This is a genomic window from Bacillus sp. FSL K6-2841 (assembly GCF_037976435.1).
In the GTDB taxonomy this organism is placed as follows: Bacteria; Bacillota; Bacilli; order Bacillales; family Bacillaceae; genus Bacillus; species Bacillus pumilus.
On sequence record NZ_CP150266.1, the window covers coordinates 2757912 to 2873254 of the forward strand.

Below are 115343 nucleotides of genomic sequence, written 5' to 3' on the forward strand. Positions count from 1 at the left end.
TCTGAAATAGGCAAAAGCTGCTGCTCAAGCACTTCCTGCATCGCTGCTTTTTCTCTGCTGGCTGATTTCTCTAAGGAAGAGAGCTGATGTTGAATCGGTGCAACGACTTGTTCGAGCACTTTTTGGACAGGTTCTTCCCCTGTTTGTTCTGTTTCCTGTTGTTCAGCCTGCTGTAAGACGTTTTCGATGGCCTTTTTTGCTTTTTCGAGCTCTCGCACTTGATCCGTCGTCAAAGTGGCCTCTTCTTTTTGTACATCTTCTGGCCTTTCACCAATCGTTTGAAGTACATCCTCTGTCTTCAGGATGTCCTGCACGATTGGAATGAGCTGTTCTAAGGCCGCTCTTACATCCGCCTCATCACCATCACTTGACTGTAAGGTTTCCAGCAGATGGTCTAAAACGTTCCAAAATGGTTGTGACATGTTTGCACCTTCCTCTTTTAAAAAGAAATTTTTCAGCAAAGAAAAAAGCCCTCTCTCATTTGTGTCTTGAGATAGAAGCTGATCTTGTTCTTCTATGGCGACGATGTCCGCCGTTCCAGCCATGGAATAGCCTGTAATGTGGCCTTTTTGAATTTGATCCCAAATCTCTTGGGAAGCCTTTGTCACAAGCACCCAAGATCCTTTGCGAATCAGCTCCCCGCCCACTTCAACATCAGCCGGAGCAATATATGATTCAACCACTTCGCCAACACCATCCTGAAAATCATGCTGCTTGTCAATATGACGTGCATCCTTCATAAAGCCGTGTGCTGCTCTTTCAATTTCCTTGGCTGTCATAAAGTCTTGATGTGCATCAGGCGTATTCGGCTCATACACGACACCGTACACGAGGCGATGAGCATCTTCTGCCTTTGTCAGGACACTGACCTCCTTTTGAAAGTCAGGCCGCTTTTTCTTTGCTTTCATCAAAAAGAATTTCTTCTTGTTCGCTGCTTTGTCCACGTAGGAAACATGCGTAATTTTAGCGTTTTTTAGTTCTCTTGGCATATGTTCACCCCCTTTCAAAAAAGCGCACCCGCTTCTGTTTATTTCGTCAGCTGGTCCGGCTCTGGTTGAGGCTTTTCTTCAGCTGATTTCATGCGGCTTTCTAAAGGTCGGTGATACAGTTCCTCAGGCCATTCCTCTAGCGTTTTCCCAAGAATTCTTCCTGCTAGATCGCGCAAATCGTTAGGTGACACTGCCCCCGCCTGAATAAATGGCGTCAGTACCTTCGCAATCTCTAATGGGTCTCTAAAATCAGGACCATTTAATAGAAAACGGACATGCCACATATCAAGATCTGGCAGGAAAAGAGTATTGAGTTTTCCTGTGATGAGGTGCCGTTCTGGCTGAAATACCTGCTCTTCTGTTGTTTTACGCGCTGTATCTGCCGTCGCTTTGTTATAGTCTTGAGACTCACCTGTGTAAATTGGCGGCAGACGAAACGCAGAACGGATTTTGTTTCTTGTTTTTTCATCGTATTCTAAAAAGAGCGCATCTTCTTGCAGGATCTCGGCTAGAGATTTGAAGTTTACTTTGACATTTGAGACATCTTCTTCTCCCGTTAACCCTTTTTCTGTCGGCAGACCTTCAACTTCAAGCAATAGAAATTTATGCGCGTGATCAGATCCTTCAATATCATCCATATAGTCTTGAAGCTGCTGATAAGAGGATTCTGACAACATGCCATTTTCGACAATGATGGCACCTGGTACATGCCGCCCTTGTTTAAAATAAAGATAGTTCAGTTCCTCTGCCTTGCGTGCTCCGTACATATTGACGATGTTGCCAATCCAGCGGGGAATCCCATACGTTCCACTGCCAATTTTGAAATGAATCACTTCTGTTGCGCGAAGCGGCTCTGGTGTGGTGTCATCGTACTTGCCTGTTTCACAGTTCAAAATGCGCGGATCACCATACTCCTTAAAGAAGACTTTCTTTTCGTTGATCACCTGCACATATTTGCGGAATCTTTTCTTTCGATTCATTGTCTTTAATTCGCCATTTTCTGTGTAGCTGAATTCGACATCGACTGGCTCACTAAGCTTGCAAATGCGGATATGAAGCGCATCTAAATACTCAATTCCAGCTGGCTTTCCTTGTCCATCTCTCAGCACCTCTAAAAAACCATTGCCCGTTTTCTCTCGGTCTTCCAGGACATAGCCAAGAATCACATCAGCGGACTCATCATAGTTCATGTACTTCGTAAACTCTTCAAGTCTTGTCCATTCCTTTTCTGCGGCTTTCTTTTTTGCCGGTTTTACACCTTCTGCATTAAAGTCAAAGGCGTATTCCACCCCAAATCCAAAGCCTAAAATATTCGTTTTGTACGCATCAATACATTGCTGAAGAATGGTTGAATACTCTGCCATGCTTTTTAATTCATTGATGTTGTATGGCGGGGGAACAATGTCATCTTTTTCATAGGAAAATTCATCTGCATACATTTGTTTTGTATGATCAGACATGTTTGCCTTCATAATCGTTGCTTTCAATTGTTTCATTGTACGGACCTCCTCTCTCTGTTTGGACGGACACGCTCTGAGGCGGTCTGTTTCAAATCCGTCACTTCATAGTCATCCAGCGCATACCAGATGGCTGATAATGTGTGTGGGTCGATTTGAAATGCATCTTCCTCTAAACGTCCATCCTTATCTGCCTTATAGGTCAGTGATTGAAGTTCATAGATTGTGTACGGACAAGCATCAGAGCAAATGATTTTCTTAAACCGTTTGATCTTTTTTGTATACTGCAAACGCGAGCCTTGGAACTTATGTGCTGCCACCATTTGAAATCCACGCTGCCGAAAATAGTGAATGGTTTTAGGCTCTGCTGCATCGGCTTTGATGAGTTCCTTTGATTCAATGAACTCTTTTAGGTCAACAGCTGTTTCATCATCTGTTTTCCCGCGATCGTAATATTCCCAGTAAATATATAAGTACTTTTTTTCATGGTCGACGGCTAATCGAATGAGCGCATTGTATGATTCAACAAATCCAAAATCCATGCCTGCTCGTTTTAGCGGCCGGTCCATCTGCTGAATCGCTTCTAATACATCAGCATGATTTCTTACCTCAAATTGAGGAAAAACCTTTGTTCCATTGATCCCAAAATAGCCCTTCCTCGCAATTCGATAGAGGTCTGGGTCGTATTCTTTCAGCTCATCCAGCTGCTTCACATAGCTTTTAGGGAGAAATAGGTTATCTTCCGCTGTGGAGTGATGATAGTACGTATCCTTGATCACAACGGTGCGCTTTTTGTATAAGGTTTCGTCATCTAGGACAAATCGCTTCAGCTGTTCATCTCGAAAAAAATGTCTGTACGTCCAATTATCTTGACCAACAGGATTGGTCGATAACATCATATAAAGCGGTAAAGACGGGTGCCTCAGCCTTCCAAGCAGCTCTTTAAAGCCTTCATAAGAAACCTCTGAACACTCCTCAATCCAAATAATCGAGATGTTGTTAATCGATTTTAATTTCTCAGGCTTGTCCAGCCCTTTGAATAAGATGCTGCTGCCATTTCGAAACGTCAAGGCAAGCGGCGAACTGCGGCACTTCACCACATGATCGATGCCAAGATCGCTGACGATCTCTTGTAATAGAGAAAAGGTTGATTCGCGGTGCGTATCATAGACTTCTCGAATGACAAGTGCTGTCCGTTTTTCTTCCAGCAGCTTTAAAATGAGTTTTAATGCAATGTGATAGCTTTTAGAGGAGCCGTAACCGCCTACTAAAAATTGAAACTTCTGATTCCAATCGAATAGAAAATGTTCAAAGTGAGGATTGACTTCTTTTTCAATCAATGACGTCATGAGTTATCCTCTTTTCGCTTGATCATGATGTGAAGATCTTCCTCTTTTTCTTCGCGCACTGCTTTTTTTGTTTTTTCGATGGTCAGTTCAATTTGCTTTAGTCTTAATCTTCGTTCATCCTTCGCATGTGCAAGCTCTTCAAACTGTTTAATGAGACGCCTGAGCTCTCCCATTGCACGAGATTGGGCATTTAAAAAGGTAGCATGCCGATCCCATGAAAATTGAAACGAATATTCTTCTGTGCTGATTTCTTGTTCTGACTGAATGCCTTCTACTGTTTCTTCTAATGAAGAAGGCATGTATGCCGCCTTTTTCAGCTCTTTGATCATGTCATCTTGATCTGACACATACATGATTCGCTGTGCCCGAATAATGGCAGCATATTGAATTTGAATTTGATCCCAGATTAAATCAAGGGATGTACGCCCGCCCATTTTCTCCATGATTTCAATTGTTTCATCTGAAAGAAACTGATTGAAGATCGAGTGTGCCTGCTTTGACGAACCTTTTTGCCTTTGCCATCCGTATCGTCTTTTCCATGATTTCACGGTATGGATTGAGACATTGTAATAATCAGCAATTTGCTGGTACGTCATCCCTTTCATATAATCTTGCTTGGCTCCTATCCGTTTATCTTTCATTTACATTCACCTGCCGCCTCCTTTTAATTCGAACGATTTCCTGTGAAGGAATCATTTGTGTAGGGCTAGCAAACATCCGTTTGGTCTTTCTAACTATAGGTGGCAACTGTAAGACAAGTGCTGCTCCATTTATTTTGTAAAAGAAAAAACGCCTATTCAGCTGCTTCGAATAGGCGTTCTTGTACTTTTTTGGACATCTTTGTCCGAGCTCTCTCCATATGTTTTTGGACAGTTCCTTTTTTCACATCCAGCATAATCGCAATCTCGCTAAACGATAATCCTTGCGTTGTGTGCATGAAGAATACGTCCTTTTCTCGGTCCGTTAAAACGGACAAGGCTTCATCAATTCGTTTCTTGTCCCGCTCACTGAATTCTCTTTCATTTTCTTGGATAAGTGTATATTCATGTGATAAAGCCTCTAACACTTCTGGATTTGCCAGGATGGTACGCTGATAGACTGAACGTCTGTCTAATCCTCTGCGTGCGCCTGGCTGCCTGCCAATTTGAAGCCATTCCACGACATATTCGAGATCGCTGACCATACTAGCGATAATTTTTTTATCATGCTTCTCTTGATCTGACAGCTGTTTGTCTTCTTTTTCTCTAAATGGTTCATATCTTTTTCTAGCATCCTTTAAAGCTCGTTTGTATTCGATGAGTAAATCTTGCATGCTGGCTCTCTCCCTTTTTTAAGAAAATAAAAAACGGACACCAATCAGTCCCCTTTTCATAGGGTCTTGATCAGTGTCCGCAGGCTTTCCGTCTTGGACGTATGATGTTGTGATCTATCCAGTAATCTAGCTGATTTTAAAACCAATCTCGTGATCTACTCTTGCAAAATGACCTTTTGCCGTTTGTATAATGGTTTTTCCATGTTCAGGTACATCTATCTGATAAGCCGTTCCTACATTCCCATCTAACACGATGACTTGGATTTTTCCTGTTTCCATCTCACCGACAAATGTCTGGTTTTCTTGAATGAATAATTGTTTTGGCTCGTTCATATGCTTGTCTCCTTAATTGGTGAGGACTTCGTGCCATCACCTATCGTATTTAAAATGATTTCAATTCTTGGACGCATACTATAAAACTGGGAAACTCTTAAATCAACGATCTGTAGAGGGGCCCTATCCGCAATAGAATGAAGTGCTTCTTGAATATGGTGTAGCCGTGGCTGAAAGATGCTGACGTTCACTGGGCGTATCAAACCTTTTTCTGCGTATGTACGCTTGATTTGACAGTCAGCTATGTCAAGCGGCATGTCGTCAAATAAACGAATCTCGAGTGATAGTGCGCCTTTTATTTTCTGCGGGCATTGCGCTTTTGCAGCTGCTCGTATTCTTTTTATCAATGTATCTTTTATGAACAATAACTCTGTCTCAATGATGAAATGGATGACCATGTTATGATCTCCCGTCATCCTTTTCCCACTGACGAATGTCTTGTTCGTTTTTACTCGCTTTTAGCAAGCATTTGAGGATTCCCATGATTTTCTTCCATCGTTTCATGTCGTCTTGATTCCTCCTTTTTTGCTTCAGCGAGCTTTTCCGCCAAGAGGGTCATGTATGTTTGCTTGTCTTCTGATGTGGAAAAAACAAACACCGGTTTCTGGTGATGAAAGGTCATCCAGCCACCGGCTTGGACTAAACAAAGCTGCGCTTCCTTTCTGGCATCAAACGTCATCTGATGTTTCATCTGCTTCAAATCCCTCCACACTCTCCTCAGTCTCTGCTTGATACCCATAACGTGTCATGTCATATGACCAGAAGCTTTTTGGATATCCAAAGTCATTTATCTGCGCTACCATTGGATGTTCAATATTCATTTTGTTCGTCTCCCCTTTTCAAATAATTGCTCTTCCTTCAAAGAATTACTCATTTTGTGTAACTTTTGATCAAAAAAAAGCTCTTGAACACCCCTATTTAGCAAATCCACAATATGCTTTGCTATTTCTAAGCTGGGCTTCGTTCTGCCCATTTCTATATTTGCGTAGCCGCTCGTGTACTTATACCCTAACTTTTTTGCCATATAGGTTTGTGTTTTCCCTTGTAAAATGCGTTCTTCTCGTAAATTTTCAAGCTTCATCTTTCCACCTCTTACTCAATATGTGTAAGTTATATTCATTATGATAATATACACAAAACGAGTAAGTCAATCATTTTTTATTCTTTTTGTGTAATTATTTATCTTTTCCGTGTAATTCATGATAAAATTTACTCATAACATGAAAAAAGGTGTTTCCAATGGATAATTTGACTGGAAAGATTTTAACTGAATTAAGAGAGAAGCATGGATGGAGCAAGTCTACGGTTGCTAAAAAACTCGGATTAAAGGCGATGTCCACTTATGCAAATTGGGAATATGGCTTGAGAAAGCCCGACGGTGAAATGATTGTGAAAATCGCCGAATTATATGGGGTCTCAACGGATTATCTTCTCACAGGTAAGGACAAAGGCGGAACTGATGCCGACCTTGCAGACGATCCAGATTTGCAAATTGCGTTTAAGGCTGCCTCCGATTTTTCCGAAGAAGCACGAAGACAAACCATCGATTTTATTCACTACATTAAAGAAAAAGAGAAACAAAAGGGCCGTCAGCCAAAACAGCGAGACGACGATTGAACATCTCTTTTCATAAAGCTTTACATTGCTGGGATGCACCCAGCTTTTTTTATGCCTCTTTTCCCCCTAAAAAAGAGAGACCTCATGAATAATATGTGACAATCTTCACCATAAATACTCTTTTTTTCATATATTTTAATTGACATATAATACTATTATTATTAATATATGTATATACCAAAAAAAGGAGTGTTACCGATGAAAAAATTAATGAAAGCTTGTACATTGTCTTTAGCTGCTTTAGCTGCTCTAGGTGCTCTTACGTTCTTCCAAACTGAAGGTGCTCATGCAGCTGCCCAGCCAAAAGAACCAGTCATAGCAAAAGCTCCTATTATGAATAAAGTGATTACAGTGAACCGCACGCTTACTGTAGGTTCGTCAATCGCCGTCTCTCTTCCAGCCAGCCAAATTTCTGTGTCTGGCGCAACATATGCCATTCAATTAGATCAAACAGCTCCGAACTTCACTTGGATTCGTGCGGTACAACGCGGATCTGTCACAGTTTCTTACTATAATTCACTAGGCGAGCTTGTGATTAACTATATTACTGTTCGATAAGCTATAAAGTTTTACATATAAAAAGGCGATGATTTCATGATCATCGCCTTTTTATATGTCTTCAAGTATTTTTGTAGACTTCATTTATCCAATGCTTGCCAATGACTATCTATTATGTTAACTTTTAATAAAAATAAGTTAACATAATGAGAGGAGCTTATGATGGGAAAACACATATCTTTGTCTTGGGAAGCGATAGCAGAGAAAGCGCTGAAAAATGAACGGATCACGCTGCAAGAAGGTCTAGATATTCTTGAAACTGACGATAGAGAATTATTATCTATCATGCATGCAGCCTACCAAGTACGATTTCATTTTTTTCAAAATAAGGTGAAATTAAATATGATTTTTAATGCAAAAAGTGGTTATTGCCCTGAAAACTGCGGTTATTGTTCACAGTCGATCATTTCAAAAGCACCGGTTGAACGATATACAATGCTTGATCAAAAAACGATTGTGGCTGGCGCGCGTGAGGCGCTCAAGAGAAAAGCGGGGACTTATTGTATTGTCGCGAGCGGGAGAGCACCTTCTCACAGAGAATTAGATGAGGTGACCGCAGCAGTAAAAGAGATCACTGAGACCATGCCTTTGAAGGTGTGTGCATGTCTTGGGTTATTAAATGAAGAAAAAGCAAAGCGGCTGAAGGAAGCAGGGGTTCATCGGTACAATCACAATATCAATACACATCAAGATCATCATGCTCACATTACGACAACTCATACATATCATGACCGTTTGTCGACCCTTGAGGAGGTCAAACAGTCGGGCATGTCTCCTTGCTCAGGGGTTATCATTGGAATGGGTGAAACCAACCAGCAAATTGTTGAAATGGCTTTTGCGCTCAGAGCCATTGATGCGGATTCCATTCCAGTCAACTTTCTTCATGCAATCGAAGGAACACCACTTGAGCATCAAGAACGAACACATCCGATCAAAGCATTGAAAGTGTTGGCACTCATGAGGTTTGTCAATCCAACCAAGGAAATTCGAGTATCTGGAGGCAGAGAGTTCAATTTACGGACGCTTCAGCCGCTTGCCCTTTATGCCGCAAATTCCATTTTCGTAGGCGATTATTTAACAACAAAAGGTCAGCAGGTTCAAACGGATCATCACATCATTGAAGATTTAGGTTTTGACATAGAAGAATGTGCGTTATAAAAAAAGTCTGCCGGTGAATCGGCAGACTTTTGACAATAAGATTAGAATCTTTTATGGAAATCAACAGTGCCGCTTCCTTCCTCACGGTCAAAGCTGCCAACAAATGTCCAGTTAATATAGCCGCCGTCACCATTATTGACGAACGTCCCATCTTCAAATACCCAAATACCAAACGTAATCCCATCATATTCAACACTATCATAGTAAACCACATTGTTCAGTCCGCTAAAGTCATGATCTTGGCTTAAGTTTTGGACAACGACGTTATAGTTTTGACCTGCTTCATAGAAGGCGCTGTACGCCGCATTTTTTACGAATCCATCACGATTTTGAGATGATTTTACTGCTTGTTCAATTTTATCGGCAATGGCTACTGGATCAATCGAGACACTTCCATCAACACCTGTTGTCGTTGCAGCTTCAGCCGTTTGACCAAAAGTCGTAAGAGATAGAGGGGCAGCAACCATTGACGTAGCGATCACAGAACTAACAAAAAATTTTCTTGTTTTTCTCATTACTTCTAACTCCTCCTTTAATTGGTATGTTTATGTACTACCCCTTCTCCTGTCTCTTAAACACTAATTTATGAAAAAAACTTCTTTTTCTACCAATTAAGAGGTTGATTTTACTGTTTAAAAGAGTTAAAACAACAAAAAACTACTCTTTAATAAGAGTAGTTTTCAGCATTACATGAATAGGATAAATAAAATCACACCTAGGATTATTCGGTATATTGCAAAAGGCACCAGTTTGATTTTATTGATCAGTTTTAGGAAGAATCGAACAACGAAGAGAGCCACAACAAATGCACTCACAAACCCGACGATAAAGAATGGCAGCATGTCTGTTGTTAAATATTCGGCATTTTTCACAAGTGTTAAAAAGCTTGCGCCCGCCATAATCGGCATCGCCATGATAAATGTAAAGTCAGCTGCCGCACGGTGATTCAAACCAAGAATAACCCCACCTGCGATCGTCGAACCCGAGCGAGAGAAGCCTGGCCATAACGCCAAACATTGAAACAGTCCGATATAAAGCGCCTGTTTGTACGTCATGTTATCGACAGAGCTTGTTTCTGTTTTACGTTTATTGATCCAGTCAGCGACAAGCATCAGCACTGCGCCTAAAATCAAACCGACTGCAACTGTTCTCACATCAAACAAGTATTTATCAATATAATCTTCAAATAAGAATCCTAAAATGACGGCTGGGACGAGTCCTACTGCGATTTGAGCAATGGTCAGTTTATGCCCGCTGCGCTTTTGTTCTTCAGTGATATTTTTCTTTAATCCTAACAAGTTCAAAATCCGATCCTTGAACACAATCATGACAGCTAAAATAGAGCCTAACTGAATCACGACTTTAAATGTGTTTGCCGCCTCTGGCGTAATGATTTCCTTTGATTTTAACCATAGATCATCGACAATGATCATGTGACCTGTAGACGAGACAGGTGCATACTCTGTTAATCCTTCGACAATTCCTAAAACCAGTGCCACGAATAAATCCCATAGATTCATGATTTTCTTTCCTTTCAATTCTGATCTTTTGAACAGGCAACCATCTATGTCCACATAAAGACAAGCTTCCTTCATCGAAAGCTCGTCTTTATGATACTATATTTTTTTCAAAAAAAGATTATGACATTAAACCTTTTCTTCTTTATACAAATTGGATCGCATTTTGAACCAATCAAACAAGTGGGTCGTGATGACCTTCAGGACGGCATATGTCGGAATCGCAACAATGATACCGACTACGCTGAACAATTTACCTGCTGTTAAGAGAACAAAGATAATCGTGATCGGATGAATATGAAGGTTTTTCCCCATGACCTGAGGTGAAATAAATTTCCCTTCAATGAGCTGAACCACTGTCCAGACAATGATCAGTTTTAAAAGCATCACTGGTGATGTCACAAGTGCAATCACAATCGCTGGTGTAATCGCAATCGTTGGACCAAGGTATGGCACCACACTTGTACATGCCGCAATGATTGCTAGCAGCAACGCATAGTCAAGTCCAATAATCAGATAGCCAATTAGAAGAAGAACACCAATACAGAAGCTGACAATGATCTGTCCGAGAATATAAGAGCTCAGGCGATGGTTCATTTCGTGAAGCACGATATGAGTATGTTCTCTAAACTTATTCGGAATAAATTTCAAGAAATAGTCAGGTAATTTTTTGCCGTCTTTTAATAAATAAAACAGAATGAACGGAACGGTCACGATCGAGATGATGATTTCAGTGAGCGCCCCTAAGAACGTCCCCACTCCGGTAAAGGTACTTTCCAAAATTTTCGTCGCTTGACTTGACGCTTTGCTCACCAATTCAGAGACGTTAAAATTCATGTTTTTTTGCGCTTGATTAATGAAGTTGCTTCCCGTTAGTTGTCTTATCTGATCTTCTACCGTATCAACATATTTCGGAAGGTTATGAAACAGGCTCATCATTTGTGCTTGTAAAAAAGGAATAATAGACACAATCGTCACTGTTATAATGCCAATAATGACTATATATAAAAGCAAAATCGAAAAGATTCGTTTAACTCTAAACCTCTCTAACAAATTGACAATCGGATTTAATAAATAATACACGACCCCCGTTAAAATAATCGGTAAGGCAATCGTTTTGACGAGTACAATGAGCGGTGTGAAAATAAAGGATGTTTTCATGAAAACAAGGATATTCAATCCGATTAATAGCAGGACGAGTAAAAAGAGAACAAACTTGTTATCAAGAAAAAATTTTCTAAATCGACTGCTCCACATTTGCATAGAATTCATATCGTTCCTCCAAACTCGGGCTATTTTATAAATAAATTGTACACTACCTGATCATGATATAGTGGTCATTGTTTCAGCTTTTTTCCCATTTCGCAATGGATATCACCCATACAATCAGAATGGGCTGTCCTATCAGTCTTATCCATAGCAAAAACTGCTCTGTGCTTTCTTGACCTGGAAATGGAATTCCCTCTCGTGCAGCAAATAAGTTTGCAGGGAAAATGAGGACAAGATAGACAGCAATGATTTTTGCTGCTGCGACCCTGACATTTGGCAAAAGCAGCAAGACAGCCAGCAGCCATTCTAGGCATGCCGTCGCATAGACCATTACATATGGATATGGCCAGCCTGGCATCATACGGGCAAAGCTGCTCGGCTCTATCACATGAAAAATACCGGCTGCTATGAATAAAAGCGCAAAGACGTATGTACTTCCTATATGCAGGACGCGCTTCATGATCGTTTCCTCCTCTCCCTTCTATCAGAGTATTACCCGAATGAAGGAAGAAACTACCCACTTCTCGTACATTTATATCCTTTATGTAAGACGCATCAGCCTATATAAAGGTTTCATCCGCTTTTCAATAAAAAGAATGTTCTTTCTTACAAACGCTTTCAAAGGATGTATAATCAGAGAAAAGCAGAAGGAGGGAACGACATGATTCGATTTGCTGTCATCGGAACGAACTGGATTACAGATCGATTCTTACAGGCCGGTGAAGGAATAGCTGATTTTACATGTACAGCCGTCTATTCACGATCCGCTGAAAAAGGCCAGGCATTTGCCGAAAAATACGGTATTGATACAGTTTTTACGAACTTACATCAAATGGCAGAAAGTGATGCGTTTGATGCCGTGTATATTGCGAGTCCAAATGCCCTTCATAAAGAGCAGGCCATGTTGATGATGGAGCACCAAAAGCACGTATTATGCGAAAAACCATTTGCCTCTCACCGAAAAGAAGTAGAAGAAATGATTGCTACAGCGAAAAAACATCAAGTTTGTTTAATGGAAGCGATGAAAACGACATTTCTGCCCAACTTCCTTCAAATCAAACAGCATCTTGATCAGCTTGGACCCATTCGGCAAGTGGTCGCTCATTACTGTAAATATTCCTCAAGATACGATGCCTACCGAAATGGCGAGATTCCAAATGCTTTTAAGCCTGAATTATCCAATGGTTCTTTAATGGATATTGGTGTGTATCTCGTCTACCCGGCGATCTATTTATTTGGTCTGCCGAATCAAATCACCGCGAGAGGCTATAAGCTTTCTTCTGGTGTAGATGGAAGCGGCTCTGTCCTTATGCAATATGACGGACATCAAGCACTCCTTTTTCATTCTAAAATTTCAACATCTCATTTATCTGCGGAAATTCAAGGAGAGGATGCGACGATGGTGATTGATCAATTCCACCGTCCTTCACATATCACGATCCATGATCGGCAAGGACACCAAACCGACATCTCTCTCAAAGATGATCAGCCAGCCATGTATTATGAAATCTGTCATTTTATTGAGTGTATTCAGCAAGGAATGAGTCAGTCTCCGGTCAATACATTTGCCTTATCTGTTCAAACTATGTCCGTTATGGACGAGGCGAGAAAACAAATGGGCGTGAGGTTTCCTGCCGATAGATAAAATGAATGGGGCATGAAATGATGAACAAAGGGCGAACATGAGATGCAAATTCGCCCTTTGTTTATTTTGGATCCATAGTTTATGTTGCCGCTAATACATCCGCAAATGCTTTCACATAGGGAGGAAGATCCGGTGGACGTCTGCTCGAGACGAGGTGACCATCTGTGACGACTGCTTCATCAAACCAGTCTGCTCCAGCATTTGTCATATCATCTTTAATACCAGGTGTACTTGTCACTTTTTTTCCTTGCAGGATTCCTGCTGAAATCAATACCCACCCAGCGTGGCAAATTTGCCCGATTGGTTTTGCCTTTTCATCAAATGAACGTACGATATTTAACACTTCTGGAAAACGGCGCAGTTTATCTGGCGCCCACCCTCCAGGGACAAGCACAGCATCATATTCATCCGCTTGAATGGAATAAAAATCTGCATCAGATACAGCCGGCACACCATACTTCCCAGTGTACTCATGATTTGCTTTTTCTCCTACAAGGTGCACAGTTGCCCCTTCTTCTCTTAAACGCAGAACCGGATACCATAGCTCTAAATCTTCAAAATCATCACTGACAAACGCAATGACCTTCTTATTTGATAAACGCATAACATCTCTCCTATTCTTTCGATTTCCTCTATTGTACGAGATGACCGCTTAAAAAGAAAAGCGGTTCCCCTTGAGGAGAACCACTTGATCTTATTCACTGATCTTGAATTTTTTAATTAAATCACGTAATTCTTCCGCCATTTGGGAAAGAGTCGTAGAGGAAGAACTAATCTCTTCCATAGAAGCAAGCTGCTCTTCAGCAGATGCAGCGATATCTTGGATGCTTGCTGAACTCTCCCGTGATACATCTGCAATTTCATTCACTGCTTTAGAAATTTGCTCAGATCCTTTTGAAAGCTCGCGTACTGTTGTATTCATTTCATTAATTCTTGTAGCGATTTCGGCTGTTTGCTGATTAATTTGTGAGAAGCTTTCTTTCGTTTGATCTGTAATGGAAAGACCATTCTTCACTTCTTCATTTACTGATTTGAACATATTTTGAGATGTTTCGATTTCAGATACGATTTCTTTCACAAGCTTTTCAATCTCTTTTGCTGAATCTGATGATTGAACTGCAAGTTTACGCACTTCCTCTGCAACAACAGAGAAGCCTCTGCCTGACTCACCTGCACGTGCTGCTTCAATGGCTGCATTGAGTGCAAGTAAATTCGTTTGATCCGCAATGCCGTTAATCACGCCTAGGATGTTTGTGATGTCTTTTGATTTATGCTCTAGTCCATTGATCACCCCTTCAGCTTCTTTCACTGAATGGTCGATCGTCTTCATTTGGCCAACGGTTTGTTCCACAAGCTGTCCGCCTGATTCCGCGGCTGTTCTTGATTGAATAGATGACGCTGTGATGACATCAGATGTTTCTGCGACTTCGTTCAGTCCCTCATTCATTTGTTTTAAATGAGCCGCACTTTGCTCCACCATTTCGCTTTGATTTTCGTTGCCGTTTGAGAATGTTTCAATAGATGATGTAATATGTTCAGTTGCTTTTGTTGTTTGGCCTGCGCTTGCCGTCAGTTCTTCAGATGAAGAAGCCACGTTTTCTACAGATGTTTGTACTGCTTGAATGACATCTCTTAATGATTCACTCATTTCATTAAAGCTTGTGCCTAGCTGTCCAATTTCATCTTTTGACCGGACATCAATTTTTTCTGTTAAATCTCCCTCACTGATTTTCTTTGAAGAAGAAACAAGTATAGAAAGTGGTTTTGTAATAGAACGGATGATTAAGAAGATCAGTATCCCACCAATGATAAGCGCACCAGCTAAAATGATAGCGGCCATGTTAAAGACTGGCTGTGCAGCTTCTTCGACTTCCGTCACAAACATCGTACCGACAATTTTCCAGCCCGTCGCTTTGTTTGTGGTGAATTCCATTTGCTTTTCTTTTCCTTCGAACATATAACTCATAGAACCTTCATCTTGTGAATAAAGCTTTTCTAGCCATTCACCAGATAATTTTGTTCCAGCTTTTTTCGTAGGATGGGCAACAAAGGTACGATCCGGACTTCCGATAAAGGCATAGCCTTGTTTCCCAATGTTTATGCTATTTGATTCTTTTACTAGATTCGCAATGTCTAAGTTCATTGCAATGACTCCTGATCCGTCCTCTAACTTTTTAGAGATGGTGACCACAAGCGTACCTGTAGAAGCTGTTGGATACGGTGCTGAAACAGACAGCTCTCCGTTTTTCTCCCAGCCGTCTTTATACCAATCCCGCTCCGTTGCGACATAATCAGCAGGCATTTTTTTGTTAGGATATCTCGAAAACACTTTGCCATCACTTGAAGCGACAAAAATGCCTTCTGTGTCATCATTCATACTCATGAACTGCTCAAAGCGTCCTTGAATATCTGTCGTGTCTTTTTGCTTAAGCTTTTTCTCCGTGATCCATTTGCTAAAGAAATCAGCTGCGTCTGTTTTCACTTTCATAACCTTCGTAATATTTTTATCTAGCTGCTCGACGTTCTCCTTTGCACTTTGCATGATTTGATCATTTAAGGAAGTGCTGGCCGTATGATATGAAGAGAATGCCAACACAATGATTGGGCATAAGAGAATAAATAAGAAAGAGAATACGAGCTTTTTTGAAATAGATGGCTTCCTGAAATACTGTATGAATTTCATAAAAAAGAAAACTCCTTTTAGTAAGATAGTATATATATCGGAAGAACTACTAGGTTGTTAACTTTTTTAACTTATTAAAGTCTAAATAAGACCAAATTACCCAAATTATATGTATTGAATGGAAAAACACCTGACGCCAAAACGTCAGGTGTTTCCCTATACTCTTATATTTTAAATTGTTTAATGAGCTCTCTTAGCTCTTCTGCCATCTGAGATAACGTAGCAGAGGATGAGCTGATCTCTTCCATAGATGCCAGCTGTTCTTCTGCGGATGCTGCGATATCTTGGAAGCCTGCAGAGCTTTCTCGTGAAAGCTCTTTGATTTGATTCACCGCATGTGAAATATCATTTGAGCCATGCGAAAGTTCTTTGGCTGTTCCGTTCATTTGTTTCATTTGTTCTGTCATTTCTAATGTTTTATCGGTAATTTTCTCAAAGCTGACTTTCGTTTCATCTGTAATATTTAATCCAGATTGTACTTCACCTGCTACTTGTTTAAACATGTTCTGTGATTTTTCAATTTCCTCTACAATCTCGTTCGTCAAGCTTTCAATTTCCTTTGAAGAGCTTCCTGATTGCTCTGCCAGCTTACGAACTTCTTCTGCAACAACAGAAAAACCTCTGCCTGCTTCTCCTGCCCGAGCAGCTTCTATCGCAGCATTTAAAGCTAAGAGATTGGTCTGGTCAGCAATGCCGTTAATGACACCCAGAATGTTCGTAATATCTTTTGATTTCTGCTCTAAGCCTTGAATCACAAGCTCTGCTTCTTTCACTGCCTGCTCGATGGTTTGCATTTGCCCTGCTGTTTTTTGAACAAGCTCTCCACCGGCCTGAGCCGTTTTGCTCGAATCAATCGACGATTCCATCATATGAGAGGTCGTATCGACCATATGGGATAAGCTGCGATCCATTTCATTCAACTGGACTGAGCTTTTTTCGATCATATCATTTTGATGTTCATTGCTGTTTGAGAACTGTTCAATAGATGATGTGATATGCTCAGTCGCTTGAGCGGTCTGTCCCGCACTAGCTGTTAACTCTTGAGAGGAGGCGGCCACATTTTCAATGGAATTTTGAACAGCTTGAATGACTTGTTTCAGCTTTGATGACATCTCGTTAAAGCTATGCGCAAGCTTGCCGATTTCATCGTGCGTACGAACTTCAATATGCTGTGTCAGATCACCCTGACTGATTTTTTCAGCCGATTCAGAGAGCGCTATCAGTGGCTTTCGGATCGATTTAATAATAAAATAAATCGCGATTCCGCCTATGGCAATCGCAACTGCCAGTATGATCATTGTTAAGTCGAGAACTGGCTGTGCAGCTTCTTGAATTTCGCCAACATACATTGTTCCAGCAAGCTTCCAGCCTGTTGCTTCATTTGTGTCAAAAAACATTTGCTTCGGCTGTCCATTGTATTCATATTTAAAGTTGCCTTGTTTTTTATCATACAATTTCGTGATGAAATCACCTGTCAATTTCTCCCCAGGCTTGTCTGTTTTATGGGCAATATAATGCTGATCTGGAGTCGCGACAAACGCATAGCCCTCTTTACCAATTTTGATACTGTTTGTATCTTTTATGATCGTGTTCAAGCGCATGTTGATCCCAATTACACCAGATCCATCTGCTAACTGTTCTGATATTGTGATGAGCAGGTCATCTGATGACTTGTCGACAAAAGGATCTGAAATGATGAGTTTCTTATCTCCCATCGATTGTTGAAACCATGGTTCGTTTTTTGCGCTCGCTCCATTCCCTTTATGAATCTCGGAATATTCGGTTAGTTTACCATTTTGATCTGCAATGAATACTTCCACAACATCTTCGTCTGTTTCCGATAATTGCTCTAATTTCACCTTAAGTAAATCCTTGTTTTTAGAAGTCAATTCACTCTTTTTCACCGATTTAGATAAATAAGAAACGATATCAATTTTAGGCTGTACATCTTTATTAATGAGTTCGTTTAATTGCTGAACACCATTTGCAGCACTAGACATAATCTCATCATTGAGAGACTTTGATGCCACTTCATAAGAAAATGCTGCCAATACGAGAATTGGCACTAGGAGAATCGCTAAGAATGCAGTAATTAATTTCTTGGACATTGTAAAATGCTTAAAAAAGTTGATTTTTTTCATGACTCTACTCCTTTTGAATTATGATTTGTGGTCTTCCCCTTCTATTCTTAGGTAATACGAATTATTTTTCAAGGGATAATGTTCGAAATTCAATTAAAATGAGTAAATTTACCTATTTCTTTTGATTTATTCAATTGAAAAAGAGCCCTTTAGCTGAAGGGCTCTTTTCATTTTGTCTATTCGACTTTAAATTTGCTGATCAAATCACGCAATTCTTCTGCCATTGATGAAAGCGTAGCAGAGGAGGAGCTGATTTCTTCCATAGATGCGAGCTGTTCTTCCGCTGAAGCCGCAATGTCTTGAATGTTTGCGGAGCTTTCACGTGAGACGTCTGCAATCTCACGGACAGCCTCTGACACATGTGCAGAGCCATTTGAAAGCTGGACAACTGTTTGATTCATGGTTTGAAGCTGGTCAGAAATTTCTTTTGTCATTTCGAAAATATTGTGGAAGCTGACTCTTGTTTGTTCAGTGAAGCTTAAGCCTGATTGAACTTCTCGATTCACCGCAGTGAATACTTCCTGTGATACATCGATGTCTTGAACGATTTCTTTAATCAAATTCTCGATTTCTTTCGCCGAATTGGCTGATTGAACAGCCAGTTTTCTTACTTCTTCTGCTACAACGGAGAAGCCTCTGCCAGATTCCCCAGCTCTTGCTGCCTCAATCGCTGCATTTAGCGCAAGTAGATTTGTTTGGTCGGCGATACCATTGATGACACCTAGAATTTGTGTAATGTCTTTTGATTTACTTTCAAGAGCGCTGATGACATTCTCTGCTTTTTTCACGGACTGATCAATGACATTCATTTGAGAAGCGGTTTTTTCGACAAGCTGTCCGCCTTCCCCTGCGATATCTGTTGATTTGATCGATGAAGCAGTAATGGATTCAGCCGACTCATTCATGTGCTGAAGGCCACGGTTCATTTCCTCTAACTCGTCTGAGCTAGATTCGACTTTTTCATTTTGACTTTCATTTCCATTTGAGAATTGTTCAATGGCTAGTGTAATATGCTCTGTTGCTTTACTTGTTTGCCCTGCGCTGGCTGTCAGTTCTTCTGAGGAAGAAGCGACATTTTCAACTGAGGTTTGTACGGCACCAATTAGGGTTCTTAATGAGTCTATCATTGTATTAAAGCCTTTTCCAACTTGACCAATTTCGTCATCTGATTGGATCTGAAGCTTCTCTCGCAAATCACCTTCGCTGACTTTTTTCGAGAAGCGGGCAAGGTTGGATAATCTTTTCGATATAGAGCGGACGATAAAGAAGATGAGGGTACCTGCTACGATAAGTGTCACACTGAACACAATAAGGGCTGTATTGAAAACGGGCTTTGCTGCATCTTCTACTTCTGATACGAGCATCGTTCCACCGATTTTCCAGCCGGTTAATTCATTGGTCACATACGCAACCTTTTTATCTATTCCTTTGAGTGTGTAACTGCCGCTTCCTTCTTTGTTTTTAAAAATAATATTTGCCAGATTCTCATTGACCTGACTTCCTGACTTTTGGGTCGGATCTGCTAACACTGTTTTATCTTTCTCCATGATGAAAGCATAGCCTTTTTGCCCAATTTTGATTTCTTTTAACTTTTGAATCAAGGTGTCAATTTCCATATCAAGTCCAATAACACCTGAACCATCTTTCATTTTTTGAGTAATCGTGATAACCATTTTGCCTGTGGAGGCTGCTACATATGGTTTTGTGATGACTTGTTTGCCGTTTTCTGCATTGAGTGCTTCTTGATACCATGGACGCTCTCTCGGATCGTAGCCATCAGGCATCTTTTGAACAGGATATTGCATAAACAGTCCCTTTTCGGAGCCTGCATAGATAGCAGAAACATCTTTTTCATTAATTTTTCCAAATTGCTGCAATTCTTTAATGGTCGTATTTCTATTTTTTTCTTGAAGATTAGACGCTTTGAGTGAGTCTGTAAACAGAGCCACAGCATCTGCTTTATTCCCTATATTCTCATTGATTAAAGTATCAAATGCATTGACTTGACTCATTGCACTGCCCATAATCTGTTTGTCTAACTCTGTCTTTGATGTAAAAAACGCACTAATTGTCAGTGCAGTGGTTGGTAGGATAAGGACTACCAAAAAAGCAATAATTAATTTTTTTGAAATGGATGGTTTTTTTAACCATTGGATCATTTTCCCCATTTTCTCTTTCCCCCTTTACTTCTCTAAAGTTATTATCGGATGAAAGGTTTAATTTTACAGGCTAGACATGCTGTTTAAACATAAAAAAATACCCAGACAATTCTGGGTATTTTTTCATCGTTTTTTAATCAATTTTGAATTGACTTGTGAGCTCTTTTAGTTCCTCTGCCATGTTTGCAAGAGTCACTGAAGAAGATGATATTTCTTCCATAGAGGCCAGCTGCTCTTCAGCAGAAGCCGCAATATCTTGAATGTTTGCCGCACTTTCTCTAGAGACTTGGCGCATCTCCTGCATAGCTTGTGAAACCAGCTTCGAACCGCTCGATAGATCAATGGCTGTATCGTTTAATTGCGTCAGTTTTTTCGACATTCCTTCTGCCGCCTCATAAATGTTCTGGAAGCTTTCTTTTGCTTCTTCTGTCATACCAAGTCCTGCATGTACTTCTCGATTGACCGTTTTGAACATATCTTGAGATTTAGCAATTTCTAACACAATTTCTTGAATGAGCTTTTCTATTTCTTTCGCTGAGTCTGCCGATTGAACAGCTAGTTTTCTCACTTCTTCTGCCACGACAGAGAAGCCGCGTCCTGATTCGCCTGCTCTAGCTGCTTCGATGGCTGCATTTAACGCAAGAAGATTCGTTTGATCTGCAATGCCGTTAATGACATTTAAAATGCTCGTAATATCTTTAGACTTATATTCTAATTGCTTCATGACTTGTTCTGCCTCTTGTACAGATGTATCAATATGTTTCATTTGGCTCGCTGCGCTTTCAACAATCCGGCCGCCTTGACCAGCTGCCTCTGTCGATTGAAGTGAGACAGAAGCCACTTCTGATGACGTTTGTGACATGCCTTGTAATCCTTCATTCATTGCCACAAGCTGATTCGTACTAGATTCGACTTTCTCGTTTTGTGCTTCATTTCCATTTGAGAATTGTTCAATCGACATTGTGATATGCTCGGTTGCTTGACTTGTTTGGCTGGCACTTGCCGTCAGCTCCTCGGAAGCGGATGCCACATTGTCGACAGACTGCTGAACCGCTCGAATGACTTCACGTAAAGATTCACTCATCTTGCTAAAGCTTCTTGTGAGATCTCCAATTTCATCCTTCGATTTGGTTTCAAGGGTTTCGGTTAAATCACCCTCGCTCACCTTTTCTGAGAAATCAACAAGCTTTCGAAGTCCAATTGTGATGGAGCGAACGATAAAGAAGATCGCAATACCGCCAAGGATAAAAGAAGAAATTAAAAGAATAATGGCAGAATTCCAAACTGGCTGTGCTGCTTCTTCTGTTTCTGATACAAACATCGTTCCAGCAATTTTCCAACCTGTTAAATCATTTGTCACAAAAACGAGGCGTTTTTGTTCTCCTTTATTCTCATAAGTTGATGTTCCTTCTTTGCTGCTGTAAAGGATTGATGAAATGTTCCCTGTAACTGCAGAGCCTGATTTTTCTTCTGGATGAGCTACAATTTGCTTATTTCTATTTGCAATAATTGGATATCCTTCTCGTCCAATTTTAATGTCTTTGATTTTATCGACAATATCCTGTACATCAATATCAATCCCAATGGCTCCCGATCCGTCCTTCAGACGCTGAGCGATTGTGACAACCATTCCATTTGTTGTGGCAGAGATATATGGATTGGTGACCACAGGTTCACCTTTTTCGTCCTGCATTGCTGCTTTATACCAGTCACGAGTCGTTGGATCATAGCCTTTTGGCATGTCTACTTTAGGGAACTGAATAAAGTCACGTTTTTTACTTGCTGCATAAAACCCAACCACATCATCTTCATTGATTTTGCTGTATATTTCAAAATGCTCATACAGTTCGTCCTGGTTTTTCTTTTTAAAATCTGCAGCACTGGATGTTTCGGTAAATAGTTTGACTGCATTTTCCTTATTCAAAAGCTTTTGCTCGATCATGTCATTCAGTTCATTGACTCTTGCATTTGCTCCGTACATAATTTCATGATCTAATTCTTCTTTGGCAATCTGATATGAAATCGTACTGAGTGTAATAATTGGCAAGACAAGAACGAGAGTGAATGAAATAATCAGCCTCTTAGAAATCGATGGTTTTTTCAACCATTTTATTGCATTTTTCATGTTTTTCCTCCTTTTAAACGATATGTTATATATCGGACATCTTCATATTATTTTCATGTTTTTCAAATAAAAAGGATGCATTTTTGTTTATTTCCACAAATTGATTCCTTGCCCAAGCACCCTGCATACGCTAATACAAAAGGGGGCGCTTTTCATATGATTATCCTTTCAGGACAGCCAGTGACAAATGAGCAGCTGGCTTCATTTCAGCTAGAAGGACAAAAGCGGATCATTTTGATGCAGTTACAAGCCTCAAATGATACATTCCGCTTCAGGCAAGCATCTGATTTGTTATTTGAGGTCACTTTGAGATCGAACATTATGAATGCTGCAAGAGATTTGCATAAAAGTGGTGCCTCATTTGCCATCTTTCAAAGGTCTCGTGCAAATGACGCCTTTTGGCGCGTATCTGAAGCAGGAGCACTAGAGCTGCGCTATCAAGTCGAACCATCTAGAGGCATTAAAGACATTTTTGAAAATGGCTCACAATATGCCTTTGAATGTGCCACCGCCATTGTCATCGTGTTTTATATGGGCGTCTTGCAAACGGTAGGAGACGAGAAGTTTAACCGAAGGCTTCGCAGTTTAACCCTGTATGACTGGCATTATGATACATTGTCGATTTATACTGAGCGCGGGAATGACTTTATCTATGGAGATTGCTTATATTTCGAGAATCCAGAGTTTAGCTATCAGCAGTCACAGTGGCGTGGGGAAAATGTGATTTACTTAGGAGAAGATCAATATTACGGACATGGACTTGGGATTTTAACAGCGGCCGAAATTATCGATAAATTAAATAAGAGAAGGCGGCCAGGTGCTGTTCAATCTGCTTATTTATTGCCGCAGACCACCCGGATGGATGTGATTTATCTCAGGCAAATGTTTGGCAGCTAAAAAAAGCCTCTTGTCTAGTGGTTATGACAAGGGGCTTTTGTATGCCTTGCGATTTCGATAATCTTGCAGCGTGCCAAGCATCGTGTTCGCAAGGATCTCCATTTTTTCTAAGTCTTTTCTTGTGACCGGCGGATCATGCCAGCTCCATTTTACATAACGAACAAAATAGTAATGACGAATGGGCGTAAGGACGGCAGGAGAGTGCGGAAATTCATCAAACCAAAATTCAATTTGGCCTTTTTTTCGGTATGAATGTTTTAAAATGTCCACCCTTTCACACCACCCAACATGATTTTATATGTGCGTCAGTTCATGCATGATCTCCTCAACGGTTAAAATCGAGTGAATACGGCCAACGCCCTGTCCTGCCCAAAGAGCCATTTGATCAGGGTTTCCCGCCGCAGCGGCTGCTTTTCGCATCGGTGTTGTCCATACATGCTGAACCGGATAAGGAAGAACCCTATCTTCATTCTGTCTTTCTTCCTCCATCCACTGATTCACAATACCTCTTGCTCTTTTCCCTGAGAAAAGCCTCGTGATCTTTGTTTCACTGCTTTCTGCCTGTAAAATCGCCTTTTTGTATACGTCTGCCGCAGCACTTTCCTGACTGGCTAAAAATCGTGTGCCGATTTGAACGGCATCTGCTCCAAGCGCTAGAGCGGCTTCTACACCTGCTCGATCTGTAATCCCGCCTGCGGCGATCAATGGCACATGACAGAGCAGCTTGACGTCAGAGATCAGGCTAAAGAGTCCCACTAGGGCATCTCCTTTTGCAGGTAAAAAGGTACCGCGGTGACCTCCTGCTTCACTTCCTTGCAGAACAATGGCATCCATTCCTTTTTCCTCTAAAAGCAGTGCTTCCTCTTTTGTAGTGGCGGTTCCGATTAAAAAGATCCCCTTTTGTTTTAAACGTTCTATCGTTTGTTCATTTGGACAAGAGAAGGTAAAGGAAACGACCGGTACGTCTTGTTCCAAAAGAATGTTGATTTTCTGTTCAAAATCATGCCACAATTCCTCTTCGCTCGGCAGACTATCAGCTACTGGTCGTGCTGGCAGTCTCTTCTCCCAAAATGCCACATCCTCTTTTTTGACTTCAGAAATTGGCTCTGGTACAAATACATTGACCTTGAACTGGCGAGTTGTCAGCTGTTTGACCTGTTTGATCTGCTGCCTCAAATGGTCAGGCTGCACATATCCACTTGCCAAACTGCCAAGTCCCCCGCATTGCGAAACAGCAGCTGCTAGCTGCGGTGTCACGGCACCTCCTGCCATTGGTGCTTGGATAATCCCATATTTGATTTGCAGTAATTTCGTGAAATCCCCCATTTATTTCCCCCATCTCTTACTCGTTTGATGACACCTGTATATAAAAATGGCGATGTCTCGGCCCGTCAAACTCACAGAAATAAATTCCCTGCCATGTGCCAAGGACAAGATCACCATGATGGATGAGAACATGCTGCGGAGCACCCATATAGCTCGCTTTCATATGAGCGGCTGTATTTCCTTCCATATGGCGGTCCTTCGGATGTTCCCACGGAAAGACTTCGTCAAGCCTCCGGAGCATATCTCGTTTCACATCTGGGTCTGCATTTTCATTAATGGTCATCCCTGCTGTCGTATGGGGACAGTAGACGATGACACTTCCGTTTTGAATACCTGTTTCCTTAACATATTGATGGACCTCATTCGTCACGTCGATCATCTCATCGCGTCTATTTGTTTGTACATTGATTTTTTTCATATGAACGGCTCCTTTTTGTCATTTCTATAAAACCATACCCTTTTTATGTGGAATCAATCACTGTTGATCGGTGGAAGACATTCTCCCACCTAAAGTTTACCAAGTAAAAAAACCTCGTCAAGCGTGACGAGGTTTTTAAGAAAAGTGGACCTTTTTGATTTCAATGGTCCGAATATGATGGTCTTCCGCATCTATGATGGTAAATTCACAGCCTTCTGCTTCAATCGTATCTCCAATCTCAATATCAAATTTATGTGTCATCATCCAGCCAGCAATTGTATCAACATCATCATTCTCTATAGCTAAATCCAATAAATCATTTACTTCATCAATCAAGGCTTTTCCATCCATTACATAGTGGAAGTCACCTTTTTTAACGATATGAGGTGTTTCGTCCTGATCATATTCATCTCGAATTTCGCCCACGATTTCCTCTAATATGTCCTCTACTGTGACAAGCCCGGCTGTTCCTCCGTATTCGTCTACGAGCACTGACATATGAATGCGTTCCTTTTGCATCAAAATAAGCAATTCTTGAACAGGTGTACTTTCAATCACACGAATGACCGGACGCATTAAGTCTTCAATCGTCACATCTTGATTCAGGAAACTCGCTTTAAACACATCTTTGCTATTGATAACACCAACCACATGATCTTTATCTTCTTTAATGACGGGGTAGCGTGTGTATCTTTCGTTTAGCATATAATGCGTCACGTCTTCAAGCGTCTGTTCAATCTCTATAGCTGAAATTTCTGTACGAGGGATCATGATCTCTCTCGCCACTCGATTATCAAATTCAAAAATTTTATTCACATATTTGTACTCAGACTGGTTAATCTCGCCCTTCTCATAGCTTTCAGATAAAATAAGGCGCAACTCTTCCTCACTGATCGCCACTTCATGTTCTTTGACAGAATGAAAACCGAATAATTTCACAATGCCTCGTGCCGCCCCATTTAATGCTTTAATAAACGGGTACATGACTCTATAGAAAAAGATAAGTGGCTTTGCTGTCACAAGGCTGACCGCCTCTGCCTTTTGAATGGCAATCGTTTTAGGCGCAAGTTCTCCCACAACGACATGTAAAAACGTAATGATCACAAATGCGATGATAAACGATAGGATGTCGGTTAATGCGGAATGAAGCCCCAGCTCCTCAAATAGTGGGTGCAGAAAATGCTCCACCGTCGGCTCGCCCAACCACCCTAAGCCTAAAGCCGTGATGGTAATGCCGAGCTGACAGGCGGATAAATATTCGTCGAGATTTGATATAAGCTTTTGTACGTGAATGGCTCTCTTATCACCGCTTTCAATCAGCTGATTGATTTTAGAGCCTCTAATTTTCACAATCGCAAATTCAGTGACAACAAAAAATGCTGTCGCAGCAATGAGTAATATGACTAAAAATACGTTTAAAATATACAAAAAAACCCTTACCTAACAACGGTAAGGGCTCACCTCCTCTGGCATCAATTAATCATTACGGCCATTTAGGAAGATCATTACAAAACGGAGCAATTCAAACAAGGAGACAAGGGCCGCTGCGACGTACGTAAGAGCGGCAGCATTTAACACCTTGTTCACGCCTCTTTCTTCACTGCTTCTAATGATTCCTTCTGAAACAATGATGTCTTTCGCACGAGAACTTGCATTAAACTCGACAGGCAATGTCACAAGCTGAAAGAACACAGCCGCTGAGAACAAAATGATCCCAAGCCCGATTAAGTTAAGGCTGCCAAGTAAGATTCCACCAAGGAAAAGAAGCGGGGCAACACCAGATGCAAAGTTCACGACAGGAAAGATCTTATGTCTCAAGACAAGCGCACCATAGGATTCCTGATGCTGCAAGGCATGTCCAACCTCGTGTGATGCGACTGAAATGGCCGAAATGGAATGGCCATAGTACACAGGTTCAGATAAGCGAACCACACGCTGCGTCGGGTCGTAATGATCAGTCAAAGTTCCTCTTACCGGTTCAACAGGCACGTCGTATAACCCGTTGCGATCTAAAATATGTCGAGCGGTTTCCGCACCTGTTTTCATACTGGATGCTTCAACCTTTGAATATTTTTCAAAATTATTCTTTACTTTAAATTGTGCCCAAAATGATAATCCCAATGCGGCAAAAGTTAAAAAATAAAAAAACAGCATGCTCATCAGCTTCCTTTTTATTTTATATATTTATTTACAATTTTAATGACTTTTATGTAACGTGTACAGAAAAAAGCACTAGGTCTTTTTAAGGGGGATCACCGCGCCAATGAAAAAGAAGAACACACCTAAGCATGCTGTATAAAAGGTCACCGTTCCGTATAGGTTTTGAAAAAAGTGCAGCCATGAAAAATCATTCATAAAATGATTCACCGCATTTAAGTCAAACACAAGTAAGATCATAGCTGATGATAAAAAGTGAGCGCCGATAAAAAGAAGTACGGTCTTTTGAACGAACGACATTCGCATTCCCTCCTTCTTCTCTCTTATTTTAAGATATGGGAACTACATGACGATGATGAAAAAATGTTTCCTCAATCGGGCATACTGATATTAGCAGTTTCCTGAAAGGAAGAGTCCGATGAAATCAAACCGTATCTTTATCGCTTGGCTAAGGTGGCCTCTCTATCTTCGAATTGCCGTCATCATCTGTTTCTTGCTTCTTTTTTTCGGACAATTAATTGTCTTGCTTGAACCGAAGCAGTATCATACGATCTTTGATGGGATCTGGTGGGCTCTCATTACAGTCGCGACGGTCGGCTATGGTGATTTTGTGCCGCAAACCATGCCCGGACAAATCGCAGGTATGGCGCTGATTCTGATCGGGGCAAGCTTTGTCACGGCTTATTTTGCCACACTCGCTGCCGCTGTGTTCAGCAAGCAGCACCATTATGTAGAAGGGAAGGTCGCGTTTAAAGGAAAAGGACATCTCATTATCATCGGTTGGAATGAAAAAACGAACAAACTGCTTCAATCGTTTCAAACGATTGATCCCGCTATGCCGATTGTGCTGATTGATGATTCTTTGAAGGAAGGGCCGCTTCTAGAGAATGTTCATTTTATTAAAGGGCATGGCACCGATGATGGCACACTTCGCAAAGCCAATATTTCAGGTGCAGATGCACTGATGATTACCGCAGATCAGCACGAGAATGAAGTGACAGCTGATATGCAGAGTGTTTTAACATTACTTGCAGCAAAAGGATTAAACCCTTCTCTATACTGTTTAATTGAAATTTTAACAGATCGTTACGTGAAAAATGCCGAGCGTGCTGGCGCCAATCAAGTCATTCATACCTCTGATGCAGTCAATCATTTAATGGTCGAGCATTTTCTTTTAAAAGAACAGTTCAAAGCGTTAAAGAAAAAACGTCATATGACCTTGCATAAACAGGTCACCATCATACCGGTTCCAGCTTCGTTAGCTGGAGAAACATTCTTAACAGCACTCCATCACTTTTTAGAGCATCATGTGATCGTTGTCGGTGTACAAAAAAAAGAAGGACCCATGATGAATCCTCCCTTTGATTATGAGCTTCATCCAGAGGATGAACTGATCAGCCTTTAAAGCAGTGCGTCTTCTAATTCCTTGACGAGCGAAAAGCCAATCTCAGTATAAGCTTTTGATACATCTCCATCTTTCTCTTTTGGTTCTTGGAATTGGTTAAAGGATGCGCCCACATTTCCAACCATCGCATGATCATCTAACTTATCTTGATAGACATGCTTTAAGAGAAATGGATCTCCCAGTTTCACCACAACGCCTGGCTGATCCAGCTGGCCCTTTTCAGCTGTAAAAGGAACTCTGAGAAAAGTATAGCCATCACGATTATCAATTTTATAATCAAAGTATCCGTGATCGTAATCCCAGTTACCATTAATGACATAACCGAGCGGCTTCATCGTCTCTTCTAAATGGTAAAGTGAAAAGCTTTCACCAGGCAGCCTAGATGGTACATGAATCATATGAAACCCTCCTTTTTGTATAGGGTTCGTTAAAGAGAGGAATTCATACATTTGCCTTTCGTGATTTGCACATTGTTTGTAAATGCGGCATCAAATAAGGTCTGGCTGGATGATGCATTTGTCTCGTTCGCACTGCCCGCTCCAGATGTGTCCTTTACAGCACTCATTGGACAAATTCGTCCGACATTCCCAAAGTTAACAATCGCCTGTCCTGAAATGTCATGGATATAAATATGATTTGTTCTCATCGCTTCATCAACCTCCTCCATTGATTATTCTATGTACAGAGCTTAGGGAGGCTTGCACTGACACCATGAGAACATAAAAAAAGGCACATCTTATGAAAAGATGTGCCTTTTTATTCTTATGATTGTTTTAGACGGCTCTCAAGTTCTGCCTTTTTCTCTTCGAAGCCCGGTTTTCCTAATAAAGCAAACATGTTCACTTTATACGCTTCTACTCCAGGCTGGTCAAATGGATTGACGCCTAGTAAATACCCAGACATCGCACATGCTTTCTCGAAGAAGTACACGAGATATCCAAATGTATAAGCATCCATTTCAGGAATTGTCACAATCAGGTTCGGTACTTTTCCATCAGTATGAGCAAGCATCGTTCCTTCAAATGCTTTTTTATTAACGAAATCAACCGTTTTTCCTGCTAGATAGTTCAAGCCATCAAGGTCTTGTTCTTCTGCTTCAATGACAAGCTCATGACGAGGCTTGTCTACATTAACGATGGTTTCAAACAAGTCTCTTCTTCCTTCTTGAACATATTGACCAAGTGAATGAAGATCTGTTGAGAAGTTCGCAGATGAAGGGTAGATTCCTTTTTCATCTTTCCCTTCACTTTCACCGAATAATTGTTTCCACCATTCTGCAAAGTATTGCAGTCCTGGCTCATAGTTAATGAGCATTTCAATCGTTCTGCCTTTATTGTAAAGGACATTACGGACGACAGCATATTGGTATGCCGCATTCTCAGAAAGCTCAGATGAAGCGAAGTCTTCGCTTGCTTTTGCCGCACCTTCCATCATCTGATCAATGTCTGCACCGCTCACAGCGATTGGCAATAGACCCACTGCTGTTAAGACTGAATAACGTCCACCTACATCATCAGGAATGATAAATGATTCGTAGCCTTCTTCCGTTGCTAATGTTTTCAATGCACCGCGTGCCTTGTCAGTTGTTGCATAAATACGTTTTTTCGCTTCTTCAGCACCGTATTTTTCAATAAGGAGCTTTTTAAAGATGCGGAACGCAATCGCTGGCTCTGTTGTCGTACCAGATTTTGAAATGACGTTAATAGAAAAATCTGCATCTTCCAATAGATCCATCACATCAGTTAAATAAGAAGAACTGATGTTGTTTCCAATAAAGATGATTTGCGGCGTCTTGCGTTTGCCTTTTGGCAGCGTGTTATAGAAAGAGTGGTTCAAAAATTCAATCGCCGCACGTGCGCCAAGATACGAGCCGCCGATTCCGACAACAAGCAAGACATCAGAGTCTGACTTAATTTTATCTGCACTTTTTTTAATGCGGGCAAATTCTTCGCGATCATATTGCTTCGGTAAGTCAACCCAGCCTAAATAATCACTGCCAGTACCCGTTTGTTCATGAATATTATGATGGGCCACCTTCACAAAATCTTTTAAATATGTAAGCTCATGTTCTTGAAAGAAAGGTAACGCTTTCGAGTAGTCAAATTGAATATGTGTCATCGCTTGTAAGCCCTCCATTACGTTAGTTCTATCCCTTTCACTTTAGCGGAACTAGCTATTGAAATCAAGTAATCGTCATTGGTGCAGCAAAAAGCCACTCCCCATGAAGAGAAGCGGCCATCCAAATTATAGAGAGGCTTTTAAAATCGCTAAAATGTCATCACGGCCAAGTTTCATAAAGTTACCAAAGCCGCCATATTCCATTTCTTTTGCTGCGATGTCAGCAATTTTGTCCAGTTGTTCTTCACCAATATCATAATCGGCTAAACGGCTTGGTGCACCGAGGCTTGTCCAGAAGGCTGACAGCTTGTCGATTCCTTCTAATGCGATATCACGATCAGACTTTCCTTCTGTCTCGATGTCAAACATGTTCAGCATAAGATTTTTAAAGCGATCCACATTGTGATCGAGTGTATGACGCATCCAATTTGGGAAAAGGATCGCAAGTCCGCCTGCATGCGGAATGTCATAGACAGCCGATACTGCATGCTCAATCGTATGGGACGCCCAGTCGCCAAAGTAACCCATTTGCAGCGTGCCATTTAAAGCAATTGTTCCTGCATAAAGGATGGTTTCACGGTGTTCATAGTTTTGTAAGTCTTCGAGCAGTTTTGGTGCTGTCTCAATGACTGTTTGAAGAACAGCAAAACACATCCGATCTTGTAGAGGCGTGTTTTTGACATTATGGAAGTATTGTTCAAATACATGGCTCATCATATCAACCATGCCATACACCGTTTGATTCTCTGGCACAGAATATGTGTGCTCAGGATCTAAAATTGAAAAAGCAGGGTGCGTGACTGAACTGCCCCACACGTACTTTTCATTTGTTTCCCAGTTCGTGATCACAGAATCCGGGTTCATTTCTGAGCCTGTCGCTGCAAGTGTCAGTACTGTGCCAAATGGCAGTGCTTTTTGAGCGGTCGTTTTCTTTGAAATAATATCCCAAACATTCCCGTCATATTCAGCTCCAGCTGCAATGGCCTTTGTACAGTCGATAACACTTCCCCCACCAACTGCTAATAAGAAATCAATGTTCTCATTTTGGCAAATGTCGATCCCTTTTTGCACTGTAGTGAGACGAGGGTTCGGTTCAACTCCTGACAGTTCAAATACGTCAGCCTCTGCTTCATTTAAAGCGCTGATGACCTTATCATAAAGACCATTTTTCTTAATACTGCCTCCACCATATACAAGAAGCACTCGCTTTCCATAACGAGCGAGTTCGCTTTTTAGTCCGTCTAGTTGTCCTTTTCCAAACATCAATTTCGTTGGATTATAGTAAATAAAGTTTTCCATCTGTTCTACATCTCCTTAAAACATTTATATCCAAAAACATGAAAGACTACTGTAACATATGTACATGCAGAACTCAAAAAAGATAACTGCTTAAAAGCAGCTATCTTTTCCATGTTCGATTATAAAGAAGCGTTTAAAATAGCTAGAACATCTTCTTTGTTCAGCTTTTTAAATTGGCCAAATTCACCACGTGCCATTGCACGGTCTGCAATCAAGTCAATTTTCTCATCGTTGATGTCATAGTCAGCTAAACGGCTTGGTGCGCCTAGACTTATCCAGAAAGCAGATAGTTTTTCAATGCCTTCTAAGCCAACTTCTTCGTCTGTTTTGCCAGCAGGGTCAACATCGAATACACGCACTGCTAATTGCTTGAAGCGGCCTGGGTTTTCTTGAATGACATGCTTCATCCAGTTCGGGAACAAGATCGCAAGACCGCCTGCATGCGGGATGTCATACACAGCGGATACCGCATGCTCAATATTATGAGATGCCCAGTCACCGCGTGCGCCCATTGAAAGCATTCCATTAAGTGCAATGGTGCCTGTGAATAAAATCGTTTCACGAAGCTCGTAGTTTTCCAAATCATTGATCAGCTTCGGTGCTGTTTCAATGACAGTACGAAGAAGTCCTTCACACATACGATCTTGGTAAGGTGTATTCTCCGTGTGATGGAAATATTGTTCAAACACGTGAGACATCATGTCAACCATGCCATAAATCGTGTGGTTTTTTGGCACAGTAAATGTGTTCACTGGGTCAAGAATAGAGAATTTAGGGAAGACGGCTGGACTGCCCCATCCGTATTTCTCATTTGTTTCCCAGTTTGTGATGACAGAACCAGAGTTCATTTCAGAACCTGTTGCGGCAAGTGTTAATACCGTACCAAATGGGATGGCTTCCATTGGGACATGCTTACGAGTGACAATATCCCAAGCATCTCCATCGTATTTCGCACCAGCTGCGATCGCTTTGGTTGCATCAATGACACTGCCGCCGCCGACTGCCAATATAAAGTCAATTTGGTTCTCTTTGCAAAGCTCAACCCCTTTTCTGACCGTTGTTAAGCGCGGGTTTGGCTCAACACCAGCAAGCTCAGTCATTGTAGCTCCTGATTCTTTTAAAATGCTGACAACTTGGTCATAAAGACCATTTCGTTTAATGCTGCCTCCACCATATACAAGCAATACGTTTTTTCCGTAGTGTTTGAGTTCATCTGAAAGGGCTGAAACTTCTCCCTTTCCAAAGATTAATTTCGTTGGGTTCCAATAAGTAAATCGATCCATGTGATCTCCTCCTCGCGCTACATTATGCGCCTCAATCATTCCAAAAGTAAAGTAATTTGCTTTAATCCATTTTCTTACGCATAGTTTGGCTAAAAATCTGCAAAATATAAATGTATTGATGCTGTAGCGAAAGGAGGAATCACGATGAGTGCTATTCAGCGTATTGCCCTCGTGCTCACGATTATCGGTGCTATTAACTGGGGACTAATCGGCTTTTTTCAATTTGACTTAGTAGCAGCGATCTTTGGCGGACAAGGCTCTGCATTATCACGTATTATTTATGGTCTTGTTGGAATTGCAGGTCTTGTTAACCTTGGTCTGCTATTTAAGCCAAGCGAAGAAGCTGTTCGCCGTGACGAGCCGAATCCAGAGGTTCGCTAAACAAAAAGACATAAAAAAGGCCGCCTATACGAGGCAGCCTAAGGCACCGTTTGAAACGGTGCTTTTTTTATTTCTTGATAAGGTCTTTACGGTTAGATTGCTCAATCCACTCTTCAAGTTTATCTTTAAGTGTATTGAAACCTTGTGGTGCAGCAGCTTCTTCTTTCGCTTGCTGTGGTCTTTGTTTCTTTGGTTTGCTTTCTTTTCTTTCTGGCGCATCTTGTGTCGCACGGATAGAAAGGCTGATTTTACCTGCATTTTCATCAACAGAAAGAACTTTCACTTGTACTTCGTCACCAATTGAAAGGTGCTCGTTGATGTCTTTTACAAAGCCATGTGTTACTTCAGAAATATGCACAAGTCCTTGAGTTTCTTCATCTAATGCAACAAACGCACCATACGCTTGTAATCCTGTTACTTTACCAGTGTAAACACTGCCTACTTCAAACTTTGTCGCCATGATAACAACTCCTAAATAAATGTTTTAATATTCGTTTATACGCAATTAAAAACTATATCACAGAACGCTCTTTTACGCAAAATATTTTTTAATTGGGTTTAGATCAGTTCAAAAGGGGGAATACCTGAAAACAAGAATGCTTTCTAGTATTCCCCCCTAATTTGAGAGGCATCAGTCCTAATGGATTGATGCCTTTTTTTATTTAATAATGGCAGGTGCTTCTTCTTTCACTTGTCGTTCTTGCAAAAAGCGCTGGATTCTTGAAAGTGATTCCTGAAGATGGTCAAGAGACGAAGCATATGAACAACGAATATGACCTTCACCACTCGGTCCGAAGACATTACCAGGGACTACGGCTACTTTTTCACTAAGCAGCAGCTCCTCAGCAAATTGTTCCGACGTCATGCCGGTGCTTTTAATGGACGGGAAAGCATAAAATGCGCCGTTTGGCTGGTGACATGCGAGCCCCAGTTCATTCAAAGAGCCGACAAACAAATTTCGCCGCCTTCTGTAGCTTTTCTTCATTTTCTCTACATCTTCAAGCCCATTTTTCAACGCTTCTTCTGCTGCATATTGTGCCATAGCGGGCGCACACATCATAGAATATTGGTGTATTTTCAGCATGGCATCGCGCAGTACAGGTGGTGCTGCCACATATCCTAAGCGCCATCCTGTCATAGCAAACCCTTTTGAAAAGCCTGAAATGAGGATCGTTCTTTCCTTCATATCTTGAATGGCCGCGACGCTTGTAAAAGCTTCATCGTACGTCAGCTCTGCATAAATCTCATCCGTAATAATGAGCAGGTCATGCTCTTTCGCAAATTGAGCAATATCTTCAAGCTCTTCCTTTGAATAAACAGACCCAGTTGGATTTGATGGCGAGCAAAGCAAAATAGCTTTTGTCTTCGGCGTCAGCTTCGTGCGAAGATCCGCAGAGTCTGCTTTGAAATCTTTTTCAGCCGATGTACTTAAATAAACAGGCACTCCGCCTGCAAGTGTCGTGAGAGCCCCATATGCTACGAAGCAAGGCTCTGGAATGATCACTTCATCCCCGCTGTTTAAAATCGCACGAAACGCCAAATCAAGTGCCTGGCTTCCGCCAACTGTGATAATCAGTTCTTCTTCAGGACTGTAGTCAATGTGAAACCGCTTATATAAATAGCCGCTCAATTCTTTTCGCAAAGATAACAACCCAGCATTCGCCGTATAAGAGGTAAGCCCTTGTTCTAATGACATAATACTTGCTTCTCTGACATTCCAAGCTGTCACGAAATCTGGCTCGCCGACACCAAGGGAAATGACCCCTTCCATTGTGGCTGCCAAATCAAAGAATTTCCGTATACCTGACGGCTGAATGCTTTGTACCGTTTCAGATAAATAAGACTTTTTCATTTAAGGTGACACCACGATTCTTTTGTCATCGTCTCCTGTTTCAAACACTTTCCCATCATGTTTATATCTCTTCAAAATAAAGTGGGTAGTTGTTGAAACAACGGAATCAAGTGTCGATAATTTTTCAGACACGAAGCGGGCAATATCAGACATAGATCTTCCGCGGATCACAACAGATAGATCGTAAACACCTGACATGAGATAGACAGACTCTACTTCCTGAAAGCGGTAAATACGTTCAGCAATTTCATCAAATCCGACGCCTCTTTTTGGTGTCACTTTGACATCAATCATTGCTGTGACGCCTTCGTGACCATCTACTTTACGCCAGTCAATCATAGTTGAGTAATCAATAATGACTTTTTGATCTTCAAGTTTTTGAATAATCGCTTCTGCTTCTTCTGTTGTCACGCCTGCCATTTTTGCAATTGTATTTAAATCGGCACGGCTGTTTTCATCTAAAATCTCTAATATTTCAGTTTCTTTTTCTGTTAGTTTCATTTGATTTCACACCTCAGATTGTAAAAAGCTAGTTTTAAAAAATCTTCTGAACATTATAGCACGTTTTTCCCATTATGCTAAGCAGGGAAAAGATGCTAATCATAGCTTAAAATCCACTTTTTAGGGTACAATACTGTCACCTAACAGAGAGAGTATCAAGTATCGGAGTGATGAGTGTGGACATTGTTCAGCCAGCTTATATGAAAAGTAAATTCGGTTTAGACATCTATTACGAGCACTATCCAAATCAGGGGAAGAAAACATTGATCTTAATTCATGGTCTTTTCTCTTCTACCTTCAGCTATCGAAAGCTCATCCCGCTTCTGAAACAAGACTTCCATTTAATCGCGATCGATCTTCCTCCATTTGGACAGTCTGAGAAGTCGAATACGTTTATTTACAGCTATCGCAACATGGCAAAGATCATTATCGAGCTAGCTGGTTACTTACAGATTCAGCATGCGATCCTTGTGGGTCATTCGATGGGCGGCCAAATCGCTTTATATGCAGCATCTGAACGGCCAGACCTATTTGAAAAGGCGGTCCTTTTATGCAGCTCAGGATATTTAAATAAATCAAAGAGATCGCTTGTTTACAGCACATATATTCCTTATTTTTATCTCTATCTTAAAAGAAAGCTCTTGAAGCAAGGCATCATGAAAAATTTAACGGCTGTTGTGCATGATCATTCCATCATTGATCAAGAGATGGTGGACGGATATTTAAAGCCTTTTTCTGATGATCAAATTTTCCGAGGGATTTTCCGTTTGATTCGGCACCGGGAAGGGGATTTGACCTCGGATGTGCTAAAGAAAATGGAGACACCCGTTCTGCTCATTTGGGGCGAGGAAGATCGAATCGTTCCCATCCAAATAGGAGAAAGGCTGCACAAGGATCTGCCAAACTCGACCTTGCATGCATTAAAAAAAACCGGGCACCTCGTTCCTGAGGAAAATCCGGTCTTTGTGTCTGATCAAATCGGACATTTCAGCCTGTCTTAACGTGTGCAGGAGCTGCTGTCTCGTATGACGAAAAGCTGATTCGCTATATGTTGACAGCTCTCGAATGGCAGGAGCTGCTCAAATGAGTGTTGATAAATGGCTTGAATGTTTTTTGCTAAAGATAAAGAGTCTTCTGCGTCGTATAATGCACTGATGACGTCAGCAGGCTCCGTTTCATAGAAGTCCTCTCCATATTGAAAAGGGTCCCATGCCTTAATGAGTTGAATCATCTCTTCTACAGCTTGACTATCTTTCATCGGTATCACCGCTTATAATAAATTTTGTGATGTTTATTTTAGCACAACCAACAATGGTTGAAAAACGGCTAGAGGTGGGTTTCATGAATTTCGACGAACAGATCATACGTAAAGGTTCAAAATCAGTGAAATGGGATCAAGCAGAGTCTTTATTCCTAACAAAAGATGCGCTGCCAATGTGGGTAGCAGATATGGATTTTAAAGCGCCACAGGTCGTCCTTGATGCATTGAAAACGCGATTGGATCATGGCGTATTTGGCTATGCCTTTCAGGATCAGGATACGCAGCAGGCAGTAGCAGAATGGCTCAAACGAAGACACGGGTGGTCGATCCAAACAGAAGACGTCACCTTCACACCTGGGATTGTCACGGCACTTAGTTTTGCAGTCCAAGCCTATACAGAACCAAGTGACGAAGTCGTCATACAGTCTCCTGTGTACACACCTTTTTATCAAATGATTGAACGAAATGGACGAACAGTCTCAACCAATCCTTTAAAAATAGAAAATAACCGCTATGTCATGGATTTTGATGATTTAGAGAAAAAATTAAGCAGACCAGAAGCGAAGCTCATGTTCCTCTGTCATCCGCATAATCCGTCCGGAAGAGCGTGGTCAAAAGAGGAATTAAAGCGAGTAGGAGACCTCTGTATCAAGCACGGTGTCACAGTCGTTTCAGATGAGATTCATTCTGATTTGATGCTATACGGAAAGCCCCATGTACCTTTTGCTAGTCTTTCTGACGACATAGCACATATCACAGTGACGTGCATTGCACCAAGTAAAACATTTAATTTAGCTGGCCTCCAAGCATCTGCCATTATTATTTCCGATGAAGAAAAAAGAACCCTTTTCAACAATGAAATGCAAAGAAACGGACTGGCCAAACTGAATGCATTTGCAATCCCTGCGATGGAAGCAGCATACCGCTATGGAGACGAGTGGCTTGATGCACTTGTTCTTTATCTCGAAAACAATATGAAAATGGCAATGGACTATATTGACGAACATCTTCCAAACATGCGTTATATGAAACCAGATGCTTCTTATTTATTGTGGCTGGACATTCGGGATTATCAATTCAGTCAAGCGGAGTTGAAACGAAATTTGCTGAAAAAGGGCAAAGTGATCTTAGAGCTTGGTCAAGTGTACGGACTCGAAGGAGACGGCTTTATTCGAATGAATCTCGGCTGTCCTGCTTCAACAGTCAAAGAAGGATTAAAACGCCTTCATCAAGCGTTTACGCAATCATCTGATTAAGATCTATATGATTGAAAGAACATCCTAACGGGTGTTCTTTTTAAAGAAAAAAACCCTCCTTTTATCATATCTACTTTGTAAATGAAATGATATAATGAGAGGAATTACAATTATTTACGAGGAGAGCATTTAAATGGAAATGTTCAAGGATTTTCTGCTCCATGTATCTTTTATTCTATTTCCAATCTTTTTATATCATGCGCTATGGCTAAGCCGGACCCCTGCTCATTTCCCAAAAACGAATAAACTGCTCATCACAGTATTCGCATCCATCTCTTCAGCACTATGTATTATGTATCCAGTTGGTTCGATTTTAGACTTGCAGACTGGCCTTCAATCCATCCCTCTTGTACTTGCCATTTTATACGGAGGGTACACAGCTGGGATCGTCGCCATCTTGATAAGTTCCATAGTCAAATTCGTGATGTATGGCTCTTTTTTATGGGTTGGACTCATTGTCGTACCGATTTACTTTTTCATCCCATTTCTGTTCTACCGGAAATGGCGTCAATATTCGAAGCTGAAAAAGCTGATGTATGGAGTGCTTATCGGTTTATCCAAAGGATTCTTTATTTACATTGGACTATTTGCGGTCAGCTTAATGGAATACAGCCCGGCCTTTATTATGCAGCAGAAGTTACTTGAGTTATTTTTCTCAACTCTTTACTACATATTCTTTCTCGTGCTAAGTATCTATTCCATTGAATTCGTCAAAGAAAATGCGCAAATGAGAACACAGCTCGTCCAATCAGAAAAGCTGACCATTGTAAGTGAACTCGCTGCAAGCGTTGCCCATGAAGTGCGCAATCCGCTGACAGTGGTGAGAGGCTTTATTCAATTACTCTTTTCTAGTGACAATACAAAAGAGACGTCAACCAATAAAGATTATAAAAATCTCGTTCTGTCCGAGTTAGACAGGGCGCAGGATATTATTACGAGTTATCTTGACATTGCGAAACAAAATTATTATCAAATTGAATCTCTCAATCTATCTAAATTACTCGAGGAATGTGCATCACTGATGACATCCTATGCGAATTTTAAATCGGTCACAATTCATCAATCCATTGAACCAGACTTATACATTCAAGGTGATGAAACGAAGATTAAGCAAGTCATGATTAATTTAATCAAAAATGCGATTGAAGCAGCCCCAGAACACGAAGGGGAAATTGAACTTTTTGCTTCAAAAGAAAATCATAAAATATGCCTTTGTTTCGTGGATAACGGTGTAGGAATGACAGAAAGCCAAATGAAAAAGCTTGGCGAACCATATTACACCCTAAAAAATAAAGGGACTGGACTTGGGCTGACCGTGACATTTTCTATCATTGAAAATCACCATGGAACCATTCGTTTCAAAAGCTCACTGCAGTCTGGTACAACCGTCACCGTGAAGTTTCCTGAAGATACAAGAAGAAAATGATCATTCCATTTTTTTTGTCCTTTTTTCATCTATCCGCTCCTGCTTCTTAGACGCACGAACGATCAGACGAAAGCAAATAAATGCAGCCATAAAGAAAATTACCGTGGTGATTGCCGCTGGGATGTACTCCCTTTTATCTTCAGGAAAATACAGTAGAAAGAGTGCGATGAACGACAGCATTCGCCATTCCCCCTTTTGCTCGTTTACTTCACTATATTAGCTAAAAGAAATGAAATACCTTCCTGCGAGAAGGAAATGGAGGAATTTCACATGACAGACATTCAAATTGGACAAGTTGTGAAAGGATTTTATAAAACAGGTGTTTACGTTGGGGAAGTGACAGCAGTGAAACCATCGGCCTATCTCGTTCAAGTAAAAGCCATTCTGACACATCCCACTCAAGGCGACCTGCATCACCCAAAAGAAGCAGACGTGCCTTTTTTCCAAGAAAGACGGGCTTTGGCTTATCGTGAACAGACGAATATCCCTCATCATATGGTGAAGCCTTATGATGGCGTTATACCAGATTATCAAGTATCACTAAAAGAAGCTGTAGAAAAATTAAAACAAGCGCTCCATGCAGATGATTCAAAATGGGCGGAAAAATCAAGAGCATGCCTATCTTCTCTCGAAAAAGATTATTTTCCAGAAGACGCCCGCTAATCAGCCGAATCAAAAAAGTGTGAGAAATCGATCAGCTCACCAATTTTGGTGGTTTGTGGATTTTCCACATAGGCTCTATCTTTTTCAAAAAGGGTTAACAGCTGATAAGTCGTCATGGCATCATCAAGTGCTTTATGATGCTTACCAGCTCCTTCACTGCCGTACTCCTTTGCCGCCTTGCGAAGCCCTGTCAGTGTGCGATCACCAAAAAAGGTTTTATATTCAAAGGCAAGGTCCCTCAGCTTCCCCTTAAAAGGAAAGGCAATGTGATTGAGCATACAGTTTTGCTTCAGCACTTTCATGTCCATATTGCCCCATGTAATAATCTCACAATCCTCTCCCCCATCAAGCGACACAAGCTTCTCGATAAACGCCTCAAAGGAAATTCCGCTCTCTACATCCTGCTGCGTAATACCGAGGAACGATTTACAGCGCTTCGTCAGCTTCGGGAACTTTTTTGGTTTGACGTAGCTAGAGAACGTGTCTATGATCTTTTCACTTGCCGCTTTCACTACCCCAGCTTCAATAATTTCAGGAAAAAAATTTTGCGGATGATACTTTCCATCAGGCATCGTAAATTCAAAATCGACCACAAGCACCGTCTTCTGTTCCACAAGTCTCACCTCACTTTTTCGTCAGTTTTACATTCTGATACCATTATATTAAGACGGACCTTGAAATCACTTCATTTTCTTGAAAATAATGCAGATTCACTATGCCCAACCTATCCATCAGATGAAAGATCGTTTATTTTCCTTTATAATTATTAAGGAACACGAAATAAATAAAGAAGGTGGTCTCTATCACAAACAGGAAGAAAAACTTGTACATCATGTGGTTTGTGAACTTTTTTGTATCTGCCAGCATTACAATGATCGTCCCTTTTTTATCACTTTACATAGAATCTCTTGATAGTAGCTATTCAAATGAATTTGTCCAGAGGTGGAGCGGATATGTCTTTGGGGTCACGTTTTTAACAGCCTTTCTGATTTCTCCGATTTGGGGGCGGATTGGAGACCGGCATGGCTATAAAAAGATTTTGCTCATTAACGGGATTGGGATAGCAACAAGTATTCTATTAATGGGGCTTGTGCAAACTGTTTATCAGCTATTCGCCCTGCGGCTCTTCATGGGGCTTGTCACGGGCTTTATCTCGACTTCAATGGCACTCATCTCTGCACAGACAGAAAAAGCAACTGCGGGTAAAACCCTTGGCACGATGCAGATGAGTAATGTCGCCGGAGGATTGTTTGGCCCATTAATGGGCGGATTCATGGCAGACAGCGTCGGATTTATTTATACGTTTTTCCTCACAGCGGCTGTCATTTATGCGTCAGCAATTGTGATTATTTTCGGAGTGAAAGAACAGCCCATCCGTTCAAAAGAAGCGAGGCGCGTTTCTTACTCACGGAAGGATGTGCTCGTTCATATTTTCAAACAGCCTTTGCTTGTCGTCACGATGCTATTAACCTTTATTACACAAGTAGGGAACTTTAGCATTCAGCCGCTTTTGGCTTTATACATTCATGATTTACACGGTCCTGTTAATCTCGCATTTTATGCGGGTCTTGCATTCTCTGCAACTGGACTTGGCAATTTGCTCTTTACACGAAAATGGGGAGATCTCGGAGACCGAATTGGTCACGACAAGGTGCTGCTTGCCCTTCTCATTCTCTCCTCTATTTTATTCATCCCGCAAGCAATGGCGGATTCCTATGCGATGTTAGTACTTTTCCGTTTTCTATACGGGATGGCACTTGGCGGGATTATTCCATGTACGACGGCGTATATTCGGATCAAAGCCCCTGCCTCTATGCAAGGGGAAGTGCTCGGATATAATGTCAGCTTCCGCTTTCTTGGGAATGTTGTCGGTCCGGTGATTGGCGGCATTGTTGCGAGTCATTACGGGATTCCAGCTGTCTTTTATGTCACCGCCGGTATTTTTCTATTTGGCGCATTATTTTTATGGGCAGTCCGCTCACAGTCGAAGGCAAAAGAAAGGAGTGTCTGACCCAACATCAGATGCTCTTTTTTCTTGTGTAGAAGCCTTATTCACTAGACTTCAAGCCCATTCTTTTCTAAAAATAACCTTCTCGTATTCGCAAAAGAATGGTACGATATGGCTAGAAAATTGAAGAAAGTGAGTGACCTCATGTTTCGTACAATGATTGGTTGGTTATTACTTGCTGCCCTCATTCCATTATTTATTCTGACTTTTTATCTATCAAAGGAAGAAGCTGCAAGTGTGAAGCCTGTGAACGAAGTGCTTGATCAAAAAATCAAGCTGGAAAAGATAGATTTTTCCCAAAACAGTTATATGTATGACCGGGATGGTTCCCTCATCTCCGAAATCGTATCAAACGATGAAAACCGAGTGTTCGTCACGTATGATAAAATTCCTGATCATGTGAAGGAGCTGTTCCTCCGCTCAGAGGACCGGAACTTTTATGACCATAAAGGCATTGACTTTATGGGAGTTGTTCGTGCCCTTGCCTCAAATGTGAAAAACCATGGCATCAGCCAAGGCGCAAGTACGATCACACAGCAATTATCTCGTAATTTATATTTAAGCCATGAACGTTCGTTCACCCGAAAGTTTACAGAGCTGCTCTATTCCTATGAATTAGAGCGGAAATTCTCGAAAGATGAAATACTCGAAAGCTATTTAAATACGATTTATTTCAGTAATGGTGTTTACGGTGTCGGTTCTGCGGCTAATTACTATTTTGATAAGCCGCTTAGTTCTTTAACGCTTGCACAGATGGCATTTATCTCTGCGATTCCAAACAACCCAACACTGTATGACCCATTGAAGCAATTCAAACACACAAAGAAACGACAAGAACGTCTGCTTGGTATTTTAAAGAAAGACGGCGTCATCACCAAAAAGCAATACAAAAAAGCCGTCAAACAAAAAATCAGCCTGTCCTTGAGTGAAAAGAAAAACCTTTACCCTGACTATGTGACATATGCCAATGAGGAATTTACCGATCTTGTGTCAGATCAGGAAGGCTTTACAAAACGCTTGAAGAAGGCCAAAACAGATGGAGCAAAAAAAGCCATTCAAAAAGAATTATCTGAAAAGGTCAGTGCCCTACTTCAAGATGGTGTCAAAATTTATACGGCACTTGATCCTTCCTTACAGCAACGAGCCGTCTATCAGCTCAATGCGCAATTACCTTACCAAGGTGTAGAAGGCGGATCAGCGGTCATAAATCATGAAACACATCAAATTGTCGCACTTGCTGGCGGGAAGAATTATAAAAAATTTGATTTCAACTACGCCTATCAAGCACAAAGACAGCCTGGTTCTGCGATTAAGCCGCTTTTAGACTATGGTCCTTACATCGACCAAACGGGTGCAACAGCTTCAAGCAAAATCAGTGCCGGCAAGTTTTGCAGCAGCGGATACTGTCCGCAGAACTATAGTCATAAAACGTATGGAACCGTCACACTTGAAACAGCCTTTAAGAACTCTTACAATACCCCTGCGATCCGAATGCTGGATACAGTTGGTGTCAAAAAGGGCTTTAGCTATTTAGAGAAATTCTCATTCGAACATATCGTAGCGGATGATTATCGCCTTCCTTCTGCACTTGGTGGATTTACGAAGGGATTTTCGCCGCTAGAAATAACAGATGCGTATACCGTCTTTGGTAATCAAGGAGCTTACACGCAAAGTCATTCAATTACAAAGGTGACAGACTTAAACGGCAAGACCCTTTACAAGTGGAAAGAGTCACCGAAGCAAGTGTATTCTCAGCGGACAAATGACACCATGCGTAAACTGCTTGCCTCTGTTGTAAAAAGCGGAACAGGGAAAAAAGCGAATTTCAGTTCCCCTTACATTGGTGGTAAAACAGGAACATCCAATGACTACAAAGACATTTGGTTTGTTGGACTGACAGATCAATATACAATGGGTGTATGGGTTGGAAGAGATAGAGGAACGGTTGAATCTATTTACAGCTCAAGTCCGCACTTACGTATTTGGAAAAATACGATGCAATACGCCAGATAAACAGGAGGTTTGATTGCCATGCATTCAACACATCCACCCCATTTAATTTTATTTGATGGTGTCTGCAACGTGTGCAGCGGCGCTGTTCAGTTTGTGATTAAGCGTGATCCAAATGAGCGAATGATGTTTGCTTCATTACAATCAGAGACAGGGCAGCGCATTTTAAAAGAAAACGGTTTGCCTCTAGATGAATTCAATTCATTCATTTATATTGAAAAAGGCACCCTTTATACGAAGTCGACAGGCATCTTAAAAGCCATGCGGCATTTAAAAGGAATCTACAGATGGAGTTATTTATTCCTTGCCATTCCGCGCCCTATCCGTGATTGGTTTTATGAGCGGATAGCGAAAAATCGCTACAAATGGTTCGGTCAAAAAACATCTTGTATGATGCCTACACCTGATATTCAAAAACGGTTTCTATCATAAAAAAAGCATCCTCCACTATCGGAGGATGCTTTCTTTGTCTGTTTATGAAGGCAGACTAGCCATAACACTGTTATAAAGCTTAATAAATAAGTACAAAATGCCGATTAAAAACGTGGCCCAAAACAGCAAAATAAACATCATAAATCCAATTAAATTCAGCATGGAAAGCGATTGATAAATGCGGACCACAACCCAGATAAAATAGACAAGACCTGCTAAAACAAAGAGTCCGACAAGCAGAATCAGCTGCTGCGTCAGCAGAAATGCAAGCAAGCTGGCAAATAAATAAACAACGGATGCAATCCTAATTTTCTTTAAGTTCTCTCCTTCAGGATCTTTCGCGAAAAAGAGTAGTGCCAGCTCTAACACCGTATCTGCAATCAGTTTCAAGGCAGATAAAATCATAAAATAAACAAGTGCAAAAGCAGCAAAAAGAGCAAGCCTGATGCCCTGTTCCGAGAAAAATTCCAGCATCCCTTTTAAAATGCCTGCTTGAGTCAAGAAATCAGTCGTAATCCCTACTGTGAAAATTGAAAAAGCAGAGCTGAATAGTAAAATCGAAATCAGCGGAAAATATCCAGTCAAATATGTATTTTTCATAAATAGATCCTTTCTCATAAGCTCACATTTATTATGGCTCACTTAAAACGGATTGACAAGATGCTTTCAAAGTAAACTGGCAGCAAAATCAAATTTGTGATTTTGCACGTACATTCCTTCACAAACTTACATTTTCCCGTTAAAGTATTACTATTACGAAAAAATCGTGCGTTAGGGGTATACTCGTGAAAAAAACATTAAGATTGCAAACTCGGCTGACGATTTTTGTTTGTATCGTTGTCCTGATCTCCCTTTGTATCACTTTCTTTACGATCTGGTCAGAAACAGCTAAGAATATTCATCAGCAGGAACGTGACATCGCCCTCTCCACTGCCAAAATGGTCGCAGAGGCTCCGATCACAGCGAAATCATTAAAAGAAAATCAATCGTATTCAGCACTGCGTCAATATACAACAAGTGTTCAGCGAATCACCAAAACCGAATTCGTTGTCGTAATGGATATGAACGGCATTCGCAAAACCCATCCAAATCCGCAGAAGATCGGGAAGCGATTTGCTGGTGGTGATGAAGAGCCAGCATTACAGGGTAAAGAACATATTAGTACGGCTTCTGGAACACTTGGCAGATCCATGCGTGCTTTTGTTCCGGTTTATGATCAAAATGGGAAGCAGCTCGGGGCTGTGGCAGTAGGGATTACGTTAAAGGAAATTGACTTGATCATTCATCAAAGCTTACTTCCACTCTACTTCGTCACATCGCTCAGTCTTCTTTCTGGTATCATCGGAGCACTCATTGTGGCAAGAAAAGTGAAGAAAATTATGTTTGGACTAGAGCCAGATGAGATTGCTACATTATTAAAAGAACGAAGCGCCATGCTAGAATCAACTAAAGAAGGGATACTTGCCGTCGATCAGCACGGTAAAATCAAGCTCGCCAATGCTGAAGCCAAACGACTCTTTCATAATATGGGCATTATGGTTGATCCTAGAGAACAAGATGTTCAGGTGCTCCTCCCTTCAAGCGGCTTAAAGCAAGTCATTGAAACACGCAAGCCGCTGCTTGACCGCGACGTGAGAATGAACGGACTGGAGCTCGTCTTTAACGAAGTCCCGATTACAGTAAAAGATGAAATTGTCGGGGCAATCGCCACCTTCCGTGACAAAACAGAAGTCAAACACTTGGCTGAGCAGCTGAGCGGAGTCAAAATGTATGCAAATGCCCTCCGTGCTCAGTCGCATGAATTTATGAACAAGCTTCATGTCATTTTAGGATTGGTTCAGCTCAAAAACTACGATGACCTTGGCACTTATATCAAAGATATTGCGATCTATCAGCAGACGGAGACAAATGAAATCATCAACCATGTGAAAAACTCTGTTTTAGCAGGATTTTTACTAGGAAAACAAAGCTATATCAGGGAACAAGGCGCGACCTTAGAAGTTATATGCAGCACACAAGTCCCAAATTCAGAGGACCCAGCAGTGACGCATGATCTCATCACCGTCATTGGCAACCTGTTAAATAACGCACTCGATGCTGTTTCTCATACTGAGACGAAAAATATCTCGATTTCATTCCGATACGTTCAGGAGCAGCTTCATATTGAGATTACAGACACAGGTGTTGGTCTCACAAAAGAAGAACAAGACATCATGTTTGATCAAGGCTTTTCAACTAAAGGAGAAGACAGAGGATTCGGTCTCTACTTCGTTGACCAAAGCATCAAAAAATTGAACGGACATCTGATTGTCACGAGTGAAAAAGGAGAAGGAACGACCTTTAGTCTCCGTATTCCGTACAAACAAAAGGAGGATTCACATGATTAATGTGTTAATAGTAGAAGATGATCCAATGGTTGGGGAGCTGAACAAACGTTATCTGACCCAAATCGAGGGCTTTGAATTAAAAGGGATTGCCACTTCTTTTCAGCAGGCACTGGAGATCTTAAAAACAGAAGCCATTCACCTCGTACTGCTCGATATTTATATGCCTGGACAAAATGGACTGGCATTATTATCAGAAATTCGCAAGCAAAATCATTCGGTTGATGTCATTGTCATTTCAGCCGCCAATGAAGTCGACGTAGTCCAGCAAACGATGCGCAACGGAGCTGTTGATTATTTAATCAAGCCGTTTGAATTTGAACGTTTCCAATCAGCGCTCTCAGAATATAAACGGAAACACGCCTTGTACCAAACAATGAACAGCATCTCGCAAAATGATTTAGATGCGAAGCTCTTTCATAAAAAAGCAGAGACGGAAAAAGTCCTTCTGCCAAAAGGCCTGACCAAAAGCACACTCAAACTCATCTGGACAAGTATTCAATCATTCGGTCATCATGCTTTCACGACCGAAGACCTAGCGAATCATACAGAAATTTCTCAAGTCTCCATTAGAAAATACTTGAAATTCCTTGAGGACATCGAAGTAGTTGATGTTGAAATGGCATATGGGACAATTGGACGTCCTGTTTTCCAATATAAACTCAATACAACTAATATGAATTTAATTCAGCAATATCTATAATTTGACACATCTGACCTTATACAAAGGCCAGATGTTTTTTTATGAAACACGATGTGACAAACCCCTTGATATCAGTGGTTCCACTGTAGTAGAGCACATCGCAAAAGCGGCATTATATCATATTTCAGCACATAAAAAGACATCGAATTTCGCCTTTTAACATTTTTTTAAAAATAAAACAAATTTCTATTTATTTATTCGATTGGAAATGATAAATTATGATTGATTAGTTAACCGAGATATAAGTCTGATGTCTTACATCTTCTCTCATGTCCTCCATAAGTTTCAGGAGAAAACAGGATAAAATACCCTATTCAGAAGGGTGAGAAGAGGTAGATCGGTCTTTTTTCGCGAGACTTTTCTGAAACTTTTAAATTTTATAGGGGGTTATGTTTTGAAGAAGCGCAAAATTGGACTAGCATTGTCCTTAGTCGTAGCAGCAGGAACCATCCTTGGAGCATGCGGCAACTCTGGCTCAAACAGCGGTGAAAGCAAAAAAGATAAAGATCAATTCACTGTTGCAATGGTAACTGATGTCGGTGGTGTCGATGACAAATCGTTTAACCAATCAGCTTGGGAAGGTTTACAAGCATTTGGAAAAGACAACAATCTTAAAAAAGGTAAAAACGGCTTTGATTATCTACTATCCAAAACCGATGCAGATTATCCAACAAATTTAAATACACTTGTCAGGCAAAAATTCAACCTCATTTATGGTATCGGTTATAAAATGGAGAGCGCCATTTCAAAAATAGCCGATCAACGTAAGAAAAACCACTTTGCTATCGTTGATGCAGTTGTAAAAAAAGACAATGTAGCAAGCATAATGTTTAACGAAAACGAAGGATCCTTCCTTGTGGGTGTTGCGGCTGCACTTACAACAAAATCGAACAAAATTGGTTTTGTCGGCGGAGTTGACTCTGAATTAGTCAGAAAATTCGAAGTTGGCTTCCGTGCAGGCGTTGAAGCAGCTAATCCGAAAGCAAAAGTGGAAGTGAAATATGCTGGTGCATTCGATAAAGCTGACATCGGAAAAGCAACAGCTGAAAGCATGTACAAATCTGGCGTCGACATCATCTATCATGCTGCTGGCGGCACTGGAAATGGTGTCTTCACAGAAGCAACTAATTTAAAAAAGGCAGATCCAAATCGGAATGTCTGGGTCATCGGTGTTGATAAAGATCAGTATGACGAAGGAAAAGTACCTGGAACAAAACAAAGTGTCACCCTTACTTCTATGATTAAAAAGGTTGACACAGCAGTACAAGACTTAACAACAAAAGCAAAAGAAGGTAAATTCCCTGGCGGTGAAGTGATCACATACGGTCTGAAAGAAGGCGGCGTTGACATCTCTCCATCTCAGGACAACCTTAATAAAGATGTGTTAAAGAAAATTGAAGAATGGAAACAAAAAATCATCAAGGGAGAAGTTAAAATCCCTGCAACACGTGATGAACTAAAAGATTTCAAAGCTTAATTTGAGCATCGGGATAAGCGTATCTTATCCCCTTGCCTCTCCTTTACCTCCTCTTTATTCGTAAAAGGTGGTAAAAGAAAAGCTGCAGCCTCGTTTTGCAGCTTTTCTTTTGCTAGTTTTTATCTTCATCAGCACCCTAAAAAAGGAGCGGTTAAACCTGTGGATTATGTCATTGAAATGTTGAATATACGCAAAGAATTCCCTGGCATTGTAGCAAACGACAACATTACGCTGCAGCTAAAAAAGGGCGAAATTCATGCGCTGCTTGGTGAAAACGGCGCTGGAAAATCAACGCTCATGAACGTGCTTTTCGGTCTTTACCAGCCTGAAAAAGGTGAAATCAAGGTTCATGGAAAACCTGTGACCATCTCTAGCCCGAATGATGCAAGTGATTTAGGTATCGGTATGGTGCATCAACACTTTATGCTTGTCGATACCTTCACCGTCGCTGAAAACATCATCTTAGGAAAAGAGCCCAAGAAATTTGGAAAGATCGACAAAGAACAAGCCATACAGCAAGTACAAGAGCTTTCTGACCGCTATGGCTTAAAAATAGACCCTGCCGCAAAAGTATCTGACATCTCTGTCGGCATGCAGCAGCGTGCAGAAATTTTAAAAACACTTTATCGCGGCGCTGATATTTTGATCTTCGACGAACCAACAGCCGTCTTAACACCTCAAGAGATTAAAGAACTCATACAAATTATGAAAAACTTAATCAATGAAGGCAAATCCATTATTTTAATTACGCATAAACTGAAAGAAATTATGGATGCCTGTCACCGCGTCACCATTATTCGAAAAGGCCAAGGCATTCGTACACTTGATGTGGAAAGCACAAACAAAGATGAGCTTGCAAGCCTCATGGTCGGTCGTGAAGTTTCATTTAAGACAGACAAAAAAGAAGCCTCTCCTGCTGAGGAAGTACTTCAAATTCAAGACCTTACGGTAAAAGACGCGCGAGGTATTGAAGCGGTGAAACAGCTCAACCTCTCAGTAAAGGCTGGAGAAATTGTCGGTATTGCTGGAGTCGATGGCAATGGTCAATCTGAATTAATTGAAGCCATCACTGGTCTAAAAAAATCAGAATCTGGCACGATCATGCTAAACGGGAAAGCCATTCAAAATCTTCCGCCTCGTAAGGTGACCGAATCTGGAATTGGACATATTCCTCAAGATCGTCATAAACACGGACTCGTGCTTGATTTTTCAATAGGAGAAAATATTTCCTTACAAACGTATTATCAGCGCCCATACTCAAAATTCGGCTTGATGAATATGAAAAATATTTACCAAAAGGCAAAGCGAATCATTGCCGAGTATGATGTCAGAACACCGAGTGAATATACAGAGGCGCGCGCCCTATCAGGCGGGAATCAGCAAAAAGCCATTATTGGCCGTGAAGTTGACCGCAATCCTGATTTATTAATTGCCGCTCAGCCGACACGTGGACTTGATGTTGGTGCGATTGAATTTGTTCATAAGCGCCTCATTGAGCAAAGGGACACAGGCAAAGCCGTCCTGCTCATCTCATTTGAGCTTGATGAAATTATGAATGTCAGTGATAAAATTGCTGTTATTTTTGAAGGCAGCATTATTGCTATCGTTGATCCAAAAAAAACAACAGAGCAAGAACTTGGTCTATTAATGGCTGGAAGTACGCAACAGGAAGTGGGGAAAGAAGCAAATGTCTAATCGCTTAACAAATATGCTGATTCCGCTTATAGCCATTGTACTTGGCCTTTTAGTTGGGGCCATTATTATGCTGGCAAGCGGTTATAGTGTCATTGAAGGATATAGCGCCCTTTGGAATGGCGTTTTCGGGGAAACCTATTATATGGGAGAAACCATCAGGCAAGTGACACCTTATATTTTATCAGGTCTTGCGGTTGCCTTTGCATTTCGGACAGGCCTATTTAATATCGGTGTAGAAGGTCAAATGCTCATTGGATGGATAGCTGCTGTTTGGATCGGAACAACTGTCCATGCACCTATGTATATTCATCTGCCGCTTGCACTCATCACTGCAGCTGCTGCTGGTGCATTATGGGGCTTTATTCCTGGTTTTTTAAAAGCTCGTTTTTATGTTCATGAAGTGATCGTCACCATTATGATGAACTATATTGCCCTTCATGTGACAAATTTTATTATTACAAATGTTCTTACAGATCATAAAGATAAAACAGATAATATCAAATCCACAGCCTCTTTGCACTCTGACTTTTTTGAAAAAATAACTGATTTCTCAAGCATGCATAACGGAATTATTGTAGCTATTATATCTGCCGTTATTATGTGGATCATTATCCAAAAAACCTCTAAAGGTTTTGAATTGCGAGCTGTTGGTATGAATCCACACGCCTCCCAATATGCAGGAATGAATGTGAGAAAAAATATTATATATTCAATGCTAATTTCTGGTGCTTTTGCAGGTTTAGCAGGGGCAATGGAGGGATTAGGAACCTTCGAATATGCTTCAATAAAAGATGCCTTCACTGGCGTCGGTTTTGATGGAATCGCTGTTGCTTTATTAGGCGGTAACACAGCCATTGGTGTCGTATTAGCCGCATTATTGCTTGGTGGATTGAAGGTCGGTGCTTTAAACATGCCGCTTGAATCTGGTGTGCCGACTGAGGTCGTTGATATTGTCATTGCGATCATTATTCTTTTCGTCGCCTCAAGCTATATTATCCGCCTTGTGATGAACCAAATGAAGAAAAAGGGGGGAAAATAAGTGGGATTTCTGCAAATTCTTGAAATCATCGTCCCAGCAACACTTGTCTATGCTGCACCACTTATTTTAACCGCTCTTGGAGGCGTCTTTTCAGAAAGATCAGGTGTTGTGAATATCGGTCTTGAAGGTTTGATGGTCGTCGGAGCATTTTCCAGTATTATTTTTAACTTGTTGTTTGCTGATACGTTTGGCGCCTTGACCCCATGGCTTGGGCTCCTCGTCGGAATGGCGATTGGCGGATTGTTCTCTTTGATTCATGCAGTTGCGACCATTACATTCCGTGCTGATCAAACGGTCAGTGGTGTTGCGATTAACATGCTGGCACTTGGTGCTACACTGTTTGTTGTGAAACTCATTTACGGGAAAGCTCAAACAGATAAAATTACAGAGCCTTTCTATAAAGGTGATATTCCCCTTTTAAGTGACATTCCGATTATTGGCGATATCTTCTTTAAAGATGTTTATTATACGTCCATACTCGCATTAGCGCTTGCGGTTGTTGCTTGGTTTGTTTTATTTAAAATGCCGTTTGGTCTTCGTCTTCGTGCAGTCGGAGAACATCCAATGGCTGCTGATACAATGGGAATCAAAGTGTACCGGATGCGCTATATCGGCGTCTTTATTAGTGGACTGTTTGGAGGTCTTGGCGGAGCTGTTTATGCGTCGACCATCGCGCTTGATTTCTCACATGCGACCATTACTGGACAAGGCTTCATCGCACTAGCTGCTCTAGTCTTCGGTAAATGGCACCCATTCGGCGCAATGGGCGCTGCTTTATTCTTTGGATTTGCTCAAAGTTTAAGCATTATTGGCTCTCTCCTGCCGCTATTCCAAGATATACCGAACGTGTACATGCTCATTGCACCATATGTGCTGACCATCTTAGCACTCACTGGCTTCATCGGCCGGGCAGATGCACCGAAAGCACTTGGGACACCTTATTTAAAAGGAAAACGATAATTACGATGTATGATCAGTCCCCTGAAGGATAAACTACCTTCAGGGGATTTTTGTATGATAAAAACATAAAAACTCCTGTTTATTTTACTTTTATTACACTTAATTTAGTTTAATAAATAGATGAGTGTCACAGAATCTTCTACAATTGAGACAAATAGCATTTGGGGGTGTTTATGTGGCTAATACACAACAATTGAAATCGATTACAGACGATTCTGACAATAATAAAAGCGTTTTCCGTAAGATCATGTCTTGGAAAATTGGTGTTATTGACTTACCTGTGTATTTAGTACTTGCAGCGATTATTTTAACTGCCGCTTATTTTAATAAAATTCCAGCAAATATGCTTGGTGGTTTCGCTGTTATTATGATTTTGGGGATTTTCCTTGGAGATATAGGACAACGTATTCCGATATTAAAAGATATTGGTGGACCGGCGATTCTTTCTTTATTCGTACCATCGTTCCTGGTCTTTTTTCATGTTCTGAATCCGAACTCGTTGGAAGCGGTTACGTCTCTTATGAAAACGTCGAACTTCCTTTACTTCTATATTTCTGCTCTTGTAGTAGGTAGTATTCTTGGGATGCAGCGAACTGTTTTAGTACAAGGCCTTATTCGTATGTTTGTTCCTCTTGTTGCAGGAACAATTGCAGCTGTGACTGCCGGAATTCTTGTTGGTCTTTTAGTTGGTTACACACCGCATCATTCGTTCTTCTTTATTATTGTTCCAATTATTGCTGGTGGTGTTGGAGAAGGGATTTTGCCATTATCTATTGCTTATTCACAAATTCTTGGTGTATCAGCAGAGTCATTAATTTCTCAATTAATTCCTGCTGCCGTCATTGGGAACGTCATTGCCATTATCTGTGCTGGCGCAATGAAGAAGCTTGGTGAAAAACGTCCTGAACTAAACGGGAATGGTCGTCTTGTAAAGTCTAAAGAAGCAAATGAAATTTTTGAACAGCCTGATATGGATCCAAAAGTTGATTTTGGGTTAATGGGTGCTGGTGTACTTGTTGCTTGTACAACGTTCATTTTTGGTGGTTTGTTAGAAAGCTTTGTTCATATTCCAGGTCCAATCTTAATGATTGTCCTTGCCGCTTTAATCAAATACTTAAACGTGATGCCTCAGCATTTGCAAGATGGCTCACAGCAGTTCTACAAGTTTGTATCAAGAAGCTTCACATGGCCACTTATGGTCGGTCTAGGGATTCTATACATTCCACTTGATGATGTAGCAACAGTGATTTCTATTCCATTCGTTTGTGTATGTATCGCTGTCGTTCTTGGAATGGTTGGTTCTGGTTACTTCGTTGGGAAATTGATGAACATGTACCCAGTAGAATCTGCGATTGTGACAGGCTGTCACAGTGGTCTTGGCGGTACTGGTGACGTTGCGATCCTTTCAGCTTCCGGAAGAATGGGTCTCATGCCTTTCGCACAAGTTTCTACACGTCTAGGCGGAGCAGCAACCGTGATCTGCGCAACAATCTTACTTAGAATGTTTACTTAATCAAACAATAAAAAGCATGGGCTCTATTATGGGCACATGCTTTTTTTATATTTCTTTTCTCCTATAAGGATTTATTCTTCAGCAGAGACTACACGTATATATTCTCTTGGCTGAAATGGATATTGTCTTGCTTCTTGATAGGTCATATAGAGAAGATGTTCTGAAAACAACGGCCATTCACTTTCCGCCTGCCACCTTTTTTGATCATTTCGTTCTATGAAGAATGCTCCTCCTAAAATCGTGCAGAATATGCTTAAGCTGATGCCCGCTTTTAGTTTCATGTAATCAGCTCCTTTAAGAAAAGCATGTACGAAATACAAAACAATATACAATGAGTTTTATTTTTGATAAAATATTTTTTGTGGTCAAAAGAACTCAAAACAAATACAGTTTGCTGTAATTCAGTTCAAACCAATGCACTATGTCTGTATTTACGCTATAATTTTATTTACCAGTTCTTTAGAACGTGAATTTATATTGATTGAAGGAGGTTTATTTTCTTGCAGCTTATTCACTTCGCCATCCTATCGCCTTTTTTGCTTGCGTTTGTTGTGCCTTTTCTTTTTAAATACGTAAAGCGTATACATACAGGGTGGTTTGTTCTTATCTTGCCTATTCTATTATTTAGCTATTTTGTCCAAATGATGACGATGACATCAAATGGACGAACGTTATTTTCACAGATGGAGTGGATTCCTTCTCTAGGAATGAATTTCACTGTGTATGTAGACGGTCTTAGTTTGTTATTTGCGCTATTGATTACAGGTATTGGTGCACTTGTCGTCTTGTACAGTATTTTCTACTTATCGAAGGAAAAAGAACAGCTCGGCTCTTTTTATACGTATTTGTTAATGTTTATGACCGCTATGCTCGGTGTTGTTCTATCTGACAATATGGTGGTTCTTTACTTGTTTTGGGAGCTGACAAGTATCTCTTCTTTTCTACTTATTGGATATTGGTATAAACGGGATCGCTCACGTTATGGAGCGACAAAATCACTGCTTATTACCGTTTTTGGCGGATTGGCTATGCTCGGTGGTTTTATCCTCCTCTATCTGATTACTGATTCATTTAGTATTCGTGAAGCAGTTAATCAGCTTCAGCTCATTATGGCATCACCTTACTTTATCCCTGCCATGATCCTGATCTTACTAGGTGCCTTTACAAAATCAGCGCAGTTCCCATTCTATATCTGGCTGCCTGATGCAATGGAAGCACCTACCCCTGTGAGCAGTTATCTGCATTCTGCCACAATGGTCAAAGCCGGTATCTACCTTGTAGCCCGCTTTAGTCCCATCTTTGCTATATCAGAGGTATGGTTTTGGACCATATCCATCGTTGGACTTGTGACGTTATTTTGGGGATCATTCCACGCCGTTCGTCAAAACGATTTAAAAGCTATCCTTGCCTTTTCTACCGTTAGTCAGCTCGGGATGATTATGCTTATGCTTGGTGTTGGAGCAGCTGCAATTCATGAAAATGACCCCGCCTTTTTCGGCGCGGCCGTTCTCGCTGCGATTTTCCATTTAATTAACCATGCCACGTTTAAAGGCAGTCTCTTTATGGCGGCTGGTATCATTGATCACGAAACCGGCACTCGGGACATTCGGAAGTTAGGCGGTTTAATGACCATTATGCCGATTACCTTTACGATTACGTTAATCGGTACATTTTCAATGGCTGGTCTACCGCCATTTAACGGTTTCTTAAGTAAAGAGCTGTTTTTCACAAGTATGCTGCGCATTTCTGAAATCAGCTTTACAGATATTTCGACATGGAGCGCTATTTTCCCAGCCGTTGCTTGGCTCGCTAGTGTCTTTACGTTCATTTACAGTATGATGCTTCTCTTTAAAACATTTAGAGGCAATCTTCAGTTAGATCAATTAGAGAAAAAGCCGCATGAAGCACCGATTGGTATGCTCATTCCGCCAATTATCCTTGCTGCACTTGTGGTCACCTTTTTCTTCTTCCCAAATATTCTAGCTTATTCTGTCATTGAACCTGCAATTGCAGCCATTATTCCGGATGCGATTGATCCAGAAAAACGGTTTGTGGTCAAAATTGAAGCATGGCACGGCTTTCAGCCAGAGCTCTATATGACAATGGGTGTTGTCGCTTTAGGGATTATCGGATATTTGACGTTGTCAAAATGGCGTCCAATCTACAATATCTTCAAAGAAAAATGGTCATTCAACTCATTATATGACCGGTCACTGATCGGCTTAGAAAAGGGCTCCTATCGGCTAACAAACAGTTATATGACCGGTTTCCTTCGTGATTACCTTGTCTATGTGTTTGGATTCATGATTATCGTGCTTGGGGGCGTGATGTTTTATCAGAATGCCTTTTCATTTAATATGGAGCATGCTGCTCCAGTCGGCACATACGAGGTCATTCTATCATTAGTCATGATAGCAGCAACCCTCACGACTGTGTTTGCTCGTTCTCGCTTAACAGCCATTATCGGGTTAGGTGTCATGGGGTATACGCTGTCACTATTTTTTGTTATTTTCAGGGCACCTGACCTTGCCCTCACCCAGTTAATTATTGAAACAATTTCTGTTGCACTGTTTTTACTTTGCTTCTATCACTTGCCACAACTAAGCATGAAGCAAAAAACGAGGAAATTTAAAATGACCAATCTCATCATTTCAGTAGGTGTTGGAGTCATTGTGACATGCCTTGCTTTCGCTTCCACAAGCAATCAGTCACTTGATACGATTGCGTCTTACTTTATTGAAAACAGCTACAAGCTTGCAGGCGGAAACAACATTGTCAATGTCATCCTTGTTGATTTCAGGGGCTTTGATACACTGTTTGAAATTACCGTGCTGGCGATTGCGGCACTTGGTATTTATGGATTATTAAAGACACAAGGAAAACGGAAGAGAGGAGTGCGTCGATGAGAAAAATTGATACGAATGATATGCTTTTACAAGTCACAACTAAAATCACTGCATTCATCATCCTGCTCTTCTCCCTTCACCTGTTTCTTGCGGGACATAATAACCCAGGCGGAGGATTTATTGGCGGATTAATGAGTGCCAGTGCTGTCGTTCTTCTGCTCTTAGCCTACGATCTGAAAACAGTTAGACGCATTCTGCCGTTCAACTTTATCTATGTTGCAGCGACTGGGCTGCTCGTCGCGATCCTGACGGGTATGGGATCATTTCTATTCGGTGCACCTTTTCTATCCCATGCATTTGATTATTTTCAACTGCCGTTTTTAGGGAAAACAGAACTGGCAACAGCCGTACTGTTTGATATCGGTGTATATTTGGTTGTTGTCGGTGTCACCATGACCATTATTCAAACGATTGGAGAGAAGGAATAATGGAATTTCTAATGTCTATTATCGTCGGTATTATTTTTATGACGGCGACCTATTTAATGCTTTCAAAAAGCCTACTGCGGGTCATCGTCGGCACTGCTGTTTTGAGCCACGGCGTCCATTTGCTTCTTTTAACAATGGGTGGCTTAAAAAAAGGAGCCCCTCCCATTTTAACTGAGGGAATCACATCCTATGTAGACCCATTACCACAAGCATTAATTTTAACAGCCATTGTCATTGCTTTTGGTGTGACATCCTTTTTACTTGTCATGGCCTTCCGTGCCTTCCAAGAGCTGCGAACAGATGACATGGATCAAATGAGAGGAAATGATCAGCATGAATAATCTCGTGATCCTGCCAATTTTAATACCATTATTAGCTGCTACACTCTTGATCTTTATGAATAAGAACATCATGCTTTCAAGAAGCTTTAGTGTGTTTGCTTCACTCTCAGCCATTGTCTGCAATGTGTATTTAGTCCAAACCATCTTTACTAATGGGATTCAAACCCTCTATTTAGGAGGTTGGAAAGCACCATTTGGAATTGCCCTTGTGGCCGATCAATTTGCTGCGCTCCTTGTACTGACCGCTTCCGTCGTTGGACTAGTGACAGTTCTTTTCTCCTTTCAAACGATTGGGAAGGAAAAGGAGCGGCTGTTCTATTACTCTGGCGTGCAATTTTTGTTAGCTGGCGTAAGTGGTGCCTTCTTAACAGGCGATATTTTCAACCTGTTTGTATTCTTTGAATTACTGCTGATGGCATCATACATGCTTATTGTGCTGGGCGGATCAAAACCGCAGCTTCGAGAATCACTCAAATACATTGTGTTTAATATCATCTCATCGGCTTTATTTATCGTCGGTGTCGCTTGTTTATATGCAGTCACTGGTACACTGAATATGGCTGATTTAAGTGTAAAGATTGCTGAATCAGGGCAAACAGGATTAATCACTGTCATTTCCATTTTGTTCATGATTGTATTTGGCTTAAAAGCTGGGATCTTCCCGCTTTATTTCTGGCTTCCAGGATCATATCATGCACCACCAGCAGCGATTTCCGCTCTATTTGGCGCTTTGCTCACAAAGGTTGGTTTATATGCGATTGCCAGAGTCTTTACGTTAATTTTTATACACGATACAGGGTTCACCCATACACTTATGGCATGGCTGGCCGCACTGACGGTGATATTTGGTGTGATAGGCTCGATTGCTTATTCGGATGTGCAAAAGATTGTGATCTATAACATTGTTACAGCCGTTGGGGTCATTTTGTTTGGGATTGCAGCCAATACACCCGCCTCACTCCAAGGGGCCATTTATTATCTCATTCATGACATGGTGATTAAAGGCGCTTTATTTATGCTGGCAGGTGCACTCTTTGTGTATGCTGGCACAAATCACTTGAAAAAGATGGGCGGGCTAATTCAATCTCAGCCCTTATTAGGGTGGATGTTTTTCATATCGGCTTTATCACTAGCAGGAATCCCGCCTCTGAGTGGTTTTGTTGGAAAGCTAAAGATTGTAGAAGGCGGCTTTTCGGCTGGTCACATGACCTTTTCTATCCTTGTCTTACTGTCCAGCCTTCTTGTCCTTTATTCGATCATGAGAATTTTCATACTCGCATTTTGGGGTGAGGAACAAGATACGCGAAGAAGGAAACCGTCGGTTAAAGGAATGGTGTACCCTGGTGTAATGCTTGTGATCTTGTCACTTGCCATTGGGTTAGGGACAGAGTTCATTTCCCCTTATATTAATCAAGCAGCGGAAATGCTCTCAACACCAGAAAAATATATTCAAGCTGTGCTGAAGGAGTAGATGAACATGGCCTTTCAAATATTATTAAACGCTCTCCTCGCCTTTACCTGGATGTTTATGAATGATACATACAGAGCAGCAGACTTTGTATCAGGCTTTGCACTAGGGATGGTCGCAATTTTTATGCTTCGGCGATTTTTCCCACAGCGTTTTTACGGGTATGCCCTTTATGCAATTTTCAAGCTCTTATTGATTTTTATTCGGGAGCTGCTTCTTGCCAATTTAAGTGTATTAAAGACCGTATTATCTCCAAAGCTCACAATAAAGCCCGGTATTTTTGCCTTTCGTACGGACTTGAAAACGGATTGGGAAATTAGCATCCTTTCTAACATGATTACATTGACACCAGGTACACTGGTCATAGATATTTCTGATGATCGTTCGATTTTGTACATTCATGCAATGGATATTGAAGATGCGGAAAAAGCCATTCATGATATCCGGGTTTCATTTGAAAAAGCGATTCAGGAGGTGAGTGGCAAGTAATGGAGATCATCTTACAAATTTCACTTGGTATTCTTGCCCTGTCCACCCTTCTGTTTGTTATTCGAGTGATCAAAGGTCCCTCTATTCCTGATCGTGTAAGTGCACTTGATGCGATAGGAATCAATTTAATTGGGATGACAGCTATCGTTTCTATTTTGCTGAAAACGACAACGTTTTTTGAAATTATTTTACTGCTCGGTATCCTTGCCTTTATCGGCACTGTCGCTTTTTCCAAATTCCTTGAGAAAGGGGAAGTGATTGAAAATGATCGTCATCGCTAAAGCTATTGTCATTTTCTTTATCCTGCTCGGCGCCATCCTTTGTCTCATTTCAGCCATTGGCGTTCTTCGCCTGCCGGATGTTTATACACGTATGCATGCTGCATCAAAAGCATCGACACTTGGTGTTGTCCTCATATTAGTTGGGGTATTCTTTCACGAATGGTTTCTTGCAGGTATTATTTCTGCGAAGATTCTACTTGGGATTGTCTTTATCTTTTTAACAGCTCCGGTCGGCGCACACTTGATCGGAAGAGCCGCCTACAATACTGGTGTCAAGATGGACAAACGAAGTGTACAAGATGATTATGGTGGTTTTCGTAACTTCGTGATTAAACGCAAAGAAGACTCGTACTTATAAACCGAAAGAAGATCCTCACATGCGGGGATCTTCTTTTTATGAATCAATCCAACCTAAAAAAAAGCTTCCGCTGCACCGGGAGCTTTTTTATATGCGATCAATGACAGCAAGTGTGCATCTTGACGTACAGATGTGCCGGTCTCGATCATCTTTAATATCAATTTGAAATACCATTGTACGGCGCCCTACATGTACCGGAACAGCCGTCGCTGTCACTACTCCATCTCGTACAGATTTTAAGTGATTGGCATTAATTTCAATCCCTGAGCAAACTTGCTGAGTTAAGTCTAAATGAGCCGCAGCCCCCATGCTTGCCACTGTTTCTGCTAGAGCAGCAGATGCTCCTCCGTGCAGCAGTCCAAATGGCTGTTTTGTTCTGTGATCAACTGGCATTGTTGCTACACATCGTGACTCATTACACTCTACAATCTCAATTCCCAGTGCCTCAAGCAGTGTATTTGATCCACTCACTTCCATCAGGGTTCTCTCCCTTCACACGTTTACAACACACTTTCAGATTTTGCAATTAACACCGCTTCGGTTCGAGAGCCAACATTCAGCTTATTAAAGATGGATGTCAAGCTGTATTCAATTGAGCGTTTGCTCAAATGCAGCACATCGGCAATCTCTTGGTTCGTGTATCCTTTTTCCACTTCTCTCAGGATCAAACACTCTCGCTCTGTTAACAGCTCGTGATCAGTCTGCTGCGCCTGTTCTGGCTTTTCTTGCTGCTGTGAAATTAATTTCTTTAAATAGGATAGCTGAATGACAACTTCTCCTTGCAATGTGCGGTGTATGTATTCAATAATTTTGTCTTTTGTCTCTGTTTTACTAATTGCACCGTGCAATCCAGCCCGAATGGCCTCTTCAAAATAATCATCTACTTCATACCCTGTATAAATGATGATTTTCACTTGTTGGTTGGTTTCTAGAATTTGTTTCGCAATGTCCATTCCATTGATATCCCCGAGATTTAAATCCATCAAAATCACATCATAGATGGAAAAGTCATGCGTCTTTAAAAAGGCGGCTTCTGCATCAGGACTTAAACAATCGACTGATAGCTGTTGATCTGATTCTAATATGCTTTTTGTCCCTTCCATGACAGCCGGATGATCATCAATGACCAATATCTTCTTCATGTCTTCCTCCCTTTAAATCACTCACTTCCATTTTATATAAAAGACTTGGCAGATGCCAAGTCTTATTCCTTAATAAATCGTTACAATTCCATTTCAATTTTCACCTTCAGCCCTTTTTCAGGTGCTGTGTGAATGTGAAGCTTCCCATTTAACGCCTTGACTCGTTCTCTGATTCCAGAGAGGCCCATGCTCATGGTGTGCTGATCAAGATGGCTTGCGTCAAAACCAACTCCATCATCCTCGTAGTGAAGAACAACCTGATCTTTAATACAAATCAGCATTACGAGCACTTGGCTGGCTTGAGAATGTTTCAAGGCATTGGATAACAGCTCCTGAACAATTCGGTAAATATTAAGCTGGGAGTCAATGTCAATGTCCAGCTCCTTATCAAAGCGTGTCGTATTCAGCCGAATATGAAACGGCGCTTCCTCTTGAATTTGAGAAGTCAGCTTCGATATCGCCTTCACTAAACCTAAATCGTACAGTAGCTGCGGCCGAAGTTCATGACATGTTTCTCTCGTCGTTTGAATCACCTTAGACATTTGTTCATTCCATGAGATAAGCGATTGTTCAATAGACGTTGGGCATTGATCGTTTTGGAAATTCGTTAAAAACATCTCTGACTGTCTTTTCAGCGATATCAAATCCTGCAACACGGAATCATGAAGATCCCTCGCTAAATCGGAGCGCTGTTTTTCCTCCATCGCAAACATGACTTTTTTCAGCCAAGCAGGGTTCGCTTCACGCTGCTTCAAATCTTCAAGATGCTCCATCAATTCTTCAATCTTGACGACATTTTCTAAACTGACACTTGTGTAAAATGCCAATGTTTTCAGCCAAGAAATCTCATCACGCGTCAATTTTGGTGTCTGTAAATTGGATAAACAGCAAATCACAAATGAGTGACCGCCCCGCTCGCCAATTTTCATCATGAACCCTTTATCAAGCTCAATGATTTTCCCGACTTCCCCTAAAATATCCTGAAATTGATCCACATACTCTTTCCATAGATTGCTATCACCTGAAGATTCATCAATCTCTTCAATCTGTCCATCTGGCTTCACTTCAAGCACAAAGGCTTTATTCACAACCAGCACTTCTAAAATGGTGTATTTCAAATGATATAACACTTGGTGAAGTGATGACGCCTCACGGATGAGCTGAGTAAATTTAAACACACTGTCCTGATAATTATGCTTCTCTGAAAAACGTTTCAGCCGGAAGCGGAAATCTAGAATTTCTTTAAAATAAAAGACAGCAAGCATAAGCGCATAGGTGATTAATGCGAGCTTCAGGGTGTACTTCAAATCTTCTGGTTTCTGCAAAATGTAAAACGTGACGACAACAAAAATGGTCGGTGTGATGGCTAGAAAGCCATAGTATTTCAGTCTGCTTATCAAAAAATCCATGTTGTAAAGCTTGTTCGTCATAAATTGATACACGAGTGAAAAAGGAATGAGCAAGACAAAAGAAGTTAAGAAAAAGGGATCTACCACATAAATACGAAACAAAACATATGGAATTGCAAATAAAAATATAAAAGGACAAAATGCTATGATATTTATCATGACAAAAAACTTTAAAACAGACCCCTGCTCTGTCTCTTTATATTTCCGCATTCCATTGATAATCACTTTGAATGACATGATAATAGAAGCGAAAAAGAATAAAAGATTTAAACTTGGCATGTATCTGGCTATCGCCGAATCAATCGGAACAAATAACTCTATTACTAGATTAATTATAGGAAGACTATATAAAAAGCGAATTGTTTTTTGAGTCGTTATATGCAGGTCAAACTCTTTGAAATATTGATAAATGAAATGAATATAAAAGATAAATACACTTGATAAACAAAATACGATCACATAATGGCTAAATCTCTCACCAATCCCTGAAGTACCTGCACTTAGATATCCGATACAAATTGTTAATAAAAATAAAACTAATAGAAATGCTGATTTTCGTTGGGCCTCTTTGTTAATTCGAATGATAAAGAAGATACAAAATAAACAAATTGAATACAGGATGAGAGGAATTAAATAGACAAATAAACTTTCTTGACCAATCAATGTCTTATTTTTTAGGGTGATCATTTGGTTGCCTCTTTGAATATCAATTCTTTGCACATTCCTAAGCTCACCATTGATCAAATGATCTTTGTTGTTAGCAGGTTCCCCATTGATTTTAAGTATAATATCTCCTTCTTCTAATCCTGATGTGTAGGCTAAAGAAAGATATTCAACTTTGACAACTTCTGCTTGACCGTTCTTGTTCTCCGCTACACGTGCTCCATTAAAAATATCAAATACATAAATATATGAAACATAGATCACAAATAAAAAAGATAGAAAAACCAAAAAAGCAGATAGTTTCGTATAAGTTATCTTCATGTATAAAACATCCTTAACTGGAGAACTTTTAAATCATTTTTAAATGAATCGTATCATTTATAGTACCATATATACTCTGCAGACATTTGCCCTTTCTTAATACCTTGAATGATTGCTTTCATCGTTTGCTCATCTGTATGAATTAAACTTGCATTCCCTAAGTCCAATTCATTCACAACACCAGGATTTTTCACTAAATATGCAATAACATTTTGAATGTTCAATCATTGCCCTCCTTTGTCATAAATGCATATAATTGTTCCTTCTTCGTTTTAGGTAAATCAAGTTGTTCCATTTCACGCTTCATTTTTAACAGCATAATCTCTCTCATCGATACCATGTACTGAGTCAAACCAGCTTCAAGTAACTTCTGCTTCAGTTGAAACCGCTTTTGCTCTGACTCATCCAGCCGGTTAGAAAAGAAGGAAAGAAGCTCTTGACTGGCATCGTTAAAACGTCTTTGCAAATAACTGAATGCCAGTGTTTGTTTTTTTTCAAAATCTCCGTTTGATTTTGAAAATAACGCAAAAAAATCGTTACTGATCTGTTCAGCAACACCATAACATATTGAATAAGATTCCACAGTTGCGTTGATTTTCCCCGTCGCTAAATAAGCACCCAGTACACTAGAAAGAGCTGTTAATGATCCTGATTTTTTCCTTAAAACCTCTACACACTCTTCTTCTGTTCCATGCAAATGACGCAAATCCTCGTGCTGCCCTTCCATTGACATTTTAATGAAATGGAACAGCTTCTCTACTAGTTGAGAATTATTTTCACATATTGATGCAATGAATTGGATACTCACCGTATATAAATACGTAGAAGCATTGATGGCCACTCCTTGGTCGACGTTCATCCAAGGATACGAATCATTGTCCTGATCTTCAATATCATCTAATATATCGGCAGATAAGATAAGAAGTTCAATCCCTGCTGCCAATTGTGTAATCGCTTGCTTGCCTTGTCCGCCAAATGCCTCATAATGCTGGTAAGCTAATTGACCAAGAGGAAATTCTTTTTTTCTATCTGTAAATTCTAGAAGCAGCTTTTGTAAATCCTTCTGCCTGACCGCATGTTGAATAAAATCAGACATATTCTGCTTGATTTTCGTATTCTCTAGATAGTTTAGCATACTCGATCTTGTCCCTCACCCTTCCGCCTTTTATTTTACTAAAAAGACATGAGCAAATGTCCACTGACATCACTATTTAACAATTATATAATAATATATCCTTTTTTTGTATGTATTTGGATAAAAAAAAGACTTGATGATTATCAAGTCTTTAAGAAATTTTCACATATTCATATTTGTCGTACTGATCAATGCTTTTGTTAATGTTATGAAGAGAAGCCGTTGTTTCTCTAATTTCGTTTTCAAGTTTCCATAATAATTGTTTAAGTTCTTCGATTTCATACTTTTCCATCGATTCCACTCTCCTTTTTTGGAAGATCAATGTATTTGTGTATGGTGATTGGGTCATAAGTATTTGATCTGTTACTAACAGTGTAAATGTAATTGAGTATTTTTTCACCGAAAAGTATGCACAAAATGTGTGCGTGATACCGCAAAATTCAATAGGTCTTTTTTCATCATTTTCTGACTTTTCAAATCATACTTTTATCTTAATTTCAAAGGAACTCCGTCATTTTTGCGACAAGAATAGGCATCATTCGTCACACTTCTCTCACAACAGAACATACGATCCCTCCTGTAACCTCGGTTTTGCGTGTTATAGGTCAGACGACAGGCCCCTTTGTGGACACCGCAATTTTTTGGCGACATTCACCGAAATTGACCGCAAAAGTACCTATTTTTATGTTGGATTTATAAAGATAGAAAGATCATTTTGATTCTTTATTCTGATTTTCTACATACATTTAGAACAGATATCCGTCCAATTTCACGTCAATGAGAGAAGAGGTGACCATGTGTTTTACTATGTTCCTTATCCTGCTTTGCAGGGTCCCGCAATGAGCCGTGCATATCCGCGCACGCCTATGACTTTTCCTCCAGTAGATGCCCACTCATTTCAACGAGCCGCAAAGGAATCAGCCCGACTTGTTGCTGATGCTTCACTTATTACACAGCAGATTTCCAGCTCCCTTTCGTTTGCACAGCGGATTATGGAGGCTGCTGAGCGCTCTGATTCGACAAGTGTCATCCGAATGCTGAAACAAATCGGTGTGAAAAGTGGTATTGACATCCGCTTTAGTCCAGAAGGCATTCGTATCTACTTGTCTCTTGCCTCTAGCAGACTTTTTCTCCTTTTACAGTGGGCATAACAAAAAAAGCCGCTCTCAGCGTGGGCGGCTTTTATGATTCAAACATTTTATGACACCATTCAATGGCTTCTATATAACATCCGTAGGCTTCTTGCTTCGGGAGATTCCCATCTAACATCTCATGATCCCATTCATTTCGTTCAATCCGTTTGGCGACATCTAGCACAAATGAATAATCATTTTCATAGCCAAGCAGTGCCTCACCAACTTCATCAGAAAGTGGCAACTCTTTTACAAGTTCTGTGATATCTGCCCTGACAAGTGTATCAATGAGAGAAAACATGCCTGTCAGCATATAAGAGGCTGGGTGCTCTCGTTCGGTACGACTTGCAATCAGTTCACACGTTTTTGCCCGAATGAAGGACATTTTAATAATTTCTTTTTGGCTTGAGTTGGCTTGAACATTCAATTCTTTAAATGAAAGAATAAAGATCCACCGCCTAATTTCATTAAAACCAAGCAGAATAATCGCCTGCCGGATACTTTTGATTTGATAAAGACGTCTCATGCCGCCTGAATTGAGCATTTTTAATAATTGGTATGATAGCGAAAGGTCACTTTCAATAAAATGGGTCACAACCTGGATATTCGGCTGTTCCTTGCTCAGCTCATTTAATAGCTGGTGATACGCATGGAAGCTGGTTGATAATGCTCGTCCTGATATAACATGCGGCTCACTAAAGAAATACCCTTGAAACAAATGGAAGCCGGCTTCTAGCGCTTCTTCATATTCTCTTCGCGTTTCCACCTTTTCTGCAAGGAAACGAAGTCGATATTTTTTATAGGTATGTAGAATTTTTCTACGTTCTTCCGATGTGGTCTTTAGAAAGTCAATTTTTAAAATATCAATGCAATAGAGGAGTTCCTCAAGCAACTTGTCACTGAAATGTGATCCGCTTAGAAAAAAATCATCAAGTGCAATCGTATATCCCCATTTTTTTAATTCCTTACATCTCATAATAAGTGCCGGGGTAATCGGGACATTTTCTAATATCTCGATCACAAGCTGATGCGGATCAAAATAGGTGAGCAGATCAGACGAAAGTAAGCTTTCGGTGAAATTAATGTAGCATCTTTTGCCTTCTGTCAATGTTTCGATGCCGATATTTAAAAAACTGTTAATAATGAGGTCCGTTGTCGCTTGGTCACCATCTTCAGCGCTATATGTATTGGTTTCACTATCTCTATAAAGCAGCTCGTATGATACGACTTGTTCTTTTCTGTTAAAAATAGGCTGTCTCGCAACAAACACCCTCAACTGCTCCAATCCTCCTTTATGCAATGACAAACAAGATGTGCTTTCAGTATACCAAATGATTGTGCTTATGGTTCATTTTGAATCGGTCAAAAAATAAAAAAAGAGATCACCTGACTTGATGATCTCCTTTCTTCCAACATTAGCTTTCATAAAGCTCTAGTTTAATTTTATTTTTCACGTCATGGATAAACTGCATCTTGTTATCCCAGCATTTTTGACTCAAATCGACTGGATATTCTTCTGGTTTGCTGATTCGTTTATATTCCTCCCAGAAAAGTCCGAGGCTCTCCTGCACATAGGCTTGAATCGTTTGAATATCCGGATTGTCATATACAAGTTTTCCTTGTTCAAAAATCGGGACATGTAGATCCTTCGCCACAAAGTTTGTGACAAATTTGCTGATAAATGTATGCACAGGATGGAACATTTTCAGCTTATCCTCACTATGAACATCTTCCTCTTCGAGCGCAATGTAGTCACCCTCAGAGTGATGATTCAATTGATTGATAATGCGGTACACACGTTTACGTCCAGGTGTTGTCACTTTCTCTGGGTTGGATGAAATTTTGATGGTATCATTCATCTTACCATTCTCTTCAATCGACACAAGCTTATACACTGCACCGAGAGCTGGCTGGTCAAATGCTGTGATCAGTTTTGTCCCAACACCCCACACATCAATTTTGGCACCCTGTGCTTTTAAATTCATGATGGTATGTTCATCGAGATCACTTGATGCAATGATTTTTGCGTCATGGAATCCAGCTTCATCCAGCATCGTTCTAGCTTTTTTAGACAAGTAGGCAAGGTCACCACTATCAAGTCTGACACCAATAAAGTTGATCTTGTCTCCAAATTCTTTCGCTACCTTAATGGCATTTGGAATACCGGATCTTACGGTATCATACGTATCAACTAAAAAGACACAGTCTGTATGGGTTTCAGCGTATTTTTTAAATGCCGTATATTCATCGCGGTATGCTTGTACAAGTGCGTGAGCATGTGTTCCTGACACTGGGATGTTGAAACGCTTCCCAGCACGAACATTACTTGTCGCCTGAAAGCCGCCGATGAGTGCCGCTCTTGCTCCCCACATCGCAGCATCCATTTCATGTGCACGTCTTGTTCCAAATTCTAATGCTGTCTCATCTTCAATGATTCCTTTAATCCGAGCTGCCTTTGTTGCAATCAGCGTCTGGAAGTTCACAATATTCAGCAAGGCGGTTTCAATGAGCTGCGCTTCTACAAGCGTTGCCTCGATACGCATAATTGGCTCATTTGCAAAGACAATTTCGCCTTCCCGCATTGAATGAAGGGAGCCTGTAAAGGACAACCCGCTTAAATAATCAATGAAATCGCTTTTATAACCGAGTTCGTCTTTTAAATACGCTAGATCACTTTCAGTGAAGGAAAAGTCCGATAAATATTCAATCGCTTTCTCTAAACCAGCAAATACAGCGAAGCCATTGTCAAATGGAAGCTTTCTGAAGAAGAGTTCAAACACTGCCTTCTTCTCATGAATGCCGTCTCTCCAATACGTTTCTGCCATGTTAATTTGATAAAGGTCTGTATGTAGTGATAAACTGTCGTCAATAAACCGATGCTCCAACTTCCATTCTCCTTCCCTTACTTAACCACTTTCGCACCAAGCGACTGCTCAAAGTGAGAAAGTGCCCACTCGTGCCCCGCTTCATTAAAACTCGCTACAGCATTCTCGTGAATCACAATTTCAAAGCCTTTATTGTACGCATCAACAGCTGTATGAAGTACACAAATATCGGTACATACGCCGGCTAAATGAAGTTCAGTGATGCCACGCTCGCGCAGTTTCATTTCTAATTGAGTGCCTGCAAAAGCAGAGTATCTTGTTTTTTCCATATAGTAGACATGTTTTAAATGCTTTGACGTGTGAAATAGTGAACTTAGTTTGCCATAAAGTTCAATTCCCTTTGTCCCGCGAATATTATGGGGCGGAAATAACTTTGTCTCTGGATGATAAAGGTCTTGCTCCTCATGATGATCGACTGCAAAGACGACAAAGTGCCCTTCATCAATAAACGAAGAAGTGATCTCTGTGATCTTAGGCTCAATCGCCTGTCCAGGCTTTCCGCATGTCAATTTTCCATCGTCTGCAACAAAATCAACGGTATAATCAATACAAATCAATGCTTTGCCCATCCGCATCTCTCCCATATGCTCTTTTGACTCATTATAGCTTATTCATTTCACTAGGGAAACCTATTCAACAGATTCGTGAGAAAAAGCCTTTTGAAACAGCTCATCTTCTATATAGATGTGCTCTTGATTGACCGCATTTGGCAGCTCTATCACAAGACCAAAAGGAGAATGTGCCTCATGATGATTCACCACTTTAAAGGAACATCCCGCGGTATTAGCCATTTTCACATATTGAGAATAAGAAGCATAGGACAACTCACCATTTAAAAGAACAGTGGCCTGACGGTTGGCCTTTAATACTTGTTCGACCTCTTGATACGGTTTATTTCGTGAGACCTGTCCCTTTGTCAGGGCAAGAAGCGCTCGTTCTCTTAATGAACCGAGAAACATTCTGCGTTCATCGGGTTTTGTTTCAGCATGTCCAAATATCCCTTGCTGCAAATAAAAGTCTACGGATTCTTCTTTCATCGCTGTTTTCACTCCTGGTTTTCATATTTGCATTTCTGTGACCCAGTGCACAATCTTTAGTGCAAGTTCACGGGCTTCGTCTGTTTCTGCTCTTTCCATTAAGGATTGCTCGAGTGTATGGATCAGCTGCTCTTTTTCGTCCTCGTACGCAATGGAAATACTCCATTCAATATCAGGTACGGCAACAAGCGTTTTATATTCTTTTTTATTTTCATGTAAATATACATTGTAGGTCTTTGGTTGTCCGCTTGTGATGTGTGCTTTTCTAATTTTCATTTGGCTCTGTTCACACCTCTTTTTCCTTCTTACTTCCATATCCATTGTACCATAAAAAAAGACAGCTTCAGAAAAGGAATTCCCTTTCAAAGCTGGCTACGCATTGAAGCTCTTCTGCTGACTAATAAGATTTGAATCCCAAACAAATGTGACATTTGGACTGTTAAAAAATTGGACGAAGTCACCTGCATTATACGTACCTGATCCACCGGCAGAGTGATCGACACTTTTTGGCGAAATGGCAAAAACATCACCGAAATGTGCAGAACCATTTCCAATTACACGGTCAATATGAATAGGCCCAACAATCGCTGGCATCTTTCCACCACCTTTACTCCCCTCATCATATGCCTATGAGGAAAATATGTGTCTATCCAATATAAAAAAGACAGCTGATATGTGAGCATCAGCTGTCTTTCTATGCATTAAATGATTGAGGCTGGCCAAACAATGTGAAATCCCATAGCATCGTCGCATTCGGATCACTTGTAAGCGACATATAATCACCTGAATTAAAGGCTCCTGCCCCGCCAGTCGAGTGGTCTACAGCTAATGGGGCAATGGCCAGTACATCACCGAAAGTAGCTGCACCATTGCCTCCTAATGACTCAATATGAATAGGTCCAACGATTGCAGGCATCAGAATCTCCCCCTATCTGCTTATGACAATCATCTTATGCAAAAAGGGAAAAGTTGTGCATCTGCCCTAGACGTTTAAGTGCTGCTCTTTGCGAGAGCGCTGACGTAACTGAACCAATCTGACAATATTCAGAGTGATGGCTTTGAGCAGTGCATAGACAGGAACCGCAAAGATCATGCCAAGGATGCCGCCAAAGCTTCCTGCCCCAATTAATAACAGGATAATGGTCAAAGGATGTGTGTTCAGGCGTTTCCCAATGATCAATGGAGAAATGACATTTCCGTCAATTTGCTGCACGACAAGAATCACAATCACTGTCACCACTGCTTTTCCAGGCGAATCAAGAAAAGCAATCAGCACAGCTGGTGCTGCTCCAAGATATGGTCCAAGGTATGGAATCACATTTGTGACCGCAATGATAATACCGAGAATAAGCGCATATTTTACACCTATTAATAAGTATCCAATAAAACAAGCGACTCCGACAAACAAACAGACAATAATCTGGCCCTGGATGTAAGCTGCGAGTGTGTCATTTAATTCTTTGAAGATCTTCAGCCCTTCCTTGCGGTAAGGCATTGGCAAGAACTGTACGAGCTTGTCCGGAAACTTATGCCCGTCTTTCAGCATATAAAATAAAATAAATGGAACTGTGATGACGGCTAAGGCAATATTCGCAATCACGCCAAACACCGCAGACATGCTTGAAGCAATGTTTTCCGGTAATGCCTTTAATGTCGAAACGACCGTCTGTTCAAACTTTGAGACAGATACATAATCTTGACTCATCATCCAAGTAAATGTTTTAGAATGCGAAAAGTCATTGATAAATTTCTGCATGTCCGTCACATAACCAGGGAAGCTTTTGACAAGTCCACCAACCTGCGAGATAATCACCGGTCCAGCAGCATTGACGATAAACGTGATGAGTCCAATGAACAGGAGATAAATGATCAGGATAGCGAGAGTTCTAGGTATTTTCTTGGACAAAAATTGAACAATTGGATTAAAGATGAAAAAGAGAATACCCGCCAGCAAGATGGGGACAAAAAGTGTTGATGCAAATAAAATAATCGGCTGAAATAAAAACGAAACCTTTGTTGATACATACACAATGAGTAAAACAAGTAATATTTGGAATGTCCAAAAATGAACTTTAGATTTTAACAAAGATGCTCCTCCTGTTACGTATTGATCTTATTAAAAAACTACTATTCAACCCCCCTTCTGTCAACTGCTTCTTGTTTTTAGAACCTCATTTTTTGAAAAAAAAAGAACAATTGGTATATCATGCACTTTTTCCAGATATACATTCTATAAGCATGAAAAAAGCAGACACCTATGCGTCTGCTTGTTACACTCTTTCACTGTGATCAGGCATCACCGACACGATTTGCTGGATCCGCACATAAAAAACTGATTTCGCCCCCGCTTCTATGACAATATGATCCGGCATGACTTCCTTCAATTTCCCACGGACCGTATCTTTCACTGTTTGCACAATTAATCTCATACCGACCACTTTCTGCAATGTTTGATAAACATATGGATCAACTAATGAAACAAGCTGTGGACTTCCTTGTTGTGCCATACTACCCGCCCCTTTACTTGTGTATTTACCCACAGCGTATGCATGAACCCATGTGAATGTCACTCATGGCAACCCCACAACATTAATACCATATTTTAACATTTAGTTCGTTTTTACATTTTTTAGAAGTATAATAGATTGGTGCTGCCAACAATTTAAATCATTTGAAGAGGTGAATTTTCTTGAAAAAACTCATTTGTATTGTTGCTGTCATGCTCTTTCTATCCTCTGCAAGCTTTGCGTATGCAGGGACAATTGGAGATCCCCCAGGGACGCCAGGAAAGTGGTTTAAAGGAGAAGAGCCCATTCAAAAAGACGGGTCAAAACCACCACTTGTTTTTGTTCATGGTATTAACAGCTCCTCCTACACTTGGTCCAACCGAAACGATATGGCAAAGCAGGCTGTTCAGAACGGATACGAAAGCGCATTCATAGATTTGCACCCAGATCAGGACATGAAAAAGAACGGCAAACTATTAGCAGAAAAGCTCAAAGAAATCTATGACGCGTTTGGTAGAAAACTAATAGTGATTGGTCATAGTAAAGGAGGGGTCGATACACAGGCCGCCCTAGTGTATTTCAAAGCGCATCCCTATGTGGAAAAGGTCATTACTCTTGGCTCTCCTCATAACGGGACACCGCTTGCGGATCTAGCATATAGCAAAGGTGGGAGCTGGCTCGCGCAAATTCTTGGACAAAAAAGCGAAGCGCTTTATTCTTTGCAAACTGGTCTGATGGCAGCTTTTCGAAGTGAAACCGATCAGCTAGAGGCGTTCCCCAATAAATATGTCACCTACTCTGGTTCGGAATGGGGAACATTTGGCGGTGCGCTGTATTTAGGCGGCATGTATTTAAAGAGCTTTGGTACAAATGATGGTGCCGTCACAGTAAACAGCACAAAACTATCCTATGCAAACAATATTTTAACAGGAAAATGGGATCACTATTCAATCAAAAACGGAACAAGTATGTTTCCTGTGTTCCAGCATCAGCTGCTGGCAAATGCCTCGAGCGCTGAAAATAAACATAAAGAGGAACAAGAGCCCGTCTCTACTGAGCTCAATACAGATGTTTATGTGACAGGTGGAGAAAGTGAAAAGGATAAAACAGAAGCGTTCTATGTAGAGGAAGGAACGAATGGCTTATCGATCCAGTGGTTAAATGAAAGGCAGGAGTCGCAGCCCGAAATCATTGCCCCAAATGGAGACGTCTTAACAAATCTTAAGACATCGGAAGCTTCTTTCCCATATGAAGGCGCATATTCACACCATGTGAAAATCAATAAACCTGTTCCTGGAAAATGGACGATTCAATCGAACTCTGGAAAAAGAGCTCCTTATCTGCTGCTTGTATCTTTTGATTCACCATTAAATGAAGAAATTAAAGAAGCTGCTTCGAAGTCAGGAGGTGCATCGACCCATTCAAGCGGTCTAATTAAACGGTTAAGCAAATCTGTGGAAACCAATTACTTTAAAGACGCACAAAAGGATCATCCAGTGAAAACAAGTAGCTCATCAGCTATTCAATTGAAAAAAGAAGGTACTTATTCCGTCACGGTACAATACACTGGACTCACTACGTCAGGGACATCTGCGTTTAACCGTACCGTTATTCGCACATTGTATGTTGATCAGCACGGAACGATTCATGGAGACATTCCATATTAAACAGAGCGTTTCATGGGCTGAAGTGCCTGCTGCACTTTCTGATCCAAATCGGCAATTTTCTTCATTGCCAGTGATTCGTCAATTTGTCTGTAATGGTGGTGTCCGCCTGGCTCTTCATCCATTTCATCTGCTTTCTTCACAATTTGTTGGAGTGTGTCCTTATGAAGGTCGCCCTCTGGCAAATATGAATCTGTATGAAGCAGAATCGCAAGTGCAATATCTTTAGCTGCTTTTGGTTCCTCCCCGAGCCGTATGAGCAGTTTATGTGCCCGCTCTGCACCTTTAATGGCATGAATATCATTTCGTCTATATGTCTCGTAATCCCATTCTCCGCCGGCTGTATACCATTCATAGTGGCCGATGTCATGCAAGAGTGCTGCTTTCACAGCGAGATCTGGGTTAATTCCAGCCTTCATTGCCAGCTTGAATGCGTGATAAGCACAAGCAATCGCATGGGCTTTTCCTGAACGATTTAAATATTTTTGAGCAACTGGATGGGTGTAAACATCCATTAATGTAACCTTTCTCATGGAAACCCCTCCTTATCTATATTTTTAGCATCCTAACATATTCTGAAAAGAAACTCAAATGTTCTGTTATATTTTCTATGAGTCTCAAGATTAGCTTATGTCAAATCAGCCGGTTTTGCTTGTACAAGACGGAAAAAAGCAGTCGTTATGACTGCTTTTTTCCATACTCTCGTGCATCATATACGCAGCCTCCAGCTGGATCATCCGCTATAAGATCGAGCAAAATACATGCGACTTCATCTGGACTCTTCAGGGTGCCTGTTTCATATAATTGCTGAAAACGATCAATTTGTTCGAAGTCCTGTTTTGAAGATTTTCGAATCTCTCCCTGCATATCTGTATCAATCGTGCCTGGGGAAAATGAAAACGTGTTGATTGGATACGCCTCGTCCTGCTGTTCCTCATGCAAAGTCCTCATAAACATATCAAGCCCTGCCTTTGAGCTGCAATACGCACTCCAGCCTTTATAAGGATTTTTCGCCGCTCCAGAAGAAAGATGAACGATCGTTTTCTTTCCATTAAACGATTGAGTCTGTTTAACAAACACATGGCTCAGCAAAACAGGAATCACAAGATTCAGCGTATAATGCTGATGAAGCGTATCCTGTCCGCCTTGCCCCACACGCTTGATTGGTGTCACCATGCCAGCATTATTGACGAATAAGATGTCATCAGCTGCTGTCAGTGTTTGCGGCGTGAGACAATCTTGAAGCCATTGGGCTGCTGCTTTCTCATCTGTCAGGTCGACCTGTGTATGTGTGAGCTTCGAATGAGAAATTGGTGATGCGCTTCTTGCTGCTGTGTACACATGATCTCCGCATGAGAGCAGCCGGTTCACAAGTGCTAGGCCAAATCCTTTTGATCCGCCTGTAACGATTGAAATTCGAATGACAATCTCCTCCCTTGATAACCTTATTTTACGTAGTGAAACGGTATGACTTCAAGCAATCTGCATAAAGAAAAACCTGCCTCTTTTTAAAGAGACAGGCTATTTCTTTTCAGCCTTCACATTCACCTTCGGAATCAGAATGAACATCACAACGATGCCAAAGACGATCAAGAAACCAAAGATGATCGGAAGCAGTGGGGATGACTGCTTCTTGTGATCATCGCCAGAAGGTGCCGATACAGCGGCATCTCGAAAAGAGATATTCATCTCTTCCATCATGTGAACTGATGTTTTGGGCGGGTTCTCTTTTAGATCACTGAAAAGCTGCGGAGAAAGAGACCCTCCCGGAGTTTTAGGAGGTTCAGCAAAATGAATGTCTGTTTTAACTGTTGATGTCTTTTTGCTTTGTTCGTATTTCGTTTGATCCCTCAATATACTTGAGTTAATATTGAGTTCTTTTTCTTGATATTCATTCGGCTTGACATTTGTATCCGTATCTTCACCAGCAGCGAAAGCAGCAGGAATGAGAAGAAAAAGGGACATGACACCAAGTGCCATCCCTTTCACGAACAGATTAAGCCTCATGAGTGACATCACGTTCCTCTGTTTTATCTTTCCATAGCTTTGTCACAAGAGGGATGACCATGAATAGGACAGTTAAAATCACTAATCCTATCACACCCATTCCAAAGTGATCTCCATTTCCATATTGGATGGACAAGTACACGTCTGTCACTGGATTTGTGAAATGGAAATTCGGCATCACCAAATCAATTAATGGTGCGACAAAGAAGAAAATAAGCGCTGTTGCTGCCATCCATCCGGCAATGGAGCCGAAATGGAACGCCGTGCGAATAAAGGCGGAACAAGCCACTAATAGTAAAATCGTGAAAATGGACCACTGAATCGCTTGATCATCTGCAAGCTTGTAAATGTTCAGTCCGAACAAGCTGATCATAAGTCCGACTAATAGATTTAAGATGCCAAACAGTGCACCTTTCACCAGCATCGGAGCTGCCGCATAATACGAGCTGAAAAAGCCAATTAACAAACTACTGATCATCACAATGACCAAAATGACCACTGGCGGTACAGTCTGCGTTTTTTCTTCTGGTACATCACCACTGATTTTCAGCGGATTGGCTAAGTGATTATACACATAGTTGCTATTGCCTTGATCACTTAATGTGTTTCCTAAAATACCTTTTAAATCTTGCTGAACAAGCTTCGTGGAATGAACATTCTTGCTCCAGTTTTCATTCAGCGTATCCGCTTTTTCTTGGACCGTCGTCACACTCTCTTCAATGTTATTCGTATAATCCGCCACCCCTTTTTGGCGGTCGGTTAACGAACTCATATTTTCAGAAAGTCGAAGCACTTCCTGACCAATTGAATCCTGCGCACTGACAACAATTGAACTGCCTGCAAGGTCTGCCGTATACACTACATCTCCTTGATCAGCCATTTGCTCCGCAACATTGTCCGCACTTTCAGAAATTGTGTTTAATTCCTGTTCCATGCTTGCCTGCTGAGTCGAAATGTATTCTGCATAGCCATCTGAAAACTTCTGCATCTCATCAATAAAAGTAGACACATCCTCGTTTGACGTCAGCATTTGTTTTTTGAGCGTATCCCAGTTTTCTGTTTCCTCTTTTTTGATGGAGAGGATGGACTGGATATTCTCTTCTTTTGCGTCATATAAAGAAGAGTTATTAGATGGTTGATAGACATTTGCGATCATCAGCTCTAGCTGAGAGAGCTGATTAGAATACTCCATTAATTTTTTAGTTCTGATTGATTTTGTTTCAAATTTTTTCTCAAAAAGATTGTCCTTAAATGCTTCACCAATCGGTGAGTTTCTGCGCTTCAGCTCTTTTACTTTGCTTAAAATAGCGGATTCCTGACTTTTGATTTCATTTGGAATCACATTATATCGATCTTGTAACCATAGAATCATCTTTTCAAGTTTATCTACTTTTTTCGTCAGACTCTCAAGCTCTTTACTCATTTGACTTACTTTGTCTTTCAATTCGTCATTATGAGCAGCCGCTTTTTCTTGAATTTTCTTTTTCACTTCATCTAAGCGAGTTGATAGTGCTTTTAGGTCATCCTGCGATGAATCCTTGCTGCCGGTATCTGGCTGAGCAGGATTTTCAACGTTCTCTCCTTCTTCCCCATCTTCGGTCGAAGGCGGTGTCTCCTGTTCTCCTAATTGATCCGCCAGGTCGTTCATTTCTATTGAAATTTGAGAGAGCTCATTTGTTTCTTCATCTAGGTTAATCCCAATCTCTTCTGGGTTTTCATTATCTTGATCTGATTGCCCGTCATCTTCAGAATCAACTGGCGGCTCAGGCTCGTTCATCAACTCTTGCCTTTTTGCCAATAGCTTCGTTTGCAAGGCTGATATCTTATTTCGATAGTCTTCTAAATAACGGTCTTCATAGTTTTTAATTAGTTCCTTCTGAGACGCTATCACAAGTTCCGTTAACCCCGTTGATTGCTTAGGAATAGCGTCCTCTCTTGACTTTTGAACAGATTGGATGGCGCTGTCCGTTGTGTTTAGCTGACTTTGTACTCCGTTGATATCTGTTTTGAGTCCACCCATTTGATCACTAAAGCTGCGGGCATTTTGGTTTTGGATATCAGCGAGCTGTTTGAGTCCCTGCTGGATTTGTTTTTGGTTTGTCGATTGCGCTTTGATCAAGAGGTCCTTTTGTTTGTCTTGATACTGCTGGTATTGATCGACTACTTTTACAAAGTCCTTTAACTGGTTCTTTGCTTCTTCTGTTGTAGTCAGACCGTCTTTATACTGTTTCTGCGAGTCAGTCATCGCATTTTTTAATTCTTCTATTTGTTTCTTCTGCTGCTGAACGGCGTCTGATAGTTTGTTTGAATTCGGCTTATAGAAGTTATACATTGTGTTTTGGAATTCGACTTCTTTCCCGACAATATGTTCAAACTCTTCTCTGACATTGCCGATTTCCTGTGATACAAAACTCCAGTATAACGTCGACATCTGTTCATTCATTTTCTTTTGCGCATTTTCCAGCTCTCTTTGCACTTTCTCTTTATTGACTGAATTGAGCTGATCTTGAATGGAAAATTGAATGGATGCCTTTTCAGGATGGTCTTTATCATAGCTCAGCACATTTTTAGAGAAATCAGACGGAATATAGAGGACAGCGTCATACTTTCTGCTTTTCAGTCCATTTTCTGCCGCACTCCGATTCACTACGGTCCATGTATAATCTGGACGCTCTGATAATGCGGCGACAACATCCTGCCCGAAGCGAGCGGTGTTTTCACTTTCGCTCGCTCCCATATCCTCATTGACCACAGCAATATTACGTGTGGCATTCTTTTTCTGTTTTGCCGGGTCATCTCCAATGAGGTGGAAAAATAAAACCGGCAGAACCAGAATCAATATCATCGTCGATACGATTTTGATGGAGCTTTTTTGCTGCTCTGTCATTGAACACTCTTCCTTTCTACCGCACATAAAGGAACCTGGATTTTCTTCTCTTTCCCGTTTTCAACCAAATACCCGAAGCCTGGCTGAATATCTGGTTCTTGTCTTGCATACGGAAGCGGTATGATGTTTTGCTCTGATTTTTTCATGAGTAACATAGCATGACGAACTTGTTTGATTTCATTTGTGAGTGCATCATAGCCTTTACTGAATTCGGTATGATTTCCTGACGCAATCAGGCTAAAGCCTAGGTGTGCATATGACTTCATGAAATCAGCCAATTGATCTTGAAGACGCGGGTCGATTGTCTGCTGAAAACGCGTAATGCCATCAATCACAAGCACAATTTGAGAGAACGACAACTGATCAGTCTCTCCCCGGCGCACAGCTTCGACGTACATCTCTTCACGCACCTTGAATAAACGATCTATTTCCTCGGCCCATTCGGTGATATCATCCTTTGTTTCAAGATAATCAATGTTCTCTTCTTTTGCATAATGAGAGAGCCCCCGATCAATCGAATCAAAGACGGCCAGCTTCTCAGGTTTTGCTGCTAATAGCTGATCAAGCATCAGTTTTGTCACATTTGTTTTCCCTCGCTGCGTTTGACCGATGATGAGGCAGTGTTTATTCTTCTTCAAGTCAAAGTAAACAGGAGCAACAGATTCCTCATCTAGTCCGACTGGAATGTCATACGGCTGTTTTTGTTCTTCTAAGCGACTCTCTAGCTCCCAAATGGTTAGTTTATCAGGAAGCATTGGTACAGGTTTTGGTTTTTCAGCTGATTCAAAGCGATCATGAAGAAGCTGGATCTCTTGTTTCAAATGCTCAAACAGCTCAAGATCGTTCTCTCCTTCAACTGGCAGGAACATTTGTGCAAAGTAAAGCTCTTCTTTGTTGATAATGACTCGTCCTGGAATCGGCTCTAAGCTAAATTTCGGTCTGCCAATAATCGAGTACGCCTCTCCTTGATCCATTAAGTAATGGACGACCTTTGTTTTCAAGTTGTTCATAAGAGATTGACGGACTGCGTTTACCCGAGTCGCTGTAATCAAGAAGTAAATTCCTAATGATTGCCCATCACGGCTCAGCTGGATAAATTCAGATTCAAGTTCATGCATTTCGTCTTTGACAATGTCAAAGTTGTCAATCACGATGAAAATGAATGGGAGCTTTTTCTCATTTAAGGCGTTGTACATTTTGATATGACTCATTTCTTGCTGTCTGAATAATCGCTTGCGGTATTCAACCTCTTCCCGCAGACGCGTCATCGACTTTTGAATCTTTCTCATTTGATCCATTAAGAAATAATCCGCCGTGTGCGGCAGTTTGGCTAACGGAAGCAATGTTCCGTTTCCAAAGTCATAAATATACGCATGCCATTCTTCCGGTGAATATCTCTCCGCAAAGCTCATGAGCAGTGTTGTTGCAGCAAGCGATTTTCCGTAGCCGGAGGAACCAAAGATCCCAATGTTTCCATCCTCCATCATTTGATAAGAAAGTGGATGCTGGCTTTGTTGATCTGGCTCATCGACAAGCGCAAAATGGAAGACATGCTCTTCACTTGACGCGTAACGTGATTTTGGAATCCGTTCTTCGAGCGGTGGAAGCCATGGACTTGGGAGCTTCTCAATCCCAAGCTCCTGCTGCATACGTTCTATTTCATCCACAACAGCAGAAATCTCCGACACTGTCTCTTTTTTCACAGCCGGCTCTGTGCTCACCCCTGATAACGGAATAAGTCCAGTATCAGTCACAATGGCAATATCATCTTCTGATCCGTAGCCATCTTCCATATACGGCGCACCGCTCCAAGCTGATTGGAACAATTCATAGATTTCATTGTTCCCCACTTGTAGGTAGCCGCGGCCTGTAACGGTAATGGACGCCGCATCACTATTTTTCAATATTTCCTTACTGTCTGACGCATCTTGTACTTTTAGTGCGACCTTAAAGCGGGAGTTACTCCAAATCTGATCATCGATGACTCCGCCTGGCTTTTGGGTAGCCAAAATGAGATGAACCCCGAGGCTTCGGCCGATACGCGCAGCACTGACAAGCTCTCTAATAAAGTCCGGCTCTTCACTTTTTAATTCTGCAAACTCATCAGAGATTAAGAATAAATGAGGCATTGCCTGTTCAGCCTTTTTCTCCTTATAGAGCTTCGTATAATCATTGATGTGATTCACATGATATTGATCAAACAAACGTTGTCTTTTCTTCAATTCACTTTTAATTGAGGCAAGCGCTCTTTCACTAAAATTCTTACTGCCTTCAATATTGGTGATCGTGCCAAGTAAATGAGGAATATTCCGGAACGGCTGCGCCATTCCGCCTCCTTTATAGTCAATCAATAGGAAAGCGACTTCATGCGGATGAAAGTGTACAGCGAGCGATAAAATGTACGTCTGTAAAAATTCACTTTTCCCTGACCCTGTTGTTCCCGCCAACAGGCCGTGTGGACCGTGTGCTTTTTCGTGCAAGTTCAGATCCACAATGTCATTTTTCCCTTTATAACCGATTGGCACAGAGAGTGATTTAGCCGTTTCTGATGTGAGCCATTTTTCACGAATACCAATCTCGTCTACCTGTTTGGCATGAAAAAGATCAAGGAAGGAAACCGTTTCAGGAATCGAATTGGTCATGCCAACTTGATGATCTAATGTTCTCAGCGTTCTGGCAAACAGCTCATTGTCCACGCGCTCATGTGTATCAAGCTGAAATGGAATTCGGACGGCTTTCTTGTGCTGAATGAGAATATCTCCTTCTTCTTCGTTAATATAACGGACAAGCGTCGAGATATTTTCAGCTAAGCTTTCCTTTGTTTCAGCAGCAAAAATAATGGAGATGCCAAGGTCCGTTCGGCTGCCTTCTAAATATTCTAAAATCACATGTTCAGCAATGAGCTCATGATTTGTCACGATAAACACAAAGTGAGGCGTAAAGATCTTCTTCTCTTTTTCTTCTTCTAGATCACGCTCACGTAAAATCTCATAAATCGAGGACAACAGCTGATCGCGTGTTTGTTCGTTATAAATAAACCCTTTGCCGTATGTATGAGGTAGCTGGAAATGCGGAAGCCATTTCATCCATTCCCAATTCTCATACTCCTGCTCATGAAAAATAAACACAAATCTTAAATCATGATAGCTGTGCGAGAAGGCAAGCTGTCCGACAAGCTGATGAAGCTCCTTTTTCACAATGGCTGGCTTTCCAATCAATCCAGTTGGGCCATCGGCAAGACCGAATGTGATGGGTACATCCTTCACTTCACGATAAACCTGTTGCATATGCTGCGTTTGTTCCATTAAATCATCAATGTCACGATTGGCCATATCGCCGCCGCTCATCGATAGTTCATAGCTTGATGGGACTGCGCCCGTCCCAAGACGCAGCTGCAAGAAATCATCACTCACAAGTGTTTTTTCCCAAATTCGGCCGCTAATTTCTGATGTTAAATACTTCATTTGTTCAAATGACGGATAATGATACGTCAAAATATATTGCTGGCGGTCGTAGAGCTCTTGCAGCTCTTTTCGTTTATTTTCTAAGTAAAGAGAATAGACTCGCTGCCGTTTCTCTTCCCGTCTTTTGCGTTGTGATTTCTCTTTAAAGTATTGAACAGACGATGTGATTAACGTCATGATAAACATCGCCATCGACACGACAATAAAGATCCCGCGGGGCTGGATCAGAGCGACAATTCCCATTACGAGAAGCATCACAAGCGGCGGGAGGACAACAAGCCAAAGCCCTCTGCTGTTATTTTCACTTTCCTGAGAAGGAAAGCTAAAGGAAACCCGGTCATCTGGCAGATCATAAATTAAACGCGGTGTTCGTCTATATAAAGGATATTTTTGTTTTGTTTCTGTGCTAGGTGCTCTTGTTTTTTCCAAACGTGTTTGAAATGGTTCATATGCAGTCACCTGCAATAAATCATCATCTTTCAATGTCACCGTTAGAAAGTTCCAAAACAGCTCATCTCCAGCATCAATTGTCTCTGGACCGTGAATTTTTTTCCCGTTCACATAAATCGTTTCGTCCTGAGGCATGACATACCAAGTTCCTTCAATTTTCTCCAAAGTAAACTGGCTCGCATCTTGAAACATGGAATGCGCTTGTTCTTTCCACACATCGATATCATCTTTGTTCTCACGTGAAAAAGACAGCTCGACTCTATTTCCTAGGTAATAAATGTGTTGATCATGATGTGCTTCCATTAAAATAAGTGTCAGTGTACCAAGCTTATACGGTTCATGTAGAAGTAATGTGCCTTTCTTCTCTTCACCCTGATAAATGGAAAAGCCATCATTCGGTTCATCGGGAGATAAACGGATGATCCCTTCATCAAACGAAAGTGAAGGGATTGTCACCGTATGCTCTATTTCAGGTCCAATCACAGCTTCTCGATTGAACTGCTCGTCTAAACGGACGGTTTGATAATCCTCCTCATAAAATACCCAAAGAAGACTCAAACGCTCCACCTCCTCATGGGACAGCACCAACTGTCAGTTGTATCGAAAGAATTATTTTTTCTCATCTTTTTTCGTCTGAGAGGTTTTCTTTTTCGCTTCAGATTCTTTCTCTTTTTTCTCTTGATCGGCTTTTGACTCTTCTTTTTGTTCAGCTGTTTCATCTGTTTGGCTTGCGCCCGAGGAGTCATTGGTGCTTGTCTCCGTTGTTTCTTTTTCTTCATATTTCGCCATTTCCTTAATAATTGGATCTAGCTGTTTTTGTTTTTCTTCTGCAGAAAGACTGTCATCGTTTTGAATGTCATTGCGGTAGGCGACGAGTGCTGTAAATATGTACCGGTCGTCTCCAAGTACACGTGCAATATCAAGTGCTTCCTTGCTATTGCCTTGTCCAATATGAATCCAGAAAAGGAAATATTGCGGATCAGTCTGTAATGTGTATGTATCTGTGATTTCTTTTTTATGCTGATCGAGTAACAGATTGCCTTGATTTGTTTGTACATATGAAATGGCCAGTTCATATTGAAGAGAGACCGGCATTTGATTGGCTGAATATTTTTCTAACGTATCCACCACTTGGCTGTACTGTTTGTTGAGATAATATTTGTTTGCCTCGACATACGCTTCTTGTTTTGGCATCGCAAAAAAGAAGGTGTAAATGGTGTACACCAAAGCAGGGATTAATAGGACAAGCAGACCTAGTCCGACATATCGTTCGACCTTCCACTTCTTTTTCGGAATGGTCAATAGCGTTTTCTCTTTCGTTTCAATCGCTTCGATTTTTTGCTGAATCAGGGCAGACAATTCTTCCAAAGACTGCGTTTCGCTGATTTCTTTTGCCAGTTCAGATAGTTTCAGCGTTTCGCTGTAAGCCACATATTCTTGAAACTGATATTCATGGTCCACCACTCGAAGAATGACGGCTTTGACTTCTTTTAATAAACGATGTTCCTCTGTTTCATATGGCGGGATGCTTTCTTTGACGCCGTAATGCAAAAATGCAGGAGCTAAGCCTTGATGAAAAACAATGTTTTCAGGAGAAACAATAGGATGCAGCCGCTTCACGTCGTGTTTGCAAACTGCATCGACAAGCTGGTATGAAAAAATCCATTTGCTTTTTTCATCCTTCGCATGGATGAAACGAAATTCCTGATAGGCAGGAGGCGGTTGAATAGAAATGATGACTTCATCTTCAGTAAGTTGAATCTCTTTTTTGAATGAAGGATTGATGTCTTTGATCGGTGCCGCTTCTAAACCGTCTAAGAGTTTAATGGTCTCTCTTTGAAAAATGAAGCTGTAGGTGCCGCCCTCTTTTTTCATCACTGCTTCTAATTGTTCTTCTAAATAGGAACTCTTTTTATCTGCCATTTACAAAAGTCCTTTCATAGTATTTCCAGCCTGTCTCCTGTGGTGATTCCACAGTCTGACAGCTTATATTCGCCTGAAAACACAGCTTTCTTATTGACAACTCGCACCCAGCCGCCTTCTCGCTTAGGAAGTGAGATTTGTTTTGCCTGCCAGGCGATATGGATGACTTGTTTAATATGTAAATAATTTGATAGTCTCAAATCAAACACACTGCCATCATAATTTTTTAAGTCGATGGTAATATCGATATACACAAATTTCCACCTCACAAAATAGAAAGAGCGCCGGCATCCATTGACAGACTCGGCGCTTTTTCTGCTTTTCACACTTAGAAAGGAAATCCCTTTGATTAGCCGCGGATTTGGCTGGCGATGTCTTGGTCAGTGCTTTCAAGTGTATTTGCCGTTTGATCAAGCTGATTGCTGACATCTGTTAATAGATCAGACATTTTGATGAATGAAGGCTTTAACTGCTCGTATTGATCAGCAAATGCTTCACTAGAAGCACCTTCCCACATTCCTTTTAAATCTGAGATCATTCTATTTAGACGATCAACTTGGTTTAACACTTCTTGACTTTCAACACCATATTGCTTAGCGGTCGCTCTTAGTTCTTCTGGGGTTACGCGAATAATTCCTGACATATTCCTCATTACCTCCCGTGCATAGCCGCCATATAATGGGCTAATCCACTTATTTTTTGACGTTATTATTATAAAAACAGAAATGATACACAGTCAAACAAATCTGTTTTTATTTTACAAAATGAGTCTATAGAATTACTGTATTTTCGCTTTTTATCTAGTATTTAACATTTTTTTGGTCATATATTCTCAATAAGTGTAGACACACTTCACTGAATCTTTCCGCCTATTGATTTATTACTACGTTATTATTGTACTATTTCTTTTTCGCCTTCTTTCAGCATGATACGCTCGCTTCTCACAGCGATCTCTTTTTTAAATTTATGGCATTTTGTTATTGATTTACGTACCGTTTTCTCTTCATAATGTAAGTACGTGAAATATTCGAAAAAGCAGGGGTTTTTATGACAAAAAAGACAGATCCATTTAAGTATAGTCTTGATCGTTTAGAGGATGTGGCAGACCAAATTAGTGATGTGCTCAATTGCCCTATTACTATAGAAGATACGCATCATCGATTGCTGGCTTATAGCACACATAATGATTTTACTGATCCCGCCAGAACTTCAACCATTATCTCCCGCCGTGTACCGGAAAAAGTCATTAATCGGCTTTGGAAAGACGGCATCATTCCTACACTCCTTAAAACAGACGAACCGCTTCGTGTCCCTCAAATTGCAGAGGTGGGTTTATCTAGCAGGGTGGCCATTTCAATCTGGAAGGACAAAGAAGTACTCGGATTTATCTGGGCGATTGAATCCACACAGCCTTTTTCAGAAGAAGACATGGACCTTCTGAAGATGGCAGCACATGCTGTTAAAAACAAATTACTTAACTTACAAATTCGCAAAACGAAAACAGAAGAACGCAATCAGGAGCTTTTTTGGAAGATGCTCACAGGTCATATTCATGAAAAGGATGAGATGCTCGACCTATTTTTAAGACTCGGCATCAGATGTCCAGACACGTATGCCATCATCATCTTCCGACTTCGTGATGAACTCACAGAGGACACAGAAAAAAAGCTATCTTATCTGCTTGAAACAACGCAGCAAGTCCAAGTGTTGTTAACGACTGTTGATTTTCACGAATTCATTATTCTTGTCTCACCAAAAACAGAGCACCCGTTGCAGGATATTAAACAATTCACAAGCGGCATGCTGCAACAGCTGTCTGACCGTTATCATATCCATCACGTTCAAGCGGCGATTGGTGGAATTTACGATAACATCTCTCATATTCAGCCATCCTATAAAGAAGCACTCGCTGTATTAAAAACAAAAGAACGCTTCCCTGTTGAAACCGAACGTTTACACAGTTTTTCTGAACTCGGTATTTATCAATATTTAGATGTTCTCGCTGAAAAACGAAGGGGCTCATCTTACTCCAGTTACTCCTTATCAAAGCTGGAAGATTACGACCTGAGGCATCATTCCAACCTAGTTGAAACCCTTGAACGGTTTATTGACTGTGACAGCAATGCCAATATTGCGGCAAAGCAATTAAACATCCACATCAATACATTGAATTACAGATTAAAACGCATTACTGACATTGCAGAAATCGATTTAAAAAACATGAATGAGAAAATGACCATATACCTTGATATGAAGCTAAAAAACGTCCATTTGTGAAATTTCACAAAGAGGCGTTTTTTTATTTTTTATTTCAACCGAAGCATTTTTTAAACATTCAGGATACACTAGACATACAATATGAATAGATAAGCATGGGAGGAATAAACATGATCATCGGCATTCCGAAAGAGATTAAGAACAATGAAAACCGAGTGGCATTAACACCAGGAGCAGCTTCTCAATTACTTTCAGCTGGACATCAGATTTTGATTGAAACAAACGCTGGTTTTGGAAGCGGATTCACTGATGACGATTATGTATCTGTTGGTGCAGAAATTCTTGATCAAGCGAAAGATGTGTGGGCATCTTCTGATATGATCATGAAGGTAAAAGAACCATTACCTGAGGAATATTCATTTTTCAGAGAAGGACTCATCTTATTTACGTACCTGCATCTTGCGGCAGAGCCCTCCTTGGCTGAAGCTTTAAAACAAAAAGGCGTCACAGCTATTGCTTATGAAACAGTAACGGACGGAAAATCACTCCCTCTCTTAACACCTATGTCTGAAGTGGCAGGCAGAATGGCCGCTCAAATCGGTGCACAATTTTTAGAAAAACCAAAAGGCGGTAAAGGCATCTTACTCGCAGGCGTACCAGGGGTATCAAGAGGGAAGGTCACCATTATAGGCGGCGGTGTTGTTGGAACAAACGCAGCGAAAATGGCGATTGGACTTGGCGCAGATGTCACTCTGATTGACGTAAACGCAGAACGCTTACGTCAGCTGGACGATCAATTTGGTCATCAAATGAAAACGTTAATGTCTAACCCTGTCAACATCGCCGATTCAGTCAGTGAGGCTGACCTTCTCATTTGTGCGGTATTGATCCCAGGTGCCAAAGCACCGACGCTTGTGACGGAAGAAATGGTGAAGCAAATGAAGCCCGGTTCCGTCATCGTAGACGTAGCCATTGACCAAGGCGGCATTGTCGAAACAATTGATCATATCACAACACATGATCAACCTACTTATGAAAAACACGGTATTTTACATTATGCTGTCGCCAATATGCCTGGAGCCGTTCCACGGACATCGACTGTTGCTTTAACAAATGTCACCGTTCCCTACGCACTACAAATTGCTAATAAAGGCGCTGCAAAAGCCATTCAAGAAAACAAAGCCATCGCAGAAGGTGTCAATGTCATGAACGGACATATCACATATGAAGCCGTCGCTCGTGATCTCGGCTATGATTATGTACCAGTTCATCAAGCGATCGATGCGTCTTCTATGACAGAAGCTTAATACAGACCCGCCCTTTTGATGGGTGGGTTTTATTGTTAACCAATATTAAAAACAGGTTGACAAACAACCTTCATCCCCTTAATCTATTTGTACAGATAAGACAGGGGGAAACATCATGCAACAGAAAACAAGAACCGCTGATTTTGTGCTAGTCGGAATGTTTGCTGCACTCATGGCGATTGGAGCCAATATCACATCCATTGTGCCGTTTTTGCAGGTCGGCGGAATTCCACTTACGATGCAGCCTTTTTTTTGTGTACTTGCTGGTCTTTTGCTTGGTAGACGGCTTGGTGCATTAGCGATGATTGTATATGCCTTGGTTGGAATTGCTGGCGCACCTGTATTCGCACAGTTCTCAGCAGGCTTTGGAGTGATTTTAGGCAAAAGCGGTGGTTTTGTCTTATCGTATATTCCTGCTGCCTGGCTAGCTGGATTCATTTTAGAAAAAAGAAAAAATCCTGGCTTTGGCCGCTTTTTGCTTGCAGCTATTGCAGGTACGACCGTCATGTATATGATCGGAACGACTTATACGTACCTCGCATTAAATGTGTGGCTGAATGCACCTATTTCCTATCAAACCACGTGGTTCTTTATGATCTGGTTTATGGTGAAAGACTACGCATTGACGATATTGCTTGCAATGCTGGCCCCTAAAATTTATCGCTCTGTTTCAAAAGCCACGTCCTTTCGAAAACAACAAGCCGCATCATAATTGCAGACATCATCTACAAGTCGCATAGAAAAGAGCCTGTCTTCATTCAGGCTCTTTTTTCATCATTATTCCGTATTATTCCGCGTATTGGTCGATGATTCCTTCTAGCATCCCTTCAAGCACTTCTACATCTTCAAGATCTGATGGACTGAAGCGGTAGCGCACAAGCTGTTCTCCATCATGATACATCTCCTCAAGCCACCCTCTGAGTCCTCTTGCTCTGCGGTCGACTTCGAAAACAATGTCTAACCCGCCTTCATCTATCAGAAAAATCAGCTCTAACTCATCAAGCATATAACGATAGTCGTCTGATGTCGGAATAAACTCAAATTCTTGAACAAATGGCAGACGACGCTGAAAGTAAGGTGCTTGTTCACAGTCCGCTTCGGTCAGGTGGAAGCCAAGATTTCTAGTGGCCTCCAGTACATTTCTCACCCAAGGATGTGCTTCAACGAAAATGCGGTCATAGTCAGATTTATCGATTCCTCCTTGGATATCAAGGTCTGTCATTACTGCAATTTCTACTTTTCCGATCGTCATCGGGGTATCGATAGGAAGAATAAATGAAAACGGAAATTCATGCTTTTCTCCAGGCTGGATGATAAAAGAATCCGTCACCCGTAAAGTAAAGATATTCACATATTTTCTATGCTCTTCATCATCTTTCACAATCACATACTGTGTTTGAATCTTGACATTGATATAGCGGATGTCCTGAGAGATTTTCCCGCCCTTTACATGGACGGTTCCCCTTACTTCTTGTCATGGATAATAGGCGTTTTTCTCCAAAATGGTATCTACTTTCGCTGCACCAATCCCAGCACTTGCCGCTAGCTTTTTAAAAAATGACATCTCTCATCTTCCCCTTTTCATTTTTATCAGCATATATACGTAAGAAAGAGAAAGAAAGATTCATTTAATTCATACTTTAGACCTAATTATTTTTCACCTTCAGAAAGTGAACAAATGGATAAAACATCACAAAAAAAGCTTATAGAAAAAACAACGTTTTCTCTACAAGCTTTCATGTTAAAGAATAATTGCCGCAAGCCAGCCGAAGAGGACAAGCGGAACATTATAAAATACGAAGGTTGGAACACAAGTACCCCAAATGTGGTGATGCTGTCCATCCATATTCAATCCAGATGTCGGTCCAAGCGTACTGTCACTTGCAGGTGAACCTGCATCGCCAACAGCCGCAGCTGAACCAATAATAGCAATGGTGGCTAGTGGGCTAAATCCTAAGTGCATACATAACGGAACAAAAATGGTTGTAATGATTGGAATCGTCGCAAAGGATGAACCGATCCCCATTGTCACAAGTAAACCAACTAATAGCATTAAAATGGCCGCAACGCTTTGATTGTTTCCAATGAACTGAGAAGATGCTTTCACTAGTTGTTCAATATCTCCTGTTTTCGTTAATACGTTGGCAAATCCAGCCGCTACAAGCATGACAAAGCCGATAAATGCCATCATATTCATACCGGAAGTAATCAGCGCATCCGCTTCATCTCGTTTCATCATGCCTGTGGCAAACAGAACAAGAAGACCTGCCAGTGCACCGAAGATCATTCCTTCCACACCAAGGCTTTGAGATAAATAAAGCTGGACAATAAGTGAGACAAGGATAGCCAGCACTGCAAGCAATAAGCTCTTTTTCGTATAAGCTGATTTTTCTACGTCCGTGATATCTCGATCCTCATATACCCTTGGTTTCCGATACACGAAAAGTGAAACAAGCAGCCCGAGTACCATGCCCCCTACAGGAATAAGCATGGCTAGTGGAACATCTGATAATTGTACAGTTAATCCTGCCTCTTTCATGTTATCACGAAGCATTCCGTGGAAAATCTGTCCAAAACCGACTGGAAGTAAAATATATGGTGCAGTGAGTCCGAAGGTCATGACACACGCTAGCAGTCTGCGGTCAATTTGAAGCTCGTTAAACACTTTTAATAATGGCGGAATTAAGACTGGAATAAAGGCAATGTGAACCGGAACGACGTTTTGTGAAAAACAAGATACGATCAAAATCACAAGAATGATCAGTACTTTTGATAATGTTTTTCTTCTTGAGTCGCCTTCTTTTCCTAAAAGTTTCACTGCTCCTTCAACCATGGCATCTGGAAGGCCTGTTTTCGTCAGCGCCGCAGCAAATGCCCCTAAAAGCGCATAACTAATTGCCACTGTCGCATTTCCTCCGAGCCCATCAGTAAAGGCTTCAACTGTTCCTCCAAGGCCTAATCCACCTGCAAGTCCGCCAGCTAAAGCACCAAGTGCGAGGGCAATGACCACATTGACCCGCAGCAAGCTTAATATCAACATTAAAAGAACCGCTATCACAACTGCATTCATGATGAAACCTCCGAAATCCTTTAGTTTACTAATGTAGTAGATAATTAAAGTACCAACGTATGTTACCATAGAAAATTTTCTTCGTCAAATGGCGTATGGCCTACATAAAAAAGGCCCTGCCAGTTGGCAGAGCCTCATCCTTTATTTCTTTCCTTCAAATCGTTCCACAAATGTGGCCAATGACCGCACCATCACACCTGTCGCTCCTGTTGGCCCAAAGCATGAAGGCTTTTCTGTTGTAGCTGTTCCTGCAATATCCAAGTGAACCCAAGGCGTATCCTCAGCGAATTCACCAATGAATGCACCTGCCATGATCGCATGTCCATCACGTCCTGGTGAGTTATTGAGATCCGCCATTTTGCTGTTTCGTACGCGCTTTTTATCTTTTTCGGTGATTGGCAGCTGCCAAATCATTTCACCGCATTCTTCTGATGCCTCTTTAAACTGGGCATACAGTTCATCGTTATTTGTCATGACGCCTGTTGTCTCATTTCCAAGTGCCACAATGACTCCGCCTGTTAATGTCGCCACGTCTATAAGAACAGAGGCACCGTGCTGCTTCGCATATGTCACCCCATCTGCTAAAACAAGACGCCCCTCTGCATCCGTATTCAGTACTTCGATTGTTTTACCGCTAAGCGACACAATGACGTCATCCGGTTTCATAGCATCAGCCGAGATCATATTATCGGTTGAGGCAATGACAGCAATGACATTTTTTTCTGGGCGCAGTTCACCGATGATTTCCATGGCACCTAAAACAGAGGCTGAGCCGCCCATATCAGTTTTCATTCCAACCATACCGGCTCTTGGCTTTAATGAATAGCCACCAGTATCATACGTGATGCCTTTACCGACAAGCCCAATCACGTCCGTCCAGTCTTCCTTGCCTTGATATTTCAGAACGATGAGCTTTGGTGGTTCTGTTGAGCCTCTATTGACAGCTAGAATCCCGCCCATCCCGAGCTCTTCCATTTGTTCTTTATCTAAAATTTCAATCTCAAATTCGTATTTATACGCAAGCTCTGCCGCGTACGAAGCCAGATCAGAGGATGTGAGCATATTCGGCGGCATATTCACAAGGGTACGGGCTGAATTGACGGACTGTCCGTAGACTTCGCCCACTTTCAGACTTGCCTGAATTTCTGCTGTATCATGATCCGTCGTTGCATAAACAAACTCGATGAAGCGATCCGGTTCATTTGTTTTATGTTTAAAATCTTGTAATTCATATGTAGCTAAAAGGCAGTTTTCAGAAAGGGCATGGGCTGCATCTTGGGCAGGCAGATCCTTTCCAATAAACGTATCCAGTAAGACAGAAACCGCTTGCTTTTTATCTTGATGAAGCTTTTTAAATAAATGGGCAAACGCTTCTTTTGCCTCTTCAAACGTGTAATCTGATTCCTTCCCAAGCCCGACAAAATAAACGCGTTTGATGCCTGTTTCAGGGGACGGGAAAAACTTCGAAAGTTGATTTCGTTTAGATGAGATATCGCCTTCTTTTAATAATTCAGTGATTCGTCCTTCAAGTAATTCATCCATTTCTTTTGCTTTTCCTGATAATTGGCTCTTTTGAAAAAGTCCAATCGCCAGTGTATCTTTATGTTGCCATTCATTTGTCGAGAAAAACATATTTATCACACGCTCCTTCAATGAACTCCATTTTTCACATTGGAACTTCTATTATATCAAAATTTGCGAGTCTATACGATCATTGCCAATCTGTCTTTTCTTGATGAACATTTATATTTTCACACGCGGAAGGGCATCATGAAAAAGCGATGAAAACTTGTACAGCCCCCCTGCACTCTCCTCGTTCCACATCTACTTTCTTTAATGTTATAATTGAACATGGACTTGGCAGCTTTTTGAATCTGCTATCATTTTTTCATCATACTAGGGTACACAGTCCATCATTTTGCACGATATTTTTTCTTACAGAGAGGATGTTTCTTGTTCATGAGCGTACTGACGAATTTTCCGCTGCTTGCCAGCCTTGCAGCCATCTTTTTTGCTCAATTTGTAAAAGTACCGATTCAATTTATCATTTCTAGACGACTAGATTGGTCGCTCATTACAAGCACAGGCGGAATGCCAAGTTCACACTCCGCAGCCGTAACAGCACTCTCAACAGCAGTGGCTTTAGAGCACGGGCTAAATACATCGATCTTTGCGATTTCCGCCATCTTTGCGATTATTACCATGTTCGATGCAACAGGTGTACGCAGACAGGCAGGAGAACAGGCGACTGTACTGAACAAACTGGTAACAGATTTTAACCGATTTGTTTCTGAAGCAAAGAATTTCCCGAGTGCGGAAGAAAAAGAAAAGCAAAAAAAATTGAAAGAGCTTCTTGGTCATAAGCCGATTGAAGTCTTCTTTGGCGGCTTAACAGGGATCTTACTGACACTCATCTTAGATTATTACTTCATGTAGAAGCGAAAAAAGCTTTGGACCTAAAACTTGTCCAAAGCTTTTTTTATTCTTTATTGGCTTGAAACTGCTGACGGAATACTTGCATGGATTTTGCTTCATTCAGCTGGTTTAAGTCTTTTTCCGTTAACGTTCCTTCTCCCTTTTTGATGATATACACATCGAGTACTTTTTTACCCCATTCTCTATACACATCATCTACCGTTTCATAGTATAAATCCAGCTTATGACCTTTAATAGCTTTTCCCGTATCTGCGACCACTCCGTAGCCGTAGTTTGGGATAAAGAGCACCGTTCCAATTGGAAAGACTGATGGGTCAGCAGCCACAGTTGAATATAAATCACGTTTCACTTTGACGCCTGAATATGTAATGCCATATGCATGGTGTTCCTTCGTTTTACCTGTTGATTCAACACCTGCTGTATAGCCTGTGGCAACAACCTTTTGCTTCGGGTAATCGTTCCAATTAAACGCTTCTTCGAGAGAAATAGCCCGCAAGTCATCGCTTTTGAGTGCCATCGTTTCTCTTTTTTGCTGTTGGAAAAAAGAAGATACTTGCTTGCCAGGATCAGTCTCTTTCACCCAGGCAGCTACATCACTTGGTTCAACGCCAGATATGCCCGTAAAGCTTGTCAAAAGAGCAAGCATAAAAAGGGCTGTCATGAACAATCGTTTCATCCATGTTTTCATCTTTATTTGTCACTCCTCTACCCATCTATTTGTTTCCAAACGAAATGGAAACTATGCAAAGGAGAAACAAAAAAACTCACTTGCCTATCCACAAGTGAGTTAAAACATTTGATATCCTCTTTTTCGAAGTGCATTAATGACAAAACCTGATGCAATTGCACCAATCAGACCACTTAACAAGATTATGATATCAGCCGCAGCGAGAGAGACTATGCGGTCCCCTATTCCTGAAAAAGCGATGCCCGGTTCTCTGACATAAGCGATCATCTTTTGATTATTGATAATGAAAAGGCATACAATTGGATATAAAATAGCCATAATCCATGACATTCTCAGCAGCATATTGAGCAAAAAGCCAATGCCGAAGAATAACACGAAAAATAAAATAACGGAAATAATAACGACTGGTAAACTGATCACTTCATCTCCACCCCCAAATATCCCATCATTAGTTTAACTTGGAAATAGAGATGAAGTCAATCAATGGAAAAAGCAGATGAATTAAAGCTTCTTTCCTGTCCCTTTACATTCCTCACATGTTTCAGATCCGCCGAGCAATAACTGAAAATATCCTTTCCCCGAACAATATTGACAAGTAGACTTTTTTTCTTTTGTATGTGCATTCATATTGTTCACTCCCTTAATCTAAATTTTCTGATAATTCATCATACCATACTTTACTGCCAATGACCAAGTAAGAAAATATGCCAAAAAAAAACGTGTATCACGAGGATACACGTTTTTGTCTATATCGGTTTAGAAGAACTTGAATTTTCCTTTTTTCAGAACAAGTCCTGGTCCGCCAACCATGAATAAAGAACGGTTGTCGATGATTTTCTTCATTGCTGAAGCTTTTGTTCCTTGAAGTTTTTTACCAAACGCAACACCTACAGCGTCATGTTCACCAAGAGAAGCAACTGTTCCTTTGATGTCTGGCTTAAAGCTTTCAAGAGAACCACCTTTCACTAGTGCTGCAAGGTTTTTCGCTACTGTTTCACCTTGCTGCATCGCAATTTGTGCAGTTGGTGGGTATGGACGGTTGATTTCTTCATTGATGATCAATGAACAGTCACCGATGATGAATACATCATCATTTTCTGGTACACGAAGATCTGGAGATACTTTTACGCGGCCGCGCATGTTTTCAAATCCAGCTTCTTCTACGATTGGGTTACCGCGTACACCAGCAGCCCAAACAACAGTTTCAGCTTTGATTTCTTCGGTATCATCGTCTTTTCCAACAATGATGCCTTCAGGCGTACATTCTTTGATCGCTGTACCAATTTTGAACTCAACGCCTTTTCCTTGAAGGTAGTTCATTGCATAGTCGATCAATTCAGGATCGAATCCTGGAAGAGCTGTTGGTGCAGCTTCTACACAGATAATGCGCACGTCTTTTTGATCAATATCATACTCTTTGCAAAGCTCAGGTACACGGTTTCCAAGCTCACCAAGGAACTCAATACCTGTGAAGCCCGCACCGCCGACAACGATTGTCAAGCGCTCTGGACGTTTTTCAGCTTCCGTATTATATGTCGCAAATTGAAGCTCAATGTGCTCACGAAGCTGACGAGCAGAGTTGATGTTAGAGATTGAGAATGCATATTCTTTCAGTCCTGCAATACCAAATGTTTCAGGAACAGCACCAAGCGCAACAACAAGGTAGTCATAAGAAAGTTCGCCATCTGATGTCACAACTTTCTTCTCTTCCTTATTAATGCTTTCAACTGTTGCTTGTACAAAGTTGACACGGGAACTGTTAATCACATCTTTGATTTGATAACGACAACGGTCATGATGAAGAGTACCTGCACTTGCTTCATGTAACCATGTTGTTTCGTAATGATAATTATGCTTGTTCACAAGAGTAATGTCCGCATCATTTGTGCCAAGCTGTTTTGTTAATCTTGTTACAGTCATTAATCCGCCATAACCTGCACCTAATACAACGATTTTCGGTTTATTCACTGGAATCACATCCACCTTTTTTAAATTTGCTGTAAAACGGATAAAAGAATTACATATCGTTATTCTCAACCGCTTTCCGGCATTTTATGAAATTTAAACAAAAAAATAAGTATGTGAAAATCTGAACTTTCACCTACATAAAACGAAAGCATTTGACCGTATCCGACAAAAATTCATAAAAAATTAATATTTAGTTCCCTTAACAATAATAGCGAGTTCTGATCCAATTTTCAAGGCTTTAAACTGAAAATCCTTATGATAAACGGTCTTTCTCACTTTTTCCTCTTTTTCAAAGCTTCGGCATCAAAAAACGACAAGTTTTTCAAAACAAGTCAAACGACGATGTGTGGTATGATATGATATAGTGATAACAATTTTCATTTGGGAGGATTAAAGGAATGCAAGAAGATTCTAAGGTATATGACATTACCGTTATCGGGGGCGGCCCAGTAGGATTGTTTACTGCTTTTTACGGCGGCATGAGACAGGCAAGTGTGAAAATTATTGAGAGCCTTCCTCAGCTCGGCGGTCAATTATCCGCTCTTTACCCTGAAAAATATATTTATGATGTGGCTGGTTTTCCAAAAATCCGCGCACAAGAATTAGTTGATAACTTAAAGGAACAAATGGATAAATTTGATCAAACCATTTGCTTAGAGCAAGCAGTTGAAACGGTTGAAAAACAGGCAGATGGGATCTTTAAACTTGTGACAAATCAAGAGATTCATTATTCTAAAACGATCATCATCACAGCTGGTAATGGGGCATTCCAACCGAGAAAGCTTGAGCTAAGTGCAGCAGAATCATTTGAAGGTAGCAACCTGCATTACTTCATTAATGATTTGAACCAATTTGCTGGCAGACGTGTGGCCGTTCTTGGCGGCGGAGACTCTGCGGTGGACTGGGCACTGATGCTTGAACCAATCGCAAAAGAAGTATCCATTATTCACCGCCGCGATAAATTCCGCGCACATGAGCACAGTGTAGAAAACCTGCACAACTCGAAAGTCAATGTCGTGACGCCATTTGTCCCAACGGAGCTCGTTGGTGAAGATCGCATTGAACAGATTGTGCTGGAAGAAGTCAAAGGCGACAAAAAACAAGTACTTGATGTGGACGATGTGATCGTCAACTTCGGTTTTGTTTCCTCCCTCGGACCAATTAAGCAATGGGGGCTTGAAATCGAAAAGAACTCGATCGTTGTGAAATCCACAATGGAAACAAACATTGAAGGCTTCTATGCGGCAGGAGATATCTGTACGTATGAAGGAAAAGTCAAATTGATTGCCAGCGGTTTTGGTGAAGCACCAACGGCTGTCAACAATGCGAAAGCCTACATGGACCCGAAAGCCCGTGTACAGCCTCTTCATTCCACAAGCTTATTTGAAAACAAATAAGCGAGATCAAAAAAAGGAGTTCCCACTAGCGGAACTCCTTTTTCGTTTATTTAAAAACCCCAATATAGGCATTCGCCATTCCAAGTACCATTGCAGCAAGCAGCACCACAACAATCCCTGCCACAACCAAAATTACCCGATCCTTCACACGTTCCTTTTTCGGAAGCGGCTTCTCAATCCCGCAAGCTGGACACGTTTTGGACCGATACGGAATCAGTTCATGACAGTTCCTGCAATTGATTTGTTCACTCAAACCTCAGCAACCTCTTTTCTACCTACAGTTTATGTTTGGTTCTCATGATACTCTTTTCGGGTGGAAATAGCCAGTTGTGAGAGCAAGCTGTAACAAAATTGAGCGATTTATAAATGGTTGAAGTGAGAATGAAGGTTTCATCTGATCAACCGATATAGGAAAAGAAGAAGATCTTAATGAAGGATAGGTGGAAAGATGTTAAAACGTTTCATAATCAGTTTGGGCTTATTACTGATGATTGGTGGCTCAGTTGAACTGTTTGCAAAAGACTATAATAAACATTATGCTCAGTTCGCAGCAGGATTGAATATTGATGTTGATCAACTAGAACCATTTTTAAATCGTGTGTCCACTTCAATTTTAGATTCTGGATTGAGTGATCAAGAAATCAAACAGATACTCTCCAAAGTTCAAAAAATGAATAAAAACAATGAAACGGAAAAAATGGGTACATTTGAAGTGGTGTACCACGAAAAACCAGCAAAGATTAAAATGGTGATTGAAGTCCATGTGGAAGATGACAATAAAGAAGTGGTCATCTATATGTTTAGCACCCAAGAGCTGGTGGATGTCTTGGATAAAGAGCTGTTGAAAATAGAAGAAGCAATATAGAAAGAGACACTGAATGAGTGTCTCTTTTTTTATGGTTGGTTTTCTTCATCAAAAAAGCCTCCTCGATCGTGTTGTTTACAAAAACAAACGAACAAGAAGGCTTATCTTAATTCACGATCAGTTGTTAACACTCTTCCGGTGTACCGGTATTCGTCGCTGTTCTGAACGAAGAACCGCATCCGCATGACGCAATCGCGTTCGGATTGTCAATCGTGAAACCGCCGCCCATTAGTGATTGTTTGAAGTCAATGATGGTGCCGTTCATGATATCAAGGCTTTCGGAGTCGACAAGGACCTTTATGCCTTGCTGTTCGAACTGCGTGTCTTTCTCTGAAACTTCATGGTCAAAGCCCATTCCGTATGAAAGACCGCTGCAGCCGCCGCCTTTTACGCCCACTCGTAGGAACGCATTTTCTTCTTCATGTTCTTTCATCATATCTTTAATCTGCAGTGCAGCAGCTTCTGTAATGGTTACTGGTGTACTCATGATCATCCCTCCTTTTGACTGGATGTTTCTTTTCAATTATAAACGTGATGGTGCCTTTTCTCAAATAAATGGTTTACAGATAAAATGTGCCGTCACAAATCGTTTCAGCAGGTCCTGTCATAAGCACATGCTCATTGTCTTTCCAGCGAATGATGAGATCTCCGCCAGCTAAGTGAACCGTCATGTCTGTTTCTCTTTTCGCCTGTCCATTCACAATCGTGGATACGGCCGCGGCGCAAGCTCCCGTTCCGCAGGCTTGAGTAATGCCAGATCCTCTTTCCCACACACGAAAATGCAGCTCTGTTTCACTCACCACTTCTACAAATTCTACATTGACGCCTTCTGGGAACATGTCGTGTTTTTCGATGATTGGCCCAATTGTATCTAGCGGTGCCTTTTCGATGTCCTCCAGATAAAAAACGATGTGCGGATTTCCCATTGAAACAGCCGTTCCATTTAAGGTCATCGTGCCAAAATCAATCGGTTCATTAATCGTTGTGCTTGCTGGTTCGCCAAGCATCGGCATCTCTTCTTTTTCAAAACGAGGCTTTCCCATATCTACTGTCACTAAATGTACGGTACCATTCTGCACATGAACGGTCGCTTCAACGAGTCCTGACAATGTCTCAATCTGGAAGGTTGTGTCTGTTACGATTTGATGCTCATACACATATTTAGCCACGCAGCGCAGACCGTTACCGCAGTTTTTCCCCTCTGAACCATCATTGTTAAAAATGCGCATTTTCACAGGTGCAACATCTGATGGGCAAATAAGAATCATTCCGTCTGAACCGATTCCTGTGTAAACAGAAGAAACCCGGATCGCGATCTCTGATAGCTGCTCTTCTGGAAGCTGTTCCTTCATCTGATTGACGTATATATAATTATTTCCTAACCCGTGCATTTTCGTGAATTGAAATGATGTCATGAGCTTCCTCCAAAAATGTTGTTTCTTTATAGTATAAAAGGAGTCGGTTCAGGAGACAATCTTATCATCCCCCGTTTTTCATACATAAAAGCTCTTTGCTGCCATGGCAAGGGGCTTTTATTATGCATATGCCTCATTTTCTCTCGTGTGATGCTTCATTTTGATGATATTTTATTAGCATAACATATTGGATGCGCTTTCTATTGATTCTCCTTGAAAATGGAAACTAAAAATATGAAAAAAATGCACCTCATGACCCATGTGGTGCATTTAAAACATCTCATTTTCCTCTATAAAAGCATAAATACGCTCGACTAGCTGCTCTGCATTTTCTCCGGAAACAAATTCTCCATTCACGAGTGCAAATGGGGAGTCCATACATTTGCCGCAATAGCTTAAACAGCCGTATTCCATAACGTCTAGGTTTGGGTCTTTATCAAGCTTCTCTTTTGCTTCTTGAGACCCTTGCGCAAGATTACTTACACAAAATTCGATCAGTGGGAACACTTTGCTTCACCTCACATTGCTTTACCATCCTACCGAAATTCCTTCTATTAGTCAAAACATGAGCTTCACCTGTATCGTTACGCCTATTCCTCGTAAAATGTTTTACTATTTAGGACTAACTAATGAATATGTAGGTTATTTTGAAACAATTATTGTGGTTTCACAGTAAATTCGATATAATTTTATTTGGTATTTTAACTTAAAGTTTTTTAGTATAAGTGTTTTTCAATGTCTACGGGGAAAAGGAGAATCGTCATGAAAAATTTAGTCTTGATCGGCGGAGGTTACGGGAATATGCGGGTTCTCCACCGCTTATTGCCAAATCAATTACCTGATGATGTTACCATCACATTAATTGATCGAAATCCTTACCACTGTTTAAAAACAGAATATTATGCACTCGCTGCTGGAACGATCTCTGATCATCACATTCGAGTATCATTTCCAGAGCATCCGAAGCTGGATATTCAATATGGGGAAGTAGAAAAAATTGATATTGAAAACAAACAGATCTTATTCAGCGACCGTGAACCCATTCCTTATGACGACACGGTGATTGGGCTCGGCTGTGAGGACAAGTATCATAATGTCCCTGGTGCGAAAGAACATACATACAGCATTCAAACCATTGATCAGTCAAGACACACGTATAACAAATTAAACAATTTGAGTGCAGGTGCAACGGTTGGCATCGTCGGTGCTGGACTTAGCGGGGTAGAGCTAGCCAGTGAATTAAGAGAAAGCCGTGCTGATTTAAACATTATTCTTTTCGACCGCGGAGAGTTGATTTTATCAAGCTTCCCAAAAAGATTAAGTTTATATGTGCAAAAGTGGTTTGAAGAAAATGATGTAAAGATCATTAACTGTGCGAATATTACGAAGGTTGAAGAAGGTATTGTTTATAACCATGATGATGCCATTGAAGCAGAGGTCATCGTATGGACAGCAGGCATTCAGCCAAGCAAAGTGATACGAGAGATGGATGTTGAAAAGGACGTACAAGGCCGCGTCATATTAACACCTCATCACAATCTCCCTGGAGATGAGCACGTCTATGTCGTGGGTGATTGCGCAAGTCTTCCGCATGCTCCAAGTGCACAGCTTGCCGAGGCGCAGGCAGAACAAATTGTCCAATCTCTGCAAAAACGCTGGAAAAACGAGCCGCTTCCTGAGGCTTATCCTCAGTTTAAGCTAAAAGGTGTCTTAGGATCTTTAGGGAAAAAAGCTGGCTTTGGCTTAGTAGCAGATCGTCCACTTGTTGGCCGTGTACCAAGACTTCTAAAATCCGGACTCCTTTGGATGTATAAGCACCACAATGGCTAACATCATGTGAATTTTATCTCAAAGCTCCTTCTCGTCGAGGGAGCTTTTTTCTATGAAACGGCATGTGCCGATGAACGGGTCAATTTGATTGGAGCAAGGGCAAGGATGCAATCTTTACGAAATGTTCTCATCGTCTTTTTTGATAAACAATACGCTTGGATGAGTTGGTCTGTTTGACGGTGAACAATAATTTTACGCTTCGTGCACTCTCCGTTCTTCTTCATATAAATCATCTCAATTGGTATTTGCTGATGAAGAGATTGTTTCAGTAAATAATTCATGATGCTCACGCTCCTTTCATTTTATTATAATCGAACAAACGTTCTCTTTCAACCTAGAAAGGAACGTTTGTTCTGTTTATTTTCTCAAAAAGAGAACAGTTTATTCACTGCTCTCCGTGTAACCGTATTTCTCCATTTCTTGATAAATGTCTTTTAATTTTGGATTACCCTCTCCAACAATTTGATCCTCCACTAAGACAAGTGGATAAAAGAATTCATCCTCAAGAATTCGTTCAGACAATTCCTTTTGGTGTTCGTTTTCTGGCGGGTGCTCAATATCAATATATGTGATGCGAAACGGCTGATTCGGATATTTTCGTTTTAACGCTGCATCTAACCACTCAAATGTGTCTTTTGAAGAAGGCAGATTGACGCAGCTAGCACAGAGTACATCTCTTCCATATACATAAAGATCAACGGTTTGATTCATTTGACAAGCCCCCTATTCTTTCTTTATTTTAGCTGAATTTTCTGTATGAAAAAAGTCAAAATCACTTTTTGTTTCAAGATGAGATTGTGCTATAATGAGAAGGAAACTTTGAAACCAATCAATAGATTTTTATCGTCCAGATGAATATAATGGTGATATGTTGTGAAAGGAGCGATTATATCCAATGACTGAAGTCGAAATGAAAGACCAAGTACAGGAAGTACTGGACAAACTTCGTCCATTTCTATTACGTGATGGTGGAGACTGTGAGCTTGTAGACATTGAAGATGGCATTGTGAAATTACGTCTTCTTGGTGCATGCGGCAGCTGCCCAAGTTCAACCATTACATTAAAAGCCGGTATTGAGCGCGCATTATTAGAAGAAGTGCCTGGCGTTGTAGAAGTTGAACAGGTTTTCTAATTCATATATGACATGAAAACGACCCGAATTTGGGTCGTTTTTTTTAGTTTAACTTCTCTCTAAACCAATCCTTTATAAAGGTCAGTCTTTGAATACGCTGCCCCGGATGGCCGCTTCTGGATAAATCATGAGATGCTTTCGGGAATTTGACGAGCCTTGTGTCTTTCCCAAGCTCCTTCAGTGCTACAAAAAGCTGTTCTGCTTGATCGACTGGGCAGCGATAGTCTTCATCGCTATGCAGGATGAGAAGTGGCGTATTTACCTGCTTCACATACTTTAGCGGCGAACGATCCCATAGCTTATCGGCTGAATCATAAATATCCCCATCCATCTGCCATCTTGTGAAGTAATAACCGATATCACTGATGCCATAAAAGCTAATCCAGTTTGAAATGGACCGCTGTGTGACGGCTGCGCGAAAACGGCTGGTCTGTCCGACAATCCAGTTGGTCATAAAACCGCCATAGCTGCCGCCTGTCACTCCAAGTCTTGTTTCATCAAGGAAATCATAGGCTTTCAGCACATGATCAACAGCTTGCATGACATCCTCATAATCAACGTCACCATAGCTCCCTCTCACACGGTCGGTAAACATTTGTCCGTATCCATGACTGCCATGAGGATTGATATATACGATGGCATAGCCTTCAGAAGCGAGCATTTGAAATTCATGAAAATACGTATAACCATACATGGCATGCGGTCCGCCATGAATTTCTAAAATAAGCGGATAAGTCTTCCCCTCTTCCATCTGGGAAGGCTTCATCAACCAGCCATGCACCTCGCCGCCTTCTTTTGACTGAAACGAAAATGGCTCTGGTACCGATAGGACATGCTCCTTGAGGAATTCATCATGCTCAAACGTGATTTTCTTTAGATCTGCCTCTCCTAATGTCAGCTCATACAGCTCACTTGGTGAAACGGGTGACAGCCGGCTCAGCAGCATTTTGGATTCATTCGGATGAAGGCTGAAGTTTGTGATATGTTCTGCCTCTAAACGAACAGGATAGGCTAAGCCTTCAACGGAGAAATAATAAATCCCTGTACTGCCTTGATCAGAAACAAGCGAATAAAATCCCTGGCTGTCCTTTGTCCACTGCGGAAGCTGATTGGCTTCGCCCATAACGCTATCCCCTGCCATACAGTTGCCCACATACATATCGAGCATTTCTGACAGCTGAATGACTTTTTGCTCCTTCAGATCATACAGCCATAATGCTGGGAAGGTCGCATTTTGAAATTCACGCTCATGTCCAATATACACGAGGCTCTCTCCATTAGGAGCAAAAGACACGGCGGAATAAGCGCCAGCAGATTGTGTCATTTTCTTTGTCGTACCGTCCTCTAATGATTGGAGGTACACGTCACTTATGTAAGGTTTCTGAGGATTTGATTGAATATAGGCAAGCCATTTCCCGCACGGAGAGAGCGTGTGATTCACATGATGATGCTCTCCGCTCGTAACTGCCCTGGCCTCTCCTGAATGAACATCCACTTGAATGATCTGCGTAAAACGTCCATCTAAAAAGCCTCTACCATCTGCTTTATAGGTTAAATCATCATATACCGCAGGAGCGAACTCATCTCGCTCTTCCTTCTTTTCATCATGAACAGATTCTGATGGTTTCAGTGACACAGCCGCATAAATGAAAGCTCCATCTAGTGAAAAGACAGGATGAGATACCCCGTAAGGAATCGCCGTTAAGGTGCGCACACCGCCTCCCTTGCTCTGAATGAGTGCAAGCTGAGGAGCTTCCTTTGGCTTTTGCAAAATAAACGCAAGCTGCCTGCTGTCTTTTGACCACACTGGCTGATGATGCTTTCCATCCTCAAATGTCCATTGTGACAGCTCCTCTGTCTCTTCATCTCGAACCCATAAATGGATATTATAATCGTCTTTGTTGTCATTCACCGTGACCTTTGTAAAAACCGCCTTTTTTCCATCTGGTGAATAAACCGGATGAGAAACAGAAACAATTTTCGTTAAATCTTCTGCTGTCATCAATTTCTTCATGAATGTATCTCCTCCTTTTATGCATAAAAAATAGTTCGATCCTCTAAATAATAATCCCTGCTTCATTTTATAAAAACAAGAATAAAAAAAGAACGTGCATTTTTTACAGCACGTTCTTTACTTGATTGACTGGATCATGCTCCACGACAACACCTTCTACTGGTACCGTCAGCAAATCTACTTCGCAATGCGGGAAGTTTTGGGCAAGCTGCTTTTTCAGCGCTTCTCCCTTCCCTTTTTCAACTAAGGTTAAGATTGTCGGACCAGCACCGCTTAATGCCGTTCCATACGCCCCTTTTAGCGAAGCGACATGCTCTACCTTCGACAGCTCTGGGACGAGCATTGTGCGGTAAGGCTGATGAAATAAATCCTTATTCATCATTTCTCCAACAAGCGGCCAGTTTTGCGTCATTAATGCCGCAACAAGCACGTTGCTCACAGCACTCGCACTGACGGCATGTTTATAGGAAAAATCCTCTGGCAGGACATCACGGGCATCCTTTGTCAGTACTTCATAAAAAGGAATCACGACGACAACATCTATATCCACATGCTGCACTTTGACAGCATGTGTCTTGTCTTCTTCATGAAGACCAATCAGTAAACCTCCGAATAAAGAGGCACCCGCATTATCTGGATGACCTTCTACCTCACTTGCAAAAAAGAGCTTTTGATCATCCGGCATATTTAATTCAAGAAGCTGATTGGCTAGCTCAATGGCTGCCACAATTGCAGCAGCACTGCTTCCCAGCCCCCGTGCCAATGGAATATCACTCCACACTTTGACATAAACAGGCGGGAGTGTTTTTCCAAAGTGATCTGCGACCTTTTTGGCTGTTTGATAAATGAGGTTGTCGGTGCCAGATGGAATCCCAGACACGACTTCTGATTCTGCTTCAAACAGCCAGCTATCATGGTCATAGACCGATAGCTTTAAATAACGGCTGAGCGCCATTCCAACTGAATCAAAGCCTGGTCCTAAATTGGCAGTGCTTCCCGGTACTGTGATTGAAAAAAGCATGGAGGCTTTACTCATACGCGCGCGGCCTTTTCCAAGTGTTCAAGAATTTGATCTTCATCTGCATCGAGTGTGACCGGCTTGATTTGTGAAATATCAATGGCCGTATTCGGATCTTTCAATCCGTTGCCTGTTAATACTGCAACAACTTTACTGCCTGGCTTGATCTCTCCGGATTTCACCTGCTTTAGCACACCTGCGATAGACGCACATGAGCCTGGCTCTGCAAACACGCCTTCTTCACGAGCAATCAATTGATATGCATGGAGAATTTCTTCGTCTGTCACTTCATCAATCTTTCCGTTTGATTCATCTGCCGCTGCCACAGCTTGTTTCCAGCTTGCTGGATTTCCGATACGGATAGCCGTTGCCACTGTTTCTGGCTGCTCAATCACTTCATTTCTCACGATCGCAGCTGCGCCCTCTGCTTCAAAGCCGCGCATGACAGGCAGTCCAGTTCCTTTTTTCTCATGGTATTCCTTGAAGCCTTTCCAGTAGGCGGTAATATTCCCCGCATTTCCAACAGGAATCGCCAGTACGTCCGGGGCCGAACCTAGCTGCTCACAGATTTCAAATGCCGCCGTTTTCTGTCCTTCAATTCGATACGGATTGACAGAGTTCACAAGGGCAATCGGCGATTTTTCACAGATGCTGCGGACGATTTTCAGTGCATCATCAAAGTTACCGTCAATCGCAATGATCTCTGCTCCGTACATCACCGCCTGTGCAAGCTTGCCAAAGGCAATTTTTCCGTCTGGAATGATGACGATACATTTCATATCAGCACGGGCTGCATAAGCGGCTGCCGCTGCAGAAGTATTCCCTGTCGAAGCACACATGACCGTATCATTGCCTTCTTCTTTTGCCTTTGCAACAGCCATGACCATCCCGCGGTCCTTGAAAGAACCTGTTGGGTTGACGCCTTCTGTTTTTACATGAAGCTCAATCCCTAGCTTTTCCGAAAGCTTGGAGAGGTGGATTAGCGGTGTATTCCCTTCATTTAATGTTAGTTTTGGTGTTGATTCGTTTACTGGTAAGAATTCTTGGAATTCTTCAATAAGTCCATTCCACTTCATCAGCTTAAACCGTTCCCTTCTACTCGGTACGTGCTCTTCACTTGAACCACCACGTCGAGATCGTTTAATTTTTGCAGGATATTTGAGAAATCTTCTTCTGAGGTCCGGTGTGTAATAATCACAATTTCAGCCAGCTCATCATGCCCTTTCACAGGAAGCTGAAGGATCTTTTCAAAGCTGATACCTCTTTCAGAAAAAATAGATGTAATGCGGGAAAATGCCCCGACTTGATCTCTCACATGAATTCTTAAAAATTGCTGAGCAAATACTTCCGATGGTGATTTGATCTTTTTCTCAAACTGCGGTGCAATAAATCCGCTTCCGTTCACGCCAAGGCGCATGTTTTTCATGACTGCGACTAAGTCTGATACCACAGCGGTTGCCGTTGGCAAACTTCCAGCTCCTGGTCCATAAAACATCGTTTCTCCCACAGCACTTCCATAGACATACACCGCATTGAATTCATTGTTGACCGATGAAAGCGGATGGTGATCAGGAAGTAACGTTGGCTGGACACTGACTTCTACTTTTTCTCCGTCCCGCTGGGCAATTCCGATTAGCTTCATTGTGTAGCCGAATCGTTTACTGAAATTAATGTCTTCATCAGAAACGTCAGAGATGCCACTGACCTTTACATCCTCTAATTCCACATTCATGGAAAATCCAAGTCTTGCAAGAATCGCCATTTTCCTTGCCGCATCTAGTCCTTCTACATCAGCTGTTGGATCTGCTTCTGCAAAGCCTAGATCCTGCGCTTCTTTTAAGACATCTTCATATGCACTTTTATCGACGTTCATTTTCGTTAAAATAAAATTCGTTGTGCCGTTCACAATCCCCATCATCTTCGTAATTCGGTCAGAGGCTAATCCTTCCTCCAGCGTACGCAGAATCGGAATTCCTCCGGCGACACTTGCTTCATAATAAAGATCACAGCCATTTTCTTTCGCCACATGTAAAAGCTCTGTTCCGTAAAGTGCCATTAAATCTTTATTGGCGGTAATGACATGCTTCTTTTCATTTAAAGCATCTATTAAATATTGTTTTGTCTCTTCAATGCCGCCCATCACTTCAATAATGACGTCGACCTCTGGATCTCTAATCACATCGTATACTTCAGTTGTGAAGACCTCTCTTGCCACATCCACATCTCTCTTTTTATCGGGATTGCTCACAAGCACTTTTTGTATTAATACCGGACAGCCGATCTGGTGCATTAATTTATCCTGATGATCTTGGATAATCTTGACGACACCGCTCCCCACTGTTCCTAATCCTAATAGTCCAACTCGAATTGCCTTCACCTGAAATTCCACCTTTCTCCGTCAATGTCCTCTCTAAAAAGACATTTGTTAACCTAACACAGACATTCAATGTACACACATTATAAAGGGGTATCCTCGTTTTGACAAGGTAATAAAATAAGAGATTGTTAGAATGAAACCGCTTAACAGCTATTTATATCAAGATTCTATATTTTCAAAATATTTTTGTCGGAAAAACTCCCGAAACTCAGGGAGCCTAATATGATGAGCGAACCGGCGTTTTAGCTTGCTGACCTTGTAGGACAAGCGCAATATTTTCAGCACATAAACGCATCATCGTTTTTCTCGTTTCAACACTTGCACTTCCAATATGAGGGAGAACCGTGACGTTAGGTAATGTTGTTAACGGATGAGATGGGCTGACAGGTTCCTGTCTAAATACATCCAGGCCAGCGCCGGCAATTTTTCCTGTCGTGACTGCCTCATATAAAGCATCCTCGTCCACAGTTTGTCCTCTTGATACGTTAATAAAATAAGCAGAGTTCTTCATCAGATCGAATGCCTTTTCATTAAACATATCTTTCGTTTCTGGGGTTAACGGTGTCAGGCAGACGATGAAATCAGACTGCGTGAGCAAATCCTCAAAAGCCGCGTAGGTCACGCCGAACTGCGCTTCTGCCTCTGGCTTTCTTGACCGGTTATGATACAGCACCTTCATGTCAAAGCCTGCTGCCCGCTTGGCAAGCGCTGTTCCGATGCTGCCCATGCCGACAATTCCAAGGGTTTTATGATGGATATCAGCTCCTGCAAGAAGAAGCGGTCCCCAGCCTGTCCAGTTTCCGTCCTTCACCCAATCACTCGCCTCGACAATCCGTCTAGCTGACGCCATTAGAAGGGCAAAGGCTAAATCAGCCGTGGATTCTGTTAATACATCAGGCGTATGACAAATGGTGATGTTGCGCTTTTTAGCGGCTTCAAGATCAATATTGTCATAACCCACAGCAAGGTTTGCGATGACCTTAACATGTGGAGCCTTTGATAAAAGGGCTTCATCTACTTGATCTGACAGCATGGTGAGAAGCGCATCCGCTTTCGCTGCTTGTTTTTCTAATTCTTCTCGTGGACATGGCTCCTCTTCGCTCGGCCACATCTCGATATGAGCGACTTCTTTTAGTGGTGTAAGTGATGCTTCATCCAGCTTTCTTGTGATATAGACATAAGGTTTCGTCAAGAAGAACACTCCTTTGATTGATTTCTTTAAGCATAACGAAAAACGCCTCAAGAGAAAAGAGACGTTTCATCTGTTCACTGAAACTTCAAATCAGTGGACCTGTGATCCAGCCAACAGGTGGAATGAGGCTCCCGCCGCTTCGCATGGCACTCATTTCTTGAAAGACCTTGAGAAAGTATTCATAGCGATTGGCATCATTTAAGACGTAATCTAGCCGTTCTTCATAATATGATTTTTCATTTTCTCCCGACATGTAGTAGCCTTCCACAATTTCAAAATAATGAAGCGGAAACAACAAGCGGCTGTATAGCAAACGCTTAGAAAAAGAAGAAAGTGGTGTTACCTGCTCATATTGCTGAAGAAAGGAGAAGCCCTCTTCAATTAAATCTTCCTTATGCTGGACAAAGGTTTCTCTTAAATATTCGGCAATATCCCGGGTTGGATGATCAAAGACCCAATCTACAGGTAAACGAAGCGGCTGCTCATCCGGCCATGTCCTCCGCGAAAAACGCTGGTGGCAGACAGTGCCTGAGTCACATTCTTTCGGTTCATCATCTAGCTCAGTATCCACTAAATATTGAATGGCGTTTTCCGTTAATCCAAGATAATACGGAAAGGATTCGATAAATTTTTTTTCAAACCGTTCTAGTGGTTTTTGATGCATTTGCTGCATCCAAAAGCCTTCAAGCTGATCTAACCGTTTTGCCCATAATTCCTTCCAGGCTCCCACACGTTTTGTTTCAGACACCTCATATGGAAATCCTCTTCCTCTGACATGAAAGGCCGCCAGCTCTGACGCCTGTTGAAACGAGCGGCTTGAGATCGGCGGTGCTGCCTTCAATAAGGCATACAGCTCCTTTCCATGAGTAAAGGTGGGCTTCTCTTCATTTGTTAATTCAAACACAGCGACGTATGGGTCTCCGGCATTCAGTAAATACTGACTGATATGAAACAGCTCTGTGAGTTCTTCTTCTCGCAAATGAGACACAGGAACAATGATAAAGAGAGCCTCCGACGTTTGAAAGCTCTGATAACTGCCATATGGCATAAGTTGACGCACATCAATACCAAATGTGTGATAAATGGTTTCTTTCATGTTTTCACCTGCGTTCATATGATCGATCTCTTATCATATCGTAGTCGCAGGTTGAGGGATTTATGAATACTATTTACTATCCGAAGCTTTTTACACGTTGTGGACAAATTACGAGGATTGGGTGAGGAATATATGCCGCATCATCATGAGATGAACGAAGTAGAAAAAACAGCAAGACGCCGTTTACAAGAACGAGGCGTATCCATTCAAGATATAGCAGACCTTGTCTACTTTTTACAGGAAAAATATCATCCTGGCTTAGACATGACAGAATGCATCCACAATGTGGAGCGTGTCATCGCAAAACGAGAAGTCCAAAATGCGATATTAACTGGTGTCGAACTAGACGTACTAGCCGAGCAAAAAAAACTGACCGAGCCGCTTCAGTCTATTCTAGAAACAGACGAAAGCCTGTATGGCGTTGATGAAATTTTATCATTTGCTATCGTCAACATTTATGGTTCGATCGGCTTTACGAATTACGGATATATCGATAAAGAAAAACCAGGAATTCTCGAGACACTGAACGATAAATCCACAGGGCAGTGCCATACCTTTTTAGATGACATTGTCGGCGCCATTGCTGCTGCAGCATCAAGCAGGCTGGCACATAGTGCGAGAAATGTGGAATGAAGCAAAAAAGAGGACGCGCGCATAACGCGCTTGTCCTCTTTTTTTATGATAATCGCTCAATCCACTCTGATAATGAATCAATGACATAGGTTGGCTGTTTATCATATTTCTGAAGCAGCTCTTTTGTTGTCACGCCTGTATGAACGAGCAATGTGTCCATTCCTGCATTCATCCCTGCCATAATATCTGTATCATAGTTATCACCCACCATGAGCGTCTCGGACACATCAGTCCCGAGCACCCGCATGGCTTGTTCCATGATGATCGATTCTGGCTTCCCGATAAATGTTGGCTTGACGGTAGTGGTCACGGTCAATACAGATGTTAACGAGCCGTTCCCTGGCAGAAGCCCTCTTTCAGTTGGAATGGCAATGTCTCCATTTGTTGAGACAAATTGTGCGCCTTGACGGATGGCAATCGCACCTACTGCGAATTTTTCATATGTAATGCTGCGATCAATTCCAACAACTACGAAATCAGCGTCCTCCTGACCAAACGTCAGCCCTTTTTCTTCAATGGCCTGCTTGATTCCTTCTTCACCGATGACGTAAACAGACGCGTCTTTCTTTTGTTCGGCAATATAGTTGGCTGTTGCCATGCTTGTTGTAAAGACTTGTTCTTCTGTTGCTGGGATATCGAATGAAACGAGTTTTTCCGCTACCTGCTTTGGCGTGCGTGACGAGTTATTCGTGACAAACAAGTAGGGAATGTTCAGCTCATTTAACTTTTGAACAAATTGACCTGCTTCTTCGATCTTTTCTGTTCCTTTATACATTGTTCCGTCTAAATCAATTAAATAGCCTTTGTATTTCATGATGCTCACAACTCCAATGGATTATTTAAACGCTGATACTGGGCCAAGCTCTTGCTCCAAGTAGGTACGGATGCGGTTTGGGAAAACCTGTAGCGCATGCTCAACCTCGCTGATCACCTGCAGCAAGTCGTGATGAACCACTTCTTGGTATTGCTGTACAAGTGTTTTGCGGCACGAGACAAGCTTTTTCAGCTGACTGCCTTCCTCTTCTGGTACAACCTTTTCATCAACAAGAATATCCATGATGTCATCATAGCTTCCTGGATCACGCATAATAAAGCCATCAATCATGTCATTTCCCGTATCAAGAATACATTCGACAAGCAAATGAACAATTCGTTCCAGCGCTTTTTTCTCTAGTGGACTTGTCCATGTTTGATGACTCTGCATCAGCTCATATTGCTCCTCGAAAAAACGTAATGTCTCTTCAATCTTTTTTCTGTCTACGAAATACATCATGACGCTCCCCTTTGCGTTATTTTCTGATTCGTTTTAAGACAAAATAGGCACAGCCAAAATTACAGTATTCATAAATGTATTCATCGAGTGTGCTGATTTTTGTATCAAATGTGGCCTTTTGGTTTTGGTCATCAAAGAACCCCTTCAATCTCAGCTGATTGTAGCCCCAGTCCCCCACAATATAATCGTACTTATTTAAAATATCTGAGTACCTTGCTTTAAACGCTTCTTCATCAAAACCGTCTTTAATCTCTCTTACAAGATCAAAAGTAGCATTCTGAATGACGATCATCTTCTCACCTCTTTTTAAACGATCCATCTTTAATGATAATTCATTGGAAGAACTCCATCAATTGCTAAAGCATGTTTTTTCCGATTTAGCCGAAGCTAAAGAAAAAAGGAGGTCACATTTATGAAGAAACAACTGACAGCCGCGATTCTCCTCAGCATGCTTTTAGGCGGGTGCGGCTTTCAATCAGGTATGAACCGGCAAGTGGATGAAGATTCTTCAAGTAAAACCATCCGTCTGTCGGATCGTCATGAAGGAAATAATTCCAACATGCCAGAAGCAGACACAAACAGAGCAGGGTATGTTCGTTATCAGCGCCAGCAAGTAACGGATCAGAAAGAAAGAACACCTGCTTTAAATCGCGAACATCTTGCCCACGTTATTACAAGTTTAACTGTGCAGCTGCCAAACATCAAAGATGCAGCAACACTTGTGACAGATGAGGATGCACTCATTGTGTATCGTACAGGAAACAAAAACCGGGATGAATCTGCCGATCAAGTAAAGAAGACGGCGGTTTCTGTTCTCCCTCGTTATTATCATGTATACGTCTCTGATAATCCAGAGCACTTTCAATCCATTGCCAATTTTTCACGTCTTCAAACCAATTCACGTGATTTTGATCAAATCTTAACCAAAACAATTCAACAAATGAAATATTCCCCTCAAGGCGGAGATATTTCTACGAAAGAAGATGCAAATGGTATGACGAATTCCGACCGTACCATGAGAAGAAACGCCCCTTACGGACAAAATTAACAAGAGAAAAAACGCCAGAGAGATCTGGCGTTTTCTTTGTTATGCTTGCGCCTGACGCTTTTTAGACGCTTCGTTTACTTGTTCATCTGCATGGTAGGAAGAGCGCACAAGCGGTCCAGCTTCACAATGACTAAAGCCTTTTGACATCGCAATTTCTTTCAGCTCTGCAAACTCATCCGGATGATAGTATTTTTGAACTTTTAGATGTTTTTTCGAAGGCTGTAAATACTGACCAATCGCCATAATATCGACGTTGTTAGCAAGAAGATCATCCATGACTTCAATTATTTCTTCCTTCGTTTCACCGAGTCCAATCATAATGCTTGATTTCGTTGGAATGTCGGGCTGCATTTCTTTTGCACGGCGCAAGAATTCTAATGAACGATCATATGTAGCACGCGCACGAACCCTTGGCGTTAATCTGCGAACTGTTTCAATATTGTGATTTAAAATATCAGGACGTGTGTCCATTAACGTCTTCAAATTATCGTAATTGCCGCCCATATCTGAAGGGAGAACTTCAATTGTCGTAAATGGGCTTTTTCTTCTAATGGCACGAACGGTTTCAGCAAACACACCTGCTCCGCCATCCTTTTGGTCATCCCTTGCAACCGCTGTTATCACAGCATGTTTTAAGTTCATTAACGCTACTGAATCTGCCACGCGTTCTGGTTCTTGCAGGTCAAGCTCAGT

At 41.2% G+C, this 115343-nt stretch carries 122 protein-coding genes and 2 pseudogenes (2 of these 124 cut by a window edge); 40 read left to right on the plus strand and 84 right to left on the minus strand.

Annotation, left to right across the window (positions count from 1 at the left end):
- The 10 genes from MHH68_RS14160 to MHH68_RS14205 form a co-directional block, all read right to left on the minus strand.
- A protein-coding gene (locus MHH68_RS14160) for an XkdF-like putative serine protease domain-containing protein (RefSeq protein ID WP_339163665.1) crosses the window boundary here: on the minus strand, positions 1-989 show its 5' portion. The gene continues 100 nt to the left of window position 1, outside the view; only the first 989 of its 1089 coding nucleotides appear in the window; the start codon lies at positions 987-989; the stop codon falls past the left edge of the window.
- 38 nt (positions 990-1027) lie between these two features.
- On the minus strand, positions 1028-2485 hold the full coding sequence (locus MHH68_RS14165; RefSeq protein ID WP_061409440.1) for a phage portal protein: 1458 nt from the start codon (positions 2483-2485) through the stop codon (positions 1028-1030).
- Positions 2482-3783: a PBSX family phage terminase large subunit gene (locus MHH68_RS14170; protein ID WP_161808667.1), complete on the minus strand. Its 1302-nt coding sequence runs from the start codon at positions 3781-3783 to the stop codon at positions 2482-2484. Before MHH68_RS14170 ends, MHH68_RS14165 begins: the two co-directional genes overlap by 4 nt.
- Before the next feature lie 8 nt (positions 3784-3791).
- Positions 3792-4436, minus strand: a complete 645-nt coding sequence (terS, locus tag MHH68_RS14175; RefSeq protein WP_058013837.1) for a phage terminase small subunit — start codon at positions 4434-4436, stop codon at positions 3792-3794.
- Between the two features lie 152 nt (positions 4437-4588).
- Positions 4589-5107: a sigma-70 family RNA polymerase sigma factor gene (locus tag MHH68_RS14180; RefSeq protein WP_061409446.1), complete on the minus strand. Its 519-nt coding sequence runs from the start codon at positions 5105-5107 to the stop codon at positions 4589-4591.
- A 126-nt stretch (positions 5108-5233) separates the two neighbouring features.
- Positions 5234-5440, minus strand: coding sequence for an XtrA/YqaO family protein (locus MHH68_RS14185; protein WP_012011053.1), 207 nt, complete (start codon positions 5438-5440; stop codon positions 5234-5236).
- Positions 5437-5838: a holliday junction resolvase gene (locus tag MHH68_RS14190; RefSeq protein ID WP_339163668.1), complete on the minus strand. Its 402-nt coding sequence runs from the start codon at positions 5836-5838 to the stop codon at positions 5437-5439. The genes MHH68_RS14185 and MHH68_RS14190 overlap by 4 nt, the downstream gene beginning before the upstream one ends.
- A 50-nt stretch (positions 5839-5888) precedes the next feature.
- Entirely contained in the window at positions 5889-6131 is a 243-nt protein-coding gene (locus MHH68_RS14195) for a hypothetical protein (RefSeq protein WP_244270758.1), read from the minus strand.
- Positions 6109-6261: a hypothetical protein gene (locus MHH68_RS14200; protein ID WP_169055588.1), complete on the minus strand. Its 153-nt coding sequence runs from the start codon at positions 6259-6261 to the stop codon at positions 6109-6111. Before MHH68_RS14200 ends, MHH68_RS14195 begins: the two co-directional genes overlap by 23 nt.
- Positions 6258-6521 carry a helix-turn-helix transcriptional regulator gene (locus MHH68_RS14205; protein WP_339163671.1) on the minus strand — a complete coding sequence of 88 codons (264 nt, stop codon included), beginning with the start codon at positions 6519-6521 and terminating at the stop codon, positions 6258-6260. Before MHH68_RS14205 ends, MHH68_RS14200 begins: the two co-directional genes overlap by 4 nt.
- A 158-nt stretch (positions 6522-6679) precedes the next feature.
- Between MHH68_RS14205 and MHH68_RS14210 the strand changes: the two genes are divergently transcribed.
- From MHH68_RS14210 to bioB, 3 genes are all read left to right on the plus strand, one after another.
- Positions 6680-7057, plus strand: coding sequence for a helix-turn-helix transcriptional regulator (locus tag MHH68_RS14210; protein ID WP_003213241.1), 378 nt, complete (start codon positions 6680-6682; stop codon positions 7055-7057).
- Between the two features lie 198 nt (positions 7058-7255).
- On the plus strand, positions 7256-7615 hold the full coding sequence (locus MHH68_RS14215; protein WP_339163676.1) for a hypothetical protein: 360 nt from the start codon (positions 7256-7258) through the stop codon (positions 7613-7615).
- Between the two features lie 162 nt (positions 7616-7777).
- Entirely contained in the window at positions 7778-8773 is a 996-nt protein-coding gene (gene bioB, locus MHH68_RS14220; protein WP_058013833.1) for a biotin synthase BioB, read from the plus strand.
- 41 nt (positions 8774-8814) lie between these two features.
- Here the strand turns inward: bioB and MHH68_RS14225 are convergent, their stop codons facing one another.
- From MHH68_RS14225 to MHH68_RS14240, 4 genes are all read right to left on the minus strand, one after another.
- Complete coding sequence (locus MHH68_RS14225) at positions 8815-9288, minus strand: stress protein (RefSeq protein ID WP_339163680.1); 474 nt, start codon at positions 9286-9288, stop codon at positions 8815-8817.
- A 171-nt stretch (positions 9289-9459) separates the two neighbouring features.
- Positions 9460-10293 (minus strand): undecaprenyl-diphosphate phosphatase, encoded by an 834-nt coding sequence (locus MHH68_RS14230; protein ID WP_034660680.1) that lies wholly within the window; start codon positions 10291-10293, stop codon positions 9460-9462.
- A gap of 126 nt (positions 10294-10419) precedes the next feature.
- A complete protein-coding gene (locus MHH68_RS14235) occupies positions 10420-11562 on the minus strand; it encodes an AI-2E family transporter (RefSeq protein ID WP_058013832.1) in 1143 nt (380 codons plus the stop codon).
- A gap of 73 nt (positions 11563-11635) precedes the next feature.
- Positions 11636-12019, minus strand: a complete 384-nt coding sequence (locus MHH68_RS14240; protein ID WP_339163683.1) for a DoxX family protein — start codon at positions 12017-12019, stop codon at positions 11636-11638.
- A 201-nt stretch (positions 12020-12220) separates the two neighbouring features.
- Between MHH68_RS14240 and MHH68_RS14245 the strand changes: the two genes are divergently transcribed.
- Entirely contained in the window at positions 12221-13204 is a 984-nt protein-coding gene (locus MHH68_RS14245; RefSeq protein ID WP_339163684.1) for a Gfo/Idh/MocA family oxidoreductase, read from the plus strand.
- A 79-nt stretch (positions 13205-13283) separates the two neighbouring features.
- Here the strand turns inward: MHH68_RS14245 and MHH68_RS14250 are convergent, their stop codons facing one another.
- The 5 genes from MHH68_RS14250 to MHH68_RS14270 all read right to left on the minus strand — a co-directional run bounded on the left by MHH68_RS14250 (position 13284) and on the right by MHH68_RS14270 (position 22312).
- Positions 13284-13808 carry a type 1 glutamine amidotransferase domain-containing protein gene (locus tag MHH68_RS14250; RefSeq protein WP_169055594.1) on the minus strand — a complete coding sequence of 175 codons (525 nt, stop codon included), beginning with the start codon at positions 13806-13808 and terminating at the stop codon, positions 13284-13286.
- A 90-nt stretch (positions 13809-13898) separates the two neighbouring features.
- On the minus strand, positions 13899-15887 hold the full coding sequence (locus tag MHH68_RS14255; protein ID WP_339163687.1) for a methyl-accepting chemotaxis protein: 1989 nt from the start codon (positions 15885-15887) through the stop codon (positions 13899-13901).
- Positions 15888-16051: 164 nt separating this feature from the next.
- The gene (locus MHH68_RS14260) at positions 16052-18028 is read right to left on the minus strand and encodes a methyl-accepting chemotaxis protein (protein ID WP_339163689.1); all 1977 of its coding nucleotides are present in this window, start codon (positions 18026-18028) and stop codon (positions 16052-16054) included.
- Positions 18029-18204: 176 nt separating this feature from the next.
- The gene (locus tag MHH68_RS14265) at positions 18205-20196 is read right to left on the minus strand and encodes a methyl-accepting chemotaxis protein (RefSeq protein ID WP_339163692.1); all 1992 of its coding nucleotides are present in this window, start codon (positions 20194-20196) and stop codon (positions 18205-18207) included.
- A 124-nt stretch (positions 20197-20320) separates the two neighbouring features.
- Positions 20321-22312 carry a methyl-accepting chemotaxis protein gene (locus MHH68_RS14270; RefSeq protein ID WP_268497638.1) on the minus strand — a complete coding sequence of 664 codons (1992 nt, stop codon included), beginning with the start codon at positions 22310-22312 and terminating at the stop codon, positions 20321-20323.
- A 156-nt stretch (positions 22313-22468) separates the two neighbouring features.
- Here MHH68_RS14270 and MHH68_RS14275 point away from each other — a divergent pair, with 156 nt between their 5' ends.
- The gene (locus tag MHH68_RS14275; RefSeq protein ID WP_058013824.1) at positions 22469-23209 is read left to right on the plus strand and encodes a protein-glutamine gamma-glutamyltransferase; all 741 of its coding nucleotides are present in this window, start codon (positions 22469-22471) and stop codon (positions 23207-23209) included.
- A 21-nt stretch (positions 23210-23230) separates the two neighbouring features.
- On the opposite strand, the gene MHH68_RS14280 is transcribed toward MHH68_RS14275, so the two are convergent.
- From MHH68_RS14280 to MHH68_RS14305, 6 genes are all read right to left on the minus strand, one after another.
- Complete coding sequence (locus MHH68_RS14280) at positions 23231-23479, minus strand: hypothetical protein (RefSeq protein WP_058013823.1); 249 nt, start codon at positions 23477-23479, stop codon at positions 23231-23233.
- A 24-nt stretch (positions 23480-23503) separates the two neighbouring features.
- Entirely contained in the window at positions 23504-24535 is a 1032-nt protein-coding gene (locus tag MHH68_RS14285) for a nitronate monooxygenase (RefSeq protein WP_339163696.1), read from the minus strand.
- A gap of 16 nt (positions 24536-24551) precedes the next feature.
- Positions 24552-24953: a secondary thiamine-phosphate synthase enzyme YjbQ gene (locus MHH68_RS14290; protein WP_339163698.1), complete on the minus strand. Its 402-nt coding sequence runs from the start codon at positions 24951-24953 to the stop codon at positions 24552-24554.
- Between the two features lie 135 nt (positions 24954-25088).
- The gene (locus MHH68_RS14295) at positions 25089-26381 is read right to left on the minus strand and encodes a hemolysin family protein (RefSeq protein WP_058013820.1); all 1293 of its coding nucleotides are present in this window, start codon (positions 26379-26381) and stop codon (positions 25089-25091) included.
- Positions 26382-26429: 48 nt separating this feature from the next.
- Entirely contained in the window at positions 26430-27104 is a 675-nt protein-coding gene (locus MHH68_RS14300) for a zinc metallopeptidase (RefSeq protein WP_041816317.1), read from the minus strand.
- An 81-nt stretch (positions 27105-27185) separates the two neighbouring features.
- Entirely contained in the window at positions 27186-27410 is a 225-nt protein-coding gene (locus tag MHH68_RS14305; RefSeq protein ID WP_058013819.1) for a hypothetical protein, read from the minus strand.
- A gap of 118 nt (positions 27411-27528) precedes the next feature.
- On the opposite strand from MHH68_RS14305, the gene MHH68_RS14310 reads away from it, so the two are divergent.
- Entirely contained in the window at positions 27529-28515 is a 987-nt protein-coding gene (locus tag MHH68_RS14310; RefSeq protein ID WP_058013818.1) for a potassium channel family protein, read from the plus strand.
- On the opposite strand, the gene MHH68_RS14315 is transcribed toward MHH68_RS14310, so the two are convergent.
- From MHH68_RS14315 to MHH68_RS14335, 5 genes are all read right to left on the minus strand, one after another.
- A complete protein-coding gene (locus MHH68_RS14315; protein WP_012011078.1) occupies positions 28512-28913 on the minus strand; it encodes a YugN-like family protein in 402 nt (133 codons plus the stop codon). The two genes, MHH68_RS14310 and MHH68_RS14315, sit on opposite strands and share 4 nt — an antisense overlap.
- Before the next feature lie 29 nt (positions 28914-28942).
- Entirely contained in the window at positions 28943-29161 is a 219-nt protein-coding gene (locus MHH68_RS14320) for a spore germination protein (protein WP_058013817.1), read from the minus strand.
- Between the two features lie 116 nt (positions 29162-29277).
- A complete protein-coding gene (locus tag MHH68_RS14325; protein ID WP_012011080.1) occupies positions 29278-30633 on the minus strand; it encodes a glucose-6-phosphate isomerase in 1356 nt (451 codons plus the stop codon).
- Between the two features lie 126 nt (positions 30634-30759).
- The gene (locus MHH68_RS14330; protein ID WP_339163701.1) at positions 30760-31932 is read right to left on the minus strand and encodes an iron-containing alcohol dehydrogenase; all 1173 of its coding nucleotides are present in this window, start codon (positions 31930-31932) and stop codon (positions 30760-30762) included.
- 119 nt (positions 31933-32051) lie between these two features.
- Positions 32052-33215: an iron-containing alcohol dehydrogenase gene (locus MHH68_RS14335; protein WP_339163704.1), complete on the minus strand. Its 1164-nt coding sequence runs from the start codon at positions 33213-33215 to the stop codon at positions 32052-32054.
- Positions 33216-33359: 144 nt separating this feature from the next.
- Between MHH68_RS14335 and MHH68_RS14340 the strand changes: the two genes are divergently transcribed.
- Complete coding sequence (locus MHH68_RS14340; protein WP_003212952.1) at positions 33360-33596, plus strand: DUF378 domain-containing protein; 237 nt, start codon at positions 33360-33362, stop codon at positions 33594-33596.
- Between the two features lie 67 nt (positions 33597-33663).
- Here the strand turns inward: MHH68_RS14340 and yugI are convergent, their stop codons facing one another.
- The 3 genes from yugI to MHH68_RS14355 all read right to left on the minus strand — a co-directional run bounded on the left by yugI (position 33664) and on the right by MHH68_RS14355 (position 35949).
- On the minus strand, positions 33664-34056 hold the full coding sequence (yugI, locus tag MHH68_RS14345) for a S1 domain-containing post-transcriptional regulator GSP13 (protein ID WP_024719717.1): 393 nt from the start codon (positions 34054-34056) through the stop codon (positions 33664-33666).
- A gap of 198 nt (positions 34057-34254) precedes the next feature.
- Positions 34255-35448, minus strand: a complete 1194-nt coding sequence (locus MHH68_RS14350) for an aminotransferase (RefSeq protein WP_061409467.1) — start codon at positions 35446-35448, stop codon at positions 34255-34257.
- Positions 35449-35949, minus strand: a complete 501-nt coding sequence (locus MHH68_RS14355) for an Lrp/AsnC family transcriptional regulator (RefSeq protein ID WP_003213765.1) — start codon at positions 35947-35949, stop codon at positions 35449-35451.
- A 176-nt stretch (positions 35950-36125) separates the two neighbouring features.
- On the opposite strand from MHH68_RS14355, the gene MHH68_RS14360 reads away from it, so the two are divergent.
- Complete coding sequence (locus MHH68_RS14360; protein WP_144461873.1) at positions 36126-36950, plus strand: alpha/beta hydrolase; 825 nt, start codon at positions 36126-36128, stop codon at positions 36948-36950.
- Here MHH68_RS14360 and MHH68_RS14365 read toward each other — a convergent pair.
- Positions 36947-37207: a YugE family protein gene (locus MHH68_RS14365; RefSeq protein WP_339163710.1), complete on the minus strand. Its 261-nt coding sequence runs from the start codon at positions 37205-37207 to the stop codon at positions 36947-36949. The two genes, MHH68_RS14360 and MHH68_RS14365, sit on opposite strands and share 4 nt — an antisense overlap.
- Positions 37208-37290: 83 nt before the next feature.
- Between MHH68_RS14365 and MHH68_RS14370 the strand changes: the two genes are divergently transcribed.
- Entirely contained in the window at positions 37291-38466 is a 1176-nt protein-coding gene (locus MHH68_RS14370) for a MalY/PatB family protein (protein WP_058013811.1), read from the plus strand.
- Positions 38467-38599: 133 nt separating this feature from the next.
- Entirely contained in the window at positions 38600-39892 is a 1293-nt protein-coding gene (locus tag MHH68_RS14375; protein ID WP_058013810.1) for a sensor histidine kinase, read from the plus strand.
- On the opposite strand, the gene MHH68_RS14380 is transcribed toward MHH68_RS14375, so the two are convergent.
- Positions 39893-40072: a hypothetical protein gene (locus MHH68_RS14380; RefSeq protein WP_058013809.1), complete on the minus strand. Its 180-nt coding sequence runs from the start codon at positions 40070-40072 to the stop codon at positions 39893-39895. It lies immediately after the preceding gene.
- Positions 40073-40162: 90 nt separating this feature from the next.
- Here MHH68_RS14380 and MHH68_RS14385 point away from each other — a divergent pair, with 90 nt between their 5' ends.
- Positions 40163-40555 carry a kinase-associated lipoprotein B gene (locus tag MHH68_RS14385; RefSeq protein ID WP_339163714.1) on the plus strand — a complete coding sequence of 131 codons (393 nt, stop codon included), beginning with the start codon at positions 40163-40165 and terminating at the stop codon, positions 40553-40555.
- Here MHH68_RS14385 and kapD read toward each other — a convergent pair.
- The gene (kapD, locus tag MHH68_RS14390) at positions 40552-41169 is read right to left on the minus strand and encodes a 3'-5' exonuclease KapD (protein ID WP_058013807.1); all 618 of its coding nucleotides are present in this window, start codon (positions 41167-41169) and stop codon (positions 40552-40554) included. The two genes, MHH68_RS14385 and kapD, sit on opposite strands and share 4 nt — an antisense overlap.
- Positions 41170-41387: 218 nt before the next feature.
- Here kapD and MHH68_RS14395 point away from each other — a divergent pair, with 218 nt between their 5' ends.
- The 3 genes from MHH68_RS14395 to MHH68_RS14405 all read left to right on the plus strand — a co-directional run bounded on the left by MHH68_RS14395 (position 41388) and on the right by MHH68_RS14405 (position 45005).
- Positions 41388-42566: an MFS transporter gene (locus tag MHH68_RS14395; RefSeq protein ID WP_234034833.1), complete on the plus strand. Its 1179-nt coding sequence runs from the start codon at positions 41388-41390 to the stop codon at positions 42564-42566.
- A 108-nt stretch (positions 42567-42674) separates the two neighbouring features.
- A complete protein-coding gene (locus MHH68_RS14400) occupies positions 42675-44576 on the plus strand; it encodes a transglycosylase domain-containing protein (RefSeq protein WP_339163717.1) in 1902 nt (633 codons plus the stop codon).
- 18 nt (positions 44577-44594) lie between these two features.
- Positions 44595-45005 (plus strand): thiol-disulfide oxidoreductase DCC family protein, encoded by a 411-nt coding sequence (locus MHH68_RS14405; protein ID WP_058013804.1) that lies wholly within the window; start codon positions 44595-44597, stop codon positions 45003-45005.
- Positions 45006-45047: 42 nt separating this feature from the next.
- On the opposite strand, the gene MHH68_RS14410 is transcribed toward MHH68_RS14405, so the two are convergent.
- Positions 45048-45605, minus strand: a complete 558-nt coding sequence (locus MHH68_RS14410) for a YufK family protein (protein WP_044140810.1) — start codon at positions 45603-45605, stop codon at positions 45048-45050.
- Positions 45606-45790: 185 nt separating this feature from the next.
- Between MHH68_RS14410 and malK the strand changes: the two genes are divergently transcribed.
- From malK to MHH68_RS14445, 7 genes are all read left to right on the plus strand, one after another.
- Positions 45791-47392 (plus strand): malate sensor histidine kinase MalK, encoded by a 1602-nt coding sequence (gene malK / locus MHH68_RS14415; RefSeq protein ID WP_058013803.1) that lies wholly within the window; start codon positions 45791-45793, stop codon positions 47390-47392.
- Positions 47385-48092, plus strand: a complete 708-nt coding sequence (locus MHH68_RS14420) for a response regulator (protein WP_339163720.1) — start codon at positions 47385-47387, stop codon at positions 48090-48092. The genes malK and MHH68_RS14420 overlap by 8 nt, the downstream gene beginning before the upstream one ends.
- Before the next feature lie 394 nt (positions 48093-48486).
- Positions 48487-49569 carry a BMP family protein gene (locus MHH68_RS14425; protein WP_339163723.1) on the plus strand — a complete coding sequence of 361 codons (1083 nt, stop codon included), beginning with the start codon at positions 48487-48489 and terminating at the stop codon, positions 49567-49569.
- 159 nt (positions 49570-49728) lie between these two features.
- Complete coding sequence (locus MHH68_RS14430) at positions 49729-51264, plus strand: ABC transporter ATP-binding protein (protein WP_339163725.1); 1536 nt, start codon at positions 49729-49731, stop codon at positions 51262-51264.
- Positions 51257-52303 (plus strand): ABC transporter permease, encoded by a 1047-nt coding sequence (locus tag MHH68_RS14435; RefSeq protein ID WP_339163726.1) that lies wholly within the window; start codon positions 51257-51259, stop codon positions 52301-52303. The genes MHH68_RS14430 and MHH68_RS14435 overlap by 8 nt, the downstream gene beginning before the upstream one ends.
- Positions 52304-53263 carry an ABC transporter permease gene (locus MHH68_RS14440; RefSeq protein ID WP_058013798.1) on the plus strand — a complete coding sequence of 320 codons (960 nt, stop codon included), beginning with the start codon at positions 52304-52306 and terminating at the stop codon, positions 53261-53263.
- A 175-nt stretch (positions 53264-53438) separates the two neighbouring features.
- A complete protein-coding gene (locus tag MHH68_RS14445) occupies positions 53439-54776 on the plus strand; it encodes a 2-hydroxycarboxylate transporter family protein (protein WP_003213451.1) in 1338 nt (445 codons plus the stop codon).
- A 71-nt stretch (positions 54777-54847) separates the two neighbouring features.
- Here MHH68_RS14445 and MHH68_RS14450 read toward each other — a convergent pair whose 3' ends face one another.
- Complete coding sequence (locus tag MHH68_RS14450) at positions 54848-55057, minus strand: hypothetical protein (RefSeq protein WP_012011099.1); 210 nt, start codon at positions 55055-55057, stop codon at positions 54848-54850.
- A gap of 219 nt (positions 55058-55276) precedes the next feature.
- Here MHH68_RS14450 and MHH68_RS14455 point away from each other — a divergent pair, with 219 nt between their 5' ends.
- From MHH68_RS14455 to mnhG, 7 genes are read left to right on the plus strand one after another with little or no spacing between them, the layout of a single operon-like run.
- Positions 55277-57682 (plus strand): Na+/H+ antiporter subunit A, encoded by a 2406-nt coding sequence (locus tag MHH68_RS14455; RefSeq protein WP_339163730.1) that lies wholly within the window; start codon positions 55277-55279, stop codon positions 57680-57682.
- Positions 57679-58110: a Na(+)/H(+) antiporter subunit B gene (locus MHH68_RS14460; RefSeq protein WP_034620105.1), complete on the plus strand. Its 432-nt coding sequence runs from the start codon at positions 57679-57681 to the stop codon at positions 58108-58110. The genes MHH68_RS14455 and MHH68_RS14460 overlap by 4 nt, the downstream gene beginning before the upstream one ends.
- Entirely contained in the window at positions 58110-58451 is a 342-nt protein-coding gene (locus tag MHH68_RS14465; protein ID WP_058013796.1) for a Na(+)/H(+) antiporter subunit C, read from the plus strand. The genes MHH68_RS14460 and MHH68_RS14465 overlap by 1 nt, the downstream gene beginning before the upstream one ends.
- Positions 58444-59922, plus strand: a complete 1479-nt coding sequence (locus tag MHH68_RS14470) for a Na+/H+ antiporter subunit D (RefSeq protein ID WP_339163734.1) — start codon at positions 58444-58446, stop codon at positions 59920-59922. The genes MHH68_RS14465 and MHH68_RS14470 overlap by 8 nt, the downstream gene beginning before the upstream one ends.
- Positions 59923-59928: 6 nt before the next feature.
- Positions 59929-60408 (plus strand): Na+/H+ antiporter subunit E, encoded by a 480-nt coding sequence (locus MHH68_RS14475; protein WP_058013794.1) that lies wholly within the window; start codon positions 59929-59931, stop codon positions 60406-60408.
- Entirely contained in the window at positions 60408-60689 is a 282-nt protein-coding gene (locus MHH68_RS14480) for a Na(+)/H(+) antiporter subunit F1 (RefSeq protein ID WP_012011105.1), read from the plus strand. Before MHH68_RS14475 ends, MHH68_RS14480 begins: the two co-directional genes overlap by 1 nt.
- Positions 60673-61047 carry a monovalent cation/H(+) antiporter subunit G gene (gene mnhG, locus MHH68_RS14485; protein ID WP_003213369.1) on the plus strand — a complete coding sequence of 125 codons (375 nt, stop codon included), beginning with the start codon at positions 60673-60675 and terminating at the stop codon, positions 61045-61047. Before MHH68_RS14480 ends, mnhG begins: the two co-directional genes overlap by 17 nt.
- 87 nt (positions 61048-61134) lie before the next feature.
- On the opposite strand, the gene MHH68_RS14490 is transcribed toward mnhG, so the two are convergent.
- The 6 genes from MHH68_RS14490 to degQ all read right to left on the minus strand — a co-directional run bounded on the left by MHH68_RS14490 (position 61135) and on the right by degQ (position 66009).
- Entirely contained in the window at positions 61135-61524 is a 390-nt protein-coding gene (locus tag MHH68_RS14490; protein WP_003213775.1) for a hotdog fold thioesterase, read from the minus strand.
- A 23-nt stretch (positions 61525-61547) separates the two neighbouring features.
- Complete coding sequence (locus tag MHH68_RS14495; RefSeq protein WP_058013793.1) at positions 61548-62189, minus strand: response regulator transcription factor; 642 nt, start codon at positions 62187-62189, stop codon at positions 61548-61550.
- A gap of 80 nt (positions 62190-62269) precedes the next feature.
- Positions 62270-64582 carry an ATP-binding protein gene (locus MHH68_RS14500; protein WP_339163736.1) on the minus strand — a complete coding sequence of 771 codons (2313 nt, stop codon included), beginning with the start codon at positions 64580-64582 and terminating at the stop codon, positions 62270-62272.
- Between the two features lie 53 nt (positions 64583-64635).
- A complete protein-coding gene (gene comX / locus MHH68_RS14505) occupies positions 64636-64806 on the minus strand; it encodes a competence pheromone ComX (protein ID WP_098677614.1) in 171 nt (56 codons plus the stop codon).
- Complete coding sequence (locus MHH68_RS14510) at positions 64803-65717, minus strand: polyprenyl synthetase family protein (RefSeq protein ID WP_339163738.1); 915 nt, start codon at positions 65715-65717, stop codon at positions 64803-64805. Before MHH68_RS14510 ends, comX begins: the two co-directional genes overlap by 4 nt.
- Positions 65718-65868: 151 nt before the next feature.
- The gene (gene degQ, locus MHH68_RS14515; RefSeq protein ID WP_003213123.1) at positions 65869-66009 is read right to left on the minus strand and encodes a degradation enzyme regulation protein DegQ; all 141 of its coding nucleotides are present in this window, start codon (positions 66007-66009) and stop codon (positions 65869-65871) included.
- A gap of 505 nt (positions 66010-66514) precedes the next feature.
- Here degQ and MHH68_RS14520 point away from each other — a divergent pair.
- Positions 66515-66868: a hypothetical protein gene (locus MHH68_RS14520; RefSeq protein WP_034620108.1), complete on the plus strand. Its 354-nt coding sequence runs from the start codon at positions 66515-66517 to the stop codon at positions 66866-66868.
- A 31-nt stretch (positions 66869-66899) separates the two neighbouring features.
- Here the strand turns inward: MHH68_RS14520 and MHH68_RS14525 are convergent, their stop codons facing one another.
- The 9 genes from MHH68_RS14525 to MHH68_RS14565 all read right to left on the minus strand — a co-directional run bounded on the left by MHH68_RS14525 (position 66900) and on the right by MHH68_RS14565 (position 73279).
- A complete protein-coding gene (locus MHH68_RS14525) occupies positions 66900-68126 on the minus strand; it encodes an HDOD domain-containing protein (protein WP_012011110.1) in 1227 nt (408 codons plus the stop codon).
- 139 nt (positions 68127-68265) lie between these two features.
- The gene (locus tag MHH68_RS14530) at positions 68266-69735 is read right to left on the minus strand and encodes a nicotinate phosphoribosyltransferase (RefSeq protein ID WP_058013789.1); all 1470 of its coding nucleotides are present in this window, start codon (positions 69733-69735) and stop codon (positions 68266-68268) included.
- A gap of 17 nt (positions 69736-69752) precedes the next feature.
- Positions 69753-70304, minus strand: a complete 552-nt coding sequence (locus MHH68_RS14535; protein ID WP_144461867.1) for an isochorismatase family cysteine hydrolase — start codon at positions 70302-70304, stop codon at positions 69753-69755.
- A 60-nt stretch (positions 70305-70364) separates the two neighbouring features.
- Positions 70365-70772: a YueI family protein gene (locus MHH68_RS14540; protein ID WP_144461864.1), complete on the minus strand. Its 408-nt coding sequence runs from the start codon at positions 70770-70772 to the stop codon at positions 70365-70367.
- Between the two features lie 21 nt (positions 70773-70793).
- The gene (locus MHH68_RS14545) at positions 70794-71048 is read right to left on the minus strand and encodes a YueH family protein (RefSeq protein ID WP_339163742.1); all 255 of its coding nucleotides are present in this window, start codon (positions 71046-71048) and stop codon (positions 70794-70796) included.
- 96 nt (positions 71049-71144) lie between these two features.
- Positions 71145-71366, minus strand: a complete 222-nt coding sequence (locus tag MHH68_RS14550; RefSeq protein WP_034317131.1) for a spore germination protein — start codon at positions 71364-71366, stop codon at positions 71145-71147.
- A gap of 100 nt (positions 71367-71466) precedes the next feature.
- On the minus strand, positions 71467-71688 hold the full coding sequence (locus MHH68_RS14555) for a spore germination protein (RefSeq protein WP_003213446.1): 222 nt from the start codon (positions 71686-71688) through the stop codon (positions 71467-71469).
- 66 nt (positions 71689-71754) lie between these two features.
- Positions 71755-72858 (minus strand): AI-2E family transporter, encoded by a 1104-nt coding sequence (locus MHH68_RS14560; protein WP_058013785.1) that lies wholly within the window; start codon positions 72856-72858, stop codon positions 71755-71757.
- A gap of 184 nt (positions 72859-73042) precedes the next feature.
- Positions 73043-73279: a YuzF family protein gene (locus MHH68_RS14565; RefSeq protein ID WP_003213721.1), complete on the minus strand. Its 237-nt coding sequence runs from the start codon at positions 73277-73279 to the stop codon at positions 73043-73045.
- Between the two features lie 182 nt (positions 73280-73461).
- Between MHH68_RS14565 and MHH68_RS14570 the strand changes: the two genes are divergently transcribed.
- The gene (locus MHH68_RS14570) at positions 73462-74946 is read left to right on the plus strand and encodes an alpha/beta hydrolase (protein ID WP_268466595.1); all 1485 of its coding nucleotides are present in this window, start codon (positions 73462-73464) and stop codon (positions 74944-74946) included.
- Here MHH68_RS14570 and MHH68_RS14575 read toward each other — a convergent pair.
- The 8 genes from MHH68_RS14575 to MHH68_RS14610 all read right to left on the minus strand — a co-directional run bounded on the left by MHH68_RS14575 (position 74943) and on the right by MHH68_RS14610 (position 86317).
- Positions 74943-75476 carry an HD domain-containing protein gene (locus MHH68_RS14575; protein WP_003212819.1) on the minus strand — a complete coding sequence of 178 codons (534 nt, stop codon included), beginning with the start codon at positions 75474-75476 and terminating at the stop codon, positions 74943-74945. The two genes, MHH68_RS14570 and MHH68_RS14575, sit on opposite strands and share 4 nt — an antisense overlap.
- A gap of 145 nt (positions 75477-75621) precedes the next feature.
- Entirely contained in the window at positions 75622-76365 is a 744-nt protein-coding gene (locus tag MHH68_RS14580; protein WP_339165805.1) for a (S)-benzoin forming benzil reductase, read from the minus strand.
- Between the two features lie 99 nt (positions 76366-76464).
- A complete protein-coding gene (essA, locus tag MHH68_RS14585) occupies positions 76465-76959 on the minus strand; it encodes a type VII secretion protein EssA (RefSeq protein WP_061409491.1) in 495 nt (164 codons plus the stop codon).
- Positions 76940-79837, minus strand: a complete 2898-nt coding sequence (gene esaA, locus MHH68_RS14590; protein WP_339163748.1) for a type VII secretion protein EsaA — start codon at positions 79835-79837, stop codon at positions 76940-76942. Before esaA ends, essA begins: the two co-directional genes overlap by 20 nt.
- The gene (gene essC / locus MHH68_RS14595) at positions 79834-84309 is read right to left on the minus strand and encodes a type VII secretion protein EssC (RefSeq protein ID WP_339163750.1); all 4476 of its coding nucleotides are present in this window, start codon (positions 84307-84309) and stop codon (positions 79834-79836) included. Before essC ends, esaA begins: the two co-directional genes overlap by 4 nt.
- A gap of 51 nt (positions 84310-84360) precedes the next feature.
- On the minus strand, positions 84361-85674 hold the full coding sequence (gene essB / locus MHH68_RS14600) for a type VII secretion protein EssB (protein ID WP_339163753.1): 1314 nt from the start codon (positions 85672-85674) through the stop codon (positions 84361-84363).
- Between the two features lie 14 nt (positions 85675-85688).
- Positions 85689-85928, minus strand: coding sequence for an EsaB/YukD family protein (locus MHH68_RS14605; RefSeq protein WP_003213579.1), 240 nt, complete (start codon positions 85926-85928; stop codon positions 85689-85691).
- A 95-nt stretch (positions 85929-86023) separates the two neighbouring features.
- Positions 86024-86317: a WXG100 family type VII secretion target gene (locus tag MHH68_RS14610; RefSeq protein ID WP_003213769.1), complete on the minus strand. Its 294-nt coding sequence runs from the start codon at positions 86315-86317 to the stop codon at positions 86024-86026.
- A 404-nt stretch (positions 86318-86721) separates the two neighbouring features.
- On the opposite strand from MHH68_RS14610, the gene MHH68_RS14615 reads away from it, so the two are divergent.
- The 3 genes from MHH68_RS14615 (at position 86722) to MHH68_RS14625 (ending at position 89910) form a co-directional block, all read left to right on the plus strand.
- Positions 86722-87951: a PucR family transcriptional regulator gene (locus MHH68_RS14615; RefSeq protein ID WP_061409497.1), complete on the plus strand. Its 1230-nt coding sequence runs from the start codon at positions 86722-86724 to the stop codon at positions 87949-87951.
- Positions 87952-88061: 110 nt separating this feature from the next.
- Positions 88062-89198, plus strand: a complete 1137-nt coding sequence (gene ald, locus MHH68_RS14620) for an alanine dehydrogenase (protein ID WP_061409499.1) — start codon at positions 88062-88064, stop codon at positions 89196-89198.
- Positions 89199-89313: 115 nt separating this feature from the next.
- Positions 89314-89910: a biotin transporter BioY gene (locus MHH68_RS14625; protein ID WP_058013777.1), complete on the plus strand. Its 597-nt coding sequence runs from the start codon at positions 89314-89316 to the stop codon at positions 89908-89910.
- A gap of 75 nt (positions 89911-89985) precedes the next feature.
- On the opposite strand, the pseudogene MHH68_RS14630 reads toward MHH68_RS14625, so the two are convergent.
- The 3 genes and pseudogenes from MHH68_RS14630 to MHH68_RS14640 all read right to left on the minus strand — a co-directional run bounded on the left by MHH68_RS14630 (position 89986) and on the right by MHH68_RS14640 (position 93900).
- Positions 89986-90762 (minus strand): annotated as a pseudogene (locus MHH68_RS14630) (sporulation protein).
- 177 nt (positions 90763-90939) lie between these two features.
- A complete protein-coding gene (locus MHH68_RS14635) occupies positions 90940-92268 on the minus strand; it encodes a Na+/H+ antiporter family protein (RefSeq protein WP_058013775.1) in 1329 nt (442 codons plus the stop codon).
- Positions 92269-92409: 141 nt separating this feature from the next.
- Positions 92410-93900 (minus strand): leucyl aminopeptidase, encoded by a 1491-nt coding sequence (locus tag MHH68_RS14640; RefSeq protein WP_339163756.1) that lies wholly within the window; start codon positions 93898-93900, stop codon positions 92410-92412.
- Positions 93901-94227: 327 nt separating this feature from the next.
- Between MHH68_RS14640 and MHH68_RS14645 the strand changes: the two genes are divergently transcribed.
- A complete protein-coding gene (locus MHH68_RS14645; protein ID WP_003212726.1) occupies positions 94228-94704 on the plus strand; it encodes a divergent PAP2 family protein in 477 nt (158 codons plus the stop codon).
- Positions 94705-94747: 43 nt separating this feature from the next.
- On the opposite strand, the gene MHH68_RS14650 is transcribed toward MHH68_RS14645, so the two are convergent.
- From MHH68_RS14650 to MHH68_RS14665, 4 genes are all read right to left on the minus strand, one after another.
- Positions 94748-95392: a 3D domain-containing protein gene (locus MHH68_RS14650; protein WP_003212854.1), complete on the minus strand. Its 645-nt coding sequence runs from the start codon at positions 95390-95392 to the stop codon at positions 94748-94750.
- Positions 95393-95491: 99 nt separating this feature from the next.
- A complete protein-coding gene (locus MHH68_RS14655) occupies positions 95492-95812 on the minus strand; it encodes a YuiB family protein (protein WP_003212933.1) in 321 nt (106 codons plus the stop codon).
- 81 nt (positions 95813-95893) lie between these two features.
- Positions 95894-96019 carry a YuiA family protein gene (locus tag MHH68_RS14660; RefSeq protein ID WP_157957789.1) on the minus strand — a complete coding sequence of 42 codons (126 nt, stop codon included), beginning with the start codon at positions 96017-96019 and terminating at the stop codon, positions 95894-95896.
- 129 nt (positions 96020-96148) lie between these two features.
- Positions 96149-97366: an NAD(P)/FAD-dependent oxidoreductase gene (locus MHH68_RS14665; protein ID WP_161808666.1), complete on the minus strand. Its 1218-nt coding sequence runs from the start codon at positions 97364-97366 to the stop codon at positions 96149-96151.
- A 392-nt stretch (positions 97367-97758) separates the two neighbouring features.
- Between MHH68_RS14665 and yumC the strand changes: the two genes are divergently transcribed.
- Positions 97759-98757 (plus strand): ferredoxin--NADP reductase 2, encoded by a 999-nt coding sequence (gene yumC, locus MHH68_RS14670; RefSeq protein WP_169055636.1) that lies wholly within the window; start codon positions 97759-97761, stop codon positions 98755-98757.
- Between the two features lie 46 nt (positions 98758-98803).
- On the opposite strand, the gene MHH68_RS14675 is transcribed toward yumC, so the two are convergent.
- On the minus strand, positions 98804-99010 hold the full coding sequence (locus MHH68_RS14675; protein ID WP_012011136.1) for a hypothetical protein: 207 nt from the start codon (positions 99008-99010) through the stop codon (positions 98804-98806).
- Positions 99011-99205: 195 nt separating this feature from the next.
- Between MHH68_RS14675 and MHH68_RS14680 the strand changes: the two genes are divergently transcribed.
- Complete coding sequence (locus MHH68_RS14680; RefSeq protein ID WP_339163760.1) at positions 99206-99622, plus strand: hypothetical protein; 417 nt, start codon at positions 99206-99208, stop codon at positions 99620-99622.
- A gap of 124 nt (positions 99623-99746) precedes the next feature.
- On the opposite strand, the gene erpA is transcribed toward MHH68_RS14680, so the two are convergent.
- From erpA to MHH68_RS14695, 3 genes are all read right to left on the minus strand, one after another.
- Positions 99747-100109 (minus strand): iron-sulfur cluster insertion protein ErpA, encoded by a 363-nt coding sequence (erpA, locus tag MHH68_RS14685; protein WP_017358921.1) that lies wholly within the window; start codon positions 100107-100109, stop codon positions 99747-99749.
- 73 nt (positions 100110-100182) lie between these two features.
- A complete protein-coding gene (gene dapF / locus MHH68_RS14690; RefSeq protein WP_339163762.1) occupies positions 100183-101037 on the minus strand; it encodes a diaminopimelate epimerase in 855 nt (284 codons plus the stop codon).
- Positions 101038-101307: 270 nt separating this feature from the next.
- A complete protein-coding gene (locus MHH68_RS14695) occupies positions 101308-101544 on the minus strand; it encodes a YuzB family protein (RefSeq protein WP_003213414.1) in 237 nt (78 codons plus the stop codon).
- A 255-nt stretch (positions 101545-101799) separates the two neighbouring features.
- Here MHH68_RS14695 and MHH68_RS14700 point away from each other — a divergent pair, with 255 nt between their 5' ends.
- Complete coding sequence (locus tag MHH68_RS14700; RefSeq protein WP_339163764.1) at positions 101800-102867, plus strand: NAD(P)/FAD-dependent oxidoreductase; 1068 nt, start codon at positions 101800-101802, stop codon at positions 102865-102867.
- A 50-nt stretch (positions 102868-102917) separates the two neighbouring features.
- On the opposite strand, the gene MHH68_RS14705 is transcribed toward MHH68_RS14700, so the two are convergent.
- On the minus strand, positions 102918-103148 hold the full coding sequence (locus tag MHH68_RS14705) for a hypothetical protein (RefSeq protein ID WP_058013767.1): 231 nt from the start codon (positions 103146-103148) through the stop codon (positions 102918-102920).
- Positions 103149-103248: 100 nt separating this feature from the next.
- A complete protein-coding gene (locus MHH68_RS14710; RefSeq protein ID WP_058013766.1) occupies positions 103249-103578 on the minus strand; it encodes a YuzD family protein in 330 nt (109 codons plus the stop codon).
- 121 nt (positions 103579-103699) lie between these two features.
- On the opposite strand from MHH68_RS14710, the pseudogene MHH68_RS14715 reads away from it, so the two are divergent.
- Positions 103700-103999 (plus strand): annotated as a pseudogene (locus tag MHH68_RS14715) (NifU family protein).
- 43 nt (positions 104000-104042) lie between these two features.
- Here MHH68_RS14715 and MHH68_RS14720 read toward each other — a convergent pair.
- The 6 genes from MHH68_RS14720 to yutH all read right to left on the minus strand — a co-directional run bounded on the left by MHH68_RS14720 (position 104043) and on the right by yutH (position 111696).
- Entirely contained in the window at positions 104043-106013 is a 1971-nt protein-coding gene (locus MHH68_RS14720) for a S9 family peptidase (protein ID WP_339163768.1), read from the minus strand.
- Positions 106014-106116: 103 nt separating this feature from the next.
- Positions 106117-107049, minus strand: a complete 933-nt coding sequence (thrB, locus tag MHH68_RS14725; protein WP_058013764.1) for a homoserine kinase — start codon at positions 107047-107049, stop codon at positions 106117-106119.
- The gene (thrC, locus tag MHH68_RS14730) at positions 107046-108107 is read right to left on the minus strand and encodes a threonine synthase (RefSeq protein ID WP_058013763.1); all 1062 of its coding nucleotides are present in this window, start codon (positions 108105-108107) and stop codon (positions 107046-107048) included. Before thrC ends, thrB begins: the two co-directional genes overlap by 4 nt.
- Positions 108107-109408 (minus strand): homoserine dehydrogenase, encoded by a 1302-nt coding sequence (locus MHH68_RS14735; RefSeq protein WP_058013762.1) that lies wholly within the window; start codon positions 109406-109408, stop codon positions 108107-108109. Before MHH68_RS14735 ends, thrC begins: the two co-directional genes overlap by 1 nt.
- A gap of 217 nt (positions 109409-109625) precedes the next feature.
- A complete protein-coding gene (locus MHH68_RS14740; RefSeq protein WP_339163773.1) occupies positions 109626-110600 on the minus strand; it encodes a D-glycerate dehydrogenase in 975 nt (324 codons plus the stop codon).
- A gap of 85 nt (positions 110601-110685) precedes the next feature.
- Positions 110686-111696, minus strand: a complete 1011-nt coding sequence (yutH, locus tag MHH68_RS14745; RefSeq protein ID WP_058013907.1) for a spore coat putative kinase YutH — start codon at positions 111694-111696, stop codon at positions 110686-110688.
- Between the two features lie 132 nt (positions 111697-111828).
- Between yutH and MHH68_RS14750 the strand changes: the two genes are divergently transcribed.
- Positions 111829-112329 (plus strand): phosphatidylglycerophosphatase A, encoded by a 501-nt coding sequence (locus MHH68_RS14750; RefSeq protein WP_058013760.1) that lies wholly within the window; start codon positions 111829-111831, stop codon positions 112327-112329.
- Between the two features lie 43 nt (positions 112330-112372).
- On the opposite strand, the gene MHH68_RS14755 is transcribed toward MHH68_RS14750, so the two are convergent.
- From MHH68_RS14755 to MHH68_RS14765, 3 genes are read right to left on the minus strand one after another with little or no spacing between them, the layout of a single operon-like run.
- Positions 112373-113146 carry a TIGR01457 family HAD-type hydrolase gene (locus tag MHH68_RS14755; RefSeq protein ID WP_144461935.1) on the minus strand — a complete coding sequence of 258 codons (774 nt, stop codon included), beginning with the start codon at positions 113144-113146 and terminating at the stop codon, positions 112373-112375.
- Positions 113147-113164: 18 nt separating this feature from the next.
- The gene (locus tag MHH68_RS14760; protein ID WP_012011153.1) at positions 113165-113599 is read right to left on the minus strand and encodes a DUF86 domain-containing protein; all 435 of its coding nucleotides are present in this window, start codon (positions 113597-113599) and stop codon (positions 113165-113167) included.
- Between the two features lie 19 nt (positions 113600-113618).
- On the minus strand, positions 113619-113894 hold the full coding sequence (locus MHH68_RS14765) for a YutD-like domain-containing protein (protein ID WP_008346837.1): 276 nt from the start codon (positions 113892-113894) through the stop codon (positions 113619-113621).
- A 120-nt stretch (positions 113895-114014) separates the two neighbouring features.
- On the opposite strand from MHH68_RS14765, the gene MHH68_RS14770 reads away from it, so the two are divergent.
- Positions 114015-114650: a YhcN/YlaJ family sporulation lipoprotein gene (locus MHH68_RS14770; RefSeq protein WP_034659879.1), complete on the plus strand. Its 636-nt coding sequence runs from the start codon at positions 114015-114017 to the stop codon at positions 114648-114650.
- Positions 114651-114689: 39 nt separating this feature from the next.
- Here the strand turns inward: MHH68_RS14770 and lipA are convergent, their stop codons facing one another.
- Positions 114690-115343, minus strand: partial view of a lipoyl synthase gene (gene lipA / locus MHH68_RS14775; RefSeq protein WP_034317455.1) — the 3' portion only. It continues 243 nt past the right edge of the window; the window shows 654 of its 897 coding nt (coding positions 244-897); its start codon lies off the right edge, out of view; the stop codon is at positions 114690-114692.

Bases quoted from the DNA above. Each gene is read 5' to 3' on its own strand.
- MHH68_RS14165 (WP_061409440.1), bottom strand. From the start codon at position 2,485: ATGAAACAATTGAAAGCAACGATTATGAAGGCAAACATGTCTGATCAT.
- terS (WP_058013837.1), bottom strand. From the start codon at position 4,436: ATGAAAGATAAACGGATAGGAGCCAAGCAAGATTATATGAAAGGGATG.
- MHH68_RS14180 (WP_061409446.1), bottom strand. From the start codon at position 5,107: ATGCAAGATTTACTCATCGAATACAAACGAGCTTTAAAGGATGCTAGA.
- MHH68_RS14185 (WP_012011053.1), bottom strand. From the start codon at position 5,440: ATGAACGAGCCAAAACAATTATTCATTCAAGAAAACCAGACATTTGTC.
- MHH68_RS14190 (WP_339163668.1), bottom strand. From the start codon at position 5,838: ATGGTCATCCATTTCATCATTGAGACAGAGTTATTGTTCATAAAAGAT.
- MHH68_RS14195 (WP_244270758.1), bottom strand. From the start codon at position 6,131: ATGAAACATCAGATGACGTTTGATGCCAGAAAGGAAGCGCAGCTTTGT.
- MHH68_RS14200 (WP_169055588.1), bottom strand. From the start codon at position 6,261: ATGAATATTGAACATCCAATGGTAGCGCAGATAAATGACTTTGGATAT.
- MHH68_RS14205 (WP_339163671.1), bottom strand. From the start codon at position 6,521: ATGAAGCTTGAAAATTTACGAGAAGAACGCATTTTACAAGGGAAAACA.
- MHH68_RS14210 (WP_003213241.1), top strand. From the start codon at position 6,680: ATGGATAATTTGACTGGAAAGATTTTAACTGAATTAAGAGAGAAGCAT.
- MHH68_RS14215 (WP_339163676.1), top strand. From the start codon at position 7,256: ATGAAAAAATTAATGAAAGCTTGTACATTGTCTTTAGCTGCTTTAGCT.
- bioB (WP_058013833.1), top strand. From the start codon at position 7,778: ATGGGAAAACACATATCTTTGTCTTGGGAAGCGATAGCAGAGAAAGCG.
- MHH68_RS14225 (WP_339163680.1), bottom strand. From the start codon at position 9,288: ATGAGAAAAACAAGAAAATTTTTTGTTAGTTCTGTGATCGCTACGTCA.
- MHH68_RS14230 (WP_034660680.1), bottom strand. From the start codon at position 10,293: ATGAATCTATGGGATTTATTCGTGGCACTGGTTTTAGGAATTGTCGAA.
- MHH68_RS14235 (WP_058013832.1), bottom strand. From the start codon at position 11,562: ATGAATTCTATGCAAATGTGGAGCAGTCGATTTAGAAAATTTTTTCTT.
- MHH68_RS14240 (WP_339163683.1), bottom strand. From the start codon at position 12,019: ATGAAGCGCGTCCTGCATATAGGAAGTACATACGTCTTTGCGCTTTTA.
- MHH68_RS14245 (WP_339163684.1), top strand. From the start codon at position 12,221: ATGATTCGATTTGCTGTCATCGGAACGAACTGGATTACAGATCGATTC.
- MHH68_RS14250 (WP_169055594.1), bottom strand. From the start codon at position 13,808: ATGCGTTTATCAAATAAGAAGGTCATTGCGTTTGTCAGTGATGATTTT.
- MHH68_RS14255 (WP_339163687.1), bottom strand. From the start codon at position 15,887: ATGAAATTCATACAGTATTTCAGGAAGCCATCTATTTCAAAAAAGCTC.
- MHH68_RS14260 (WP_339163689.1), bottom strand. From the start codon at position 18,028: ATGAAAAAAATCAACTTTTTTAAGCATTTTACAATGTCCAAGAAATTA.
- MHH68_RS14265 (WP_339163692.1), bottom strand. From the start codon at position 20,196: ATGGGGAAAATGATCCAATGGTTAAAAAAACCATCCATTTCAAAAAAA.
- MHH68_RS14270 (WP_268497638.1), bottom strand. From the start codon at position 22,312: ATGAAAAATGCAATAAAATGGTTGAAAAAACCATCGATTTCTAAGAGG.
- MHH68_RS14275 (WP_058013824.1), top strand. From the start codon at position 22,469: ATGATTATCCTTTCAGGACAGCCAGTGACAAATGAGCAGCTGGCTTCA.
- MHH68_RS14285 (WP_339163696.1), bottom strand. From the start codon at position 24,535: ATGGGGGATTTCACGAAATTACTGCAAATCAAATATGGGATTATCCAA.
- MHH68_RS14290 (WP_339163698.1), bottom strand. From the start codon at position 24,953: ATGAAAAAAATCAATGTACAAACAAATAGACGCGATGAGATGATCGAC.
- MHH68_RS14305 (WP_058013819.1), bottom strand. From the start codon at position 27,410: ATGTCGTTCGTTCAAAAGACCGTACTTCTTTTTATCGGCGCTCACTTT.
- MHH68_RS14310 (WP_058013818.1), top strand. From the start codon at position 27,529: ATGAAATCAAACCGTATCTTTATCGCTTGGCTAAGGTGGCCTCTCTAT.
- MHH68_RS14315 (WP_012011078.1), bottom strand. From the start codon at position 28,913: ATGATTCATGTACCATCTAGGCTGCCTGGTGAAAGCTTTTCACTTTAC.
- MHH68_RS14320 (WP_058013817.1), bottom strand. From the start codon at position 29,161: ATGAGAACAAATCATATTTATATCCATGACATTTCAGGACAGGCGATT.
- MHH68_RS14325 (WP_012011080.1), bottom strand. From the start codon at position 30,633: ATGACACATATTCAATTTGACTACTCGAAAGCGTTACCTTTCTTTCAA.
- MHH68_RS14330 (WP_339163701.1), bottom strand. From the start codon at position 31,932: ATGGAAAACTTTATTTACTATAATCCAACGAAATTGATGTTTGGAAAA.
- MHH68_RS14335 (WP_339163704.1), bottom strand. From the start codon at position 33,215: ATGGATCGATTTACTTATTGGAACCCAACGAAATTAATCTTTGGAAAG.
- MHH68_RS14340 (WP_003212952.1), top strand. From the start codon at position 33,360: ATGAGTGCTATTCAGCGTATTGCCCTCGTGCTCACGATTATCGGTGCT.
- yugI (WP_024719717.1), bottom strand. From the start codon at position 34,056: ATGGCGACAAAGTTTGAAGTAGGCAGTGTTTACACTGGTAAAGTAACA.
- MHH68_RS14350 (WP_061409467.1), bottom strand. From the start codon at position 35,448: ATGAAAAAGTCTTATTTATCTGAAACGGTACAAAGCATTCAGCCGTCA.
- MHH68_RS14355 (WP_003213765.1), bottom strand. From the start codon at position 35,949: ATGAAACTAACAGAAAAAGAAACTGAAATATTAGAGATTTTAGATGAA.
- MHH68_RS14365 (WP_339163710.1), bottom strand. From the start codon at position 37,207: ATGAAAGATAGTCAAGCTGTAGAAGAGATGATTCAACTCATTAAGGCA.
- MHH68_RS14370 (WP_058013811.1), top strand. From the start codon at position 37,291: ATGAATTTCGACGAACAGATCATACGTAAAGGTTCAAAATCAGTGAAA.
- MHH68_RS14375 (WP_058013810.1), top strand. From the start codon at position 38,600: ATGGAAATGTTCAAGGATTTTCTGCTCCATGTATCTTTTATTCTATTT.
- MHH68_RS14380 (WP_058013809.1), bottom strand. From the start codon at position 40,072: ATGCTGTCGTTCATCGCACTCTTTCTACTGTATTTTCCTGAAGATAAA.
- MHH68_RS14385 (WP_339163714.1), top strand. From the start codon at position 40,163: ATGACAGACATTCAAATTGGACAAGTTGTGAAAGGATTTTATAAAACA.
- MHH68_RS14395 (WP_234034833.1), top strand. From the start codon at position 41,388: ATGTGGTTTGTGAACTTTTTTGTATCTGCCAGCATTACAATGATCGTC.
- MHH68_RS14400 (WP_339163717.1), top strand. From the start codon at position 42,675: ATGGCTAGAAAATTGAAGAAAGTGAGTGACCTCATGTTTCGTACAATG.
- MHH68_RS14405 (WP_058013804.1), top strand. From the start codon at position 44,595: ATGCATTCAACACATCCACCCCATTTAATTTTATTTGATGGTGTCTGC.
- MHH68_RS14410 (WP_044140810.1), bottom strand. From the start codon at position 45,605: ATGAAAAATACATATTTGACTGGATATTTTCCGCTGATTTCGATTTTA.
- MHH68_RS14420 (WP_339163720.1), top strand. From the start codon at position 47,385: ATGATTAATGTGTTAATAGTAGAAGATGATCCAATGGTTGGGGAGCTG.
- MHH68_RS14435 (WP_339163726.1), top strand. From the start codon at position 51,257: ATGTCTAATCGCTTAACAAATATGCTGATTCCGCTTATAGCCATTGTA.
- MHH68_RS14450 (WP_012011099.1), bottom strand. From the start codon at position 55,057: ATGAAACTAAAAGCGGGCATCAGCTTAAGCATATTCTGCACGATTTTA.
- MHH68_RS14460 (WP_034620105.1), top strand. From the start codon at position 57,679: ATGAGAAAAATTGATACGAATGATATGCTTTTACAAGTCACAACTAAA.
- MHH68_RS14465 (WP_058013796.1), top strand. From the start codon at position 58,110: ATGGAATTTCTAATGTCTATTATCGTCGGTATTATTTTTATGACGGCG.
- MHH68_RS14470 (WP_339163734.1), top strand. From the start codon at position 58,444: ATGAATAATCTCGTGATCCTGCCAATTTTAATACCATTATTAGCTGCT.
- MHH68_RS14475 (WP_058013794.1), top strand. From the start codon at position 59,929: ATGGCCTTTCAAATATTATTAAACGCTCTCCTCGCCTTTACCTGGATG.
- MHH68_RS14480 (WP_012011105.1), top strand. From the start codon at position 60,408: ATGGAGATCATCTTACAAATTTCACTTGGTATTCTTGCCCTGTCCACC.
- mnhG (WP_003213369.1), top strand. From the start codon at position 60,673: ATGATCGTCATCGCTAAAGCTATTGTCATTTTCTTTATCCTGCTCGGC.
- MHH68_RS14490 (WP_003213775.1), bottom strand. From the start codon at position 61,524: ATGGAAGTGAGTGGATCAAATACACTGCTTGAGGCACTGGGAATTGAG.
- MHH68_RS14495 (WP_058013793.1), bottom strand. From the start codon at position 62,189: ATGAAGAAGATATTGGTCATTGATGATCATCCGGCTGTCATGGAAGGG.
- MHH68_RS14500 (WP_339163736.1), bottom strand. From the start codon at position 64,582: ATGAAGATAACTTATACGAAACTATCTGCTTTTTTGGTTTTTCTATCT.
- MHH68_RS14510 (WP_339163738.1), bottom strand. From the start codon at position 65,717: ATGCTAAACTATCTAGAGAATACGAAAATCAAGCAGAATATGTCTGAT.
- degQ (WP_003213123.1), bottom strand. From the start codon at position 66,009: ATGGAAAAGTATGAAATCGAAGAACTTAAACAATTATTATGGAAACTT.
- MHH68_RS14535 (WP_144461867.1), bottom strand. From the start codon at position 70,304: ATGGGCAAAGCATTGATTTGTATTGATTATACCGTTGATTTTGTTGCA.
- MHH68_RS14540 (WP_144461864.1), bottom strand. From the start codon at position 70,772: ATGAAAGAAGAATCCGTAGACTTTTATTTGCAGCAAGGGATATTTGGA.
- MHH68_RS14545 (WP_339163742.1), bottom strand. From the start codon at position 71,048: ATGAAAATTAGAAAAGCACACATCACAAGCGGACAACCAAAGACCTAC.
- MHH68_RS14550 (WP_034317131.1), bottom strand. From the start codon at position 71,366: ATGCCAGCGATTGTTGGGCCTATTCATATTGACCGTGTAATTGGAAAT.
- MHH68_RS14555 (WP_003213446.1), bottom strand. From the start codon at position 71,688: ATGCCTGCAATCGTTGGACCTATTCATATTGAGTCATTAGGAGGCAAT.
- MHH68_RS14565 (WP_003213721.1), bottom strand. From the start codon at position 73,279: ATGGCACAACAAGGAAGTCCACAGCTTGTTTCATTAGTTGATCCATAT.
- MHH68_RS14575 (WP_003212819.1), bottom strand. From the start codon at position 75,476: ATGAGAAAGGTTACATTAATGGATGTTTACACCCATCCAGTTGCTCAA.
- essA (WP_061409491.1), bottom strand. From the start codon at position 76,959: ATGTCACTCATGAGGCTTAATCTGTTCGTGAAAGGGATGGCACTTGGT.
- esaA (WP_339163748.1), bottom strand. From the start codon at position 79,837: ATGACAGAGCAGCAAAAAAGCTCCATCAAAATCGTATCGACGATGATA.
- essB (WP_339163753.1), bottom strand. From the start codon at position 85,674: ATGGCAGATAAAAAGAGTTCCTATTTAGAAGAACAATTAGAAGCAGTG.
- MHH68_RS14610 (WP_003213769.1), bottom strand. From the start codon at position 86,317: ATGTCAGGAATTATTCGCGTAACCCCAGAAGAACTAAGAGCGACCGCT.
- MHH68_RS14615 (WP_061409497.1), top strand. From the start codon at position 86,722: ATGACAAAAAAGACAGATCCATTTAAGTATAGTCTTGATCGTTTAGAG.
- ald (WP_061409499.1), top strand. From the start codon at position 88,062: ATGATCATCGGCATTCCGAAAGAGATTAAGAACAATGAAAACCGAGTG.
- MHH68_RS14625 (WP_058013777.1), top strand. From the start codon at position 89,314: ATGCAACAGAAAACAAGAACCGCTGATTTTGTGCTAGTCGGAATGTTT.
- MHH68_RS14635 (WP_058013775.1), bottom strand. From the start codon at position 92,268: ATGAATGCAGTTGTGATAGCGGTTCTTTTAATGTTGATATTAAGCTTG.
- MHH68_RS14640 (WP_339163756.1), bottom strand. From the start codon at position 93,900: ATGTTTTTCTCGACAAATGAATGGCAACATAAAGATACACTGGCGATT.
- MHH68_RS14645 (WP_003212726.1), top strand. From the start codon at position 94,228: ATGAGCGTACTGACGAATTTTCCGCTGCTTGCCAGCCTTGCAGCCATC.
- MHH68_RS14650 (WP_003212854.1), bottom strand. From the start codon at position 95,392: ATGAAAACATGGATGAAACGATTGTTCATGACAGCCCTTTTTATGCTT.
- MHH68_RS14660 (WP_157957789.1), bottom strand. From the start codon at position 96,019: ATGAATGCACATACAAAAGAAAAAAAGTCTACTTGTCAATATTGTTCG.
- yumC (WP_169055636.1), top strand. From the start codon at position 97,759: ATGCAAGAAGATTCTAAGGTATATGACATTACCGTTATCGGGGGCGGC.
- MHH68_RS14680 (WP_339163760.1), top strand. From the start codon at position 99,206: ATGTTAAAACGTTTCATAATCAGTTTGGGCTTATTACTGATGATTGGT.
- erpA (WP_017358921.1), bottom strand. From the start codon at position 100,109: ATGAGTACACCAGTAACCATTACAGAAGCTGCTGCACTGCAGATTAAA.
- dapF (WP_339163762.1), bottom strand. From the start codon at position 101,037: ATGACATCATTTCAATTCACGAAAATGCACGGGTTAGGAAATAATTAT.
- MHH68_RS14700 (WP_339163764.1), top strand. From the start codon at position 101,800: ATGAAAAATTTAGTCTTGATCGGCGGAGGTTACGGGAATATGCGGGTT.
- MHH68_RS14705 (WP_058013767.1), bottom strand. From the start codon at position 103,148: ATGAATTATTTACTGAAACAATCTCTTCATCAGCAAATACCAATTGAG.
- MHH68_RS14710 (WP_058013766.1), bottom strand. From the start codon at position 103,578: ATGAATCAAACCGTTGATCTTTATGTATATGGAAGAGATGTACTCTGT.
- MHH68_RS14720 (WP_339163768.1), bottom strand. From the start codon at position 106,013: ATGAAGAAATTGATGACAGCAGAAGATTTAACGAAAATTGTTTCTGTT.
- thrB (WP_058013764.1), bottom strand. From the start codon at position 107,049: ATGAGTAAAGCCTCCATGCTTTTTTCAATCACAGTACCGGGAAGCACT.
- thrC (WP_058013763.1), bottom strand. From the start codon at position 108,107: ATGAAGTGGAATGGACTTATTGAAGAATTCCAAGAATTCTTACCAGTA.
- yutH (WP_058013907.1), bottom strand. From the start codon at position 111,696: ATGAAAGAAACCATTTATCACACATTTGGTATTGATGTGCGTCAACTT.
- MHH68_RS14750 (WP_058013760.1), top strand. From the start codon at position 111,829: ATGCCGCATCATCATGAGATGAACGAAGTAGAAAAAACAGCAAGACGC.
- MHH68_RS14760 (WP_012011153.1), bottom strand. From the start codon at position 113,599: ATGTATTTCGTAGACAGAAAAAAGATTGAAGAGACATTACGTTTTTTC.
- MHH68_RS14765 (WP_008346837.1), bottom strand. From the start codon at position 113,894: ATGATCGTCATTCAGAATGCTACTTTTGATCTTGTAAGAGAGATTAAA.
- MHH68_RS14770 (WP_034659879.1), top strand. From the start codon at position 114,015: ATGAAGAAACAACTGACAGCCGCGATTCTCCTCAGCATGCTTTTAGGC.